The organism is Nocardia sp. NPDC049935, from assembly GCF_055586645.1.
Window position 1 is genome coordinate 170,639 of the sequence record NZ_JBVJHV010000005.1, and the last position, 114,325, is coordinate 284,963.

The window sequence follows — 114,325 nt, forward strand, 5'->3', positions numbered from 1 at the left end:
ACGCGCCAACCGCTGCTCCTGTTTCGTGATCAGCCGGTACACCGGCGCGCTGGGCCCGTTGAGCGCCGTTTTCACCGGGCGCGGAACCAGGAACGGGGGCACACTGTGCGCGTTGCGCACCGACCGCGCCAGCCCGCGGTAGGCGATCTCGTCGGTCCGTTTCCAGTCGACCCCGTACATTCCCCGGATCCGCGACGGGAGACTCCCCTGCACGAGCAGGTAGTACGCCGCGCTCACCTGCTGGGCGGGCGGACGCTGCGGATAGGCCACCGTATGGCCGGACAGATAGTTGCCGACGATGCGCGCCTCATCGGTCAAGAACAGCTCGTCGGAGGCCAGGTAGGCGTCGAAGTACGCGCGGAACGCCGGATAGTCCGCGGGCGCGGCCTCCCGGGGCATCCCGAACAGTTCGCCCCAGCGCACATAGTCCTGGTACAGATCCTCGCGCTCGCCGTCGCTCAGCCGCCGCACCAGCAGGTCGTACATGACCTCGGCCGATTCGAAGGTGAACGCCATGGTCATGAAGCTCAGGTGCGGGTCGTAGGCGGAATAGGACGAACCGGCCGGATGGCGGGCGCCCGCGTCCTCGGGCAGCCGGCCCACGACCTTCGCGTGCTTCTTACCGGTGAACTCCAGCGCCCGGTCGGCTTCCTCGCGGGTTCCGAAGAACACCGCCTCGAAGAGCTTGCCCGTGAGCGCCAGCCGGGTGTAGGGCGTGTCCCGATGCGCGGTCGATTCGGCGGTCCCGACGTACAGCAGCGGATTCACCGCCCCGATGACCAGGGCGCGCAGCCCGTAGGTCAGTCCGACCGCGCGTTTGCGCATGACCCGCCGGATCATCGAGTCGTCGGCGAAGTATCCGGTATCCGCGGCCATCTCAGCCTCCTGGTTCGGCTCCCCATCGAGCACTGCGCCTGCGCGCATCTGGCAATAGCATCCTCCAGTTTCCGGATTCTGGCAAGATCAACCACCACATTCGATTCGGCGGCGCCGGCCCCCTGCCGCCACCAGCGGCTTCGGCACCGTCGGCATGAACCGGCTCACACGGCATCACATCGGCGGACGCCCGCTCGTCCATAAGGCATCGGTCCCGCTGATCAGAAAGTCGTGTCGTGAAAGCCAACCTCCTGTCCCGCCCGGCGGGCGCAATAGCCGCCCTGTCGGTCACCCTCGCCGCCCTCCTGACCCCCGCGGCGAACGCGCAGCCGCCGGCCTCGTCCTATCGATCGCACTATCTGGAACAGGTCGAGTCGCGGTATGTGGACACCGGCCTCGCCCGCTTCCACTACACCCGCACCGGGACGGGCCCGCCCGTGGTGCTCGTCGCCGGGGGCGGGTTGTGGGGGTACTCGTGGCGCGATGTCGTGCCCGCGCTCGCCGCCGAGCACACCGTCTACGCGGTCGACCTGCCGAGTCAGGGTTACACCGACGTGCACGACGCCGGTTTCGCCTATGACCTACCGGCCATGTCGCGAGCCCTGGCCACCTTCCTCGACGCCGTCGGCCTGGACCGCACCGCCCTGGTCGGGCACTCGTGGGGCGGCGCCTGGAGCCTCCACTTCGCCGAACAGCATCCCGGCCGGGTCGAACGCCTGGTCCTGCTCGACTCCCCCGGCCTCGACGCCGAAAAAGCGCCCGTCACACCACTGTTCACCACACCCGTCCTCGGCGAGCTGGCCACGACCCTGACCGACCGGGCCTTCTACGCCGAAAGCATCCGCGGCACCTTCCACAACCGGCATCTCGTCACCGACGAGGTGATCGACGAGTTCTACGCGCCGTACTCCCGGCCGGCGAATCGTGCCGGTTTCCTGTCGCTGTGGCGGAACACCGATTACCGGCTCACCGACGCCGGGCTGGGGCGGGTCTCGGCGCCCACACTCGTGGTGTGGGGAGCCGAGGACACCTGGCTCCCGGCGTCCCAGGCCGGCCGCCTGGCCGCGCGGATCCCGAATGCCACGGCGACCACGGTCCCCGGCTGTGGACATACCGTGCACGAGGACTGCCCCGCACAGATCAACCCCCTGCTCACCGGCTTCCTCCACTGAACGCCGGCGACGGGTATCGCCCACGGGAACGAGACCGGTCATATGCGCGCCGGCGACCGCTGAGCAGCGCGGCTCCACCCGGGCTGCCTGCCTCCCGGCTCGCCCCGGGTGCGGTCCCGGGCCGCCGACCCGCCATGATCTAGAGATGGCAGCGCAGCGCACCTATGGCGGGTTGTCCGCGGAGGAACGGCGAGCCCAGCGACGATCCGCGCTCCTCGACGCGGCACTGGAGATCATCGGCACCCAGGGTCTGGACAAGCTGACCGTCACCGGGATGTGCGGCGAGGCGGGCCTCAACGAACGCTACTACTACGAGAGCTTCACCGGCCGCGACGATGTGCTGACCACCCTGATCGACGGAATCGCCGAAGAGTTGGTCCTGGCGATCGCCGGCGCCCTGCAGGGCGCCGGCGACGATTCCCGCGCCAAGGCGCGGGCCGCCATCGCCGGCGGAATCCACCTGCTCACCGACGATCCCCGCAAGACCGAGGTCACCATGGTCGCGGCCATGGCCACACCCGCGCTCCGGGCACGCACCACCGAAACCATCCGGGCCTTCGCCCGTCTGGTGGCCAGTGAGGGTATCGAGTTCTACGGCGTCGACGGACCCGCGCCCGATCCGGTGGTCGACTTCCGCGCCACGTACCTGGTGGGCGGGCTGGTCCAGACCCTCACCGGCTGGGTCCGCGGGGACCTGCCGATCTCCCGCGACACCCTGATCGACTACACCACCGATGTCTTCGTACTCCTGGGCGAGGATTTCGCCCGGAACAAGGGCTGAACGAGGCGGTCAGATCCGCAGCGGCACCCCGGTCAGATCCGCGGGCCCACCCTGCAGGATCACCCGGAACACCACCTCGCGCGACGGCCAGAAATCCGCGCACTCCTCCACCACGGAGGCGAACCACTCCCGTTCCTCCGGCGCGTCCGCGAGCAGTTCGCCGGCGTCACGCACAGCGAGCACGTAACCGCCCGCCTCGCCCAGCGATTCATCCAGACTCAGCATGCATTCGTCGAACGAATCCTTGTTCGGCCGGAAGTAGTAGGGGAACTGCAAAGCCGCCGCGCACTCGTCGAACAGCGCCGCCACCGTGCGCATCCGGCTCCCGCGCAGTTCACGCACCCGGAAATCCGCCGGCGCCCGATAGCGCAGACCGCTGAACTCGGCGGCATCCACCGCCGCCGTGCCCAGGGCGGTATAGGGCGCGCCGGACGCGCGCGGACCGCCGTCGTAGGAGAAACTCAGGAAATCCGCCAGCGCGACGGGTTCGGGCATCAGCGCATCCTCGTGAAGGTGTCGTAGTGGTCGCCGGTGTACCAGGCGGAACCGTCGCTGCCGGTGATGATGCGTTCGGCGTCGCGGGACTGCCCCGGTTTCTTCGGGTTCACATCCCACTCCCGATAGGAGACCCGCGCACCCGCGTCGTCGGTGGCGGGCAGCCGGCCCTCCCGGTTCCGGAACGTCTCCCCGCCCTTGGTGCCCGGCGCGTTCGCCGAATCGGGCCAGCGCCCGGCATCGATCTCCACCAGGGTCGCGTACGCCCGGTCGGGGACCCCGGCCACCTGCGACGCGACCGGTGAATCCGACCCCACCCCCGCCGGCGCGGAGACGGTGGCCGTCGCCGACACCGCCGCGACCGGGGCGCCCGCCCCGTCGTCCCCCGCCTGGGTGCTCAGCAGGGCGACGACGATCGCCACCACCGCGGCGCCCACCGCCGACAGGATCTTCCAGAATTTCGCACGCACGAGCTACCCCTTCATCGATACTGCACCGTCACCGGAGCATGGTCCGACCAGCGTTCCGCATAGGTCGCGGCCCGTTCGACCACCGCCTGTTTGGCCCGCCCGGCGGCCTCCGGAGTCGCCAGCTGGTAATCGATGCGCCAGCCGGTGTCGTTGTCGAACGCGCGCCCACGATACGACCACCAGCTGAACGGACCATCCCCCTCCGGGTGAAGTTCACGCACCACATCGACGTACCCGGCGGCCAGCCGCCGATCCAGCCAGGCCCGCTCGGCGGGCAGGAAACCGGACTTCTTCAGATTGCCCTTCCAGTTCTTCAGATCACGTTCGGTATGGGCGATGTTCCAGTCGCCCGCGATCACGAAAGCACCGGTGCGGGTGGACATCCGGGCCGCGAGCTCATCGAGGAAGCGGTACTTCTCGTCCTGTTTCGGCGTCTCCGCCTCACCGGTGTGCACGTAGACACTCGCTACGGTCACCTCGTCGAACTCGACCTCGATATAGCGGCCGGTGGTCACGAACTCGCTGTCCGGCTCCACGCCGACGCGCACCGACTTCATCGGGCGCCGTGACAGCACCCCGACCCCCGCGCGTCCCTTGGACCCCGGTTCGGCATGCGCGAGATACCACCCCTGATCCAGGGCCGGGGCGAGCGCGGCGGCCACCTGCGCATCGTCGGCGCGGGTTTCCTGCAGGCAGACGATATCGGCCTCGGTCCGCGACAACCAGGCCAGCAGCCCCTTGCCGGCGGCGGCCCGGACGCCGTTGACGTTGACGGTGGAGAGGATGTAAGGCACCGACCGACCGTACAATGACAGGTCACCGCTACTTGCCAGGAAGGGGTGACGACACCGATGTCAGGCACCTCCGCACCCACCCCACCCGGGCCGGTCCCGGCCCTGCACCTCGGATCGGGCGCCCCCCTCCTGCTGTTGCACGGCGTACTGCTCTCCCCGCACTGCTGGGAACGCACCGCGAACCTGCTGGCCGCGCGCTGCGAGGTCTTCGCCCCCGCCCTCGCCGGGCACTGGGGCGGGCCGGAACTCGCCGACCGCCGCTACACCGCCCGCACCCTCGCCGACCGGGTCGAGGCCCAGCTCGACGAACTCGGCTGGCGCACCTGCCATATCGCCGGGAACTCCCTCGGCGGCTGGGTGGGATTCGAACTGGCCCGACGCGGCCGGGCCCGCACCCTCACCGCCATCGCCCCCGCCGGCGGCTGGAAAACCCCGTCCGCGGCCCAGTTCGCCGCCGCCGGCAAGTTCCTGGTTCTGAACCAGATCATCGAAATCGGCAGGCACCTCGGCGATTTCCCGGTCGAGAGCCGGGTCGTCCGCAGCGCCGTCGCCCACTCACTGGTCAAGGACGCCGGCGCGGTTCCACGCGAGGACATCGTGGCGCAGATCCGCGCCGGTCTGCACTGCCCGGCGCTGCTCCCGCTCATCGCCGCGACCCTGCGCGGCCCGTCCCTCTCGGATATGTCCGATCTGACGACCCCGGTACGGCTGATCCTCGCCGAATCCGACCGGGTTCTGCCGCCGCGGGTCTACGCACGCCGTTTCCTGCGCGAACTACCGGGATCGGCGGACCGGATCATGATGCGCCGGGCCGGTCACGTCCCGATGCTGGAAACCCCGGAGCGCATCGCGAACCTCATCGCCGAACACATCTACGCCAGCCGCGACCATTTGCGGGCTGTGTGATTGGAGCGGCTCCGCCGCTCGAGGGCGGGGCCCTGGCATCCCGGTTCTTCACTCCCGGCGGTCGGTCGCTGCGCTCCCTCCCTCTGGTCGCTCCAGAACCGGGCGGGCCCCGCCCCGGCGGAGGCGACCGGTTGGATGGAGGAGGGTGATCGGCGGTCGGGTGTTGCGGGGGGGCCGGGGATAGGTGAGGGAGGTTCGGCTGGGGCGGTTCTTGGGGTGTGGGGGGATCCGGTCGCCGAAGGTGTGTGATCGGCACCTTCGGCGACCGGTCGGCTCAGGTTCCCAGGAGGCCCTTCGCGACGTGGGTTACCTGGATCTCGTTGCTGCCCGCGTAGATCATGAGTGATTTCGCGTCGCGGGCCAGCTGTTCTACGCGGTACTCCGACATATAACCGTTGCCGCCGAACAACTGCACCGCCTCCATCGCCACTTCGGTCGCGACCTCCGAGGAGTACAGCTTCACCGCCGAGGCCTCCGAGAGGCTCAGCGGCTTTCCGGCCTTCCCGCGCTCGATGATGTTGAAGACCATGTTCTGCACATTGATCCGGGCGACCTCCATCTTCGCCAGCTTGAGCTGGATCAGCTGGAAGCGGCCGATCTCCTGACCCCACAGTGTGCGGTTGCGGGCGTAATCGGTGCACAGGCGCAGGCATTCGTTGATCACGCCGAGCGCCATGAAACCGATGCCGACGCGTTCGGCCACGAAACTCGATTTGGCGCTTTCCCGCCCGTCGCCGCCCCGGTGTTCTTCGGTCTCACCGAGCAGGCGGTCGCGGCCGAGCCGGATGTTGTCGAAGAACAACTCACCGGTCGGAGAGGCGTGCAGGCCCATCTTCTTGAACGGTTTGCCCTGGGTGAGGCCCTCCATACCCTGGTCGAGCACGAAGGTGAGCACCTTGCGATCGCGGGCGGGGGTCCCGTCGCCTTCGTCCAATTTCGCGTACACCACGAGGGTGTCGGCGAAGGGGCCGTTGGTGATGAAGGTCTTCTGGCCGTTGAGGATGTAGTCCGCACCGTCGCGTCGCACGGTGGTCTTCATCCCGCCGAACGCGTCCGACCCCGAATCGGGTTCGGTGATTGCCCAGCAGGCGACCTTGCGCAGGCTCACGATATCGGGGACCCAGCGCTGCTGCTGGGCGAGTGTGCCCCGGGACAGGATGGTGGCGCCGCCGAGCCCGGTGCTCACCCCGAGCGAACTGCACAGGCCCATACACACACCCGAGAGCTCACTGGTCAGCACCGCCATCATGGTCTGCTGATCGAACCCGCTGTCCGACGGCTCCCGGTGCTGCGCGGCGGGCTTCTCCACACCGTCGGCGGCGGCCTGTTTGGCCGCCAGTTGCTTGTTCAGGGCCTCCTCGGCCATGGCGCCGATACCGAAATCCGCGTACAGCTTGCGCAGGATCGGATAGGGCAGCATCTCGCCGCTGTCCAGGGCGTCCAGGTTCGGGCGCACTTCCTTGTCGATGAACGTCCGCACCGCGTCGCGGACCATCAGGTCGGTATCGGACCATTCGAACATCGTCGTCCTCCGGTATCACCAGCAGCATTACGGTGTAAACCACCGGGCGGACGCTCCACTGCGCCCGCCTTGTTGACAGCCTGCCAGTTTTCCGGCGGCCGCGCTGCCTTTCGGTCCCGGCACCGCCCCGGAACGCGAGAACGCCATGCATGACAACAGCCCGTTGTGCCATGCATGGCGTTCGTACGGATATCACCGCCCGGCGTACCGGGCGAGGATCAGCGCAGTGCGCGCGCCAGGTTGGCGTCCAGTGCGGCGAGGAACTCCTCGGTGCTCAGGTAGCCCTGGTCGCCACCGACCAGCAGTGCGAGATCCTTGGTCATCTGCCCGCCCTCGACGGTCTTGATGACCACGTCCTCGAGGGTCTGCGCGAAGCCGATCACCTCGGGGGTGTTGTCCAGCTTGCCGCGGTGTTCGAGGCCGCGGGTCCAGGCGAAGATCGACGCGATCGGGTTGGTCGAGGTCGGCTTGCCCTGCTGGTGCTGACGGTAGTGCCGGGTGACGGTGCCGTGCGCGGCCTCGGCCTCACAGGTCTGGCCGTCCGGGGTCAGCAGCACCGAGGTCATCAGACCCAGCGAACCGAAGCCCTGGGCGACGGTATCGGACTGCACATCGCCGTCGTAGTTCTTGCACGCCCAGACGTAGCCGCCCTCCCACTTCATGGAGGAGGCGACCATATCGTCGATCAGCCGGTGCTCGTAGGTGAGGCCGGCCGCCTCGAACTGGCTCTTGAACTCGGCCTCGAACACTTCCTCGAAGGTGTCCTTGAACATGCCGTCGTAGGCCTTGAGGATGGTGTTCTTCGTCGACATGTAGACGGGGTAGTTCTGCTGCAGGCCGTAGTTGAACGAGGCCCGCGCGAAATCCTCGATGGACTTCTTGAAGTTGTACATACCCATCACGACGCCGCCGTCTTCCGGCATCTGCACGACCTCGTGCACGATCGGCTCGCTGCCGTCCTCGGGGGTGAAGGTGAGGGTGACGGTGCCGGCCTGGAAGACCTTGAAATCGGTGGCGCGGTACTGGTCGCCGAAGGCGTGACGGCCGATGATGATCGGCTTGGTCCAGCCCGGAACCAGACGCGGGACGTTGGAGATGATGATCGGGGCGCGGAAGATGGTGCCGCCGAGGATATTGCGGATGGTGCCGTTGGGTGAACGCCACATCTTCTTGAGACCGAACTCTTCGACGCGGGCCTCGTCAGGAGTGATCGTCGCGCATTTGACGCCGACACCGTGCTGTTTGATGGCGTTGGCCGCGTCGACCGTGACCTGGTCGTCGGTCTTGTCGCGGTACTCGATGCCGAGGTCGTAGTACTCGAGGTTCAGGTCGAGGTACGGGTGGATCAGCTTGTCCTTGATGAACTGCCAGATGATCCGGGTCATCTCGTCGCCGTCGAGTTCGACGACGGTGCCTTCAACCTTGATCTTGGACATGGATCTTCGTGTCCTCCTAAGACTGGTGCCCTCATTGGACGGCCAGGCGAACACGCTTGTGAGCGGACCCCAGCTGTTCAACAGACAACGTATACATCCCGCGTTGTCCACGAGACGTCTGGTGTAACCAAGACGAGCGTACTGCTTGTGGTGTCCTCACGGTGCAGCCAGCCCCGGTCGTGAGATGTCACAGAGTGAGTCGTGCCACAAGATTACCCGGTGGCCCCCGATGCCGATTTCGATCCCCTCGAGGGTCCCGCTACCATGTTGATCAGGTCATGAGCGCCAGCGCCAAGCCCCGGCTCGCTGGCCGGCAACCCTCCTGCTGCGGTGGGGTGCTCCGGGTGATGACCGGGCTTCCGAAAGCCGGGAGCAAGCGCACACGAGGAGGCTGCCGTTATGTCCCGGTGCCGGTCACGTCGATCGTGACACTCCGGCGTTTCGGCGAGCAACCCCCTATTTTCTGGAGCACGATATGACTGTATTTTTGGCGTCGCCTCCGGCGCCGCGGGGTCGGGGCCCTATTGACCCGGTTCTTCACTCCCGGCGGTCGGTCGCTGCGCTCCCTCCCTCTGGTCGCTCCGGAACCGGGCGGGTCCCGACCGGCGTCCGAGCCATTGATACCTGTCAGGTATCGCGTTGTAGGCCGGTTCTGCGCACGGAAGCCGTCGCGTGACGGTGGGCACCGAACGGACCACGGCCCGTCCCGTGGCACAGCTGCCACCACCCGACGGCACGCCGGGTCTCGTCTCGATCGGTGATCTGACGCTGGAGAACGGGGCCCATCTGCCCGATATCCGGCTGACGGTCCAGCGCTGGGGCGAATTGTCCCCGGCCGGGGACAATGTTGTGCTGATCGAGCACGCTCTGACCGGCGACTCCCACGTGGTGGGCGAACCGGATGCCGATCATCCCTCGCCCGGATGGTGGAACGGGATGGTCGGGCCGGGTGCGCCGATCGATACCGACGAATGGTGCGTCGTGGCGACCAACGTGCTCGGCGGCTGCCAGGGCAGTACCGGTCCCGCCTCCGCCGCGCCGGACGGCGCGCCCTGGGGTTCGCGGTTCCCGGAGATCTCCATCCGCGACCAGGTCGCCGCCGAGTTCCGGCTCTTCGATCTGCTCGGCATCGAACGCCTGGCCGCCGCGGTCGGCGGTTCGATGGGCGGTATGCGCGTCCTCGAGTGGATGCTCGGCGCACCGGACCGGCTGGCCGCGGCGCTGGTGCTGGCGGTCGGGGCGCGGGCCACCGCCGACCAGATCGGCACCCAGACCACCCAGATCGCCGCGATCACCGGTGACCCCGACTGGCAGGGCGGGGACTATCACGGCACCGGTCGCGCGCCGATGACGGGAATGGGTATCGCGCGGCGGATCGCGCATCTGACCTACCGCACCGAGGTCGAACTGGACAGCCGGTTCGGCAACAGCCCCCAGCAGGGCGAGGACCCCTGGGACGGCGGCCGCTACGCGGTCCAGAGCTATCTCGAATACCAGGCCGAGAAACTGGGCAAGCGCTTCGATCCCGCCACCTACGTGCTGCTCAGCGAGGCGATGAACCGCCACGATATCGGCCGCGGGCGCGGCGGTATCGAGGCGGCCATGGCCACCGCCGAGGTGCCGTGCATCGTCGGCGGTATCGACTCCGACCGGCTCTACCCGCTGCACACCCAGCGGGAGCTGGCCGAGGGCCTGGCCGGATGCCGCCATTTCGAGGTCATCGCCTCCCGCGACGGCCACGACGGTTTCCTCACCGAGGCGGCGGCCATCGGCAAACTGCTGGTCCAGACGATGAACCTGGCGCGCACTTCCCGCTGACCGCGGGCTATCCCACCCCGAGGGTGTTGATGGTGGCGGCCAGGAACACGATGGAGCTGCCGAGCAGCGTCAGCGCGCCCACGTCGAACGGACGGCTGCGCACGGCGAGCAGGCCGACCCGGGCAGTCGGCAGGCACAGGCGGAACGCCGCGGCGATCAGCGTCGCCCCGCCGAAGAAGAAGGCCCCGCGACGCCAGCGATCCTGAGCGACGAAGACCACGGCGACCAGGATCACGAGTACCACCACGGCCATCGGCAGATGACAGCGCAGGAAACCCCGCCAGCGGTTGCCGGTGCCGGGAGCGTCGTCGGTCAGGATCTCGGCGTCGGTCACGGATGCGATTGTTCCAGACGCGACGGGTCAGGTCTGCGCGACCGGGGCGTACTCCGCGGCGCCGAGGCCGAATGTCCAGGCGACGCCCTCCCGGGCGGTGCGGGTGGCGGGCGGGACCCGCAGCCAGTAGGTGCGGCTGGTGCCGTCCGGCTCGGGGGTGGAATTGACCACCTCCACCATCACCACGTCCTCGTCGCCGGTCAGCGCGATCCGCCACAGGATCCCGGTCTCGTCGCGCTGCAGCGGCTCGGCGCCGGATTCCGTGAGGTAACGCTCGTAGCCGTAGTGCTCGAGCATGACGCGCCGCAGTTCCGCGTTCTCCTCGGTGCGGATGCGGTCGGCGGTGAGTGTGGCCAGTTCGGCGAGGAACTCACCGGGCACCGGCATCCCGCGCCAGGCGTAGAGGGCGAACCCGTCGGCGTACCCGACGGCGGGGCCGTCGGCGCGATCCAGCCGGCCGGCCTCGTCGCGGTGCAGGGCGGTGGGGCGTTCACTGAGCACCGCGAGGTTCTCGTAGGGCCACCACCAGCCCGCTTCCCGCGCCACGGCTGCCAGACCCGCCAATGCCGACCCCGCACCGGCATCGAAGGCGGACAGCCACGCGGCGTCGTGCTGACCCAGCACCGCGTCCAGCAGCAGCAGACGAATACGCGGTTCCCGCGCGGAGGCGGTCGGCTCCGAGTCCCGCGGGCTCCGCTGTTCCGGGCCGCTCGCGGACTCCGGGAGCAGGCCCGCGACCACCGCGTCACGGATTCGCGTCACCACCGGATCGGTCAGTTCCCACAGACCGGCTCCCTCGGCCTGCCAGTGCCGGGCGAACCCGCGCGGGCCCAGTTCGGTGTGCAGCCGTTCCCGGGCGGCCGCCCAGGGCGCGGTGCGAACCGCTTCCCGCACCGACCTCCCCGCCTCGTCTGCGAGCGGCTTCGCGTCGAGCAGCCGCACCGCCTCGAGCGGCGATCGCACCCAGATGATCCGTTCCGGCGCGCGCAGGCCGGCCCGCTCGTAGGCGAGCCGCACCCCGGCCTCGGCGGTCGGCCGGTCGCCGGGGCCGGTCGCCACCGAGATCTCGCGCCACCCGGTCGTTTCCGTCATCGATCCTTTTTCCTTCTCTCGCACGGGCAATCGTGGTGCGTGGTCAGTCGGCGACGATCCGGACCGAGCCCGGGATGTATTCGCGCTGGCGCACCACGTGGTACCAGCCTTTGGGCAGGCCGATCGCCGCGTGCTCCTCGTGGACCAGCCGGCCGCCCTCGGGCAGATGCAGGACCAGGGAGTTCGGTGCGTGCGGATCCTGGAACAGCGTGCCGGGCGAGGCGAGCGCGTGGGCGTGCCCGGTCACCTCGCCGAGGGCGAGCACCAGCCGCCCCCGGCCGTCGCGCCGCGCCCGCGTCCACTGTTTCGCGGCCGCGACGGCGCTTTCCTCGACCGGGACGATCAGAACGTCTCCCTGGCGATACATGCGGCTTCCTCCCGTTCCCGGCGCGTTCGCGCGGTTGCTGACGGGACCATAACGGCGCCCACCGACAGAGTCCCGGAGCGGGCCCGGACCCCGGTCCGGCGGAATCCGACCTGCGCCAACAGCGCTCGGCCACCACTGGTCACCGAGCACTGGTAGAACCTTCTCGAACAGCGGCGAGGAAGGGTCTCATGGCGATCGGAAAACATCTGGAGGAGTTCGCGGGGCTGCCCGTGTTCGACTTCCTCCGGCAGGAGCCGCCCGACCCGGCCGCACTACCGGACCCGGAGTCGGTGGCGTGGCGGATCCGGGCCGGTTCCTGGACCAGCGAACTCACCTGGTCCGATGCCTTCGCCGCCTTTCTCGACACGGTCGACACCGCCCGGGTGCGCGCACTGATCGTCGGGCACTGGCTCACCGACGCGATCCATCCCGATCACGGCGGCCGGCAGGTGATCGACGCGCTCGCCGCCGCGCGTGTTCGCCTTCCCGCGCTGCGCGCACTGTTCTTCGGCGATATCACCTACGAGGAGAACGAGATTTCCTGGATCCAGCCGGGACCGGCGGGAACACTGCTGGAAACCTTCACGGAACTGCGGGAATTCGGTATCCGCGGGTCGGTCGGGCTCACCTTCCCCGCAGTGCGGCATCCGGCCCTCGAACGTCTCACCCTCGAATCGGGTGGTCTGCCGGGCGAGGTGGTGCGCAATATCGGGGCCAGTGATTTCCCGGCGCTGACCACGCTGGACCTCTGGCTGGGCACGAGCGAATACGGCTGGGACGGCGAGATCTCCGATATCGCCGCGATCTGCGCCGGTGACCGGCTGCCGGTGTTGCGCCACCTCGCGCTGCGCAACAGCGAGATCCAGGACGAGGTGTGTGTGGCGCTCGCGGCGGCGCCGGTGGTGGCCGGCCTGGAAACGCTGGACCTGTCCATGGGGGTACTCGGCGACGACGGCGCCGCCGCGCTGCTCGGCGGCCAGCCGCTGACCCATCTGAAACGCCTGGACCTGCATCACAACTACCTCAGCGAGGCGCTGCTGGAGCGCCTGCGGGAAACGCTGGAACCGGCGGGCGTGGAGCTCGATCTGGACCCCGGCGACGCCCAGGACGATATGGACGGCGACGGCACGGTCTGGCGCTTCGTCGCCTGCGGCGAATGATCCACGGAAAGGCATACCCATGATCAGCGATCATTTGACGGAGTTCGGCGGCCTGCCGGTTTTCGACTTCCCGGAGGAACTGGCGAAACCGGAGAACGCCGCCGTCGAATCCTTCGACCATCCCGAGCCGGACACGGTGGCCTGGCGGGTCGGCCGGATGGGCTGGGATTCCGAGACACAGTGGAAAGACCAGTTCGCCCGGTTCCTCGAGCTGGTGGACACCACCCGGGTGCGGGCCTTCATCGTCGGGCCGTGGGTCGATATCGAGGAGAGCGACGGTTTCGATCCGGTGGATCCCGTGCTGGAGCTGCTGGTGGCCGCGGCCGACCGGTTGCCCGCGCTGCGGTCGATATTCGTCGGCGATATCGTCCAGGAGGAGAACGAGATCTCGTGGATCACCCAGGGCCGGGTCACCGACCTGCTCGACGCCTATCCCGAACTGACCGAACTCGCGGTGCGCGGGTCCGGTGACCTCCGTTTCCCCGCCTCGCGGCACGAGAACCTGCGTACCCTCACGGTGCAGACCGGCGGGCTGGGCGCCGATGTGGTCCGGGGTATCGGCGCCAGTGATCTGCCCGCTCTGACCCGTCTCGAACTGTGGCTCGGCACTCCGAGTTACGACGGCGATACCGAGGTCGCCGATCTCGCGCCACTGCTCGCGGGCGACCGGCTGCCCAGCCTGCGGCATCTGGCCCTGCGCAACGCCGAGATCCAGGACGAGGTCTGCGCCGCGCTGGCCTCCGCGCCGGTGGTGGCCCGGCTCGAAACCCTCGACATCTCCCTGGGTGTGCTCACCGACACCGGGGCGGCTGCCCTGCTGGCCGGACAACCGCTGACGCATCTGACCGGCCTCGATATGCATCACAACTATCTGAGCCCCGAGATGTGCGCGCGGATGCGGGCGGCGCTCGGCCCGGACGTGGCGCTCGACCTGGACAGCTCGGACGCGCAGACCTATACCCGCGACAACGGCGAGGTCATGCGGTACGTCTCGGTCGGCGAATGACATCGGAACCCGGCGACCGGATCTACCGCTGGGTGGTCGTCGGCAACGGGGAGAACCGGCGGGTCCGGTCGTTCGTCGCGGCGGCGGTCGCGGCCGGATCGCCGCCACCGCGGGTGGTGGACTGGCTCACCGTCCTGCGTGACGGCGGATACCGGTTCACCGGAGACGAACTCGTGCGGCTGGATTCGGCCGGCGAGAGCCCGGAGGTGGACCGGCTGCTGCGCGGGGTCACCGATCCGACCCGGGTGGAGGGTACGGCGCGCTGGTACGCCCGTTTCGGCGCGGCCGTGGCCTCGCTGGACGGCGGTCACCGGCTCGACGACCCGGCCGAACTCGCGGTGCTGTTCGACAAACGGCTGTGCCACGCCCGGCTGGCGGCGGCCGGCCTGCCGGTACCGGACTCACCGACGTCGGGCCGTATCACGGTTCTCCGCGGCTGGGAGGAGGTCCGCCGGCGGATGGACGACGCCGGGATGCCGCGGGCCTTCGTGAAGATCGCGCACGGCTCGTCGGCATCCGGGGTGCTCGCCGTGGAACGGCATCCGGCGGGCCGGATCCGGGCCACCACCTCCGTAGAACTCACCGCGTCCGGCGCGCTGCACAATTCGCTGCGGGTGCGCCGGTACCACACCGAATCCGAGGTCGCGGCGATCGTGGACACGCTGGCGCCCGACGGCCTGCATATCGAGCGGTGGATTCCGAAGGCTTCGGTCCAGGGCCGGTCCTGCGATCTGCGGGTGGTGGTGATCGCCGGTCGCGCCACCCATCTCGTCGTGCGCAGCGCCTCGGTACCCATCACCAACCTGCACCTCGGCGGGTTGCGCGGTGATGTGGACGCCGTCCGGGCGGCGGCGGGTGAACACTGGTGGCACGCGCTGGACCTGGCCGAACGGGCCGCCGCCTGTTTCCCGCGCACGCTGTGCGTCTGCGTCGATCTGCTGCCCACCGCGGGCTGGCGGCGCTATGTGGTCGGCGAGGTGAACGCGTTCGGCGATCTACTGCCCCGGATCACCGGATTTCCCGGCACTCCCGCCGCGGGCCTGGACACCTACACGGCCCAGATCGCGGCGGCGCAGCGCTGGTACGGTGCGGTGCGCACCGCATCCGCTCCGGAGGACCAGCATGTACCGGCCTGATATGAACGAGGTGATCGGCCGGGACGACCTGCTGCTGCTCACCCTCGACACCCTGCGCTACGACGTGGCCGCCGCGGAGGCGGCAGCGGGCCGGTTGCCCAATCTGACGGCGCTGCTCCCGGACGGCGTCTGGGAAGAACGCCATGCCCCCGGTAATTTCACCTACGCATCCCACCAGGCCATCTTCGCCGGATTCCTGCCCACGCCGGCGACGCCGGGCCCACATCCGCGGTTGTTCGCGGGCCGGTTCGCCGGGAGCGAGACCACCGCGCCGGGCACTTTCGTCTTCGACGAAGCGGACCTGCCCGCCGCACTCGCCTCCCGCGGCTATCGCACGGTGTGCGTGGGAGGTGTGGGCTTCTTCAACAAACAGGGCGCGCTGGGCAGCACTCTGCCCGGACTGTTCGCGGAAAGCCATTGGGGCCCGGAATTCTCCGTCGCCTCCCCCACCTCGTTCGAGGCGCAGCTCGCGTGCGCACGCGAGGTGATCGCGTCCACCTCGCCCGGACGCCGGCTGTTCCTGTTCGTCAACGTATCGGCGCTCCACCAGCCCAACTGGTTCCATCTGCCCGGCGCGACCCGGGAGGCCGGTGACAGCCGGGAGACGCACGCGGCGGCCCTGCGCTATGTCGACCACCATCTGCCCGGCCTGTTCGGCGCGCTGCGGGCCCGGGGCCGCACCTTCGCCGTCGTCTGTTCCGATCACGGCACCGCCTACGGCGAGGACGGGTACACCGGGCATCGGCTGGGTCACGAATCGGTCTGGACCGTCCCCTACGGCCATTTCTTCCTGGAACCCACACCGGAACCCGGTATCCCGGCGGCGACCGGAGGAGCGGCATGACGCGGGCTCCCGTCCGGATGCCCCGGCCGTATCAGAACTACGTCTACGCGTACCCGCACAAGACCGCCTACCGCCCGCTGACGCCGCGCCCGTCGCTGCGCGAGTTGTGGGCCGCCGAACCCCGCGACCCGCTCTCGCTCTACCTGCATATCCCGTTCTGTGAAATACGCTGCGGTTTCTGCAATCTCTTCACCCGCGTCGGCGCCCCCGGCGATCTCACCACCCGCTACCTCGACGCTCTCACCCGCCAGGCCGAGACGGTCCGCGAATGCCTGGGCGGCGAACCCGCGCCACGGTTCGCCAATGCCGCGTTCGGCGGCGGCACCCCCACCTACCTCGACCCAGCGGAGCTCACCCGGCTCTGCGATATCGCCGAACACATCATGGGCGCCGACCTCGGCGCCATCGGGTTGTCCGTCGAAACCTCACCCACCACCGCCACCGCGGACCGGCTGGCGATCCTGGCCGAACGCGGGGCCACCCGGATCAGCCTGGGCGTACAGAGTTTCGACGACGCGGAGGCCCGGGCCGCGGTCCGCCCGCAGCGCCGGGCCGATGTGGAGGCCGCCCTCGGCCGGATCCGGGACACCGGCGTCGCGAACCTGAACATCGACCTGATCTACGGTATCGCCGGCCAGACCGCGGCGAGCTGGCGGCGGTCACTGGACGCCGCGCTGGCCTGGCGCCCGGAGGAGATCTATCTCTACCCGCTCTACGTGCGTCCGCTCACCGGACTGTCGCGAATGGACCGGGACGCGGCCGACGCGGCCTGGGACGCCGACCGGCTGCGCCGCTACCGCGAAGGCCGGGATCATCTCCGCGCGCACGGTTACGAGCAGCGGTCCATGCGGATGTTCCGGCGCGGTGACGCCCCCGCGGCCGGGCCCGACGACTACTCCTGCCAGACCGACGGCATGATCGGCCTCGGCTGCGGCGCCCGCTCCTACACCCGGGGCCTGCACTATTCGTTCGACTACGCGGTATCCGTGCACGAGGTCCGGTCGATCATCGACAGCTATACCGCCACCACGGATTTCGGGCACGCCGTGAACGGCCGGGCGATCGACGCGGACGAGGCCCGGCGCCGGTATCTGCTGCAGTCGATCCTGCAGGCCGGCGGTATGCGGGTGGCAGGCTATCGCGATCGGTTCGGCACCGATCCGGACGCCGATTTCGCGGGGGAACTGGCCCTGCTGGCCGACCGCGGCTGGCTGGCCGATACCGGTTCGGAGCTGCTGCGGCTCTCCCCCGAGGGACTGGCCTACTCCGACGCCATCGGCCCGGAGTTCTTCTCCCCCACCGTGGCCGCGGCCATGACCGCCTACGAAGTGCGGTGACCCGGGTGCCGCTCACCCTGCTGTACCGGGGGCCGCTCGCCTCCTGCGACTACGACTGCCCCTACTGCCCCTTCGCGAAGCGCCGCGACAGTCGCGAACAGCTGCGGGCCGACCGCGCCGCGCTCGAACGTTTCACCGGCTGGGTGCGCGACCAGCGCGACGAGATCTCGGTGCTGTTCACCCCGTGGGGCGAGGGCCTGGTCCGTTCCTGGTACCGCCGGGCGCTGGTGGAACTCTCGCATCTGCCCCAGGTGCGCCGGGTCGCCATCCAGACCAATCTGAGCTGCCGCACCGGCTGGCTCGCCGAAGCCGATCGCGACACCGTCGCCCTGTGGTGCACCTACCATCCCGGCCAGACCCCCTACCGGCGATTCCTCGACAAGACCCGGGAACTCGCGGCGGCCGGAACCCGGTTCAGTGTCGGGGTCGTGGGGCTCCCCGACCATCTGGAACACGCCAGGCGACTGCGCGCCGATCTCCCCGAGCACGTCTATCTGTGGATCAATGCCGCCGAGGATCACACGTACACCGACCCCGAGGCCGCCGACTGGACCGCGATCGACCCGCTGTTCCCGTTCAGCCGGCACCCGCACCGGTCACTGGGCCGCGACTGCCGGACCGGTTCGTCGGTGCTGTCGATCGACGGCGACGGCACCGCCCACCGCTGCCATTTCGTGCAGGAGCCCCTCGGCAACCTCTACGACGATTCCTACCGCGACGCACTGGGTCCGCGACCGTGCCCGCGCGCGCTGTGCGACTGCCATATCGGCTACGTCCACCTGGAATCGCTACCGCTCTACGACGTCTTCGCGGGCGGAGTCCTGGAACGGATCCCCACCGAGGAGGCCCGCCGCGGTCCGGTGGACCTGCCCACTCCGCTTCCACTCGTATCCGCCGCACGCCCCGCCATCCCGGCCGCCGGCTCTCCGTGACAAGCTGACCTGCTGTGTTCAAGCTGATGTTCCACGAGCCCCGTATTCCGGGCAACACCGGCAACGCCATCCGGCTCGCCGCCGGAACGGGCAGTGAACTGCATCTGATCGAACCGCTGGGGTTCGATATGTCGGAGGCGAAACTGCGGCGGGCGGGGCTGGACTACCACGACCTGGCCTCGGTGACCGTCCATCCGGATCTGGATACCGCCTGGGAGCGGTTACGGCCCGCCCGGGTGTTCGCGTTCACCACCCGGGCCGCCACCGCGCATACCGCCATCGACTACGAGCCCGGTGACGTGCTGTTGTTCGGTGCCGAGCCCTCCGGGCTGCCGGCGGAGGTGCTCGCCGACGAACACCTCACCGACGAGGTCCGCATACCGATGCTGCCGGGCCGGCGCTCGATGAATCTCGCCAACGCCGCCGCGGTCGCGGTGTACGAGGCGTGGCGCCAGCACGGTTTCCCGGGAGCGGTCTGACCCGGACCGCCGCGGCGTGACCGTCCGGACGGCGGCGGTGCTATTCGGCGGCGGGCCCGTCTTCCTTGTCGCGGTCGGTCGCCGTGGCGCCGCCGGACGTGGCCGCGGACGAGGCGGCCGCGGCCACGGGGCGATCTTCCGGCGGAGTCGCCACCGGCCGCGCGGGTTCGCGGCGGCCGAACAAGCGCACCACCACCGCGACGATCCCGCCGACCACGGCGAGGAAACCGACCCACGGCAGCGCCTGCCCCACCCACACCACCGCGTCCTTCAACCAGTCGACCAGCGAGTTCCAGCCGTCCACCACACCGTCCCAGAAGTTGGACGGACCGGTCTCACCGGTTTTCTGGGCTTCGCTGGTGATATCGATGGTCAGCGTGGAGAGGGTGATCTGATCGTCGAGGTATCGCTGCTGGCCGGTGAGGCTGTCGAGTTCGGCCTGCCGGGTGGCCAGCGCTTCCTCGGCGGCGATGAGGTCGGCGGTATTGCCGGCGCGGGCCATCAGATCGCGCAGCCGGCCGACGGAGGCGCGCAGCGCGCCGATCCGGGCCTCGAGGTCCTGCCACCGCAGCGTGACATCGTCGCGGTTGGTGCTGATCTCGGTGACCTCGCCCAGATCGCCGAGACCTTCGATGAAGGGATCGGTCTCATCAGCCGGTATCCGGATCACGAGGTTGGCGTGCGGCTGGGTCCCTTCCGCGCCCGGATTCTCGGTGCGCTGATCGATCCGGCCGTCCACCTCGGCCACCCGGTCGGCGAGGGTCTGCGCGGCGGCGATCGGATCGGCGGCGGTGAGATCCACCGAACCGGTGACGACCTCCTTGCGCTCGGCGCTGTCGCCGGTATCGGGCGTCTGCGTGGGCGCCTGTTCCCGCGCCGGGGCGTTCTGGGTCCGGAATCCCGGGGTCGCGGCAGGGGCCGGTCCCGACCCGTCGACCACCGGCGCCGACCCCGAGGTCGACCCGGAATCGTCACCACAACCGGTCAGCAACGCCGATCCGAACAGAACCAGGAACAACACCCCGAGCTTGCGCATGCTGGCAGCGTAATGGTCGATCCGCTCCCGGGCACCGGATACCGCCACCGCATCGGCTCCGGATCACCCGGCCGGGCCGATCAGCCGGGCCGGGCGCCGTCCTCCGGGTCGTCGTCGGCCCGCCCGGCCGGGAAGAGGATGGGGCTCAGCAGATACTGCGCTCGCTCCGGAGTCGCCGAATTCCGCAGGCGCGGAAGGATCGCCGCGCGCAGATCCGCGATGAGCGCCTCGGCCTCGGCCGGGTCGAGCCAGAGCGTGTGCTGCCGGTATCCGACCAGGTCGGCAGCGGGGTCGGCGGTTTCGCGGTCGAGGTAGGCGTCGAACTCCGCCAGCAGTACGGCCATGGCGGCGGCGAAGATCGCGCGGTGGTCGGCGGCCGCGGCCGCGGCCACCTCCTCCGGATCGACGACCGCGCGCTCGGAGCGCAACCGGTAGCTGCGTTCCACCGCCCCGCGCACCCGCTGTTCTCCGGCGAGTTCGAGAACACCGGCCCCGGCGAGTATCTCGACATGGCGGTAGACGGTGGCCTTCGATACGTCACGGAGCCGGGCGCACAACTGCGCGGTGGTCCGGGTTCGGCCGCCGGACATGGCGTGCACGATACGCAATCGCACCGGATGCGCCAGCAGCTCGAGTGAGTCCATGCCCCAATGATCTCACGTCTGCTACCTTTCTCAATATCGAGAAAGGTAGTCGTATGGAGGACACCCCGCCGGATATCGCGGTCACCGCCGAATGGCGAACCCCGGACTACGCCGATCCCACGGCATTCCACGAGCACGAGGTCACCCTGACCGCCGGCCCGCACACGGTCGCGGGTACCGCCACCGTCCCCCGCACCCCGGGGCCGCACCCGGGTGTCGTGATGCTCGCCGGCGGCGGGCCGTTCGACCGGGACGGCACCGCCGGACCGAACAAGAACCTGAAGGATCTGGCCTGGGGTCTGGCCGGGCACGGAGTCGCGGCAGTGCGCTTCGACAAGGTCACCCACACCCATCCCGAACTCCTCATGGCGGAGGCGGATTTCACGCCGACGAAGGAGTACGTTCCGCACGCGGTGGCGGCGGCGCGGCTCCTGCGCGAGCTCCCCGAGGTGGACCCGGACCGGATCGCCGTGCTCGGGCACAGTATGGGCGGCAGGTTCGCGCCGCGGGTCGCGGCCGCGGTACCCGGGGTGGCGGGCGTGGTGATCCTGGCCGGGGACACCGTGCCGCTGCAGTGGTCGCTGGTACGGGCGATCCGGCACCTCACCGCCATCGATCCGGCGACCGCCGCACTGCTACCGGCGATCGAGATCGCCACCGCACAGGCGGAACTGGTCGACGGACCCGGGCTCACACGCGCTACGCCCGCCGAACGACTTCCGTTCGGGATGCCGGCCACGTACTGGCTGGATCTGCGCGCCTACGATCCGGTGGCCGCGGCGGCCGCGCTGGACAAGCCGATGCTGATCCTGCAGGGCGAGCGGGATTATCAGGTCACCGTCGAAGACGATCTGGCCGGATGGCGGGCCGGGCTGGCCGGGCGCCGCGAGGTCACCTTCCGCACCTATCCCGCCGGCGATCACATGTTCTTCCCGGGCACCGGCCCCTCGGTACCCTCCGACTACACCCGTCCGCACCATGTGGACCCGGAGGTCGTCGGCGATATCGCCGCATGGCTGTCCCGTCTCGGCCGGTGAGCAGAACGTTGTGGATCAACGGAAATCGCGGGACTTCGAGCCGATCCGCATATCGAGGCGGCGCAGCTGCTCGGCGTACACGCTCACCGCGCCCTCCGCGTTCTGCACCCGGCCGCGGATCAGCAGCGCCGAGGCCCCCTGGGCCGTACGCCGGTAGCGTTTCCACAGCCCGGCCGAGCACACCACGTTCACCATGCCGGTCTCGTCCTCGAGGTTCAGGAAGGTCACCCCGCCCGCGGTGGCCGGGCGCTGCCGATGGGTGACCGCCCCGCCGACCAGCACCCGGGTACCGTCGGGCACCGCGAGCAGGCCGGCCGCCGGGATCACCCCGAGCGCGTCGAGTCGCGGGCGCAGGAACTGGGTGGGGTAATTCGCCGGTGAGACCCCGGTGGCCCAGACATCGGCGGCGGCGTGTTCCAGATCGCTCATACCGGGCAGGGCGGGAGCGGCGGTGGAGGCGCCGGTACCGGGCAACCGGCCGGCGCGTTCCCCGGCGGCGGCCCCGGCCGCCCACAGGGCCTCCCGGCGCGAATGCCCCAGGCCCCCGAGGGCACCGGCCGTGGCCAGGGCTTCCGCCTGCGGGACGGTCAGCTCCACCCGGCCGGTGAGGTCGAGGAACGAGGTGTAGGGCCCACCGCGCTCGCGCGCCGCCACGATCTCCGCCGCGAGATCGTCGCCGATACCGCGCACGGCCGCCAGCCCCAGCCGGATCTCGGTCCCCCGCTGTTCCAGCGTGGCCTCGGCCGCACCGGCGTTGATATCCGGGCCGTGCACCACGACCCCGTGCCGGCGCGCGTCGGCGACCAGCGACTGCGGTGAGTAGAAACCCATCGGCTGCGCGCGCAGCAGTCCGGCGCAGAAGGCCGCCGGATAGTGCAGTTTGAACCACGCGGAATAGAACACCAGGGCGGCGAAGCTCTGCGAATGACTTTCCGGGAAACCGAAATTCGCGAACGCCTTCAGCTTCTCGTAGATACGGTCGGCGAGGTCGCCGGAGATTCCGTGCAGATCGCGCATGCCCTGGTACAGCCGGCCGCGCAACCGCTCCATCTTCTCCGGAGAACGTTTGGATCCCATCGCCCGGCGCAGCTGATCGGCCTCGGCGGCGGTGAATCCCGCGACGTCGACGGCCATCTGCATGAGCTGCTCCTGGAACAGCGGCACCCCGAGGGTGCGTTCCAGCGAATTCCGCAGCGCCTCGTGGTCGTAGCGGACCTCCTCGCGGCCGTTGCGCCGCCGGATATAGGGATGCACCGAACCGCCCTGGATCGGGCCGGGCCGGATCAGCGCCACTTCGACCACCAGATCGAAGAACGTGCGCGGTTTCAGCCGCGGCAGGGTCGCCATCTGCGCGCGCGACTCCACCTGGAAAACACCCACCGAATCGGCGCGCGAGAGCATCTCGTAGACGGCGGGCTCGCCGAGGTCCAGGGTGTGCAGTTCGACCCTCGCACCGATGTGCTCGTGGACCAGGTCGATCATGTAGTGCAGGGCCGACAGCATGCCCAGGCCCAGCAGATCGAATTTCACCAGGCCGGCCGCGGCGCAATCGTCCTTGTCCCACTGCAGCACACTGCGTCCGGGCATCCGCGCCCATTCCACCGGGCAGACATCGGCGATGGGGCGGTCACAGATCACCATGCCGCCGGAGTGGATGCCCAGATGCCGGGGCAGCCCTTCGATATCGGCGGCCAGCGCCAGTACCGATTCGGGGATATCGGTCCCGGTTTCCGCGCCGACCCCGGTCCACCGGCTCACCTGTTTACTCCACGCGTCCTGCTGGCCGGGTGCGTAACCGAGGGCGCGGGCCGCGTCGCGCACCGCGGATTTACCGCGATAGGTGATCACATTCGCCACCTGCGCCGCGTTCTCGCGACCGTACCTGCGGTAGACGTACTGGATCGCTTCCTCACGGCGGTCGGATTCGATATCGATATCGATATCGGGCGGCCCGTCGCGTTCGGGCGAGAGGAACCGCTCGAACAGCAGTTTGTTGGCGACCGGATCCACATTGGTGATGCCGATGGCGTAGCAGACCGCGGAGTTGGCGGCCGAACCCCGGCCCTGGCACAGGATGTCGTGTTCGCGGCAGAACCGCACGATATCGTGCACCACCAGGAAATACCCCGGGAAGCCGAGCCGGGCGACGATATCGAGTTCGTGTTCGAGCTGCCGGTAGGCCCGCGGATTCCGCGACGGCGGTCCGTAGCGGTCCGCGGCGCCGCGCAGGGTGAGTTCGCGCAGCCAGGAGTTCTCGTCGTGACCGGGCGGCACATCGAACGGCGGCAGCCGCGGGGCGATCAGCCGGAGATCGAACGCGCACTCCCGCGCCAGCAGCACCGAATTCGGCACGGCGTCCGGGAATTCCGCGTACAACCGGGCCATCTCCGCTCCCGAGCGCAGATGCGCGCCGCCGGTGGGCGCCAGCCAGCCGGCGATATCGTCGAGGCTGCGCCGGGCCCGGATGGCGGCGAGCGCGGCCGCCCGCCGGCCACGGTCCGGAGTCGCGAAATGCGCGGCCGTGGTGGCCACCACGGGAACCCCGGCGCGCTCGGCTATCGCCGCCAGCGCGGTATTGCGCTCGTCGTCGACCGGCAGCCCGTAGCGGGTGAGTTCCACCGCCACCCGGTCGGCGCCGAACCGCTCGCACAATTCCCGCAGTGCCGCTTCGGCCCGCTTCGGTTCCGTACCCGCGCGCAGATCCGCTTCCAGCGCCCGGCGCACCCGGCCCTTACGGCAGCCGGTGAGGATCTGCCAGTGCCCGCCCGCGGCCGCGGTGAGCGCGTCGAGGTCGTAGCGCAGGATTCCCTTCTCGCCGGCCGCCATATGCGCCGCGGCCAGCTGCCGTGACAGGCGCCGGTACCCTTCCTGCCCGCGCGCCAGGACCAGGAGGTGTTCACCGCCCGGATCGGGTTCGCCGGTACGGGGCGCGGAATCGATACCCGCGCCCGGCGCCGGGCCGGAAGCCGAATCGGCTTCCACGAGTGTGAGTTCGGCGCCGTAGACAGCGGCCATCCCGTGTTCGGCCGCGGCCTCGGCGAATCGCACCACACCGTAGTAGCCGTTGTGGTCGGTGAGCGCGATCGCCGACAATCCGAGCCGCGCGGCCTCGGCGACCATATCCTCCGGCTGGGAGGCGCCGTCGAGGAAACTGAACGCCGAATGCGCGTGCAGTTCCGCGTACGGCACGACCGGCCCGTCCGGCCGGAACTCCGGCCCGGCCCGATACTCCTCGCGGCGCTCGGTCCAGGCCGGGGCGTCACCGCCGTCGCCGGGGTGCCGCCCGGGCGCGGGCCGCCCGGACAGCACCCGTTCCAGCTCCGACCAGCTGGGTGGACCCTGGTTCCATCCCATACGCGCCCGCCTAGCAGGCCACCCGTTCGGTGGAATGGGCGTCCAGCAGAATCGCCACATGATCCACTCCGGAGCGGATCACCCGGCCGTAGGCGTCGTCGGCGAGTACGCTCGCGTGCCCGCGGGCCAGGGCCAGTTGCATCCGCGCCGCGTCGAAATCGCCGACGAGCCGGTGGCTGTCGGCCAGGCTCAGATACAGCGAGGGCAGGAATCCGAGTAGCCCCTCGCCGAGCGGGGTGCCGGGCACGAACGCCGAGTCGAGTGCCCGGGTGTCCCAGAGCAACGCGTCCTCGGCGGTGTCCTGCACATCCGCCAGATGGTGGGCCACCACACTCCGGTACAGCGGTTCTCCGTCCGCACCGAGTTGGTCCCACAGCTGGTACAGCGCTTGCCGCGCCGCCTCCCGATTCACCCCACCGAGCCGCACCGCGGCATAGATATCCGCCATCCGATCGTCCGTCATGCGCTCAGTATCGCACATATGTTCGAATCTCGAGCATGCGAATCGAACCTGTTTTCGAACACGTAACCGGCCCTGGCACTGTTTCTTACTTTGGAGTAAGTTCGGCGGCAACACCGGCGTGAAGGGGCTGCTCATGAGCGAATCCGCAACCAAAGACCTCACCGGACGATATGTCCTCATCACCGGCGCCTCCTCCGGCATCGGCCGGTTCGCCGCGATGGCGGTGGCGAAGAAGGGCGCCGTGGTTCTGCTGCTGGCCCGCCGCGAGGACGAGCTCGACACGGTCGTCACCGAGATCCGCGCGGCCGGCGGCCACGCCCACGGCTACCCCTGCGATATCACCGACCCCACCGCGGTCGAGGCCACCCTGGGCAAGATCCTCAGCGAACACGGCCGGGTGGACATGCTGGTGAACAACGCCGGGCGGTCCATCCGCCGCGCCATCCACCGCTCCACCGACCGGCTGCACGACTACGAACGCACCATGGCGGTCAACTACTTCGGGGCGGTACGGCTCACCCTCGCCCTGCTGCCCCAGATGCGCGAACGCAAGTTCGGGCATGTCGTCAATATCAGCAGCGCCGGCGTGCAGGTCGCCACCCCGCGTTACTCCGCCTATCTGGCCAGCAAAGCGGCGCTGGACAAGTTCACCGAGGTCGCGGCGGTGGAAACGATGGCCGACGGCGTCACGTTCACCACCATCCACCTCCCCCTGGTCCGGACTCCCATGATCGCCCCGAGCGGTAACCAGGGTCGCGCCGAATCACCGGAATGGGCGGCGGCGACCATCGTGCGCGCACTCACCGAACGCCCCCGCCGTATCGATGTGCCCGTGGGCACTCTCGGCGAATTCGGCGCCCTGTTCGCCCCGCGCATCCGCGACCTCGTGCTGCACCGTTACTACCGGATGATCCCCGACTCCCCCGCCGCCCGCGGGGAGACGACCCCGCCCGGGGCATCGCCTCTCGAATCGGTGCCCGACAGCCCGGAGCGGGACCCCGAGCCCGGCTCCGGTCCGGGACTGCCGGCCCAGGCCGAGCCCCGCGGGCGGCGCCGCACCTCCCGGTCCACCCGGCCGATGCCGCGTGCCGTTCGTGGCACCGGCACCGCGCTGCGCCGAGCCGCCCGGCTCATCCCCGGCACCTACTGGTGACTCCACGGCCCACGCGCCCCCGGGTTCCGGTTAGCGTGCGGCCGAACGGGTTCAGAGGTCGAAGACCCGATCTCCCGGCGACAGCGGCGGGCACGCCGCGGAGATCCGCCCGACCAGCTCCCAGGGCCGATCGCCGTCCAGGGAGGACTTCCCGTTGGTCAGGATCGCCCCGCTCAGCCCCCGCGCCGGATCGGCCCAGCCGTACTGCGTGGTGAACCCGCTGCGCCCGAAATGCGCGCCGGTATCGCGCCCGAACTTCGAACGGCTCCCGCCCAATTCGTAACCGGCCCGGCTCACCCGGCCCGCGACACCCGGCGCCTTGCGCGCCGGACGCACCGCCTCCCGCAAGGTGTCCGGCCGCATGACGCGCACCCGGTCCAATTCGCCGCCGCGCGCCAGGATCTCGTAGAAGCGGGACAGCTCGGCCGCGGTCGTCACCAGATTCCCCGACGGCAGCTCGGCGGTGAGGAAGGCCCGGTTGGAGTCCCGGTTCACCGCATCCGAGGCGAACCCGCCGCCGAGCGCCTTACCCGCGACGAACGAGGCGAGCCGGGAGGGCGGCGGGCCGGTTTTCACGCTCGGCACCACCGAGTCCACCTCCTCGGGCCGCACACCCAGATTCGTCCACCGGAATCCCAGCGGATCCAGCACCCGCTCGGCGAGATGGTCGCGGATCCGCTTCCCGGTGGCCCGCTGCACCAGCAGCCGCTGGATCAGGCCGCTGGTCAGCGCGTGATAGACGCGGAACCGGCCCGCCGGGTACACGGGCCGCAGATCGGCCAGGCCGCGGACGCAGAGGTCCTCGTCGAAGACCAGTTGGTGGCCGCGGTAGGGCTTGGTCACGAAGGGCACCCCGGCGGTGTGGTCGAGTACCTGGCCGATGGTGATGGCGGCCTTGCCGTTGGCCGCGAATTCGGGGATGTAGGCGCTCACCGGATCGTCGGCGGTGAAGGCACCGTCTTCGATCAGCATCGACATCACCGCGGCGGATACGCCCTTCGCGGTGGAGAATCCGCAGAACGGCGATTCGGTGGTCACCGGGATCCGCTCGGCATCCGGCCCGTCCTGCGGCGCGTTGCCCCAGCCGTGCCCGATCGCCCGGTTCAGTACCACCTTGCCGCCGCGGCGCAGGCATACCTGGATCGCCGGGGTGGCGCCCACCCGGTACCAGGCCCGCACCGATTTCCAGATCGATGCGATATCCGCCGGGTCGACCCCGGCCCCGGCCGGATCGTCCTCCGGGCCGACGTGGGTGATGTCGTCCAGATCGGCGGCGACCGGAACCAGGAGCGCGGTATCTGCCTTCACTCGCCCCAGCGTAGCCACGGGCCGGAGGTTGCGACGCGCGCGAACATATCTCCCCGAATACCGCCCGAATAACACGAAGGCCACCGAAATACCAGGTCAGAAGACCTCTCGGGCGAGCACAACCGGCCACCGGCGGATGTCGTGACGGAGATCACCGTCCGGACAGGTCTCCGATTGTGCTCTGATCATTTGGTCGGTAACCGTGTTTTCCACCCGTCGAGAGGTCGCCGTGACGACTGCGAGTACGAGCCTGTCGCGGGCTCATATCTGGCTCCTGACGCTCTCCTCGATGGCCGTCGCACTGGTCATCGCGGCCATGGCCGCGCTCTATACCGCGCTTCCGGAGATCGCCGCGGACACCGGCGCCACCCAGCAGCAACTCACCTGGGTCGTGGACGGATACACCCTGGCGCTGGCCTGCCTGGTCCTGTTCTCCGGAGCCCTCGGCGACCGCTACGGCCGCCGGATCATGATGGTGCTCGGCCTGGTGGTCTTCGCCGTCGCGTCCGCGATTCCGCTGTTCCTGGACCAGCCCGCCTGGATCATCGCCTCCCGCGCGGTCGCCGGGGTGGGCGCGGCGCTGGTGATGCCGTCCACCCTGTCACTGCTCACCGGCGGATTCCCGCCGGAACGGCGCGGCGTGGCCGTTGGCCTGTGGGCCGGCGTGGTCAGCGGCGGCGCGGTGCTGGGCATCCTGGGATCCGGTCTGCTGCTGCAGATCTGGTCCTGGCAGGCGATCTTCCTGGCGATGACGATCGCGGGCGCGGTATTCGCCGTCGCCGGTTGCACCGTCGGCGAATCCGTCGACGAACACCGGCCGCCGCTGGACTTCTGGGGCGGTATCACCGCCTCCACCGCGGTCGGCGCCGTCGTCATCGCGGCCATCGAGGCGCCGATCCGCGGCTGGACCGATCCGCTGGTGCTCGGCCTGTTCGGCACCGGGATCGTCGCGGCCGTGGGGTTCGCGGGAGTCGAACTGCGGGTGCCGAATCCGCTACTGGACGTCCGCCTGTTCGCCGACCGCGGTTTCGGCAGCGGCGCGGTGAGCGTCGGGGTGCAGTTCCTCGTCGCCTTCGGCTACTTCCTGCTGTTCGTCCAGTTCATGCAGCTGATCTTCGGCTATTCACCGCTCATGTCGGCGGTCGCGATGGCCCCGATGATCGCGCCGCTCATCGGCATATCGATTGTCGCGCCGCGGCTGGCCGAGCGATTCGGCCTGCGCCTGCCGACCTTCGTGGGCCTGCTGTGCGTGGGCGTCGCGCTGATCCTGGTCTCCCGGACGACAGTGCACAGCGGCTATATCGACGTGCTCTGGCCGCTGCTGATTCTCAGCACCGGCCTGGGCCTGTGCACCGCGCCCGCGACCGCGGCCATCATCAACGGCACACCGCCGGAGAAACACGGGGTGGCCTCGGCGGTCAACGACGCGTCCCGCGAGGTCGGCGCCGCGATCGGTATCGCGATCTCCGGCAGCATCCTCGCCGTCGGCTACACCGACCGGATCGCGCCCGCCCTGCCCAGTCTTCCCGAGGCCGCCCGCGGGCCGGTCGAGGATTCGCTGGCCGCCGCGCTGGAGGTCACCGAGAAGGCGGGTCCGGCCGCCGCCCCGCTGGCCGATTTCGCGAAAGAGGCCTTCGTGCACGGCGCGCAACAGGCCTCGCTGGCACTCGGCATCCTGACCGTGGTGATGGCCGTCGTTCTCGGCGCGTGGGCGCCGGGCCGGGTCGCCGGGCGCACCCGGTCAGCCGGCGAAGCTCCCGTGCTGATGGACCGATAGCCACAGCGCGTACCCGAGCAGGGCCTGCGCCTCCTGGATGCGGTGGGCGCTGCGCGAACGGATCACGAAACACCGGTCGACCGCGGTATCGCGAGCCAGCGCGCCGCCCTCGTACCCGGCGAATCCCACGGTGTACATCCCGCGCCGGCGGGCCTCCCGTAATCCGATGAGCAGATCCGCCGAATCCCCGCTGGTGGACATGGCGACCGCGATATCGCCCTCCTGCCCGCGCGCCGCCAGCTGACGGGCGAACACGGATTCGAATCCGATATCGTTGCCCACCGCGGTCAGCACGGTCTCGTCGGACGACAGCGACCACGCGGGCAGCCCGATCCCGTCCGGCGGCCGGGCGAACAAGGCGGCCAGGGTGGCGGCATCGGCGGCGCTACCGCCGTTTCCGAAGGTGAACAGCCGTCCGCCCGCGGTGAATCGGCGGGCGAGTTCCCGGGCCGCCTCGGCCACCCGTTCGGCATTGGCCGCCAAGGTCTGCGAGCGCACCCCGGCGCTCTCCGCGGCCCGCGCCCGGGCACAGGCCGCCAGCTCGCCGAGCAGGATGCCGGTCTGTCCACCGCTCATGGTTCCTCCTCCACACCGACGGCGCTCACCGCCATTCCCGCGTGTACGAGCACGAGGTCCCCCACGTGCACCGGTTCGACGAAACTCGTCGCCACGGTTTCGGTTCCCCGCGCCGTGCGGATACGCGCCGTGCCGTCCCCGAGCGGGGTCACCACCTCACCGAGCTGCCCCAGGTCGGGATGGCGCGGGGCGGCCCGCGCCGATTCCGGTTCGGAACGGATCAGCGCGGGATGGTCGAAACACCGCACGGTGAGTTCCCACAGCAGGTGGTACAGCAGCACGAAATCACCCTGGGACGGCAACCGCGGATCCGGATCGTCGAGCCACAGCAGATGATCGGCGGCGACCGCGCCCGGGCGCGGGCCCGAACCGATCCAGATCGTATGCACCCCCCAGGCCGGGCCGCGGGTGACCAGCGACCGCACTTCGGCCTCGTCGGACGCCGCGACCGCGAGAACGATATCGCCCGTCCGTGCCGAGACCCGCGCGGTATCGACGAGCGCCGGGCCGGTGAGGGCGGCGGCCGGCAGCGCACGGGTGCCCGAGCCCACCGGATGCAGGAATTCCAGGGCGATATGCCGAGCATGTTGTTCCCAGCGCGGCGCCACACACCACAGGGTGGCGCCCGCCGTGAACCACCGGGCCAGCGCCAGCGCGGCCCCGGCGAGATCGTCGGCCAGGCCGGCGTGGAACTCGCCGTCCGGCAGGTGAATCGGCATCACGGCACCACCCGGACCGCGTTTTTCCCCCGAGGTGGACCGGCGGTCTCCGGGTCCTCGCCGGTGCGGCCCGCAATGCCCCTGCACATCTCAGTCCTCCTCTGGCGGCCGATCGCGAAAGCCGAATCACCCTGGCGTAGCGTCGTTTCCGGTGACCGGCCGTGTCCAGCAGTATCGCCGGGTAACCGCCACGGCGTTACCGTTCCGCGGGACCCGGGTTCCGCGCCCCGGCCCGTGTCCTCGCGGCGCCGGGTCACGCTACCGGCCCGGTCCGACACCTCCGGCCGGACGCACACCCGCGACCTGCGCCGATTCGGCACGCAGAGGTCACCTCACCGGGTTTGCGGGCCCAGTCGGGCATCCTCATCTCCAACCGCACCGAACGCGAAAGGTCACGCCACCCATGCCGACCCCGAACATGTTCATCGTGTACGTCACCGACGTGGCCGCTTCGGCGCGCTTCTACTCGGACCTGTTCGAGATGACCCCGGAATTCGAGTCCCCGCGCTTCATCACATTCGACCTGGGCGGCGATATACACCTCGCGCTGTGGAGCGGCCACGCCGACCTCATCCCGCAGGCCGGGGCCCGCACCAGCGAACTCTGCCTGAACCTGCCCGGCGGCCCGGATGCGATCGACCGCCGGTTCGACCGGTGGGTCGCGCAGGGTGTGGAGGTGGTCCAGGCGCCGCACGACGCCGTCTTCGGACGTACCTTCGTGGCCGCCGACCCCGACGGCAACCTGATCCGCGTCGCCCCCGTCGACTGACCGGCCGGGACAGACGAGCGCCCGGTCGGCCGGACTCTGCTGTCCGGGACCGGGCGCCGCTCCCTCATCCCCGGGCCGGCCGCCGGAGCGGGGCACCGGGCACCGGTGTCATCGCGCAGGCGCGCGGGTCGATTCCGGCGCGGTGCCGGCGTCCTCCTCCACCACCGATTCGGATCCGGCCGCGGGCACGGGCTCCGCGGCGTCGGCGGTATCCCCGGCCGAGGTGGTTTCCGCGGCCTTGGCGATCCGGGCCTTCTTCCACGCGTACAGGGTCAGGCCGATCGCGACCACCGCGATGAGCACATAGCCGATGGTCCGCGGCGCGCCCTCGATATCGAAGTACTTGAACAGGGTGCGCGCGTTCGTCAGCACCAGCAGCCCACCGACGCCGGTACCGAGCACGCCGGGAGTGATACGGCTGACCAGCCACGCGGCGATCGGCGCGGCGATCACACCGCCGAGCGCCAGGCCCGCGATGATCAGCAGATTGTCGAAGAAGTCGGACCCGAGCCCGAGCAGGAAGCCGACGCTGGCCGACGCGGAGACGATGAACTCCGAGGCGCTCACCGAGCCGATGACCGTGCGCGGCGCGCTGCGCCCGGTGGTCAGCAGGGTACTGGTGGTGACCGGACCCCAGCCGCCGCCACCGCTGGCGTCGATGAAACCACCGAAGAGGCCCAGCGGGGTCAGGAATTTCGCGGAATGCGCGGTCTTCTCCGAGGTGGCGAATTCCACCGGCGGCCGGGACGAGAACCGGATCACCAGGAACACGCCGATCGCGAGCAGGATGCCCGCGGTGACGGGCGCGGCCGATTCGGTCGAGATCCGTGAGAGGACGGTCGCGCCGAGGAACGCGCCGATACCGCCGGGCACACCGAGCCGCAGGACCATCTTCCAGTCGATATTGCCGAACTTCCAGTGCGATGCGCCGGAGGCCAGCGTGGTGGCGACCTCGGCGAAGTGGACCGCCGCGCTCGCATGCGCGGCGCCCGTCCCGCTGAGCACCAGCAGCGTCGTCGCGGTGACGCCGAAGGCCATCCCGAGGGTGCCGTCGACGATTTGCGCGCCGATACCCACCAGGGTGAATACGAGTAATTTGATCATGACGGTGTGCTCCCCGAACCTCGGACCGGAGATCCGAGGCTACGACGTCGCGGCCGTCGTGACACGGGTTGCGATCACCGTGAACACAACCCCTTGCGCCCGGCGAAACCGCAGCTCGGAAGTCTGCGCGAAAACCGTTCGGCAATATCTCCCACCGCTGGTAAGACTGGTCGCATGCTCCCCCGCACCGCTCGCCGGATAATCCTGCGGGACCGCCCCGTCGCCGGTATCACCACCGCCACCTTCGGCGCGGAGACCGTGCCGGTGCCCACCCCGGCCGATGGGGAAGCGTTGATCGAGGTGATCCGCCTCGGTATCGACGCCACCCAGCGCACCTGGCTCAACGCCGACGCCGCGTACACCTCGCCGGTCGGAATCGGCGAGGTGATGCGCGGCAGCGGTATCGGGCTGGTGGTCGAATCCCGCAACCCGGAGCTACCCGAGGGACAATGGGTCTACGGTGAGCTCGGCTGGCAGGAGTACGCCGTCGCGCGTCGCGGCGGCCTGTTCGGGGTCAACCCGGTCCCGCCGGGTATCGACCCGCACCACATGCTCACGGTTTTCGGCGTCAGCGGCCTCACCGCCTATATCGGGGTGTCGGAGGTGCTCCGGATCACCGAATCCGATCACCTGCTCGTCACGGGAGCCGCGGGCAGTGTCGGCTCCCTGGCCGGCCAGATCGCCCGGCTCCTGGGCGCCCGGGTTCTCGGCACCGCCGGCTCCCCGGAAAAGGTCGAATGGGTGCGCGGGACCGCGCGGTTCGACGACTGCCTGGACTACCGCACCGCCGATATTCCGGCCGCACTGCGCGAATTCGCCCCCGGGGGATTGACCGCCGTATTCGACAATATCGGTGGCGCGCTCCTGGAGAACGCACTCGATCATCTCGCGCTGCACGCCAGGATCGCCCTGTGCGGCTCCATCTCGTCCGGATATTCGGCGAGCGGTTACGGTCCGGGGCCCGCCAACTATATGCAGCTGGCCTTCCGCCGAGCCCGGATGGAGGGTTTTCTGTTCTTCGACCACCACGCGGTCTTTCCCGAAGCGCTCGGACGGCTGGCCGGATGGGTCGCCGCGGGCGAGTTGCGCTGGGCCGAGGACATCGTCGACGGCCTGGAACACGCGCCCGCGGCCCTGCAACGCCTGTTCGACGGCGCCAACCTGGGAAAACAGCTGGTCCAGGTCAAGCCGCGCCCGGTCGCTCAGCCCGCCACCGCGGCCGTCCGGGCGAAGTGATCGGCGATATCGTCGCTGGTGGTGAGCCAGACGCCCGGATGCCCGGCGATATGGTCCAGTGCCAGATCCAGATACTTCGCCCGGAATGCCTGCCCGATGACGAACGGATGCAGCGCCAGCACCATCACCCGGCCGCTGCCCGCGGAATCCTCGTACAGGCGGTCCAGCTGGTCGCGCACGATCGCGACGAAATCGGGTCCGGTGAGCCCGGTTCCCAGGAACAACGTGTTGTCGTTCAGCTCGACCGAGTAGGGCACGCTCAGCAGGCCCGGAACTCGCAACCGGTAGGGCTGGTCGTCGTTGGTCCAGTCGAGGACGTAACCCAGCCCGAGTTCGGCGAGCAGTTCCGGCGTGCGCGGGCTCTCGCTCAGCGCCGGTCCCATCCACCCGCGCGGGCGGGTGCCGGTGGCCTTTTCGATCGTGGTGACCACGTCGGTCAGATACGCGCGTTCGTCGGCGGCGGCGAGCTCGGGCTGGAGAATCGAATTGTTCTTCCCGTGCGCGAGCCAGGCCCAGTTCCGTTCCCGCCCCGCCTCGATGATCCGCGGATAGTGCCGGGCGACATCGGAATTGAGCAGCACACTGGCCCGGATACCGTGCCGGTCCAGCGCGTCCAGCACCCGCCAGAATCCCACCCGGGGCCCGTAATCGCGCCAGCCGTAGTTGAGCGGATCGGGCACGAGCCCGGCCGTGCCGGGAAAGATACTGGTGGAGGGCCTGCCGAGTTCGTAGTGCTCGATATTGAGGCCCGCATAGAACGCCACCCGCGCGCCGCCCGGCCATTCGACGGGGTCGCGATCGACGATGGCGCTGTAGTCGAAGAGTTCGTTGTCCATACCGCTATGCTCGAACCTTCACATCTATGTGAAGGTCAAGCGGCGAGGTCGGTGGAATGAGAATCGGTGAACTGTCCGAGCGCACCGGCACCTCGCGGCGGCTGCTGCGCTACTACGAGGAACAGGGCCTGATCGCCGCGCGGCGCTGCGCCAACGGCTACCGCGACTACGACGACCGCTTCGTGGACCGGGTGGTCCAGATCCGCGGATTGCTCGACGCCGGCCTGCCCACCCGGATCATCAAGCAGATCCTGCCCTGCCTCGACAAACCGCGCACCATCTACTTTCCGGACGCGACGCCGGAGATGCTGGCGACCCTGGAGCGGGAACGCGAACGCATGGAGGACCGTATCCGCTGCCTGGAGCACAACCGCCGCGCCATCACCGACTATCTCGCGGCGGTTCGCGCCTACGTCCCGGACTGACGGTCCGCCCCGCTCAGTACTGCTGCGGCCGCCGGATGATGGCGCTCGCCCCGACCCCGCCCAGCAGCGACATGATGCACAGACCGGCGATCAGGTTGATCGCGGCCGTGGCGATCTTGGCGTCCAGGCCCGCCACCAGGGTGAACGGGAGCAGCGTCGCCAATGCCGTGAGCAGCCCGGTGATCCAGTAGAAGAACTGCATCGGACTGGGCATCAACGCCAGCAGCAGGTTCAGCAGCCCGGTGGCGGCGATGGCGGCGGCGCCCCCGGCGATCGCGTACGACGTGGTCGACACGGTGCCGTAGGCGCCCGCGCCCTCGGGCGAGAGCACCGCGATATTGAGAATGCCGCGAATGAGCATGATCAGGACCACGATCACCAGCGCTACGACGGCGGCCGTGCCGATCCCGCCCGCCCAGAGCCGTCCGAGGTTGATCTTCGGCTCGTTGGACGGCTCCTGGTAGTCACCCTGGTGCGCGTACTCCACCTGGTGGCCGTATTCCGGCTGCTGATACGGCTGACCCTGCTGCTGGGGATAACCCTGCGTGCGCGGGTAGCCCTGGCGGTAGGGGTCCTGCCGACCATAGTTGTGCGACGGTTCCGTCATACGCCGAACGTACCCCGCATGAGCGGCCCCACCCACCCGAATCGGGCGCGCATGTCGCCCACCGGGACGTGCCCGCCACCCCCGAGTCAGCGGAAACAGCGGCCCACCTGCGTCCGCGCCGGTTCATGCCGCGCCGCGGCGGCTCGTCGACCACCCTTCCATTTACCGGTGCCCGGTGCGTTCACCCCGCCCGGGTGAGGCGCCGCCGGGCGGTCGCGCCCTACCTTCGGGACCGGATGGCCCGGAGAGGTGACCGAGGTAGAGGAGCAGCCCATGACCGGCGGTTTCGCGAACCCGAAGATGACACCGGAGTATGCCGCCTCGGTGGGCCGCCTGGCCTACCTGTGGGGCTGGCCGCTGATGAATATGCACAACCGCCGGGTCTTCATGGAACAGCTGCCCGCACCCGGCCTGCTGGCCGGAATCGTGCCCGCCGCTCCGCCCGGCGCGCTCGGCATGCTGCGCGACTACATCCGGCCCGAGGAGCGCGTCGTCGCCTGCCCCAACCAGGACGTCGTCTACGGATTCGGCGTTCTCGACGCCGAACGGGAGCCGTCGGTGGTGCAGGTACCCGATTTCGGCGACCGGTTCTGGGTGTACCAGGTGGTCGATCAGCGCACCGATTCCTTCGTCCGGATCGGCAGGATGTACGGCACCGAGCCCGGTTTCTACCTGCTCGCCCCCGTATCGTGGGAGGGCGCCGTCCCCGCCGGAATCACCGGCGTCTTCCGCTACGACACCCGGTCCGGCGTGGTGATCCCCCGCGTCTTCCTCGACGACACCCCCCAGGACCGCGCCGCCATCGCGCCGCTGGTCGACCGGATCTCGATGTATCCCCTGTCGGAGTTCGACGGCGAGGTCAAGGTCGTGGACTGGTCGGCGGCTCCCGCGTTCGGCGGCGGTAAGGCGACCGGCGACCAGGCCGAAACCCAGTGGGTGGATCCCGGCAAGTTCTTCGCCGCCCTCCCCGAGGTGCTCGACGAAGTTCCGCCGCGCCCCGGAGAGGAAGCCCTCTACACCTGGATGCGCTCGGTACTCACCGCCGCCGAGCGCGACCCCGAGATCGCCGAGGTCCTCCGGCAGACCGCACTCGACACCGACCACGTGGTCACCGACCTGTTCCAGTTCCGCAATATCGGCATCCCGGTCGCCGGCCATTGGACCACCCAGCGCAACGGCGCCGAATTCGGCACCGACTACCTGTCCCGCACAGCGATCGCCAAATCCAACATCTTCGTCAACACCCCGAACGAAACCGCCTATTACTACCAGGATCTCGACGAATCCGGCGAGCGACTGCACGGCTCCCACACCTATTCGGTGCATTTCCCCGCCGGCCAACTGCCGCCGGTCGAGGGCTTCTGGTCCCTGACCGTCTACAACAAGCACCACTTCTTCCACCCCAACGAACTGGAACGCTTCTCCCTGGGCACCAAGAATCAGGATCTCACCCACAACGACGACGGCTCCCTCACTCTCACCGTCGGCGGCGCGGGCCCGAGCGAGCCCAAACAACTCACCAACTGGCTCCCCGCCCCCAACGACGAGTTCACCCTCTACCTCCGCGCCTACTGGCCCGACGACACCATCCTGAACGGCCACTGGACCCCACCCCCGGTCACCGTCCAGGACTGAACTCCCCGCAATCCGGTCGAGGTCACCGATCGGGGCGGCGGTTCGATCCCCAGCCGACGCCCTGTTCCCGGCGGCGACCTATGCGGCGGTCATGCCTGCCCGCGCATGCCAAAATATTCGAACGTTCCGAAAATAACTTCGAAACGTTCGAATATGGAGGTGTTGCGTGACTGCGCGAGCATTGGAGGAGAAGACCTTCCTTCCGGACGAGGACCGCGAGAGCCTCGCATCCGTGTTCAGCTTTCTCGCTGCCCATGAACGACTGAGGGAATCCGGTTCGAAGCCGAACCCCGGTTACGCTCTGGTCGGAACCGGTGAACATGATCGGATCGAACTCCCCGCGGAAGTCCATCTGGCGCTGAAACAGGTCGTCGCCGCATTGATGGCCGGTAAGGCCGTCACCGTGGCTCCCCACAGCATGACACTGACTTCCCAGCAGGCGGCGGACCTCCTCGGTGTCAGTAGGCCGACCGTGATCCGGCTCATCGACAAACAGGAACTGCCCGCCGAACGTATAGGCACTCGTCACCGGCTCCGGCTGGACGACGTCCTGACCTATCGGGAGGCGCGCCGACGACAGCAGTACGACGCGTTGGCGGCGATGGAGGTCGACATCGACGCCGAAGAAGACCCGGCCGAGGTTCGCGCGCAGTTGCGCGAGGTGCGCCATCTCATCGCCGAGCGGCGCCGGAAGGCCAAGGCGTGAAATGGTCCTGGTAAATCCGCCTCGGTCGGTCACCCCGCAGGATCGAACTCTCGCATTCAGCGATCTGCGATGGAGCCCGGACTGTCACCAGTAAGGGTTCCCGACCCAAGCCGCACCCGCACCACCTCATCCCACCGATATCCGTGTCCCCGTCGTTCGAGCGCGACCATGACGACTTCCGACACAGTCACCTCCGTCCCGGTAGGCAACCCAGCGATTTTCTGTGCGGTGGCGGAAGCAGATTTCTCCAGTTCTTCGAACTTCGGGTAAGCGATCGTCACATGCGGTGCGGATGACGAGTCCTTGATTGCCGCATCGGGAATCACGGAACGAGTCGCGGCCCTGAGCAGGTCGCGGACAGCGGATACCCGCCCGGCAGGCTCCACGATGAAACCGATCGCACCGCGCAGATTGGTCACTCGGTCAACTGCCAACACGAAGGGAGGATGGTGAATGAGCGTGCGCCGGGCCGCGGCGGCCACCGACTCTCGCTGTACCGAGTTGCTCGCGCCGGGCCGAGCAATCCTGTCCAGGGTGAGATGAAGGCCGCTGACCGGCGTCGGCTCGAAATACACCGGATCGATGAAATGATGGCAGGCCTTGGTGGCCGTGTGGAAGCTTGGCGAATGTTCGAGAGTCAAAAACCAGTAGTAGCCGCGCGGACCGGCGCCACCTTCGAGAGGCCGGAGATCATTCATCCGGCACGCCCGAAACGGTTGCGCTGGCCAGCAGTTCTCTCGGGCAGTCGGATCACCTTCTGGTGCGTTCAGGCGCAGCGAGTTCTTCGCCCAGCGCGGCGACGGCGGAGTTGTCCGCCCATTTCGATGCCATCTGCCGGTGCAGATCGCGGAGGAAATCGGGCAGTCTCGAACCAGGGGTGGCAACCGCGACCGGCAGAGCCTGCGATGCCCGCGTGCAGGCAGCCTCCGGTTCCCCGGCGCCGGCCAGCGCACAGGCGAACTCGGCGACGTACCAGGTGGCCCATTCGGACGTGAGCAGGTCCGGGTCGAATCCCGACAGGCCCCGGTCGAGCCACAGCACCGCCTTGTCCCACTGACGGGCCAGGCGATAGGCCATGCCGCGCTGGATTTCGATCAACGCGTCGGAATAGAAGTACTGGGCGTCCGGGCGATCGGCGCCGCGCGCGATCAGCTCGGCGGCGATATCGAGTTTCGTCTCCATTCCGTACAAGTCGCCCTCGATGCCCAGGCCACGCCCCTCCTGTTGAACAGCGAGCGCGAGAACGGTCGGACTGAGGGATTCGCCATCGCGTTGCGCGGCCTGGGACAGGCCGATCATGGCGCCGACCTCCCCCGCCATCCATGCGACCTGCCCCCGCATTGCCAGCGCCGTCGAGATCATATTCGGATCACCGCTCTCGGTGGCCAATTCCAGCGCCGTTCGGTAATGCCGGACAGCTGCGGCGTGGTGACCGAGGCTCGCGTGCAGCCAGCCGGTGAACTGCTGCCACCCGGCCGCCGCATCGACGATCGCGTTTCGCGATGCCCCTCTCGCGTCGACCGCGAGCGCGGCCGCGATACGTGCCTGCCGCAGACCCAGCGGTAGGACCAATTGGGAACCGACGCGGTCCTCCAGTCTGCGGCTCTCGGCCAGCAATTCCGACAATTCCGCGGCCAGCGCACGGTCGGTATAGCGTCGCTCCGCCGAGGCAGCGGCCTCGTGCAGCTCCAACCGCGTCGCCCGATCGGATTCCGGTGCCGCCGAAATCAAGCTCTCGTATTGCGCGACCAGGGCCCCATCCGAGCACAGCACCCGATCGAGAGCCACCGCGATCTCGAACGGCGGCCTACGACGACCGTTCTCGAATCGTGAGAGCGCGCCGGGATCGTAGTGCAATTCCCGCGCCAGCCCACGCACTGTGAACCCGGCCCGGACACGCAGTTGCCGCAACTCGGCTCCGAATGCCCGCCACTCGTCCATCGGCCCCCTTCCTCCCACCGCGCCGGCCGGTGTTGCCGCACTGCCCACTCGGCCGGCAACACCGTGGCCACAACGCAACACTACCGCGAAATACCAGGTCACGGAACGCTTCTGAATGCACATCCGGTAGTGGAACGGCCCCGCGTGGTCCCCGATGCCGGGTCCGATCACATCGAATCGAAAGGGGCTGTGAGTGACCGATCGAGCAGAGCCGGGCGGGCAGAAATCCGGCAAGCGAGCGGTGGCGATTCTCGACTCGGCCTACGACCCAGCGGTATTCGCAGCGCTGGAGCGGCATCACGCGCTCCATGTCGTGCATACGGTGCGAACCGATACACGCCCCGTACTGGCAGCGCTGATCGCAGTCCAATACGCGCTCGATTACAGTGCCGACGCGGTAATCGTGCCCCACCTCGAATATCTGGAGCCGGACACTCCCTGGTGGGTGGTCACCGATGCATGTGACCTGATCACCGCGACCAGAGTGTACGCATGGGGTTCCGGGCGGCGGTCGTGATCTGGAGCCCGGACCTGGCCGTACTCGCGATCATCGGAGTCACCGTTTTCGTGCTGGCGTTGACGTTGCCCGGACGCTGAGACCGACTGCCGGACCTGCCCGTACGGATGGTGGGCGCGGAATTGTTGTCCTAGGGTGACCGCATGGTCGTTATGCCGCCGCCGGGGAACAACGCGCTTCCGACCCGGACCAACCCCGTCTGGGCCCTGATCGGTCCCGGCTTCGCCACGGTCGTCGGTCTGGCGATCTGGGCGAGTGTGTACCGGTTCGACGGAATGTCCGACCTCCAGCTACATCTCGGCCTGTCACCCACGGCATTCCCCGTGGCCGCGCTTCTTTCGTATGTGATCGCCGCCGGGGCCGCGTTTCCCGCCGGTTATCTACTCGGTTCGCGCGCTCTGACGGCGGTGACGATTTCCGCCGTCGTCGTCATGCTCGCCGGTGTCGTGCTGGTGGCGCTCGCGAGTGGCTCCGCCATGATGGTGATCGGCCGGGTGCTCGGCGGGCTCGGCACCGGCGCCGCCGCCGGGGCGACCGTGGCGCTGCTGATGCCACTGAAGCAGGAACGCGTAGCCGCGATCGCGGCGGTGACGTTTCCCGGACTCCTGGCGACGGTGGTGGCCCCGGTCGTCACCCAATCGGTCTCGAACGCCCTCAGCTTTCGCCTGGCGTATCTGGTGGGGGTGCCGTTCCTGGTCCTCGCGCTGGTGGCCGCGATCGGCGTGGGGATCGCGCTCTCGGTCTCGGCCCGCCGGCCCACCCCGCCACCGCACCACGGGATGCCCTATCCCGTGCCGGGACCGCCTCGCTGATCCGAATAGAGCGCTCGACCCCGGCGACGGGTCCGGTGATTCGCGACCGGACCCGTCCGCGCGAGTCGTACCGTTCGTACTACGCGACCTGCGAAGTCCCCGAGCAGTTCACCGTCTGCGCCACCGGCCCGTGGTTCACCACCGTGAAGTCGGTGCGCACCGTGCCCGGGCCGGTGAACGGGCTGAAGTACATCGTCGCGCCGTTGCCGATCACGAACCCGACCGGCGCCCGCTGCGTCTCCGAACCCGACGCTCCCGTGTTCAGATTGGTCCAGTTCAGCGTGACCTGCGTGTCGTAGCTGCCCCAGAGGCTGCCACCCGAGTCGATCGTGTAGGTCGCGCGCCCGGGCGAGTTGTACTGTCCGCCGATCACCTGACCCGAGTACGGGAAGTCGACGATGAACGGGCTGAGGCCGCGGCAGGTCGTCACCGTCCAGCCCTCGGCGGCCGCGGCCGTCCCGGTGCCGGCCGAGGTCAATGCCGCCAGCGCGGCAGCCGCCACACCGAGCCGGCCGATCTTGGTCATCTTCGCAAAGTTGTTTCGCGACAACATCTGTCGGTCATTCTCCTCGTGATCGTGGCCATGGAAGCCGAAGACTACTCGACCACGAACCACCGAGGTTCCCAGTAACAGCGGTTCCGCGTCGGCGGTGAGCCCATGCGGGGTTTGTCCGGAGCGGCCCGCGACGGGATCGTCACGTACCCGGGGCTGCCGATCTCGGACAACCTGTCCGACCTGCGGCGCAGAGTGCCCCCAGTGGGACTCGAACCCACACTTGGCGGATTTTAAGTCCGCTGCCTCTGCCAATTGGGCTATGGGGGCGTGCGGACCACACACTACCGACTCGTACACCCGTACCGGAATACCCGTGAGTGGGAGTCACATGGTGGGATCTGTCTGAATTGCCTGGCATGCCTCCACCAGGACATCGGCGGCCAGCAGTCCCGACTCCTCCGCGGCCTCGCGGACCTCGTCGGACAGGTCGTAGTCCGTGGTCACCGCCAGCAGTGCCATCTGCAGTGCCTCCCCCAGCCGCCCGAGCCGGCGGGCGATCACCAGCTCGTCCATCTCCGCGTCCATGTTCTCCCAGCCCACCGGCTGGACCCCGTCGATGCGGTAGCGGCGCAGGGTGTCCTCGCCGAGGACCTTCATGAAATCGACCGCCGAGGCCATACAGCGGTTGTTGGCGACCCGGTACTCGGTGCGGTCGGCGATCTTCTCGATGAGCACCGCGACGATGGTCGCCGCGGTGAACATCCCGTCGCACACCCGCGCCGGAGCGGCCTCCGGCGGGCCGGGCGGGGCGGTGGCCAGCCCGGTGGTCACCGCGTCGATCCATTCCACCACCAGGTCCGTGCCGGTGGCCTCGGACGATATCGGCGCACGGAGGAACGTTTCCTCCCGGCGCCGGAACCACCGCCACGGTAGACGCATCGCGCTCACTCCTGTTCGGAAGCGGTCCTGCCGAGCAGCGAATGCCGTCGGCCGTATGCGAAGTACATCACCAAACCGAGCAGCATCCAGACTACGAAACGCAGCCAGGTCTCGACCGAAAGATTCACCATCAGCCACAGGCAGGACAGCACCGCCAGGATCGGCACCAGCGGCACCAGCGGCACCCGGAACCCCCGGGGCAGGTCGGGGCGGGTGCGGCGCAGGATCACCACGCCGATGGAGACCAGCAGGAAGGCGAACAGGGTGCCGATGTTCACCATTTCCTCGAGGGTGCCGAAGTCCACGAATCCGGCGAGCAGGGCACAGACCACGCCGACGATGACGGTGATCCGGACCGGGGTGCCCCGGTCGCCGGTGCGGGAGAGCCAGCGCGGGGTGAGACCGTCACGCGACATCGCGAACAGCACCCGGGTCTGGCCGAGCAGCATCACCATGACGACGGTGGTCAGACCGGCCAGGGCGCCGATGGAGATGATGTTCTTGGCCCAGGTGGCGCCGTTGAGCGCGAAAGCGGTCGCCAGGGTGGCGTCGTCGCCGGCGAGGTCGGTGTAGGGGACCATGCCGGTGAGCACGACGGTCACGGCGACATAGAGGATGGTGACCACGATCAGCGAGCCCAGTATGCCGCGCGGCAGGTCGCGCTGGGGGTTCTTGGTCTCCTCGGCGGCGGTGGCGACGACGTCGAAGCCGATGAAGGCGAAGAACACCAGGCTGGCCGCGGCCAGCAGGCCGTACCAGCCGAAGTTGGTGTTACCGGCACCGGTCACCCAGGAGAACAGCGACTGGGTCAGACCGGACTCGGCTTCGGCGGGCACCGCCTCCGGGATGAAGGGGCTGAGGTTCGCCGAATCGAAGAAGGTGAGCCCGACGATGATCACCAGCAGGATCACGCCGACCTTGATCGCCACCGCGATGGCCGACACCCGCGACGACAGTTTCGTGCCGAGCGCGAGCAGGGTGGTGAGCACCGCGATCAGCAGGACCGCGCCCCAGTCGAAGGTCACCGGCCCCAGGTCCACCACCGCGGCGCCCTTGTCGAACACCTGGCCCAGGTACTGCGACCAGCCCTTGGACACCACCGAGGCGGCCAGCGCGAACTCCAGCAGCAGATCCCAGCCGATGATCCAGGCCGCGAGTTCGCCGAAGGTCGCGTAGGAGAAGGTGTAGGCGCTACCGGCCACCGGCACGGTGGAAGCGAATTCGGCGTAGCAGAGCGCGGTCAGTCCGCAGGCGACGGCCGCGAACACGAACGCCAGGGACACCGAGGGGCCCGCCACGTTACCGGCGGTGCGGGCGGTCAGGGTGAAGATACCGGCGCCGATCACGACGGCGACGCCGAAGACGGCCAGGTCCCAGGATGTGAGGTCTTTGCGCAGTCTCGAACCGGGCTCGTCGGTATCCCGGATCGACTGCTCCACCGATTTGGTGCGGAACAGCGAATTCCGTCGGGTCGGGGTGGTCACTGCGGCCTCCTCATCATTCTGGCGCAAGTACCGGGAACGCTAATGCACTCCCGACATGTATCGGGTTATCCACGACGAGAGCCCCGCAATCACGCCACCGGCCACTATCGCGACCGCACCGGTGATCCCGAAGTACGCGAACTCGTCGTCGGCCGAGTAGAAACGCGCCAGCACTCCCGACAACGTGGTGCCCAGGGCCACCGAGAGGAAATACAGCGCCATCATCTGGGCGCGGAAATGCTCGGGCGCCAGCTGGGTGCTCACCGCCAGCCCGATCGGCGAGATCAGCAGCTCCGAGATCGCGAACACCGCCATGATGAACAGCACCACCAGTGCCGGAACCGCCCGGCCGGTGGTCCCGGCCATCGGCAGGAACAGCAGGAACGCCGCCCCCATCCCCGCCACGCCGAGCGCGAATTTGCGCGGGGTGCTCGGCGCCCGGTCGCCGAGTCTCGTCCACATCAGCGCGAACAGCGGCGACAGGGCGATGATCCACACCGGCTCCACCGAACCGATCCAGTTCGACGGCGCCGTCCAGCCGAAGATGTTCCAATCCATCCGCTCGTCGGAGTACACGGCCAGCACGGTGAAGATCTGCTGGAACAGCGACCAGAACACCACGTTGGCCAGGAACAGCGGGAGGAACGCCCACACCCGGCGGCGTTCGGTGGGCGTCACGCGGCGGTGGGTGAGCAGTACGGCGAAATAACTCAGCGCGGCCACAACGATCAGGCCGGTGGTCACGTCGGGCAGGGTGTCGATGGTGACCAGACCCGTCACCAGCACGAGCGCGATCAGCAGCAGGACGGCCACCAGCAGCCCGATCAGCGGGCCGGCCGCCTTACGCGGGAGCGGGTCGGGTACGTGGCGACCGGCCGTACCCAGGTTGCGCCGGAACACCACGTACTGGATCAGGCCCAGTGCCATCCCGACGGCGGCCGCCCCGAATCCCGCATGGAACCCCCACTCCTCCTGCAGCAGCCCGGTGATCAGCGGCCCCACGAACGCGCCCAGATTGATCCCCAGGTAGAACAGGGTGAATCCGCCGTCGACCCGCGGGTCGCCCTTCGGATAGAGGGTGCCCAGCAGGGCGGACGCGTTGGATTTGAGCGCACCGCTACCCAGCGCGACCAGCACCAGGCCCACCCCCACCCCGGTGAGACCGGGGATCAGCGCCAGCGCGATATGCCCGGCCATCACCACCACACCGCCGTAGAAGACGGTCCGCTCCATCCCGATCAGCCGGTCCGAAACCCAGCCGCCGAGCACCGTGCACAGGTAGACGAGCCCGCCGTAGGCCCCGACGAGACCGATGGCGGCGTCCTGATCGAGCCCGAGCCCCCCGTCGGTCGTCTCGTAGTACAGGTAGTACCCGAGGATGGTGAGCATCCCGTAGAACGAGAACCGCTCCCACAGTTCCACGCCGAACAGGTTGACGAGCCCGATCGGGTGACCGAAGAAGGTCCGGCCGGTGTGTTCGGGCGCTGGTGCTTCGGACATATCCCGACTGTCCCACGCACCCGGGTGCCCGCGTGGCATCCCGCACCGATCCGATATACGGGTACGGTCAGGCGATCGAGAGCGCGATCCCGTCGAGGATGTCGTGCTCGCTGACCACCAGTTCGGCGATACCGGCCCGGCGCGACAGTTCCGCCGCCAGGACCTCGGTGATCAGGGCGCCCGCGCCGATCACATCCACCCGGCCCGGATGCATCGGGCCCAGGGCGGCCCGCTCGTCGTGGGTCATTCCGAGCAGCCGGTCGCAGACGGCGTTCAGTTCCGGCAGGCCGATCCGCGCCAGATGGATTTTGGCCGAATCGTATTCGGGCAGATCCAGCGCCACCGCGGCCAGCGTGGTCATGGTGCCCGCGACCCCGACCCAGGTGTGCGTACCTTCCACCGGCACATGGGTGAAGGCCTCGGAGAGCCGTTCGGTCGCGAACTCCCGCCCGGCCGCCACCTGCTCGGGGGTCGGCGGATTGCCGTGCAGGCAGCGTTCGGTGACCCGGACGCATCCGATATCGGCCGAGAACGCCGCCCGGACCCCGCCGCCGTCGCCGACCACCAGCTCGGTGGACCCGCCACCCAGATCGACCACCACGAACGGTCCCGCTTCCGCCGACAGCTCCCCCACCGCGCCGGCGAACGACAGCCGGGCCTCCTCGTCGCCGGTGATGACCTCGGCTTCCGCCCCGGCCACCACCCGTCCCAGCTCGGCCCGGGTCATGGCGAAGAAATCTTCGCGATTGGACGCATCGCGGGTCGCGGAGGTGGCGACCATCCGCACCCGCCGGACCTCGTGCTCGATCATCAGTGCCGCGTAGTCGGCCAGCGCGACCCGGGTGCGTTCGATGGCCTCCGGATCGAGGCGGCCGGTCGCGTCCACGCCTTTGCCGAGCCGCACGATCCGCATCTCCCGATGCACATCGGTCAGGGCGCCGTCGGCCCCGATATCGGCGATCAGCAGGCGAATGGAGTTCGTGCCGCAATCCACGGCCGCAACCCGCTCGCTCATAGTTCCTCCTCCGTTGCCACCTCATCCGGCCAGTCCGCCGGAATCGCCGTCCCGCGCAACCCGCCTCGGGCCGCCAGCGCCACCGCCTCGTCGCCCAGCGGGTTGACTCCGGGTCCCTTCGCCAGTGCGTGCGCGATCAGCACATGCAGGCATTTCACCCGGTCCGGCATCCCGCCGCCACTGAAATCGGTGCCGAGCGATTCGATCTCGTCGCGTTCGGCGAGATAGCTCTCGTGGGCCGCGCGGTAGGCGGCGGCCAGTTCCGGATCCTGACCCAGCCGCTCGGTCATCCCCTTCATCACACCCGCGGATTCCAGGCGGCTCGCCTCCGCGGTGAGGCGCGGGTCGGTGAGGTAATACAGCGTGGGGAACGGGGTTCCGTCGTCGAGCTTCGGCGCGGTCTTCACCACGGCGGGCAGACCGTCGGGAGTCCGGTAGGCGATGGCGAGCACCCCGCGCGGGGCGCGGCCCAATTGTTCGGCGACGATCTGCAGATCTCGGTCGTCGGGTGTACTCACCTGGGTCCTTCCGGCTGTGGCGCGGGCGGTTCGGGATTCGGGGGCGGTTCGGAGATACTGCGCCACAGATCCGTGAACCATGGGTCCGGTGCGCGTTCGGGTGCGGCCGGGCCGGTGACGGCGGGCGCCTCGATACCCGGGACCTGCACGATATAGGGCGTCTCCCCGGGCATCACCAGACGCAACCGGTCGCGGGCCTCGGACCGGATGTAGGCCGGGTCCTCCTGCTGCGACCGGCGGTCCTTCAACCGGGCGATATCGTCCTCCAGGACGCGGCGTTCGGCGGCCAGCTGATCGGCTTCGGCACGCTGGGTGAAATAGGTCCGCATGGGCACGGCCAGGGTCATGGCCAGCGCGCAGATCACCATCGCCAAGATGATCGCCTTACCGGCGGACAATCCGAAGATCGTCCGTTCCGACCAGTCCCGCGCGCCCTCCTCGCGCGCGCCCGGACTCCGGCGCCGCACCCGCTCGGCGCCGCCGTGCACCTCGGCGGCCGGACGGCGGCGCGGCGCGCGCGACGTGCGGCGGTCGCCCCGCCCCGCGGGGCTGCTACCGCGCGCACGCCGCTCCGACATCTACTCAGTCCTCGAACGTGAACCGCGGGAACGCCACATCACCGGCATAGCGGGCCGAATCGCCGAGGGCGTCCTCGATCCGCAGCAGCTGGTTGTACTTGGCCACCCGCTCGCTGCGCGCCGGGGCGCCGGTCTTGATCTGACCGCTGCCGACCGCGACCGCCAGATCGGCGATGGTGGTGTCCTCGGTCTCGCCCGAACGATGCGACATCATCGTCTTGTACCCGTTGCGGTGCGCCAGTTCCACGGCGTCCAGGGTCTCGGTGAGGGTGCCGATCTGGTTCACCTTCACCAGCAGCGCGTTGGCCGCGCCCTTGGCGATACCGTCCTCGAGACGATCGGGGTTGGTGACGAACAGATCGTCGCCGACCAGCTGCACCTTGTCGCCGATCTCGTCGGTGAGCGCCACCCAGCCGTCCCAGTCGTCCTCCGACAGCGGATCCTCGATGGAGACCAGCGGATACGCCGCCTTCAGCTCGGCGTAGAACTTGGTCATCTCCGACGCCGACCGCGCCGAACCCTCGAACTGGTACGCACCGTCCCGGAAGAACTCGGTGGCCGCCACGTCCAGCGCCAGCGCCACATCCCGGCCCAGTTTCAGGCCGGTCTTGCCGATGGCCACGCTGATCAGGTCCAGCGCCTCCCGGGTGCCGGCGACGTCCGGGGCGAAACCGCCCTCGTCACCCAGCCCGGTGGCCAGGCCCTTCTCCTTGAGCACCGCTTTCAGCGCGTGGTAGACCTCCGCGCCCCAGCGCAGCGATTCCTTGAATGTCGGCGCGCCGATGGGCGCGACCATGAACTCCTGGACGTCCACCCCGGTATCGGCATGCGCGCCGCCGTTGAGGATGTTCATCATCGGCACCGGCAGTACATGCGCGTTCGGCCCGCCCAGGTACCGGAACAGTTCCAGACCCGAGGACTCCGCGGCCGCCCGCGCGACCGCGAGCGAAACACCCAGCAGCGCGTTGGCGCCCAGCCGGGATTTGTCCGGGGTGCCGTCCAGATCCAGCAGGGCCTGGTCGACGGTGCGCTGCTCCACCGCGTCCAGCCCGATCACGGCCGGGGCGATCTCGTCGAGCACGCCCTCGACGGCCTTCTGGACACCCTTGCCGTTGTAGCGCTCCCCGCCGTCGCGCAATTCCACGGCCTCGTGCTCGCCGGTGGAGGCCCCGGACGGGACCGCCGCGCGGGTCAGGGTGCCGTCGTCGAGGGCGATCTCGACCTCGACGGTGGGGTTACCCCGAGAATCCAGGATCTCGCGAGCTCCGACCTGTTCGATGATTGCCACGAAAACAACACTCCTTCGGCTGCTGGCACGGTAGTGATCAGGGAAGAGCCGTGCGGTTGCGAGCCTAATAGGCCCGGTCGCGGCCAGTCCATCCGCCTCGCAGGGTCCCGGCCGAGTTCACGTGGCGGTCACACCCGGCGGCCCACGCTGTAGGCCGCCGCCCGGTCCCGGACCAGCTTCATATAGCTCTCCGACCTGTTGTAGGTGAACAACGCCCGGCTCCAGCCCTCGGCGCCGCGCAGATCCCCGCCGCTCACGCACAGATAGCGGGCCGCGGTCAGCGCGGCGTCGTCGATGCTGTGCGGATCGGCGATCCCGTCACCGTTGGCGTCCACGCCCCATTTGCGCCAGGTCTCCGGAATGAACTGCATCGGGCCCACCGCGCGGTCGAACACCCGGTCACCGTCGAGCCGGCCGCCGTCGGAATCCCGGATCTCGGCCACCCCCGGCGACCCGTCCAGCGGGATCCCGATGATCGACGGCTCCACCAGCCCGTCGTCGCGCACCTCGGCGCCCCGATGCCGCCCGTGATCGCTTTCCACGCTCCCGATCCCCGCCAGCGTGGTCCACCCGATCCCGCAGTCCGGCCGGGCCCGGCCCATCACCGCGGCCGCGTACCCGTAGGCCTCCAGCGCGGTCACCGGTATCTCCAGCGCCCCGGCGTGATCGGCGGCCCAGCCGTTCAACTGCACCGCGGTCCGGCCGGGAGCATCGATATCGATCACCGGCAGCGGGACCCCCGGGCCGGGCGGGATTCCCTCGGGAATGGGCACCAGATCCTCGCCACCCCCGCACCCGGCGAGCAGTAACGCGGCGGTCGAAGCGGCGATGATGCCGTACCTGCGGAGACGCACACTCTCAATCATCCAGATGGATGGGGGTGCACCGGTCCCGCGACGCGCGCGGCGGAGCCCACCGGCGTCCGGATCCGTTGCCGCCGCGCATACGGCCGGGCCGGTCGGTTTCCTCTGGACGATAGGTTTCCGCTGGTCGGACCGATTCGGCCGGCGTACGCCGGGTCGGAGGTCGTGGATGTGCAGTACGATTCCGCCGGATCGCAATTCGTCAGGGGGGTCACAGTGCATACGGCGAGTCACACTGTGCTGTGGCGAATCTGCGCCGGAACGGCCGCGGTGCTGCTGGCGGCGGGAGTCGCCGGGTGCGGGTCGGTGACCGACGGCCGCGCGATCCGGCCCCGGCCGGATCTGACGAATCTCGATGTGGGGAACTACCGGACCGAGCCCACCCCGTACGGCGCCGCCGGCGACCGCAAGGCCGCACGCTTCCGAGAGGGCCAGCGGCTGGGCGATTTCGTGGCACTGCCGTTCGAGGCCGACCCCGCGTATGTGGTCCCCGTGCGGAGCACGGGCGGCCCGGTGGTCCTGGATCGCCGGGATATGGAGTCGCTGGTGGTCAACGATACGTTCGACGACGTCGCCGCCGATCTCGTCGCCGGCTGGGTGCACACCTGGTCCACCGACGGCGACCCGGGCACGGCGGCGCAGATGAGCATCGCGGTGCTGATGTTCCCGGACGCGGGCACCGCGGAAACGGTCGCCGCCGGCCTCGAACACGACGATTTCACCTTCAACACCGACAACCGGCCCGTCCCGCTCCCGGGCCGGCCGGGGACCATCGCGCACTGGCGTCCGGGTATCGCGTCGCTGGGCAGCTGGACCAGCCACGATCGCTACGTCGTCTTCATCAAATACGACGACGCGTCCGGGCGGACCGATCTGCCGGGGATGGTGCAACGCACCGGCGCACTGCTCGATGTCCAGATCCCGCTGCTCGACGGTTTCGAGCCCACCCCCGCCGAACGGCTGAGCGAGATACCGCTGGACCCCGACGATGTGCTGGCGATCGCCCTGCCGCGCGATGCGCAGACCGCGGCGATCCTGGGTCCCGTGAGCACCTTTCGCGGACGCGGCGCCCTGCACGCCTTCACCGGTCTGACCAGCCTCGATTTCATCGAGAAAGGTCAGCTCTCCGCGATCGCCCTGGCGGAGTCGGTGGTGATGCGCAGCCGCACCGACGAGGGGGCCGAAGCGCTGTGGCAGGAGTTCCGGCCGAGCTCAGCGGAATCCGTCGAGCCGATCGAGGCGCCGTCGGGCTTCACCGACGGGAAGGTCGAATGCTTCCGCCGGAAGGCCGAACCGCACGAGAAACAGTCGAGCTTCTGCGTGATCCGTACCGGGAGATTCTTCGCGCAGGTGGAGGGCGCGCAGATCCAGGATCTGCACCAGAAGACCTCGGCCCAGTACGCACTGCTCGCGGGGTGAGGCGAACAATGGGTTTCACGCACGACCGACACCGGACAGCCAAGCGCCTGGTACCGGCCGTGGCCGCGTTCCTGTTCGCGGTATCGGTCGCCGCCTGCGGGCAGCAGGTGGCCGGCCACCCCGGGCCCGGGATGGCGCCGGTGGACCCGAACACACTGGATACCGGATTGTTCCCCACCGAGCCGTCGGCGTTCGAGATGCAGTTCAACACCTCGGCGGATATCTACTCCCTCGAATCCCGCCGGATGCTGGGCCATCTGGTCTCCCCCTACCGTGTGGACCCCGAATTCCGGTACCTCGAGGACACCGAGTTCGTCTCCGCGGGCACGACTCCCTCCTCGAATCTGCTACCCGCCGAATTCGGTCCCATCTCGGAGCGCAACTACCTGGTCGCCGGGGCCGTCACCACGCGTGGGAACAATGATCCACGCAGCGGGGAACGGCTGTCCCTCGCCCTGCTGAGGTTCGGAAACGACGACTACGCGCGGTCCGCGGCCGCCGAATACAACGCCACCGCGGACAGGCTGACGCCCGGGCGGCAGCGGATCGAGCCGGCCGGACACGGCGACGCCTTCGCCGCACTGACACCCGGCCACGACCGGGCCGACCTGTTCGCCGCCACCGGTCCCTTCGTGGTGGTCGCCTCCCTATTGGCACCCGCCGATAGGGCCGCACTCGCCGCCGAGCGGTTCGCCACATTGCTCGACCTGCAGTTCGCCGAGCTGAACGGCCTGGTCCCGACGCCACCCGACGATATGCTCGATCTGCCCACCGACCCGGACGGCATCATGAGCACGACTCTGCCGAGCGAATTCCCGGGCAGCGCGGCCTTCAGCGATCTGCTGGGCGCCTATCCGCCGTCGGCGTATCTGCATGTAGAACCCGATGCCGAGGCGATCCACGACTACAGCGCCTTCGGTGTGGATCTGGTGGCCCGCAACAACGCGACCGTGTATCGCACCGGCGGGATGTCGCAGGCTTTCGCCCTGCAGACCGCGCTGACCAGTATCGGGAAATACGACGAGGAGTTGGCCGGACCGCCCGGGCTCCCCGACGCGCGCTGTGTCCACCGCGACTACAGCACCGCGCTGTTCCAGGCATTCTTCTGCGTCGTAGTCTACGACCGATACGTGGCGCTGGTCGACGACACCGGGCTGGGGAATCTGCCCTCACCCGAACTGCACCAGGGAACCGCCGCGCAGTACGCCATCCTCGCGAACAGCCGGTGACCGCGATGCGCGAGACAGGCGGCGCCGTGCTGCCCGGGAACCCGGTGTAGGGCAGGATCAATCCGACCGCACCCGGGGAACGGTCGCTCGTACCGGGCGGTCACGCAGGAGGAGGAACGCATGGTGTTGCCGCCCGGTGCCGTCGTCGGCGGCTACCGCATAGTCGGAGTTCTCGGCAGTGGCGGAATGGGATCGGTATATCTGGGTCAGCACCCCAGCCTGCCGCGACAGGACGCGATCAAGATCCTCAGTGAGGATCTCTCCGGCGACCCGGAATTCCGCGCCCGCTTCGAACGCGAAGGCGATCTGGCCTCCGGCCTGGACCATCCGAATATCGTCACGGTGTACAACCGGGGCGAGGAAGACGGCCGGCTGTGGATCGCGATGAAATACGTACCGGGCACCGACGCCTCCGAGGAGGCCGGTAAAGGTCCGGCGATCATGACGCCGCAGCGGGCCCTGCATATCGTCTCCGAAGTCGGCAAAGGACTGGATTACGCGCACCGGCGCCGCCTCCTGCACCGCGATATCAAACCCGCCAACTTCCTGCTCTCGAACTCCCCGGACGACGATCACGAACGCGTCCTGCTCACCGATTTCGGTGTCGCGAAATCCGCCGAGGACGGGCGGGATCTCACCGCGACCGGCAAATTCATGGCCACGGTGGCCTACGCGTCACCCGAACAACTGCTCGGACAGCGGCTGGACCACCGCTCCGATATCTACAGCCTCGGGTGTTCGTTCTTCCGGCTGCTCACCGGTCAGAACCCCTACCCGTCGACCGTTCCGGCCGTGGTGATGATGGGCCATATCAACGAGGTACCGCCACAGATATCGCAGGTCCGCCGCGATCTACCCCCGGCGCTCGACCAGGTTTTCGCCACAGTCCTCGCCAAGAACCCGGCGGAACGCTACCCCACCTGCCGGGAGTTCGTCGCGGACGCCGAAGCGGCGATGCGCGGACAGCGCGCGCATCCGGGCGGATACTTCTCCGCCACCGGGGCACCACCGCGACCCGGCCAAGAGGGCATAGTCACCCGGCCGCGCGAGAGTTTCGCCGCCGCCCCGCCCGCCGGGGCGGGTCGCCGGAAGAGCCGTCCGCGCCGGATACTGGTGTCGGCCGCCCTGGCACTCGTCGCCGTGGTGGCCGTGGCGGCGGGGATCTACGCCTTCTCGGGCGACGGGGCCGGATCGCCGGGCGGTCCGGATCTCGCCGCGGTCCGATCGGCACATCCCGAATTCGCCGGGAAAACGGTCGCCGCCTTCAACTACGGGAATTCCAATTTCTCCGCCGTCCTGGACGGTTCCCCGCAGGCCGATTTCCTCCGCGATATCGGTTTCCGCTACAGCGACGAATTCACCCCGCTGAAGAACGAGACCTCACCGCGGGACCTGTCGCCGCTGACCTTCTCGCTACCGGACCTGCTCGACGTCGTGATCGTCACGAGAACCGACAGCGCCGCCGGTAACGGAGGCCTGGCAGGCCTGCCGGGGAAGTTCCTGAGCTCGTCGGCCGCCATTGTGGTCGTCGACGATATCAACACGGTCCAGGCGTTTCAGGTGTGGACCGATCAGTCGGCGGGCACGCTCGTGGACACGATGGTTCCGTCGATTTCCGACGTTGTCGAGTAATAGAGGGGGGGACGACCGTGCGGGTCTCGCGGTGGATTTCGAGTGCGGTATGCGCGGTGCTGGCGGTGGGCATCGCCGGTTGCGGCCACGATACGGAAGACATTTCCGCGGTGGACACTTCCGCCCTGCGGCCCGGTAATTACCGGGTCACGCCGCGGACCGTGGACGAGGTTCGCACCCCCGCGAACACCGATATCCAGGAAGCGCTCCGGCTGGCCGAACATATCCCGTTGATCATGGATATCGACCCGAAACTGGGTTTCGGAACCGTCGAATATCGGCGCCAGATGTTCACTCCGCTCGAACCACCGAAGCTGACCGACGATTTCGCCACCGCGGTACCCGGTTTCACCGTCGGCTGGGAAACCAACGGACAACGCCGGGCGGACCAGAACCTGGGGCGGACGGTCGACCTGCTGGTACTCCGGTTCTCCGAAGCCGGGCAGGCCGCGCACGCCGCGAAATTCCTCTCCGACCGAGCCTGGACGGGTCAGTACCGCCCCGTCGGCCCGATCGCCATACCCGGACACCCCACCGCCGTCGGTGTACTCGGCCAATTCGGTGCCGTGACCACCTGGATCGCGCACGGTGAATACCTGATCAAAACCTACGTCGGCGCCGGTGTGGATATACCGCCGGCTCCCGGAGGCCTGGCCGAGCTGACCCGGGCCGTGCTCGACAGGCAATTCGAGCGGCTACGGGACTTCCGCCCGACCCCACCCGGTGAGTTGTCCGGATTGCCGGTCGACCGGGACGATGTTCTGCGCCACACCTTGCCCGGCGCGGAGGGGGCGGCCGAGGCGGTGATGGGACCGCATACCGCGTTGCATTTCTCGGAACGGCCCGACCTGCTGAAACGAGCCTTCGACGATGCGCGGGTCGATCTCGTCGTCCAAGCGGGGGCCGATATCTATCGCGCCGGCGATGCGAGTGCCGCCGAGCGTTTCGCGGCCTTCCTGGTCTCCCGGCTCGATTCCGCTTACGAACCGGTGGACGCCCCTCCGGGAATGCCCGGCGCGCACTGCGCCGAAAACCCCGAGGAGACCGATTCGCTCCAATGCGTTTTCACCAACGACCGCTACACCGTCCGGATCGACGGCGCGGGGCAGATCCAGGATCTACATCAGAAAGTCGCGGCGCAATATCTACTGCTCGACGCACACGACTGAAGGACCGAAAACAATTGTGCCCCGAGCATGGGTCTCGGGGCACAATTGTTGGTTCGATCTGCCTGCGGTCGTTCCGTCGGACTAGGCCCAGCGCGACGCATTCAGTTTATCGGTGGTCGACATATCGATGGCACCGTCCTCGACGATCTTCGCGAGCCGCTCCATGATGTCGAGCAGGCCGTTGTGGGCCTCGTCCCAGCGGTTCTGCTTGGTGCGGTAGGCCTCCTGCGCGCCGGATTCCCACTCCGCCGCGAGAGCCGCGACATAGCCCTTGAGCTCGTCGTGGGTTTCCGTGAGCCGGCCCTTCGAGGTGCGAAGGTCGCCGGTCATCGCCATCAGCTGGGCTTCTGAGTACTTCATCGTTGACATAGGTGAAACTCCTAGAATTCGCGTGAACCGATGACGTCAGATGTTCAGGCTGGAGCCCAGCTCGGACGAAGCACCCAGGGAATGGAGCCGATCCTGGTTCGCCTGCTCGGTCGCCGTGTAGCCCTTTCCGTTTTCCCGGATGAGGCTTCCGATCTCGGCGAGGACGTCATGCAGTTTGCGGGACTGCTGATCGTAGTCGTCCATCACCTTGCGGAAGGTGCCGGCGGCCGCGCCCTCCCAGTTCCCCGCCGAACCGGCAACAATGTTGCGGACGTTTCCGATTTCGGTCTGCAGCTGCGAATTCACGTTCTCGACGTGCTTGGCAGCTGTCTCCATTGCCGCTACGTCGGTAGTGACGTTGGGGTTCGCCACGGTATCTCCTTACTCGAGTTCGGATCCGGACCCCCTGCGTCCGCAAACGGTCCGAACTTGCCTTCACGATGATTGGACGAGGTACCCGCCCAATCGGTTCCATAGGATTTCGAGAAGCCCCCCCCGGCCGGTGTCACGGAGTGACCTCCAGCGAGGTGGCGAGGCCTTCACAGATAGGTGTGATCGAGTCCTGCCCCCCTGTCTGATACTGGCACCCGATACTGATCTGGATGCTGTGCTCGACGATAACATGCCAGTCAACGGTCGATCCGTCGTCCGGATGCTCGGTATAGGCCAGTCCCGGACGGCCCGCGAAGACCACATCGCGCCGGACCGCGGAGACGGATCCGGCTGGGCGAGAAGCTATCTGCGCCTGCAGCGCGGCGGCGATCCCGTCGTAGCCGGCATCGGCGGCCACCGCCTGCTGGGTCACCGTGATCCGGGCGCGTAATCCGGCGCCGGGCACCAGTTCGAGACGCTGGGAGGTATCGGCGGCGGGATCCCGGACCCGCCAGCCGTCCGGGACGGTGAGCCGGAGCGCGCCCACGGTGCGCGGTCCCGAATCGGTCCCGGATCCGGCGGCAGCCGTGGTCGCGGCGGTGGCCGTGGCGGTGGACGCGACGGCTTCGCTCTCGCCGCCGGTGGACCGGACCAGGGCGAACGCCCCGGCGGCCAGCACCGCTACGGCGAGAATCGCTGCCGCGCCGAGGTAGAGCGGAGTCCTGGACCGGGGCGGGCGGGTGGCCGCGGCCCGCTCCCGCAGCGGTTGCAGCCATTCGGTATCGGGGCGCGCCGGCGGCAGGCCGGGGTTGTGGTCCACGGGCACGGTCTGCCGGACCCGCACCAGATCCGTACCCGCGACGACCAGGAGTTCGGCATTGTGGCACGGGTCGGCGACCACGGTCGCGACGAGGTTCAGGAAATCGGCGTCGGTACGCCCGACCACGATCACCGAATCCACCTGGCAGCCGTGCACGAGGCGTTCCACGAGTTCACGGAATCGGCCCATTCCGTATTCCCCGGCCCCGATCTCGGCGGCGGCGAGATCCGGTTCGTGCTCACAGAATTCCAGCCGGGCGCCGGACTCGCCGGGGACCACCGTCGCGGCGGTGGTCGACAACGCACCGAACTCCAGGACCACCGTGCGCACATCGCGGACCCGCCGGCTCGCGGCCACCGCGCGCAACGCGGTGGTCTGCAGAACGACCCGCGCACCGTGCCCCGACGCCGCGGCTTCCAGCACGGCGAGCCGGTGCTGATCCCATTCGGTCGGATGCACCACCGTGAGCTGCTCACACGGTGCATCGATCCGCAACTGCGCGAGCGTATATCCGAAAACCGCGCTCAGGGCGTCCACCGGTTTCGGCATCCCCGGATCGAAGGCCACCCGATCGGCGGTGAGCAACTGAACCGGCGATACCGCGATCGACGGCGGCGCCAGCGGTTCACCGACCACCAGGCTGCGCCCGTCACCGGCCGGCACGATCGAAGGGACGAGGTCGGCGTGGGTGTTGGCGCTCCACGCCCACAACCGGGTCTCGGTCAGGGCGATCTCGACGGCCGGCATTACTGCGCCGGCATCCACGAGGTCTGGATGAGTTCGGTCCCCGACCGGCCGACGAGGGTGCCACGACCCGCGGGCATCGCGCTCGGGCGGACATTGCCGAGCAGACCGCCCTCTTCGCGGCTACCGCTCATCACCAGGCCGGGCGTGGCCAGATCCCGCAGCCGGGAGATCACCGGCTCGTACATGGCCCGGCCGGCGCCGCCGGAACGCCGCGAGATGATCAGGTGCAGGCCGATATCCTTGGCATGCGCCAGATAGTCGACGATCTGCGCCAGCGGATTACCGCTGGAACCGCTGGACACCAGGTCGTAGTCGTCCACGACGATGAACAGATCGGGCCCGGTCCACCAGGACCGATCGCGCAGTTCCTGCGGTGTGACGTTCGGGCCGGGCATCCGGGACTGCAGCAGCGCCGCCAGATCCCGCATATTCGTCATCAGCCCTTCGGCGCCGGTCGCATAGGCCGCCAGGCGTTCCTGTTCGAAGGCGCCGAGCATGGTACGGCGGAAATCCGCCAGCACCAGGGCGGCGGTGTTGCGGGCATTGGATTCGATGATGCCGCTGACGATATTGCGCAGCAGTGTGGTCTTACCGCATTCGGTGTCACCGAAGATGATGAAATGCGGGTTGTCGTCGAAATTGAGGAAGACCGGCGACAGCTCGGATTCGTTGATACCGATCGGGATGGACACCGTGCGCTGTTCGGGATGGCCCTGCCAGGGCCCGATGGCCCGCACGAACTGTTCGCGATCGAGCCGTTCGGGCAGCATCCGGACCTGCGGCGCCGGACGTCCCGGGGTCGCCTGCTGGATCCGGGCGACCGCGTCGGCGACGCCCCGGCTGAGATCCTCGGGTTCGGAGGAGCCGTCGACCCGCGGCAGCGCGGTGAGCATATGCAGGCTCTCCGGGGTCATACCGCGGCCGGGACGGCCCTGCGGTACCAGGGCGGCGACCTTGCGGCCGAACTCGGAGTCGGCGGGATCGCCCAGTCGCAGTTCGAGGCGGGTACCGATCTGGTCCTTGAGCTGGGGGCGCGCCTCCATCCACCGGGAAAGCGCGATCACCACGTGCACACCATAGGAAAGGCCCTGGACCGCGAGGTTCATGATGGCCTGCTCCAAGGGTTCGAAATCCTGCCGGATCGAACCGAAACCGTCGATGACGAGGAAGGCGTCACCGAAGGCGTCCTCGTGCGCGCCGGTGGCGGCCTGGCTGCTCGCCGGATCGGCGGCGCGCAGCCGCCGGAACTCCGCCATCGACTCGATGCCGAGCTGACGGAAGCGCAGTTCCCGGGTGCGCACGATGGTGGTCATCTCCGCGACCGTCCGGCGCACCTTGTCCTGATCCAAGCGGCCCGCCACGGAACCCACATGCGGCAGGCCTTCGAGGCTGGCCAGGGTGCCGCCACCGAAGTCCAGGCAGTAGAACTGCACCTGTTCGGCGGTATGGGTCAGCGCCATCGACATGATCAGCGAACGCAGCATGGTCGATTTACCCGACTGCGGGCCGCCGACGACGGCCACGTTGCCGCGGGCGCCGGAGAGGTCCACCACCAGCGGATCGCGCCGCTGGTCGTACGGGCGGTCGACGATACCGATCGGCGCGCGCAGCCCGGCCACGGCGTTGTACTCGCCGGTGAGGATCGAGCGGGGGTTGAGCTCGTCCAGCGGCGGCGCGGCGTCCAGCGGCGGCAGCCAGATCTCGTGCGCGGGCCGGCCGTGCCCGGTGATCCGGGCGACCAGCATGCCGAGGTCGGAGATCTGCTCCCCGTCCTCGACCAGGGGTTCGGGTTCGAAGGCCGGTTGCACCGCCAGCGGGGTCCGGTCCGCGGCGCGGAATTCGACGTGTTTGGCCAGGAAGGGCCGCGCGGTGATATCGATTTCGCCGGCGCCGGTGGCCACGCTGATATCGCGCTGCGGTCCCCCGCCCACATAGGTGCCCGAGACGTAGGAGGCCTGGAAGCGCTGGATCTCCCCCGAATCGGATTTCAGGTAGCCGCCGCCGGGGTTGTTGGGGAGGTTGTAGGCGTCCGGCACACCCAGCACCTGGCGGGATTCGTTGGCGGAGAAGGTTTTCAGGCCGATCCGGTAGGACAGGTGCGATTCCAGGCCTTTGAGTTTTCCTTCTTCCAGCCGCTGCGAGGCGAGCAGCAGATGGACGTGCAACGACCGGCCGAGGCGGCCGATCATCACGAACAGTTCGGCGAAATCCGGGTGCTGGGTGAGGAGTTCGGAGAATTCGTCCAGCACGACGAACAGCGCGGGTAGCGGATCCAGGTCGGCGCCCGCCGCGCGCGCCTTCTCGTACTCCGAGACGTTGGCGAAGTTACCGGCCTGCCGCAGGATCTCCTGGCGGCGGTTCATCTCGCCGGCGAGCGCGTCGCGCATACGGTCGACGAGATCGGCTTCTTCCTCGAGGTTGGTGATGACCGCCGCCACGTGCGGCACGCCGTCCAGACCGAGGAAGGTCGCACCACCCTTGAAGTCGACCAGGACCAGGTTCAGCTGATCGGGCGAATGGGTGGCGAGCAGGCTGAGCACCAGGGTCCGCAGGAATTCGGACTTACCGGAACCGGTGGCGCCGATGCAGAGCCCGTGCGGACCCATACCGGATTCGGCGGCCTCCTTGATATCGAGCACGACCGGAAGTCCGTCGGCCCCGACACCGAACGGCACCCGCAGCCGCTCCCGGCCGTACCGGGGCCGCCAGGCGCTTTCCGGATTGAAGGAGCCGAGATCGCCGAGCCCCATGAGCTGGGCCCAGGTGTTGATCGTCTCGCCCTCGGTGGTCTCGACATCGCTGCTGCGCTGCGTGGCCGCGCGATACGGGGCCAGCCGGCGGGCCACCTGCTGGGCCTGCTCCCGGCTGATCCGGTCGATCAGGGCGAAGCGCTCCTGGTTGCCGGTGGCGCCGCGGCCCAGGCATTCACCGTTGCGGATGGTGAGGGTGATTCCGCGCGATACCGCCAGGCGGGGCGCGTAACCGCACAGGTCGATCACCGTGACGCCCTCGTAGCCGGACTCCCGCAACTGATCGTCCTCGGCCTCGAGCAGGCCGCCGTCGACGACGATCACCACATGCACCATGGCGGAGTTGGTGGGCTGGTTACGGGAATAGCGGACCCGGTTGCCGAGGATCGGCGCCAGACCGGCCATCGCCTCGCGGATCGACCCGAAGAACATGCGCTGGGTGCCGACCCCGTCCTGCGAGTCGGGATGCTGGGTATGCGGCAGCCATTTGGTCCACTCCCAGTCGGCGGCGGTATCCGGACCGCAGACGATCGCGGTCAGCACCTGGTCCGGGCCGTGGAACATGGCCAGCTGCACCAGCATCGCGCGCACCATGTCCCGGGCCTGGGCGCGGTCGCCGTCGAGCGCGATGGTGGCGAACCCCTTCACCGCGACGGCGGTGGGCAGATCGGGAACCGTGGAATGCGCGCGGACGAAGCGGCGCAGCGAGACCGCGGCGATGGGTTCGAGTTCCTCGACCGGGCCGGTTTCCGGGGCGACCAGCCGGGTGGCCAGACGCTGGCCGCCCAGCCCGATGCGGACGTGGCAGAAGTCCTTGTCGCTGGGCCGGCGCTCCCACATCCGGGAGGTGCCCGCGAGCATCCAGACGAGTCCCGGTTCGGGATGACTCCACTCCACGGCGGCCCGCTGCTCGGACGCGGTGACGTCGACATCCTTGCGGACCTGGTCGAGATAACGCAGATAATCCTTGCGGTCCTCGTTGGCCTCGGCCGCCTTGGCGCCCTTACCGTTGCCCTGACCGGCGAACATGCCGACCATCGAGACCATCATCATCATCGGGAACATGAGCGACATCGGGTTCGAGGCGATCCCGCTGCCCTGGGTGAACATCAGGGCCATCATCCCGACCATGCCGATGATCATCACCACCGGCATGAGCTTCATCAGCAGATTTCCGGGTGTTACCCGGGGGATCTCGGGGGGCGGCTGGAGGGTGACCTCGCCGCCGGGGGTTCGTGGGACCTCGCGGCGCGCACGCCGCTGAAACCGAACCGTGGTCATCGAACGAGATCCCCCTTGTAGCAATGCGATGTTCGGGCTCAGTGTAGAGGCAGCCGCGATCATGTCGTACAGTTCGACCTGCATTCTGCTGGCCGCGACGTGGGCACGCAACCCGCGATTCGCTGGGAGAATGCGGGAAAGAGCAGGGTAGCGAAACCAACTTGGGGGAAGCGTGACGCATGCGCGACTCGATCATATGGAGGAAGATTCCTCGCGGGGTATAGTCCGCGCTCCGGATCTCACCAGGGTCACCATTCTGGCAAAACACACCCAGGTCGATATGGCCATTCCGGTCGATGTTCCGGTCGCTCTGGTGATTCCCAGCGTCGTCGATATGGTCGCCGCGCACAGCCGGACCAATGATTTCGACAATCAGGGCGAACGGTACGAACCGGCCGACTGGGTTCTCGCCCGGATCGGCCAGCCGCCGCTGTCGAACTCGCTCAGCCTGGGCGAGCAGGGGGTGCGCGACGGCGAACTGCTGATGCTCGAGAACTCCGCGAACACCGCGCCCACGCCGCTGTTCGACGACATCATGTACAACGTCGCGGTCGCCGATTCACAGCATTTCCGCGGCTGGAATCCGGATGTCGCGCGGGTCACCGGATCGATCCTGGCCGCGCTCACCATGCTCGCCGGCTGCACCGGCCTGCTGGCCGCCCCGGACGCGATGCCCGGGTGGATCACCGGCGTCATCGCGCTGGGGGTGGCCGTTCTGCTGGTCGCGGGCGCGATGGTGCTGAGCCGGGTGTACGGCGATCCGAAGACCGCGCTGGTACTGGGCGGCTGCGCGTTGCCGCTGGCCTTCACCGGCGGCATGCTCATCGTGCCCGACCATTACGGCTGGCCCCATCTACTGCTCGGCTCCACCCTGTTCGGGGCGACGGCCATCCTGGCCTGGCGCGTCACGGGGGTCGGTCTCGGATTGTTCATCGGAGCCGGCACGCTCGCGCTCTTCATGGTTCCCGCCGCGCTGGTGGGCCTGCTGACCGAACAGCCGCTCGAGGCCGTCGGCGCGGTGGTCGCGGCCGTCGGCCTCGGCGCACTGTCGCTGGCTCCCCGCATCTCGATGATGCTGGCGAAACTGCCGCTGCCGCCGGTGCCCTCCCCCGGTACGCCCATCGATCCCACCGAGGACGATCCGGACGATCACCGTGCCCTGCCGACGCTGGATGTACTGCAGGCGAAGTCGGCGCGGGCGCGGACCTATCTGAGCGGTCTGGTCACCGCGACGACGCTGGTCACGGTGGTCGGCGCGCTGGTCGCCGTCGATCCGGACTACGGCGGCTTCTACTGGCAGGGTATCGCGCTGGCGCTGGTGTGCGCGGCGGTCCTGATGTTCCGCAGCCGCACCTACGCCGGCGCCGAACAGGCCGTGATCCTCATCGTCGGCGGGGCGTCGATCGTGCTGGTGATGCTGGTCGGGATGGCCTTCGTGGCGGAGCTGCCGCTGGCGGTGTTCGGAGCCGCCCTCGTGGTGCTCATCGCGGCACTGATCCTCGGAATCATCGTGCCGAACCAGTCGGCGACGCCGCCGATGCGCCGGGCCGCCGAACTGATCGAATACGGTTTCGTGGCCGCCGTGCTGCCGCTGGTGTTCTGGGTGGCCGATCTCTACTCCCTCGTCCGCGGACTGTGAACCGCGGGATCCGCACCGCGGCGGTGGCCGCGGTGCTCGGGATGAGCGCGTCGCTGGGTCTGGCGAATCCGGCGGCCTTCGCCGACCGGCCCGCGCCGGTCGATCCGGGCCAGTTACCGGCCGGGGATCCGGCCCGGCCGAGCCAGCCGACCGAACGCAAGGCCAATACGCCCTGCAACAGCACCGTATCCGGCGGCGAGGGCCCGACCGTTCCGCCCGCGCAGGCCGCGCTGGATCTGGGCCGGGCCTGGCAGTTCTCGAAGGGCGCGGGCCAGGTGGTCGCGGTGATCGATACCGGGGTGGCCCGTCATCCGCGTCTTCCGGGCCTGCGCGCGGGTGGGGATTTCGTGGCCAACAGCGGTGACGGCACCGAGGATTGCGACGCCCACGGCACGGTGGTCGCCGGCATCATCGGCGCGAGTCAGGCACCGGACCAGGGTTTTTCCGGAGTAGCACCGGAATCCACGATCCTCACCATCCGCCAGACCAGCGATAAGTACGTCAAGGCGGGCAGTAATGCCACCAAATCGCCGGAAGACCTCTCCAAAGAGGGCTACGGCAATGTGGCCACCATGGCCCAGGCCGTGCGCCGCGCCGCCGATATGGGTGCGACGGTTATCAATATCTCCGAGGTGGCCTGCAGTTCCAGCCCGATCAACGACGGCGCGCTCGGCGCCGCGCTGGATTACGCGGTCCACCAGAAGAACGCCGTGGTGGTCACCTCGGCCGGGAATACCGACAACAACAATTGCAAGGGCAACGACGGGATTCAGAACCCGCTGGACCCGGCCGCCGACCCGTGGGCGAACACCACCGTCAACGTCACCCCCGCCCGTTTCGACGATCTCGTCCTCTCGGTCGGCTCCATCAACGCCGAGGGTGCGCCGTCGGAGTTCACCGTCCCCGGGCCCTGGCTGAGTGTGGCCGCGCCCGGCGAGAACATCGTCTCGCTGGATGTGCACACCGGCGGCGTGATCAATGGGACGGTCAACGCCCAGGGTGGCCAGCAGACCATCAACGGCACCAGTTTCGCCGCCCCCTACGTATCCGGCGTGGTCGCGCTGGTGCGGGCCCGGTTCCCGGAATTATCGGCCGTCGAGGTGATGAAACGGATCCAGGCGACCGCGCACGCGCCCGCCGAGGGCTGGAATCCGTACGTGGGTTACGGCGCGATCGACCCCATCGCGGCGCTGACCAACGAGGTGCCCGCCGAATTGCGCCCGAAACAACAGAATCCGGCGGTGAGCAAGCAGCTCGCCGTCCCCGCTCCGCCGGAGCCGCCGGACCATACGGCGCGCAATATCGCGCTCATCGGCAGCGGGATCATCGGGGGCAGCCTCATCATCGGCTATCTCGCCTCGTTCCCGACGCGGCGGCGGTTCGGGGTCAGCGAGGACGACGCCTGACGGTCGTTGCCCCGGATCACCCTCCGGGGCAACGACTTACAGAACACTGAAGGCCGCGGGACCGACCGGCCGCGGAAACCGCACCCACGCTGTTCGGACGCTCGGTCCGTACATTGCGGGCAGGTGGCCGTCAGGCAAACCACTCCATCGGTGTGCCGTCACGTGACAGCGGATCTTCCGCCCTTCCGCGGAAGATCCGCGCCTACCGTCTACTTGGAAGAGGCGACCGGCTGATCGGCCGGCGAGGGATCCGGCGCGACACCGTCGTGAGCGACCAGCGCTTCCTCCCGGCCCAGGCTGGGACCGGAGGCCAGCAGGCCGACGATGGGCCAGGGTGCGGGCTCGGCCTTCTCGGGCATACCCAGCGCCTTGGCGGAATCGGCGTTCTTGATGCCGAAACGCACACCGGTGTCGGCGATGTAGAAGATGCTGTCCTTACGTTTGCTGTCCGGCTCGATACCCGTCGTCTGCACGTAGGCTCCGGTGCCCGGCGCGATATACGCCGAATCCACGTTCTGCCCCGAACCGTCGGCCTGGGCCAGCGGCACCAGCTTCGCGCCGTCGGCCATCGGCAGGCTCACCCCGGTGATCACCTGCAGTTCCGCGCGGGTTCCGGTGTTCTCGCCCGCCTCCGGAATCGGTTTCCACGTCAGGCAGCTCACCGGGTGGTCCTTGGCGTCCAGGATGGCCGGCGCGGTCTGCGGGAAGGTCTGGACCCGCAGCGCGTTGGACACCGCGACGCGCGTCCGGGTGGCCTGGTCGATGCTGAAATCACTCGACGTCTGCGGATTGGAGTTGCGGATGATCTCGGCGGCCAGCGGTGAGACCGGCTGCAGACCGTCGGTGAGCACCACGTAGTACTCGGTCTGCGAATCTCCGACCTGCACCACTTCGCCGATGCGGTGCCCGCTGACGTCCTTGGCGGGGGTGCCGCCGGGATCGGCGATGGTGGGCCGCTCGATCGGCATGACCTCGGGAATCGCGTTGACGAGTCCCTCGCTCACCGGGCGCGGGGTGGCGCCGGTGATGCCCAGGGCGTCGGTGACGGCGCGGTCGTCCATGGCCACGCGGGCCCGCTTGCCGTCGTAGATCAGGTAGGTGTTGTTCTCGCCCTGAACCAGCAGCGCCTTACCGGATTCCAGCGCCCCGGCCTTCGCGCCGAGTTCGAGCCCACCGGCGAGCACCGAGGTGGTGCGGTCCTGGCTGCCGTCGATCTTCATCTCGTCGCAGATCGTCCACTGCCGGCCCACACCCTCGGCGTTGTAGTGGATCGCGCCGGGAGCTCCCGGGATACCGATCAGCGGACCGCGGGCCTTCTTACCGACCTCGGCCTCCTTGACGATCGCCGCGTCCGGGGCGTCGCCCGCCGCGAGCCGGGCCGAGGCCAGGTTCAGTGCCGGATGCACGACATCGTTGAGCACCACGTAGACCGCGCCGGATTCCTTGCCGATCAGGATGGTGTTCTGCCCGATCTTGTCCTGGGGGCGCAGCAGCGCCAGCACGCCGCAACCGGCCAGCACCACCACCGCCAGCACCAGGCCGACGACGTAGGCGCGCACCTGGGAACGCATCGGGTCGTGCAGCATTCGCACGTCCCGGCGCACGAGCGCGTGTTCCATCCGGCGCACCAGAAAGTTGTAACCGCTGATCTGCCACCGAGTTGTGGGCTTTGAAGGCATCGTCTTCCCCCGAACTGTGCTCGTGCTCGCCGAACACAGTACAGTTCCCTGGGACGTAGTTCAGCTCGGCCGCCGATTACGGGCCGACACCGGGTACCTGGGGGACTCTGATGGCCGTTCCAGCCATGACGCGACGTGGGCGCAGCCTGCTGTTCGGGCGTATTTCCATGCGCAACCTGCTGATCGCGCAGGTGCTCGCACTGGTCGTCGGAACCGTCCTGCTGATCGCGGGACTCGATCCGTGGATCGCGCTGGGGGTCGCGGTGGTCACCGGGCTGATTCCGCTGATCCCGGTCGGGCGCCGGGTGCTGCTGGACCGGATCGGCGACTGGTGGAATTTCCGGGCCCATCGGGAGTACCGGATCGGCGACAGTGACGATTTCCGCGGCCCCGACGACCGCTCCCTCGGGCTGTACTGGGACGAGAGCCGCGTGGTCGCGGTGGTCGAGGTGCTCCCGCCCCGCGGCGGTCTCACCCGCATCGACCGCGCCGCGGTGCACGCGTCCCACCTGCTGCCGATGGCCGAACTGGCGACCTGTCTCGCCCAGCACGACATCCTGCTCAGCGGTATCGACATCATCAGCCACGGTCACCGCAGCCGCTCCGGTACCCCCGCGGGCGCCATCTACGAATCCCTGCTCGGCCCGCTGCCCGCCACCGCGCATCGCACGGTGTGGCTGGCCATCGGCTTCGATATGGTCGACTGCCCCGGGGCGGCCGCCCGGCGCGGCGGCGGCGACGAGGGCGCCGCGCGTTCGGTGACCATCGCGACCCAGCGGATCGTGCGCACCCTCGAGGACGCCGGCTGCGGTTCGCGCGTGCTGACCGCCTCCGAGATCCGGGCCGCGGTACGCCAGGTCATCCACGGTGCGGACGCCCGCGATCTCACCCACCGGTGGCGCTATGCCGAACTCGGCAACGGGGTGAACATCGGCGCCGCGATCGATCCGCGCCAGCTGGGGTCGGAGATCCTGTCACAGCTGTGGGTGGCCGAATCCCGGGGCACCACCGTGGCGGTACGCCTGCGCCCCGGCAACACCGCCGATACCGTGCATATCGGCGCCGCGTGGCGGTCGACGCTGCGCGAACTGCCGGAGAAGTCGTGGACCAAGGGCATGGTGTCGTTGAACGGCCGCCACCGCGACAGCCTGCTCGCGCATCTGCCGATCGGCATCCCCGATCTGGAGGATGTGGTGCCCACCGCCGAGTACCCGATCGAGGTACTGGACGCGCTGGCGCTGCCGTCGTCGGGCTGCGGCCAGCTGATCGGCTCCGACGACGAGGGCAACGGTGTGGCGCTGCGTCTCATCGGCGCGGGTATCTCGGCGGTGTACGTGGCCGGCGAGTTGTATCTGGCCCAGCAGCTGGTGTTCCGCGCGCTGGCGGTGGGCGAGCGGATCCTGGTCCGCACCGAACGCCCGCACGCCTGGTACCAGCTGATCGAGACCATCGGTAACCCGGATCGGCTGACGCTGGCGGTGGAGATGCACCAGTCGGACGCGGGATTCACCGCGACCGTGGTGGACGGCGTCCTCGCCCCCGCACCGCACGCCGGTATCACCACCATCTACGTCACCGGTGACCCCATGGGCTGGCCCGCCACCAAACCGGACCTGTCGATCCAGCAACCGGGCGCCATCGGCACCCGCGTGGTTCTCCGTACCGCGACCACCCAGATCCCGCTGAACCTGGTCTCCATCCCCCGCGAGCACACATACATCGGCGAACCCCGCACCCGCCAGGCCCCACCCCAGGGCGCCCGCCCCGCCGCACCCCCACAGCGCCAGCAACCGCACCGCCCCCAACACCCCCACCCCCACCCCCAACCCCAACGCCGCTGACCCCGGACCCCCACCCCCTCCGAACAGTCACCCCCGCCAGGGCGGGGCCCGCCCGGTTCTGGAGCGACCAGAGGAAGGGAGCGCAGCGACCGCCCGCCGGGAGTGAAGAACCGGGATGCCAGGGCCCCGCCCTCGAGCGGCGGAGCCGCTCCAACATCACAGCCCCCGCAATTACCCGTATGGTTCGGCCGCGCGGGCATTGCGCAGCGCACGCCCCCACCACCCCAACTGGTCGAGCAGCCGTTGCGCACTGTCCACGGCCGCCCCGTCCGCGGTTTCCCCGTGCGCGTCGAACTGTTTGCGGGCGCGATGGAAACTCACCGATTCGCGCATCGACACCATATGGATCTCCGCGACCACCTGCCGGAGCTGTTCGACGGCCCGCAGCCCCCCGGAGAGCCCGCCGTAGGAGACGAACCCGATCGGCTTACCCCGCCACTCGTATTTCGCGCTGTCCAGCGCGGTTTTCACCGATGCGGGATAGCCGTGGTTGTATTCGGAGGTCACCGCGACGAACGTGTCCGCGGCGGCCAGCCGGTCGCGGAAGCGCTGTGTCGCGGCGGATTCGGTGAGATCGGTGGGCAGGTCCGCGTACATCAGGTCCAGGACACCGGTATCGAATTCGGGCCTGGCCCGGGCGGTGCGCACGAACCAGTCGGCGACCACCGGAGCGAAGCGCTCGGGCCGGACGCTGGCGACGATCACCTCGAGGCGAAGCGGCGTATCCACGGCACGAGACTATCCCGGCCCGGGCTCACGGCAGGTCGAACGGCAGCGCGATGCCGGCATGTACCCGGCAGTGCTCGCAGGTTCCGGTTTCGGCGACCCCGCTCACCGCGCGGCGGACGAGTTCTTTGAACGGCCCGATATTGCGTTCGAATTCGGCGAAGACCTCGGAGGCCTTCACACCTTCGCCTTCGGTCACCCCGGCGTCCAGGTCGGTGACCAGGGCGACGGCGGCGTAACACATCTCCAGTTCCCGGGCGAGCACGGACTCGGGGTAGCCGGTCATATTCACCAGCTCCCATCCCTGCGCGGCGTACCAGCGGCTTTCGGCGCGGGTGGAGAAGCGCGGACCCTGGATCACCGCCATGGTCCCGTGCGGATGGAGAGGCAGATCGGTGTCCGCGGATTTCACCGCGATCTCCCGGAGGTCGGGGCAGTAGGGGTCGGCGAAGGAGACGTGGATGCCGTTGCCGTCGAAGTAGGTCTGCTCGCGGCCCGAGGTGCGGTCCACCAGCTGGTCGGGAACGACCACGGTGCCGGGCCCCCAGTCGGGGCGCAGGCTGCCGACCGCGCACGGAGCGAAGATCCGCCGGACCCCGAGCGATCGCAGCGCCCACATATTCGCCCGGTAGGGCACCGTATGCGGCGAGTACTCGTGCCGGCCGCCGTGGCGTGGCAGGAAGGCGACCGGACGGCCCTCCACATCGCCGACCGCGATGGGCGCGCTCGGTTCCCCGTACGGTGTCTTCACCGCGACCGCGTCCGCGGCGCCGTCGAAGAAATCGTAGAATCCACTACCGCCGATAACGGCCAGGGCGGGCCGGTCCTTGGAAGTCATAGTGCTGATTCTCCCGGGTCCGGTGCGCGGACGCACAGCGGAGGCGCACCCTGAAGGACACGAGCCGGTGAGTGTACCCTATGGGGGTATAGAGAATTCCTCTCGACCGGTGCAGAGGAGATGAGCGGTGACAACCGAATCCCAGCCCGCCGACAATGCCGCGGAGTCGGCCGGCGGCGACGCTTCCCACGACCACGCGAACCACGGCTACATCACGGCCAAGGACGACTACCTGAAACGCCTGCGCCGGATCGAGGGCCAGGCGCGGGGGCTACAGCGGATGGTCGAGGAGGAGAAGTACTGCATCGATATCCTCACCCAGGTCTCCGCGATGACCAAGGCGCTGCAGGCCGTCGCGATGGGCCTGCTCGAGGACCACATCAGTCACTGTGTGGTCGATGCCGCGGTGGCCGGGGGCCCGGAGGCCGAGGCCAAGATCAAGGAAGCCACCGACGCCATCGCGCGCCTCGTCCGTTCCTGACCGCCCTACCCGGGTAGGGCGGCGCACCGTGCGGTCCGCGGGGCGGCCGAACCGCGGGCCCGGGCCGCCGTACGCCCGGGCCCGGACCGGTGTCAGGCCTGCTGGGTGAGCAATGGGGCGAGCGCACGCAGCGTGGCGAGGTAGTCCTCGCCCAGCGGCTGCAACGCCAGGTGGTCGGCGCCCGCCTCGATATGGGCGCGGACCTGGGTGGCGACCTCCTCGGCCGAGCCGTGGACCGCCAGCGCGTCGAGCAGGGTGTCGCTACCGGGCTTGGCGATATCCTCGTCGGTGTAGCCGAGGCGGCGCAGGTTGGTGGTGTAGTTGCGCAGGCCGAGGTACATGGTCACCACCGAGCGGCCGGTCGCGCGGGCGCTGTCGGGGTCGGTGTCGATCACCAGTTTCTGTTCCGGGACCAGCAGCGCGTCGCCCAGGATCTCCCGGGCCTGCGCCGTATGCGGCGGGGTGGTCAGGTAGGGCAGCGCGCCCGCGGTACGGTCGGCCGCGAGTTTCAGCACCTTCGGCCCGAGCGCCGCCAGCATGCGACCCGCCTGCGGGACCTTCGCCTCGTCCAGTTCGTCGAGGTATTCGACCAGCGCCTCGTAGGGCGACCGGTAGGGCTTGTCCGCCTCGGGATGGCCACAGCCGATACCGAGCACGAAACGGCCGGGGAAGCGCTGCTCGATGCGGTGGTAGGACTCCGCGATCTCACCGGCCGGCGCGGTCCAGATATTGACGATGCTGGTGCCGACCTTCAGTGTGTCGGTGGCCGCCAGCAGATCCTCCACCACCGGCAGATCCGAGGTCGGGGACCCGCCGAGCCAGAGCGCCCCGTAGCCGAGCCGCTCGATTTCCGCGGCGGCCTCCGGGGTGAAGAGTTTGTAGTAACGCCATACGCCGTAGCGTCCGAGATCGATCGTCATATCCAGCGCAACCTTGTCGTCGGTGGGTTCTGTTCCACGACCGACCCTATCCGCGCCGGACCACCGGCCGTCGCGCCGCGAGATCGTGTTTCCCGATACCGCTACTCGCCCCCGCAGCATCCCCCGGACGGCACCGCCCGGGTCTCCCGGGTCTGCGCGTTGCGGGCGGCGAGTTCCGAATCGGGCGGATAGTCCACCGCCACCAGGCTCAGTCCGCGCGCGGGCGCGACCGTCACCGCGCTCGACCGCTGCCGTTCGTTCAGCAGTCCCGCCACCCATTCCGGAGTACGCCGCCCCTCCCCCACCGCCAGCGCCGCCCCGACCAGGCTGCGCACCATCGACCAGCAGAAGGCGTCCGCGCTGACGTAGGCGTCCAGCCGGTCCCCGCGGCGCTCCCAGTCGTAGCGCTGCAGTTCCCGGATCGTGGTCGCACCCTCCCGCCGGCGGCAGAACGCCGCGAAATCGTGCAACCCCAGCAGACTGTGCGACGCCGTGCGCATCGCGTCCAGATCGACCGGCCGCCAGCCCACCACACTGCGGGCCGACAGCGGGTCGGCGCCATGGGGGGCGGTGGTGAGGCGATACACGTAATGACGCCGTATCGCCGAGAAACGCGCGTCGAATTCGCCCGGCGCCGGCTGTATCCCGGTGATGCGTACATCCCCGGGCAGGAACTTCGCCATCCGGTGGATCAGCTTCGCGGTATCCACCGCAACGGCGGAATCGAAATGCGCGACCTGCCCCTCGGCGTGCACACCGGCGTCGGTGCGGCCGGCGACGGTCAGCTGGACCGGCTCCCGCAGCACCTTGCCCAGCGATTCCTCCAGCACCCCCTGCACGGTCCGCAGGCCCGGCTGGCGGGCCCAGCCGGTGAAATCGGTTCCGTCGTAGGAGATATCCAGTCGCCACCGCGTCACCGGCGCGGAATCCGCCGCTGCCGAATCGCTTTCGGGTACCGGCGCCCGTTCGCTCACCATATCCTCCTCCGGAAACGGGACGAGCCCGCCGCCCCTGATGGGCGGCGGGCTCGTCGACGAACCGGGGTGGTGCGGTGCGGCACCTCCCCGGCAAACGTATTACGCCTTGTCGTCGGCCTTTTCCTCGGCCGCGGCCTCATCGGCCGGAGCCTCGGTGGCCTCGGCTTCGGTCTCGGTGTCGGCCTCGGGGGCCTTCTCCTCGACCTTCTTCGACGCGGCCACCCGGCGCGCGCGATCGGCCTCGTTGGTCACGGTCTGTTCCCGGACCAGCTCGATGATCGCCATCGGGGCGTTGTCGCCCTTACGCGGCAGGGTCTTGATGATCCGGGTGTAGCCGCCCTTGCGGCCCTCGAACGACGGGCCGATCTCGGCGAAGAGATCGTGCACGACGTCCTTGTTCCGGATCACCCGCAGCACCTCGCGGCGGTCGGCCAGGGTTCCGGCCTTGGCCTTGGTGACCAGTTTCTCGGCATAGGGGCGCAGCGCCTTGGCCTTGGCCTCGGTGGTCGTGATCCGACCGTGCTCGAAGAGCGCCGTGGCCAGATTGGCGAAGATCGCCTTCTGGTGCGACGCCGACCCGCCGAAGCGAGCACCCTTCTTGGGCTTGGGCATTGTGGGTTCTCCTTGGTAAAGACCGTTCCGGGGCGCCTACCCCGTCGGCCTAGAGCTGTTCGGTTTCGGCGTAGTCCTGCTCGCCGCCGTTGTCGTCGCTGAAAGTGCCGCTGTCGGACCAGGTTCCGGTGCTCGCGTCGTAGCCGACCACGCTGGACGGGTCGAAGGACGCGGGGCTGTCCTTGAGCGAGAGGCCCAGCGCGTGCAGCTTGACCTTGACCTCGTCGATGGACTTCTGGCCGAAGTTGCGGATATCCAGCAGATCCGATTCGGTCCGCGCCACCAGCTCGCCGACCGTGTGCACACCCTCGCGCTTCAGGCAGTTGTAGGACCGGACGGTGAGGTCCAGATCCTCGATCGGCAGCCCGAAGGAGGCGATGTGATCCGCCTCGGCCGGGGAGGGGCCGATCTCGATACCTTCGGCTTCGACGTTCAGTTCGCGGGCCAGGCCGAACAGTTCGACCAGGGTCTTGCCCGCCGAGGCGAGCGCGTCCCGCGCGCTGATGGAGTTCTTGGTCTCCACGTCGAGGATGAGCCGGTCGAAGTCGGTGCGCTGCTCGACACGGGTGGCCTCGACCTTGTAGGTCACCTTGAGCACCGGCGAGTAGATCGAATCCACCGGGATCCGGCCGATTTCCGCACCGGTCGCCTTGTTCTGCACCGCCGGAACGTAACCGCGACCGCGTTCGACGACCAGCTCGATCTCGAGCTTGCCCTTGTCGTTCAGGGTGGCGATATGCATATCCGGGTTGTGCACGACCACACCCGACGGCGGCACGATGTCATCGGCGGTGACGGTCCCCGGGCCCTGCTTACGCAGGTACATGGTGACCGGCTCGTCCTCTTCGGAGGACACGACCAGGCCCTTGAGGTTCAGGATGATGTCGGTGACATCTTCCTTCACCCCGGGCACGGTGGTGAACTCGTGCAGAACGCCGTCGATGCGGATGCTGGTCACCGCGGCCCCCGGGATCGAGGACAGCAGGGTGCGCCGCAGCGAGTTACCGAGGGTGTACCCGAAACCCGGCTCGAGCGGTTCGATGGTGAACTTCGACCGGTTGTCGGCGATGACCTCTTCGGTGAGGGTCGGACGCTGGGAAATCAGCATAGGATCAATCCTCCTGTTTTGGGCGCCCGCTATTTGACGCCTCGTTAGGGGTTGTGCGGACCGTCGGGGCGACGGCCCGCACCAGCGGCGCAGCGTTCGCGCCGAGTAGAACTCGAATTACTTCGAGTAGTACTCGACGATCAGCTGTTCCTGCAGCGGCACATCGATCTGCGCGCGTTCCGGCAGCGAATGCACCAGGATGCGCAGCCGGCCCGGGATGACCTGGAGCCAGCCGGGGACCGGACGGTCACCGACGGTCTCCCGCGCCACCTGGAACGGCAGGGTCGGCAGCGACTTCTCCTTGACATCGATGATGTCGTACTGGGTGACCTGGAAAGAAGGAACGTTGACCTTCTTGTTGTTCACCAGGAAGTGGCCGTGGCTGACCAGCTGGCGGGCCTGGCGGCGGGTACGCGCCAGACCGGCGCGGTACACGACGTTGTCCAGGCGGGTCTCCAGCAGACGGAGCAGGTTGTCGCCGGTCTTGCCCTTGAGGCGGTTGGCCTCTTCGTAGTACCGGCGGAACTGCTTCTCCATGACGCCGTAGGAGAAGCGGGCCTTCTGCTTCTCCTGCAGCTGGAGCAGGTACTCGCTCTCCTTGATCCGCGCGCGGCCGTGCTGGCCGGGCGGGTAGGGGCGACGCTCGAAAGCCTGGTCACCGCCGATCAGGTCGACGCGCAGGCGACGCGATTTGCGGGTGATGGGTCCGGTGTAACGGGCCATTGTGCTCTACCTTCCTTCCCGCTTAGACGCGACGCCGCTTGGGCGGACGGCAGCCGTTGTGGGGCTGCGGAGTGACATCGGAGATCGTGCCGACCTCCAGGCCGGCGGCCTGCAGCGAACGGATCGCGGTCTCGCGGCCCGAACCCGGGCCCTTGACGAACACGTCGACCTTCTTGACGCCGTTCTCCTGCGCCTTGCGGGCCGCGTTCTCGGCGGCCAGCTGCGCGGCGAACGGGGTCGACTTGCGCGAACCCTTGAACCCGACGTGACCCGAGGACGCCCAGGAGATGACGTTGCCCGAGGGGTCGGTGATCGACACGATCGTGTTGTTGAACGTGCTCTTGATATGCGCGTGGCCGTGGGGAACGTTCTTCTTTTCCCTGCGACGCGACTTCTGGCTCTTCTTCGGGCCGGAGGCCCGGGACTTCGGAGGCATTCGCTATCCCCTACTTCTTCTTGCCGGCGACGGTGCGCTTCGGGCCCTTGCGGGTGCGCGCGTTGGTCTTGGTGCGCTGGCCGTGGACCGGGAGACCGCGACGGTGCCGCAGGCCCTGGTAGCAGCCGATTTCGATCTTGCGTCGGATATCGGCCTGGACCTCACGACGCAGGTCACCTTCGACCTTGAGGGACGAGCCCTCGATGTAGTCACGCAGCTGCGTGACCTGCTCATCGGTGAGATCCTTCGAGCGCAGGTCGGGGCTCACGCCCGTCGCGGCCAGGATCTCCTTGGAGCGGGTACGACCGACGCCGTAGATGTAGGTCAATGCGATCTCCATACGCTTCTCGCGCGGGAGGTCGACGCCCATGAGACGTGCCATCTGGCAGTTTCCTTAACTGTCGCGGAGGTCTGCTCCCTGTCCGTCCCCTCGTCTGGTGGGGCCCCGGCCTCCGGTCCGGGGGTAGGCGCGCACACCTTCCGGGTCACCCCGGAAAAATCCTCAGTGTGCGGCTGGCGCTGGGAGTTCTTCTGTGTGCCAATCCGAACTACGTTCGGTGCTCGGCGCCGGTGTCAGCCCTGCCGCTGCTTGTGCCGCAGGTTGTCGCAGATCACCATGACCCGGCCGTTACGCCGGATCACCTTGCACTTCTCGCAGATCTTCTTGACGCTCGGCTGAACCTTCACGTCCGTCCAATCTTTCGTTGTGGCCCACACCAGGGGTGTGGACACAGTTGACCCCGGCCGGGTACGACCGGGGAAATCTCGGGTGAGCGAACCGGGGCCCGCTCGTTCACTTGTAGCGGTAGACGATCCGACCGCGGGACAGGTCGTACGGTGACAGCTCGACGACGACACGGTCCTCCGGCAGGATGCGGATGTAGTGCTGGCGCATTTTGCCGCTGATATGCGCGAGGACCTTGTGCCCGTTCTCGAGCTCGATCCGGAACATCGCATTCGGCAACGGCTCGACAACCCGCCCCTCGACCTCGATGGCCCCGTCTTTCTTCGCCATATCCTCCGCGATCCCGGTTACACTCAACCTGGTCTGATTACCTGGTACTGCTCGATGAACCGGCCGAGACGCGCGAGTTCGGGCCGCGAGGCGGCCCACACTGCGCTACGGTGACCCCACAGCAGCTGATCACCAGAACCGATCGCATGCGAACAGGCGGCGCTTTGATACACCGCCTGGTCAGCTTACCGGTAGGTCTGGGATCGGGCAAAAAGGGGTACCCGGGCCCGTGCGTCACGCACGCCGGTGGTGGCTCCCCGGCCCCGGGTGGAACGGGACTTGTCGCGTAAACTGGCGCTGTCCGAGGTCGACCATTCAGGAGGGGACCGGTGAGCCGCAGCAACGACGGCCTCCCCATGCTGCCACCATGGCTTGCCGACACCGAGGTCGCCGAGTCCGCGCAGGGGAATTTCCGTAATTACGAGCCGCCGCCGGTAGAGAACCTCCCGCAGGACGAGGTGATCCCGGAGACTCCCGAACCCGCGAACGGTTTCTTCAACCGCCGTGGCCGCGGCGACGAGCGCGCCGCCGACGGCGACAAGAAGAAGGGCAAGAGCTGGTTCCGCAACAAGGACCGCGACGAGCCCTCGCTGGAGGACCGCGTCGGCCCGCTGCTCCCCGGTAGCAACGGGCCCCGGCCCTCGCAGCGCAACAATTGGGCCGAGCAGACCGGCAAGCACGACTGGGCGCCCCAGGCCCCGGCCGACCAGCCCGCACCGCCGCCGCAGGCCGACCCGTCCGCCGGTCTCCTCCGGCCGGCGCCCGAGCAGAGCGCACCGCCCCCGTCGTATCCCGCCACGGGCGATCCGTATCGCGCCCCGGAATCCGCACCGCAGTGGGGTCCGGGAACCGAGGGCGGCCATCCGGGCCCCGCTCCCGAACGGCCGCTGGATACGCCCCCCGCGCCGCCGTCCTTCGAATCCGGGCCGCCCGGCTTCGATACCGGGCAGCAGGCCCCGTTCCAGGCCCCGGCCGAGCAGGCACCCTTCCGGGCTCCCGCCGAACAGGCCTCCGCGCCGAGCCTGCCGGTCCGCAACCCGAGCGAGCCGGCGCCGGAGTTCGACCGGCTGCGCCCGCACCATCCGATCCCGCCGGAGAACGCGCAGCGACCGGACACCCCGGGCGAGACATCCTGGTCCGAGGGCCCGGCGCGAGCCCCCGAGAGCACACCCGCACGCCCCGACCTCCCGCCACCCCCGCCGTTGCCGGATCCGCCCGCGAACACCGGGCAGCAACCGTTCCAGCGGCTGCCCGATCTCCCACCCGCACCGGCCGAGCCACCGCGCTCCCCGGACGCGGAAGCCGCGAACACGGGGGCGAACGGCGTCGCGGCCGATCCGGCTCCCGCCGATTCCGGCCCGATCCCGCAATCACGCTGGGCCGAGGCGCCCGCACCCGCACCACCGCCGGCGCCACGGCACGGCCAGGCCGAGCCGGACAGCCGGGAGCACTCCGAGGCCGGACCCGACCGCGGCCCCGCGCCGGCACCCGCGCCGGAGAGCCGGCCCGGCCCGGCGGATCAGGGCACCCCGACCTGGCGGGCGCCGGAAGCCCCGGCCCCCTCGGCCGGCGACGGCGGTCCCCACTGGCGTACACCCGAGCAGCCCCCCGCTCCCGGGCCGCAGCAGCAGGCGCGCCCCGCCCAACCGGCCCCGCCGCCGCACTACGGCCCCGCTACCGGCCGGCCCGGCCCGAACCCGTATCCGAACACCCCGCCACCCCATCAGTGGCAGCAGCCCGCACCCGGTCCCCAGCACGGCGGGCCACCGCCGAACAACGGGCAGGGCATGCCCCCGGCCGCGCAGTGGCAGCAGCAACAGCAGCACCCCGGCCAGTTCGGCGGTCCGGGCGCCGGCGGTCCGTCACTCGACGACGTCGCGGTGCGGCGCGCCAAGAAGCCGGCCGGTCAGGGCTGGCGCAAAGTGGTCCATCACGCATCCGGCGGCCGGATCAATCCGGGTATGTCCGCCGAGGAGCGGCGCATGCTGGAACTCGTGGCCCGGATCCGCCAGCCGGTCCGCGGCGACTACCGCATCGCGGTGCTCTCGCTGAAGGGCGGCGTCGGCAAGACCACCACCACGATCGGACTGGGGTCGACCTTCGCCTCCATCCGCGGCGACCGGGTGATCGCGGTCGACGCGAACCCCGACTTCGGCACGCTCTCCCAGCGGGTTCCCATGCAGACGCGTTCGACCGTGCGCGATCTGCTGCTCGATCCGGCGATCCAGCGGTACTCCGATGTCCGGCGGCACACCTCCCAGGCGACCAGCCGGCTGGAAGTGCTGGCCAGCGAACGGGATCCGGCCGCCTCCGAGGCATTCAACGAGGACGAGTACCGGGCCGTCGCCCGGATCCTGCAGCGGTTCTACAACATCATCCTCACCGACTGCGGTACCGGGCTGATGCATTCGGCGATGGCCGGTGTCCTGCAACTCGCGCATTCGCTGGTGCTGATCTCCCCGACCGCCATCGACGGCGCGCAGAGCGCCTCGGCCACTCTGGACTGGCTGTCGCTGCACGGCTATCACCATCTGGTGCAGAACGCCGTGGTGGTGATCAACTCCCCGCGGGACGGGACCCCGAATATCGACGTGCAGCAGTTGCGTCAGTACTTCCTGTCGCGCTGCCGGGCCGTGCATATGATCCCGTTCGACCCGCATATGTCCGAGGGCGCCGAGATCGACCTGCCGCGGCTGAAGAAGGAGACCAAGCGCGCGTACGTGGAACTGGCGGCCACGGTGGCCGACGATTTCACGCAGAGCTACCGGTCGCACCCGAGCTGACGGACCGAGATTCCGCGGCGGCGGACCGCCGCGGATTCTCACCACTCCGGCAGTCGCCGCCTGCCTGCCAGCACATCGCCCACCAGCGCGTCGTAGGCATCGGCCAGCTCGGCCAGATGATGCCAGGCGCTGTGGAGCAGTTCGTCATCCGCGTCCAGGGTCATCAGCGCGTGATGGGCCCGGACGGCCGATTCCGCCATCCGGTCGATGATCGCGCCGATGGTCTCGGTGTGGAGGGTGACCCCTAGCCGATGCTGGGCGACATTGCGTCCCACCCAGTCGTCGATCGCGAGCACCAATTCCATCCGGCGCCTGTCGATCTCGACCAGGCGGTCGGGATCGGTGACGATCGAGCCGCCGCGCCCCACCAGCCTGCGCTCGTGGAGAACCGCCAGATCGCGGGCGTACCAGAGCAACTGCCCTCCGACCACCCGGTGCCCGCGCGCGGCTCGCACCAATAGGTCGGAGTTCGGCAGCGGCCCCGGAGGCCTGTTCTGCGCCAAAGGATCAGCGCCCCGCTGGGCGCTGGGAAGAGCCATTACGACTGTTGTATCCGAACCTGTCACGGTTGCCTCGCCGTTCATCGCCGCACAACACCGGGTCAGTACGTTGATTACAATAAACCGCAGAAGTCCACTGTCAAGCGATACAGGCCCCCCGCGACACGAAAAGCGTACACTTCGTTACCTGAAGACCACCCGAGGAGCACGATGGCGGACGGTCCGACGTATCGACGGATCGCGGACCACCTCCGCGAGGAGATACGAGCAGGCACCTGGCGACCGGGGGATCGTCTACCCAGCCATGCGGAACTCGCTGAGCGGATGCAGGTTTCGCTCACCACCGCGCGTAACGCGATCCAGTTGCTGGTCACCGAGAATCTTGTCTATACCGCTACCTCGCGCGGCACCATCGTCCGCAGCCAGGAAGTACTGGAATCGGTGATCACCGATCACATCCGCCCCGATCGGCCGCGCGCGACCCACGATATCTTCGAGGAGATCGCCCGCGCCGCCGGCCGGATCCCGGCCAAGGAGTTCAGCGCCCGGATGGAACCGGCGAGCCGGCAGGTCTCGCGGTGGCTGGGAATTCCGGTGGACTCGTGGGTGCTGGCCCGGACCGTGGTGCAGTTCCTGGACAACGAGCCGTGGTCCTGGGAGGTGAGCTTCTATCCGCGAGATCTCGCGGAGGCCACCGGTATCGACTCGCCGCACGATATACCCGAGGGCACGACACGCCGGCTCGCCGAACGAGGTCACGGCGAGACCGCCCACCGCGACACGCTCGTGGCGCGCCCCGCCGCGGCGGAGGAAGCGGCGGTCCTGGGCGTCGCGATCGGTACGGTACTGCTGGACCATCTACGTATCGGCGCCAATCACGAACGGATAACCCGGGTCACCCGGCACCGCTCCACCGCCACCAGTAATCGCCTCGCCTACGAACTGGGCGACGCGGAAGGTACAGCGGTCATTCGTGGCGTGCTGGATCAGACCGATCGGTCTGGGATATGGTTCTAGCCCATGACCGTGCAGATTCGGCCGGCCGCTCTCGATGACTTGGACCTGATCTGCCGCCTGCGGCTACAACGTGCGACCTGGCTCGCGGCCCGCGGCTCGGACCAGTGGTCCACCGAGTCGTCCGGCCTGTCCATCGACTACTTCTCCCGTGTCGTCGCCCGGGCGCTGACCTCCGGTGAGACCTGGATCGCCGATGTCGACGGCGAACCCGCCGGCACGATCACCGTCAACGATCGCGCCGACCGGGGACTGTGGAGCGGCGCCGAACTGGCGAATTCGCTGATCGTGCACTACCTCATCGTGGACCTGCGATTCGCCGGACACGGTGTGGGACAGCGTCTGCTGGCGCATGCGGGCGCACTCGCCCGGACCTACGGGCGCGAATGGGTCCGCCTGGACGCCTGGACCTCGAACGCCGACCTGCACATCTACTATCGCCGGGCCGGATTCCGGTTCGTCCGGGTCGCGGCCCCGGACAGTCCCAGCCCTTCGTGCGCGCTCTTCGAACGCCATATCAAGAGCTGGCTGCTCGACGACGATCTGCTCGGCGCGCGGCCGTCCGCCTTCCCGATGACACCGCTGAACCGCTATCCGATCGTCCTGCCCGTATTCGGCTGACCCGCGTCCGCCGCGGTCCGGTGCCGCGGCGGACGGGAGATCACAGGGGATCCAGGTGGGCGATATGCACCATCTCGATCCCGCGGCTGCGGGAAACCAGGGTGCCGCGGCCCGGCGGCAGCTTGGTGGGACGGACATCGCCGATGAGTTTGCCCTCGTCCTTGGAGCCGCTCATGATCAGCGTCTCCACCGACATGTTCTTCATGGTGCCCAGAATCGGGTCGAACAGGGCTCGCGAGACACCACCGATACGCCGGGCCACCACCAGATGCATACCGATATCGCGGGCCTGCGGCAGGAATTCGAGCAGCGGCTGGAACGGATTCGCGCTGCCGGCGGCGACCATATCGTAGTCATCGACGACGATGTAGATCTCCGGTCCGGTCCACCAGCTGCGTTCCCGCAGCTGCTGCGGCGTGATATCCGATCCGGGAATGCGTTTGGCCAGGTATGACGCCACTTCCTTGATCATCGGCCCACAGGTCTGCGAGGAGGTCGAATAACCGGCCAGCTGATCGCCCTCGATCACCCCGAGCATGGTGCGGCGGTAGTCGACCATGATCACCCGGGCCTGTTCGGAGGTCGAGTTCTCGGTGATGCCCATGACGATATTGCGCAACAGCGTGGTCTTCCCGCATTCCACATCGGCGAAGGCCATGAAATGCGGTTCGGCGGTGAAATCCATGACCAGCGGCTGCAATTCGGCCTCGCCGAGACCGATGACCACCTTGGTGGCGCTCGGCTCGATTCCGCGCGCCCGCGCCTGCTCCAGTAGATCCGCCCGCTCGAATTTCAGCGGGAGCATACGCACCTCGGGCGCGCGCCGGTTCGGGTACAGCTGCACCAGTTCGGTCCGGGCCCGCGAGACGCCCTCGGCCAGATCGGCCGGATCGGAGCTGGAATCCAGACGCGGCAGCGCGATGAGCATATGCAGGTGGTCGGCGGTGAGGCCGCGGCCCGGCCGGCCCATCGGAACCTGATGGGCCACCCGGCGCCCCATCTCCGAATCCGTCGGATCGCCCAGCCGCAACTCGATGCGGGTACCGATCTGGTCCTTGACCACGGGCCGGATCTCGGCCCAGCGCGACGCGCCGATCAGCAGGTGGATACCGAACGACAGGCCCTGACCGGCCATCGCGTTGATCTGCGGTTCGAGGACCTCGAACTCCTCCCGGATCGCCATCCAGCCGTCGATCACCAGGAACACGTCGCCGAAGGGGTCCTCGGGAAACGGATCGGCGATGCCCTGCTGCAGCGCGGCGAATTTGCGGCGCCGGTACTCGGCCATCGACTCGATACCCTGCTGGGCGAACCGTTCCTCCCGCTGGCGCATCAGGGTGGTGAGCTCGGCGATCGTACGGCGCACCCGGTCACCGTCGAGGCGACCGGCGACCGAGCCGACATGCGGCATCCCCGCCAGCCCGGCCATACTGCCGCCACCGAAATCGAGGCAGAAGACCTGCACCTGTTCGGGAGTATGGGTGGCGGCGGCGGCCATGATGATCGCACGCAGGGTGGTCGATTTACCGGACTGCGGACCACCGACCACCGCGACATGCCCCTGCGCGCCGGCCAGATTGATGGTGAGCACATCGCGGCGCTGCTCGTACGGCTTGTCGATTACGCCGATCGGCATCCACAACTGGCCGTGCCGGTTGACCGGCGAGCGCCAATCCGGGTCCGGCAGCAGCATATCCACCGTCGGCGATTCCTCGAGCGGCGGCAGCCAGACCTCGTGGGCCGGGCGGCCGTGCCCGGTGAGCCGCTTGACCACCACATCGAGCAGCGAATCCGGCACCCCCTCACCGTCGGGATGTCCAGCGGCGGCCGCCGCGACCGAGGTGGGCGGCGGCGGGAGTTCGAGCAGCGGATTGAGGGCGGCGGACGATTCTTCCGGCTCGTCGGCCTCCAGCTCCAGCGATTCGGGCATCTCCACGGGCGCGGCGGTGAACACCGCGGGACGCTGCCGGGCGATCGGACTACCGTCCTCGGCTTCGGTGCCCTGCGGCGCCTCGTACGACCCGGAGACGTAACTGGCGTTGAACCGCAACGGATCCGAGGCGTCGCTCTTCAGGTAGCCGGAACCGGGCACGCTCGGCAGATGGTAGGCATCGGTGATGCCGAGCACCGCCCGGGACTCGTTGGCGGAGAAGGTCCGCAGGCCGATCCGGTAGGACAGATGCGATTCCAGACCGCGCAGCTTGTTCTCCTCGAGGCGCTGTGAGGCGAGGAGCAGATGCACGTGCAGGGACCGGCCCAGGCGGCCGATCATCACGAACAATTCCGCGAAATCGGGTTTCTGCGAGAGCAGTTCGGAGAACTCGTCCACCACGACGAACAGTGCGGGCAGCGGATCCAGCGGGACCCCGGCGGCCCGGGCCTTCTCGTAATCGGTGACATTGGCGTAGTTACCCGACGAACGCAACAGCTCCTGGCGGCGGTTCATCTCACCGGCCAGCGCGTCCTTCATCCGGTCGACCAGCGAGAGTTCGTCCTCCAGGTTGGTGATCACCGCCGCGACATGGGGCAGCGGATCCAGGCCCAGGAACGTCGCGCCGCCCTTGAAGTCGACCAGCACCAGGTTCAACGCGTCGGGTGAATGGGTGGTCACCAGTGAAAGCACAAGGGTCCGAAGGAATTCCGACTTGCCGGATCCGGTGGCGCCGATGCACAGGCCGTGCGGGCCCATACCGTTCTCCGCCGACTCCTTGATATCGATCTCCACCGGCGACCCGTCCGGCGTGATACCGATCGGCACCCGCAGCCGCTCGCGGGCGGTCCGCGGGCGCCACACCCGGGCCGGATCGATCTGGGCGGCGTCGGGGATCTTCAGCAGCGCCATCAGTCCCGGATCGGCGGTGGTGCCCTCCCCCAGGCTCACGATCTGCGCGGCGGTGGCGAGCCGATAGCGGGCCAGAGCCCGCGCGAACGCCTCCGCCTCGGCGATACCCACCGCATCGGCGGTCGCGAATCGCTCCACCCCGGCGGCGCTCTTGGCCGATACCTCACCGTTCGAGCAGACGAGCTGCAGGCCACGACGGGCGGCCAGACCGTTCTCCGGGGCCGTCAGGTCCAGCACGGTCACCGAGTCGAGGCCGGATTCGGCCACCAGCCGCTCGTTGCCGTTGACGTAGCCGTCGTCGATGACGATCACCAGATGCACCCGGCCCTGGGTGGGTTGCGGGTTGCGCATGAAACGGCCGCGTTCCAGCAACTCACCCGACAGCGCGGTCTCGAGCTCCCCCAGCGACTGATACATCATCCGCACCGAGCCCATACCGTCGCGCTGGACGACATGCTGCAGGTGGGGCAGCCATTTCGCCCAGGACCACACCGGCGCGTCGGGATCACTGCAGACGACGGCGATCGAGAGATGATCCGGGCCGTGGAAGGTCGCCAGTTCCATGATCATCGAGCGCACCAGGGTCCGCGCCTCGTCCGGATCGCCACCGATATTGATGGCCGGGAACGCGCGCAGCGACACCGCGGTCGGCAACCGGTGCACCACCGAATGCGTTCGTACGAAACGCCGCAGCGCCACCGTGGACACCGGTTCCAGATCCTCCAGCGGACCGGTCTCCGGCCGCGCCAGTTTGGTGGCCAGCCGGTGGCTGCCCTCACCGACCCGCACATGCCCGAAATCGGGATCGTTCGGACGGCGCTCCCACATCCGGCGGGTACCGACCAGCGAGGGCAGATCGGCGGGCTCGGGATGGCTCCAGCCCAGCGATTCGAGTTGTTTGCCACCGGTACGGCGGACATCGCGGCGCACCTGGTCGAGGTAGCGGAAGTAGTCCTTGCGTTCCTCGTTCAACTCGACCGCGCGCTTACCCCCGCCGCCGCGATACCCGGCCATCATGCCGACCATCGACATGATCATCATCATCGGGAACATCATCATGAACGGATTGGCCAGCATATTGCGGCCCATCATCGCCATCATGGCGATCATGCCGATCACGGCGATCACCATCACCACCGGCATGATCTTCATCATCAGCGGGGCGGGGATGGCCCGCGGCACCTCCGGTGGCGCCGTCAGCGCAACCTCCCCGCCGGGAGCGCGCGGCGGTGCGATCCGGGGCCGGCGGACAAAGCCTTCGGTAGCCATGGTTCCTTCTTCGATCGGCGGCGTGCGGTCGAGACCGGGCCGCTAGGGGTCCAATTCCAGATCCAGATCACGACGCGGGCGGCGGAACGGATAGGCCACCGCGGCGCCGATGGCCAGGCCGGACAGGCACAGCACCGAACCGGCGATCGCGATCGCGCGCTGCCGCGGATCGGGGCCCGCGGGGGTCACCGGTGCGGCGATCGGGGCGCCGTCCGCCGCGCCGACCCCGACCGGTACGGCCGGGAGATCGGCGGTGAGCGCGGCCAGCGGATCGATCAGGCCGTGGCCGATCCGGTCGTCGCGGCCGGTGCCCGGACCGTGCGCGGTCCGGGTGATCCGGTCCATCACCTGTGCCGCGTTGAGCTGGGGGAAACGGGCGCGCACCAGCGCGGCGAGACCGGCCACGTAGGGCGCGGCGAAACTCGTGCCCTCCACCGAGCGGATGCCGTCGCTGGTCTGGACGCCGTCCACCAGTCCGGTACCGCCGGGTTTGCTGTCCAGTGAGACGATCTCGCGGCCGATGGCGGCCACCTGTACCCACGGGCCGTTCAGCGAGAGTTCGGAGACCTGACCGGTCCGGTCCACCGAGCCGACCGCCAGCACATACGGCGAGAACCAGGCCGGGCTGGCGACCGTGGCCACCGATTCCCAGCCGGAACCGGAATTCTGGTCCTTACAGGCGCCGTCGGTCTGCAGGTTGCCCGCCGCGGCCACCACGACCACATTCCGGTCGAAGGCGTATTTCACCGCCGCGCCGAGGGCGCCGTCGGCGGTGTCCAGACCCGCCTGCGTACAGGCGACCTCGGAGATGTTGATCACCGTGGCGCCCAGGTCCACGGCCCGGACCACGGCCCCGGCCAGAGTCAGCACACTGCCGTACCCTTCGGGACTGATCTTGCCGGGGGCGTCGCGGTTGTTGTTGTCCTTCTTCTCGTAGGCCAGGCTCAGCTGCCGGATGGCCAGGATCTCCGCGTCGGGCGCGACGCCGACGAAGGCGTCGTCGGGACTCGGCTGGGCGCCGATGATCCCGGCGACCAGGGTGCCGTGCCCATCGCAGTCCACGGTGCCGTCGGTATCGGAGACGTAGTCCCCGCCCGGCTGCAGCCTGGGCAGCCGCGGATGGCGGTTCACCCCGGTATCGATCACCGCGACCTTCTGCCCCGCGCCCCGGCTGAATTGCCAGGCCGACTCGAGATTCAACACCTGCTGCGACATCGGCGGCGCGCTCGGGGGCGCACCGGTGAGCAGTGGTTCGGCGCAGACCGCGCTCTGTTCGGTGGGCTCCAGCGGCGCGGGACGGCCGCTGATCGCCAGCGCGGCCCCGAGCGCGCCCGGGTCGATCGCGGGTGGCGGAACGGCCGCCGCGGGCGCGACCGACAGCACCGCGACCGCACCGAGAGCGACAGCGGCACAGCCGATTCGCCGCAGTCCGCGGCGCGGCGGGCGCGGACTCATATACTCAGGTTCCTGGCCATGCCGTAGATCCCCATCATCCACAGCACCAGCGGAATCACGGCCATGATGAGCCCGTACTCGAACAACTCGATCCCGCGCCGCACCACCGGGGTCACTTCGATATGCGTTCCGATCACCCCGAAGACGATCACCCCGAGGGTGAACGCGAGCAGGATGCCGACGCAGATCAGTACGAGGTCGGGGTCCCCGAAGGACAATCCGACGAGCAAGGCCACGAAGATGAGACAGGCCCCGCCGATCAGCGCGGCCGCCTGCCCGATATCGGCGAACGACCGGCCGCGCAGCGCGAGGATGATCGCGGTGATCACCGCCAGTGTGATGCCCTGCCAGCGATAGGGTCCCAGCGGATCGGCGACCCCGAACGCCCCGATGACCGCGCTCGCGGTGCAGGCGGCGATGAGCCCGGTCTGGAACCGGTTCGCCGCACGGGCCCGTTCGCCGAGCCCCGCCGCCGAGGGCAGCGCGGTCGCGCCGATGGCGCCGATCCCTTCGATGGTCGGACGCGGCTCGTGGTCCGCGGGGTCGATCGCGGCGCCCGCGGTCGGCACCGGCGGCACCGGCAGCCGGGCGAGCAGCGCCGCCAGCCGCGGCACCGACGACAGCAGCATGATCCCGGCGACCAGCAGTCCCGCGCCGACCTTCGGCAGGCCCGGATGCCAGATCAGGTAGATCACCGAGGTGACCAGCGCGATCACCGCGACGGCGGCGGCGCCGGAGAACAGGGTGGTACCCACTCCGGTGAGCCGGTGGGCGAGCACGGCGGCGACCAGCAGGACCGAACTGCCCAGCAGCAGATGGGGACTGCCCAGCGTGCCCGGTACCACCAGGGCGGCGCCACCGAACAGCAGCATCAGCCCGTCCGCCGACAACCAGGAGGCGGTCAGTTCGTCGCGGTACCGGCGCGCGGTGATCCCGGCGGCGACCAGCGCCGCCAGCCCGCACCCGAGCAGCACGAGACCGGGCAGCAGCGGGTCGCCGTCGCCCCGGGCTAAGACCAGCACGACCAGTGTGGTGAGCACGGTGAGCGCCGAGGCGACCAAACCCATCCACCGGGCGGAGTTACCGGACCAGCCGGTGAATTCCTCCGCGGTGAGCCGGGATACCGCGTCGATGACATCGTCGAACAGGGCCGGCGCCTCCTTGGCGCTGACCGAGCGCAGGACCAGGAGTTCGCCGTCGTAGACCTCGGCCTCGTTCAGCGTGCGGCTGGGCGCGATCGCCTCGCGCCCGAGTCTGGCCAGCGTCCAGTGCTGCGCCCCGGCAGGAGCCGAATCCTCCTCGGAATCGGTGGTGCTCGGATTCCGCGATTCGATCAGGGCCACGAGATCGCCGATGAAGCTCGCGATCGGAACCGTGGCCGGCAGCCCCACATCGACCTGAGTGTTACCGCCGATCACCGAAACCCTGCTCAGTTCCGGTTCCTGCGCGCGGGTGGCGCTCGGCGCTTCGACCACTGTACTCATCTCCCCACCCACAAACCGATCAACAATTTACGCCTCAGCCATTGACAATTCATTTACCTGCAATCCATGTTTCGTTTTCCGATCGGTGCCGCGCCGCGGAACATGTTCGGTACGAGCGACTTCGGCACTGGTCGGGCACTCTCGGCTGGATGGCATCATGTTGCGTCCTCCCGGCAACTGACCCCAATGTAACGGAGCGCGCACGCGCGCGCGATCGGTAGTCTGGTATCCAGATAAACGTTCTCTTCACGCCTATACAAGAATTCGGGGAGCGACTGCAATGACCGGCAACCGCCAAGCTCAACGCGCATTCGATGCCGGAGTTCTCTCGCTCGGTCTGTCCATCGAAGGACAGGAGTCGACCCGGGATCTCGAGTACGCCAAGCTGGCCTTCCAGCGAGCGACCGAATGGGATCCGGGCATGTGCGATGCCTGGCTGGGCCGCGCCGCGGCCGGTGAGCTCAGCAAAGAGGTGCTGTTCAACCTGCACAAGACCTGCGACGCCACGCTCTACCGCGAACAGCGGCGGGTGGGCCTGCGGCCACGGGAGCTGGCCGGGCGCTTCCAGCCGGGCCTCTATATCGACTATCCGCTCTCGGGCAAGACCGAGATCACGCTGGCCTGGGCCGCGCAACTACTGGCGGACAAGGATTTCGGCGAGGCCGAACGGGTGCTGGATCAGCTGGACGAGTTCCATCGGAGCCGCCAGGCCACCGACGCCGAGCACACCGCCGATACCCGGATCGCCGCCTATGTGCGCGGCGTCCTGCACTACACCACCCAGCGCTGGCCGGACGTCATGTCGGTGCTGGCCGGGTCCGCCGACTGGGACGATCCGTACCTCGCCGCGGGCGCGCACGTCATGGTCGGCACGGCCTGTGCACAGCTGGGCCTGTTCGCGGAGTCGATCCGGCGGATGCAGGCCGCCGAGGCGGGCCCGATCCCGGCCGCGCGGTCGACCGCCATGTTCTGCCGCGGCCTGTGCCTGCGCGAAACCGGTAACGAGGAGGAGGCCCAGGCCCTCTTCGAGAAGGTGTATTCGCAGGCGCCCGATTTCGCGGCCAACTCCTCGGCGATGCGCGACCGCACCTACCGGATCACGATCACCAGCCACGAGGTCATCGCCGCGCGCACCGATAAGTGGGATCCCGCTTCCTCTCCCACGATGGAGCAGATGAACCGGGCCGAGGTAGCGGACCGGGCCAAGGAGACACTGGCCGAGGCCCGCGCCGAACTCGACGGCCAGATCGGCCTGGCCTCGGTGAAGAACCAGGTCGCCAAACTGCAGTCGACCGCCCAGCTGGCCAAGATCCGCGCCGAGAAGGGAATGGCCAGTGTGCCGCGCGGCCAGCATCTGGCCTTCACCGGTCCGCCGGGAACCGGTAAGACCACCATCGCCCGGGTGGTGGCCAAGATCTACTGCGGTCTGGGCCTGTTGCAGACCGAGAAGATGGTCGAGGCCAAGCGCGCCGATTTCGTCGGCCAGCATCTGGGCAGCACGGCCATCAAAACCGGCAAACTCATCGACAGCGCCATGGACGGTGTGCTCTTCATCGACGAGGCCTACACGCTGATCCAGACCGGGCTCTCCGGCGGCGACGCGTTCGGCCGCGAGGCGGTCGATACGCTGCTGGCCCGGATGGAGAACGACCGCGACCGCCTGGTGGTGATCATCGCCGGCTACGACGGCGAGATCGACCGGCTGCTGGCCGCGAACGACGGTCTGGCCTCCCGTTTCGCCAAACGGCTGCAGTTCCCGTCCTACAACGCGGCCGAACTCGGGCAGATCGGCGAGGTCGTCGCGAAGAAGCGCGATTCCGATCTCTCGGAAGAGGCCCTCAAGGTCCTGGTCCGGGCCTGCGATCGCCTCTACGCGATGGAGAGCACCGATCAGAGCGGGCAGCCGCGGCGCGGCGTCGATCTCGCGGGTAACGGCCGTTTCATCCGCAACGTCATCGAGGCGGCCGAGGAAGAACGCGAATTCCGCCTGGCCAACGACGAATCGCTGGATCTCGCCGATATCGACGAATCGGTCCTGCGGCGGATCGAGGAACCGGATATGCGGCTCGCGCTGGCCACCATCCTCGATTCGCTCAATATCGGGTGGACCGAGGTCGACTAGCCACCGGCACCCCTCCCGGCCGCCCCGCGCGTTCACGCGGGCGCCGGGAGGCGGTATCGCGCCGCCCGGCCCGGGTGCCGCCTAGCCTTCGGTCAGCGAATCGTGACTCACCAGCGCCGCACGCGGATCCAGCGTCGGTCCGGGCACGAGCTGGCCGATGATCGCCCACGGCGCGAGATGCGGGGTCTTGCCGAGGCCCAGGACATTCGCGGTGGCGGGATCGGGAACGCCGTACCGGACCCCGTTATCGGCCACATAGAACAGGCTCCCCCGCCGCGGGCTGCCCGGTTCCATACCGGTGATCTGGACGTATTCGCCGTGCGCCGGATCCAGATAGACCTGGTCGACCCGGTCCCCACTGCCGTCGCCGGTGGCCAGCCCGACCGGTTTGCCCGAATCCGGGATGGGCAGTGCGGTGCCGAGCAGCAGCCCCACCGAGGCGCGCTGTTCGGGCCCCTCACCGGCGCCCTCCTCCACCGGAGCGGTACCGGGCGACTTCGCCCAGGCCACACAGGTGACCGGCGCGTCCTCGGCATCGACGATCTCCGGAATCGCCTCGGGGAAATCGTCGATGGGCAGCCGGTGCACGACCGCGACCCCGTCCAGGGCGTCGGGCGGCATCACCTTCACCTCGCTCATATCCTGCGAGTCGGCGAACCGGATGACTTCGGCGGCGAAGGGCGAGACCGGTTGTACGCCGTCGGCCAGCACCACATACATCTCCGGGTTCGTATTGCCGTGGACGCCGGTGACCGAGATGATGCCGCCGACCGGGACCTCCGCCAGCGGCCCTGGCCCGGGCTGCCCGGCGCGGTCGATGGCCGGCGCCTTCAGGGCGGGTACCTGTGTGGTGGCGCCGAGGAAACCGGTGCCCACCGGACGGGCCCGGTGGGCCGGCAGATCGAGGGCGCGCGCGATCACCGAATCGCGCGGATCCAACTCGGCGCGTTTACCGTCGTAGGCCAGGTAGGTCTTGTCGTCGCGGGTCACCAGCAGGGCCTCGGCGGGACCGCCCGCGCGGATCCGCTCACCGAGCCGGGGGCGGCCCGCGACCACCGTCGTGGTCGCGCCGACCGCCGAGGCCGCGCTGCCGCCCGCGGACAGTTCGATGGTCTCGCACAGCGACCAATGCGAATCGCCGTCCTGCGCCGAACCCGGCAGCGCCCCCGGCGCGCCGGGGATACCGAGCAGCGGACCGCGGGGCAGCGCGCCGAGTTTGTCGTCCTTGACCGCATGCGGTTCGGCGTTGCTCCCTGTGATCAACCGCGCGGACGCCAGGTTCAGCACCGGATGCAGGGTCTGGCTGCCGTCGTCCTTCTTCACCACGACGTACAGCGCCCCGCTCGACTTCCCGGAGACGATGAGCGCGTCGCCGATGGCGCCCTGCGGACGCAGCAGCGCCAGAATCGCGGCGCCGGCGATGATGAGGATCCCCAGCACCAAACCGACCAGCAGGGACCGGATCTGGGACCGCATCGGATCGTGCAGCATGCGGACGTCACGGCGCACCAGGGCGTGGTCCAGACGGCGAAGCAGGAAACGGTACCCGTTCACCTGGGCACGGGTGGTCAGCTGTGCTGGCACTGGGACTCCATCGCGCTCTCGACCGCAATCTCTGCCGACACGGTACCGTAATTCACGACGGTCACGTCGGCCCATATCGGTGAAATCGCTGATGGCTCACCGATAAGCGAGCGCAGCCGAGGCAGGAACTAACAACTGTGAACGAGACGATGAACGCCGGACAACCGGAGCCAGAAATTCCGGACCGAACGGTTTCTCAGAATTCGGATAATATTCGCCGATCGGCGTACGACACATTGCGGGATCCGGAATTCTGGCTGTTCAGAATATTTCCGCTACGAATTGTTGTTCCCGGTATTCTCTTCGCCGCCGCAATCGCCTGGCTGGTGCTGGCATTCGCCGATTCGATCTGGTATTCGCTGGGCGCCGGAGTCGCGGTGGGGCTCATCGCCCTGGCGCCCATCCGCGGCCGGACCCTGGTATCCCGGATCGCGGGCGTGGTCGCCCGGCGGGGCACCGTATCGGCCGAACGGCTGGAACAGGCCGCGGCCTTCGACGTCCCGCTGCCCGAGGGCGGCGGATACGGCGTCCGCTGGGACGGGGACCTGCTGCTGACCATGCTGCGGATCGACCCGCCGCCGGACACCCTGACCCTGCTGCGCCCGGGATCGCTCAATACCGAACAGCTGCTTCCGCTTCCCGAGATCGCGCGCTGCCTCGACCAGTTCGATCTGACCCTGGCCGGTATCGATGTGGTGAGTACCGGCGCGCGCACCGCGGGGACCGGCGTGGCCGCCCATCTGTACGACCGTATCCTCGGACCGCTCCCGGCCATCGCGCATCGCACCTGCTGGCTGGTGCTGCGACTGGATCCGCTGGCCAACGCCGAGGCGGTGGACAATCGTGGGGGCGGCGGCACCGGAGCCCTGCGGGCGGCCATCATCGCCACCCGGCGGGTCGCGAACCGGCTGGCCGCACACGATATCGCCGCATCGGTGCTGACCGCGACGGAGATGAACACCGCGGTCCGCGAACTGACCCACGGATTCGCCGTGGAGCAGATCACCGAGGAATCCAAATGGCTGGAATCCCAGGGCCGCTACCTCGCGCAGTACCAGATCGGCGCCGATATGGTGGGTCCGCGGGGCCTGGCCGATATCTGGGCCGTACCCAGCCTGTCCACCACGGTGACCCTGCGGCTGCGGCCCGGTATCAACCGCGGGGATCCGCATACCGAACTCGCCGATACCGTGGTGCTGAACGCGGTGGTCCGGTTCGATACCGTCGAACCGCCCGAACAGCCGCCACTGGACGGACTGCGCGAACTCTACGGAAATCAGCTGCGCATCCTGCTCGACACGCTGCCGGTCGGCTATACCGGCCGCTGGGGCCGTGATGTCGCCTACCGGGGGACACTGGCCGCGCTCACCGAGTTCACGGTGCCGACCGCCGGCTGCGGCCAGCTGATCGGCGCGGACGACCGCGGCCAGGGCATCGCGGTCCCGCTGATCGGTGAGGGCACCCGCCAGCTCGAGGTCATCGGCACCCTGGACCTGGCACAGCAGGTCATCCTGCGGGCCACCGGGCTGGGCGCGCACGCCATCGTGCACACCGCGCGCCCGGAAGCGTGGCAGACGATGGTGCGCAATCTGGACGCCCCGCAGGTCCTCACCATCGCGCCCCGGGCCGCGGGTGCCAGTTATCACCCACCCGGCCCGCCGCCCATGCCGACGGCGCCCTATCCGAGCACCACGGTGCTCGTATTCGACGGTGTACCACCGGTTTCGCACGCCGGCGGCGCGACCATCGTGCACGTCCGGCAGCCGCACGAACCGGCCGGTTCGGTCGAGGCGGATGTCTCCCTGATCCAGGATCCGGCGGCGCCGAACCGCCTCACGATCCGCACACCCGCGGTGACCACCACCGTCAATATGGTCACCACCAGGGAAGAGATGCACTACATCGGCGAATCCCTGGCCGCCCGCTGAACCCGGACGCACAGAACGGCCGGCCGGATCCTCAACCGATCCGGCCGGCCGTTCTCGTTATCGCGCCCGAGGCGACGGATCAGGCGAAGGCCGCGAAGCCGTCGCCGATCTTCTTATCGGTCTGCAGGGCGCGCTGCAGCGCGTTCTCGACCGCGATGGCGAGCTGGTCGAGCTTGTGGAGGGTGTCCTCCAGCTCGGTGTTCACCGACTGGTGCGCGCTCTGGAAACCTTCCTGCGCGCCCTGGCTGGCCATGGCGTTGAGGAAGTTGTCCTTGGCGGTCGCCAGGGCCTCGATCTCACCCTGGATCTTGCTGCCCTCGGTGTTCAGGGCATCGAACAGTGCCTCCATGGTGGGGCGGTCGTACAAAATATCGCTCATGTTCCCATTTCCTTCTCGGTGGAGCGGATTGGTGGAAGTACTACCCGGGCCGGGTCAGAGGCTGGTGTAGCCGCCGCCGGGGATGAAGGCGTCCTCATCCATGCCCAGGATGGTCTGGGTGGCATCCTCGGTGGCCTTGGTCAGCTCGTCGAGCTTCTGGTTCAGCCGGTCGGACTCGTCGCTCCAGGCCTGGGAGGTGGTGACGAACGACGCGTTCGCGTCACCCTTCCAGCCCGCGCGGGCGGCGTCGCCCGCGGAGTCGACGGCCTTGACCGACATACGCAGATTCTCGATGGCCTGGTACATCTCGCCGGTGGCCTTCTTGACCAGCTCGAGATCGAGATCAACACCCTGTGTCGCCATTACTGGGATCCTTTCGTGAGATTGTTGTGCACGAGATCGCCCGACCGCGTGCGAAGGAGATCGGTGGAGTAGTCACCGGGGGAACTAAGGTGTCAGCCACCTCCCCCCGGGCAGTCCTTCGAGCAACGCGGCAACCGCCTGGGCCACCCGATAGTCGCTGCCCGTTGTGACCGTGGACCAGATCTGTTGATCCGGCGAAACCGTGGGGGCGGCGACGATCCGCCCGCGTTCGGTGTCGTACACCGCGACCGCCCCGGGGGCGCGGATCGACTGTCCGTCTTCGTGGCCGTAGGCGACGATCTCGGTGAAGGCGTGGCAGGAACCGAACGCCGCGCCGAGAATCGTGGCGTCCCGGGCGGCCACCCCCGAGGCGTACATGGCATCGACATAGTCGCTGGTGCCCTCGGCGTCGTCCAGCCGTTGAGCCAATTCCGCGGTCGGAGAGCTGAATCCGGCGACGTCCGCCGGCTCGCACACCGGAAGGGCGCCGAGGATCGCGCGGGTCAGTTCCTCCGGGGACCCGTCACAGGACCACAGCACGATATCGAAATCATCGCCCGTGCGGACGGCGGCCGCGTGCTGTTCGTTGCGGTAGCCCACACACACCCGCACCGCCCCGTCGGGTGAATAGTGGCGAGCCACCAGTTCCCGGTCGGGCTGTGAGAGTACGAACAGCGCTGCGGCCAAACCGCTCTCGACATCACCGTCGGTGTCGAACACGCCCGTCGCGGTGAGATCGGCGACCGCCCGCTCCCGCGCCGCGGCCCATTCGGCATAGGAGTCCTGGCGCGGCCCCACCGAGAGCACCAGGGGCAGAGTCTGCACCCGCAGCCGCTCGGCGACGGCGAGCAGGGCGTCGTTGGTCAGTACCGTCATCCGCGATCACCCACCGGCATTCCCCCCGGTGCGCGCACCGGGAGCCGTCTGGGCCGCTTCGACCCCACCCAGTACCGCCGGCGCCGCCTGGATCTCACCGGCGGCGGCGAACTGTTCGTCCTCGCCGGGCAGGGCGGCGCGGGGAAAGCGCGACGCTTCGTGGCTGCCGCCTCCGCCGCCGTGGCCGCCCATCATGCCGGGCGCGATCGGCGCGCGCGAACTGGCGCCCGCGTTTCCCGACGATGTCGCGTTCGGCACGACTTCCTGGACCGCGGTGGACTTCGCGAAAGCCGGTGCGGTGTAGGCGGTCAGTGTCCGGGCGGCCGGCCCCGGCAGGGACAGGCCACCGAGCATCGGGCCCATCCCGCCGACCGGCGCGGTCGCCGGCTTCGGAGGCTCGGTCGCGGAAGCCGCCGAATTCTCCGCGACCAGCGCCGTTTCCGGCGCGATCATCGGCGGATGCGTCTGCTGCCACGCGAAGGCCAGCGGTTCGGTGGCCTTCTCGTAGTTCTCCATCACCCGGCTGGCCACGGCCTTGGCCATATCCGAGTCCTTGTCCGCATCGGCCGCGACGGCCTTGATCGCCGCACCCATCGACCCGCCGATCGATTCCAGCATTTCCTGGATCTGCTGGATCTGCTGGATATCGGTGACGGCGGGCATGGCCAGCCGCGCCACCTCGTAGGCGGCGACCTGCGCCTGGAACCGTGCCGCGTTCGCCGCCGCCGTCGCGGTGGCCTCGATCAGCCAGTCGCGCAGTGTCGAAATCCGCTGCAGCACTTCACTGCTGCGGCCGGACCCCCAGGCGCCGCGAACCTCGGCCACGGCTTTCTCGTACTCCACCACGGCCGCACCGAGGGAGGCCGCCACCCGCGCCCAGGCCTGAACGGCCTCGGCCATGGGTACCCCACCCGGGCCGGTGGTGAGCTCGCGGGCCAGCCGGTCGGCCGGGCGCGCGGGCCACACCACCCCGGTGAAGCCGGGTTGTGGTGGTTCGATCATCGCTGAGGAGTCCCCCTCCGGTTTCGATGCCGTGGATACCGGTCAGGCGCCGGGCCCGCCGAAATTCACCGCGTTATCGGTTTCCATACCGCCGAACTGGTTCGTGCTGAGCCGCAGCGTGGCCGCCAGTTTGCGAATCTCGTGCACGCTGGCCTGGGCACTGCTCAGGAAGGAGCCGGCCACATCGTTCTGCGTCTGCGCGGCCCGGCCCGATACCTCGTCCACACCCGCGGGGAGCACCGTCAGCGCGTCCTGGGCCGCCGCCAGATCCGCGGCCAGCCGATCTGCCAGCGTGTCCAGCCCGGACGACGCCTTCCCTGCCGCATCCGGATCGAACCGGACGCCGTTGTACACCTGACCGATCTCGTTTTCCATGGGAACCCTCCTGTGCCTGATCGCCGGCATTCGCCTAGAGCGTGAGTTCTTTGTCCGGCGGAGGTTCTGAATCCGTATCCGCCGCCCCGACCACCGGCACCGCGATGCCGTCCATCTGCCCGACCACTTCGTCGCCGTATTCGGCCGAGACAGGGCCCCGGGCCGAGCCGTCGGTGATCGATTCGCCGTCGCGGGCCATTCCCGCGGCGCCCATTCCCGCGCCCATCGGCATATAGCCGGGGCTGTTGCTCGAGCTCGAGCTGTTGCCCGCCGAGTTCGCGGCCGAGGACATCCCCGCCGAATTCGACGAATTGCCCAGGCCACCGGGCGCGCCGACCGCGCCGAGAGGTCCGGGCGCCGCGAGCTTGGACCCCGGGAAGGCGTTCAGCGGAGCGGGAGCGCCGCCGCCTACCATCCCGAGCCCGCCCACACCGCCGCCGAGTCCGCCACCGGCGGAGATATCCCGCTTCTCGCCCGGTTCGCCCGGCCCGTCGACACCGTCTCCGATACCGACGGGTTTTGAACCGTCCGCGGTGTGCTGCGCGGCCAGCTGTCCCAGTGACTGCCCGGCCTGGCCGAGCCCCTGGCCGATCGACCCGGCGACCTGGCCGACGCTGCTGATCAGCGGGGTGACCATACCCATGATCTGCATGAGCTGATCGAGCTGTTCGCTGGGATCCACCCCGGTGGGCGCGCTGGTCACCGGAACCTTCTGGCCGGCCTGCACCATCAGCCCGCTTTCCACGGCCAGCTCGCCCTTGGTCTTCGTCGTAACGGCCAGCCCCTCGGACCCCGCCTCGACCGCGAAAGCCACCAGCAGCGCCTGGCCACCCGGCGTGGCGCAGTACAGCGGAGCGAGCCCGAGTTTGGCGGCGAAAGCGCTGATCACCGCCGTCATCAGCGCGGCACCGGTCCCGACCGTCACCGCACCCTCGCCGAGGTGCTGTTTCTCCTGCAGGCTCTGCGCTTCCAGATTGCCCGCGTCCGCGGTGGCCTGGCCCGATTTGGTCGCGGCTTCCATCGCTCCCATGCCCTGCCACAGCTGCATCACGGTCTGCAATGCCTGTGGCGCCACCTGCAGCACCGACTGCATCACGGTGCCGACCTGCGAAAGCATCTGCATCGGATCGATCGGAGGGGCCGCGGGAGCGGCCGCCGGATCACCCGCGGCCGCCGGGGCCGGAAGCGCCGGCGGCGCGAACTGCCCGGTACCGAACGCCGATGCCAGATCTGTGAGCGGGCGCATCAGCGCGCTCAGGTCGATCGTCGGCAGCGGCGGCATCCCGGGGAGTTGCCCGAACGCCGGGAATTCCGGCAGCCCGGGCAATCCCAGGTTGGCGAGGATATCGTTCACCGGCATATCCAGCATGGGCGCCAGCGCACTGCCGCGCAGCATCTCCAGGATGGTCGGATCCAGTGGTTCGGGACCGGGTGGCGGCGGCTGCTCTCCCGGTGGCGGGGAAGCTGGTGCCGTACTCATGGCAGCCGGTTCACCGTGCCGATGTTCATCCCGTTGACAGCATCCGTACCCGCATAGCTCGCCGCCGCCTGGAAAGCGGTCAGCGCGGTGCCCGCGTGCACACCGGCCAGCTGTGCGACCGAGGCGAGATGATTCGCCTGCGCATAGGCGAACGCGAGGAGTAACTCCTGCCCGATCAATCCGAAGACCGGGGCGGCGGCCGCGACAGTGACGGCCTGATCGATTTCGGCTGCGCTCGCCACGCCCGTGGCCATCGCCGCGGAGGCATTACCGTACGCAACAATCGCTTCCGGAACTGCGTGAACGTGATTCATTTGGTGTCCAATCCCGAAACATCCCACAATGTTTCGTCAACAACGGTACCTAGCTGATACCAACGGCCGCGACCGCGACGCGTTAACAGTCGGTGACTACCTCGTGCTTTCCGAATTGAAGGCGGTAACCAGATCCGCCCGTTGCGAGATGGCCTGGTAGGCGGCCGCACGCGCCGTCTCCACCAGCAATTTCTCGAACTCCGCCGGCTTGAGTTTGCCGATCGCGGCGGTAAAGCTCAGCCCGGTCAGCGCCGCGTTCCCATCCACCTCCACGGTAATCGCGCCGTCGGGTGAAGTTTCTGTTACCGAGATCCCGACCATCGACTCGTGCAGATCGGTGAGCCGGTACACCTGCTCCTGCACCCGGGCGATGAGCTCGTCCATTGTTTCGACCATGACAACCTCGCGACTTCTCCCCGCGCCTATACCGAGCGCAGCCAGCTCTGGGGTTCGGTGTTGTAGTCCTGCTCTTCGACGATCTCCTGCCGCGCGACCTCCGCCTCGGTCGGCAGACCCGCCATACGCAGCATGTCCTCGGTGAATCCGGCGGCTTCGAGCTGATTGCGCCGAGCCAGGCCCGCGCGCGCCGCCGACTGTTTGCACAGCCGCAGGATCTCCCCGGCCAATGCGTCGGGATCGCGCCGCAACTGATCGGGCTCCAGCGAGATCGCGGTCGGGACACCACCTTCCGAGGTGGTCACCCGGATGGATCCGGTCAGGGAATGGGCGGTGAACTCGGTGGGGAACTCCTGGTCCCCCGGCCTATCGGGCGTGTTCATCGTCCTCCTCCGGAATCGCACCGCGGCGACGAGCAATTCGCCCGCGCCACGGTGGCCGCCTGCGACCGGTACGGAACCGGCCGCCCCACGCGGCTCAGTATCATTTGCGCAGGTGAACCCTGGGTTATCAGTGAGTGTTCGGCCCGCGGTCGGTCCGTGCATGCGGGGTGATCGCCGCAGCTCACCGCGCCTTCCCAATATTGGGGAAGAACAGTCGAGGTTGCCTGGTCACAGCGATATACGCTGTGGCGGTCCAATCCCGGGACTCCCACCCCCGGACCCCACAACCGAATAGTGAAGCGATCGGGCCGAAACCTGTTCGCAGTTCGCGTATGCCCCGGGAACGGGCGCATACGCGATGAGCGCTGCCGCGTCGATGACAACCCCATACCCCCGAACCTCCTGATCGTCGGCGACGAATACGGCGTCGATGCTGCCTTCGCCTCTACCTCGACCGAGTTTTCCCGCCCAGCGGCCTATCTGTTAACAGTGTGCCAGCGGTTGGGTCGTATCGACACCCTTCCCGGTGATCCGGCCCGCGATCACCGGGGTTCACGCACACCCGGCCGGGCCCGTCCACGGCCCGGGATCAGCTCCGCTGCCGTTCCTCCTTTATCGCCCGAACCACGTGCGCGACTTTGGCATTGATCAAAGTGGCGAGGACCTTCGTATCCGCCGGAACCGCGACCGGCGGTTCACTGTCGCGTATCACGTACCGGCCGTCGTCCACCACGTCCCGCCAGTCCAGCCGAAAACGGGTGATCCCGCGCGGGCCGTATATCGACGAGCCCTGTTCGATCTCGATGGACCCGACGCAGGAGGCCGCCGCGCCGAGAAAGGCGGTGCCACGCTGTTGCGGTGTCAGGGTGAAGGAGTCCCGGACGTTCGGACCACTCGACGGGTGCTCCTGCCCGGCCGCGGCACCGGCGGCGGGCAGCACGATCTCGGCCTGCTTTCCCATCTCCCCTTCCGGCATCACCGCGGTCATTTCGTCGGCCAGGCGCACGGCGTCGCACTCGCGGACGGTGAAACCTCTGCTGTACCAGAAGTTCTCATCCGGAATCGTCTTCACGATGAATCCGCGCGCGCCTCGCCGGGCGCCTACCATGCGGATCAGGCTCTGGGGCTCTTCGGGTTTGCGATGATCGCTACCGTTGATCGAGATCCGGATATCGGGCAGGATCAGCGCCGCCAGCACCTGGTCGAAGGAGGTATCCAGCCGCTCGCGTAGTTCGGCTCGGGTACGAAGGACGTCCGCCTCCCAGCGGTCGGCGTCGCGCGTGCGCGCCGTGAAGCGCAGCGGGAAGGGCAACCGCCCACCGGTCCGATCGGACCACAGCACATGGAATTCCAGGTCCGTGAAACTCCATTGCCGAAGCGCGGACGTCACTGATCCACCACCGGCTTCGCCACGATCGAAGGCTCTCCGATTCCCTCCTCGAGCCATTCGGTGGAATCGAGATAATCGGCGCGCTTATGGTCCTTCTGCTGACCGCCCTGAGCGGCACCGCCGGCGCCGCCACCGCCCATCGGCATACCGCCCATCGGCATACTCTGCCCGGTGGACGCCGCGGACACACCCGCCAGCTGGCCGGTGGCCGTCGCCAGCGAGGCCCTCGGGAACAACTTCGCCGCCTTCTCGACATTCGGGACAGGCTGGGATTTCACGCCGCCGCCCGGCGCGCCACCGCCACCGGCACCGCTGCTACCGCCCAGGCCGGCGGGCAACTTACCGGCCTTCTGTAGCGCGGACTGATAGTTCTTCACGGCATCCTGCAGTGCGGGCATCCCGGGCAGCCCGGTGATCCCCGCCTGCTGCAATGCCTGCTGCGCGGCCTGGGACAGCTGCTGACCCATCTGACCGAGCTGCTGCAGACCCTGCTGGGCGGCCTGCAGCATTTCCTGAGCTCCCGGCTGCTTTTCGAGTGCCTGCTGCTGTTGCTGGAGCGCCTCCTGCTGCTGCTGGGCCTGGGTCTCCAGTTCCTTTTGCGCGGCCATGAGTTCCGCGCGCTGCTCCTCGATGCCCTGCAGCGCGGCCTGCTGTTGCTCCAGGCCCGCGGGCGTGCCGCCGCCGCCTCCACCGCCACCGCCGCCGCCGTTTCCGCCGCCGCCGTTGTTGTTGCCGCCGTTGTTGTTCTCGCCATTCGGCTGCGCGGGGGTTTCGCCGGGTGGCAGGAATTTCGGGAGCACACCCGCGGTGAGCTCGACGCCCGGCTTGTACCATGCGTTGTAATGGGCCTCGGCCTCGGCCTCGTACCGGGCGATACTGTTCTCGCCCTCCTCCGAGATCGCGGTCGCGTACAGCTTGCTCGGCATACCCACCGCGGTGCCCATGATCCACTGCGCCATATGCATCAGGTTCTCGGCCATCTGCTCCATCCCGGTGACGAGCCCCTCACCGGCGGAGATATATCTGTTGACCGCGTCCCGGGCACCGCCTGCCCCGGCGCCTTCCCAACGACCCGATTCGAACAGGCCGCGCATCCCCTCGCCGAAATTGGTGATGCCGGTGTCCATCTGGATCTGGGTCCGGTACCAGTAGGTCGCTTTGTCCTCGACCTGCGAGGGTTTGCCGGCGAGATCGATTCCCAGGTAGTAGAAGTCCGGGTAGGCCAGACCTTCGGCCGGCGGCACCGACGCCGAGAAAGCGAGCGCGCCCGGACTTCCCTTGAGCCCGGACAGGCTGGCCGGAAGAGTGTACGTATTGCCCTCTTCACTGAAGTTCCCGAGATCGGGCCGCTTGGTGTAGGTATCGTCGACGAATCCGTCGGTGGAGTCGTAGTGACCGAACGCGTCCTCGACCAGACCGCCCGCCGAACTCGCCCGGACCCGGCGCTGGAATTCACCCGCAGCGTCCTGATCCGTCTCCTGGTACAGCTTGCCGGCCAGCACGAACGCCTCACCGAGGGCCGTGATGTGCTCGCGGTGCTTGGGCATCACGTCGTCGGCGAAATCGCCCGCCACCTCGTCGAGTTTGGCGCGCAGACGCTGGGCCCCGTCGAAGTCACCGAATTCCGGGACCGGTTTGGTGAAACCCGCGATCTCCTTGACGACATTGAGGATGCTCATCAGGTCCGCGCACAGGTCGGCGGCCTCACCCGCTATCCCCTCGGCGAATACGAACCCGCCGTTCGCCGCCTGCCCCCTCAGGGCGCCCCACGGATCGTCGGCCATACCTTCACACTCCCGCCAGGTCGATGGTTCGCGTGCCGAGTGCCTCCAGCGGTGGGAGGCCCTCTTCGAGAAGTGCCGGGGCCCAGCGAATTACGATCGGGTAGTCCGATCCCGGGACTCCCACCCCGGACCACACAACCCTCGATGCGACCGGGATTCCGGTCCGACGCTCCACCGGGTACGTGATCGCCCTGTCGACGACCGCGTATGACGACCCTCCTCCTCGCCGACGGCACGAGTCACAAACGAAGTTCGCAGCCGGGCCTTACACGGCCCCCACCGTCGGCTTAACACGAACCGAATCCTTCTCATATAGAAGGTACCAGCAGGTGAACAGGGGCGCCGGTCCTGCGCGACGTCGAATGCGCTGTCCGGCTACACCATCGCGCGGTTGCGGGTACGGAAGCGGCGTTCGAATTCCGGGATATAGCGCGACGGCGCCACCGAGGACGACGACCTCTCCAGCACCCCGTCGTCGGCGAGATAGAAGATCGCCCGCCCGACCGCGATCTCACCCGGTTCCACCGGCACGTAGACCATCCAGCCCGAACTGACCCGTTCCGCGCGCAGCCCGTCGACGGGGTAGCCCGACAGATCCTCACCACCGGCGGTGAGGTGCGCGGCCACCCGCTCGACCGCCACCTGCGCGGGCAGCGGTTCGGGTGCGGTGACCCCACCCATCATCAGTTGATGGTGCGCGGTATCGAGCGCGGAATCGCCGGCCGCGGGAAATACGGCCGAGAGCGCGGCGCGGGTGGCCGATCCGGTCTCGGCGGCGGATACCAGGGCCTCGACCGCCGACCGCTGGTCGTCGCCGGGATCCGGATCGACCAGGCCGCCGATGATCCGCACCACGGTGTCGCGATCCCAGATCCCGGGGACCGCGGAGACGATCTGCGGCACGGGCGGGGATTGCCCCTGATACCACCGTGCTCCGTCCCACCAGTAGCAGAAGGTGAGCTGTCCGGTGCCGACGCGGTGGTTCAGCACCGGGCCCGCCACCCATTCCGGCGCGCCCCGGAACAGTTCCGGCAGCGCGGCCTCCCGGTTGTAGGCGGCGTCCAGTTCCGGGGCGTTCCACACCCCGCCGGACAGCACGGCCCGGCCGCCGGGCAGCGAGTAGAGGGTGCATCCACTGCGACCGGCGCCCTCGAACCATCGCACCGCCGGGGTGAGGCGGGGACCCCATTCGGATCCGGCCGCGACGAAAGCGGCGCTCAGTACCGTCCAGCGCGCCGCCGTCACGGTCAGCGACGGCAGACCCTCGACCGTCGCGGCCGCGACCCCGGCTTCTCGTTCGATGCGCGCCCGGGCGGCGGCGACCGCCGGGGAACGCTGCTGACGATCGCCGTGACGGACGTAGGCGGCCAGCCATACGGGAAGAGAGCTGCGGGGGAACGCCTCCAGGTCGGCGCGGTAGATCTCGGGCGCGAACAGCTGGTCCTCGGGAAACGGTTCGTCACCGTAGTCGTAGTCGACCTCGATATGGCCCTCGTTGGTCAAGCTCAGCAGCAGACGCCACCACGGCCCGTCTCCCAGCCGCGCGGACAGTTGCCGGTGTTCCCGGACCAGCGCCAGCACCTGGGGGGTCGGATTCCACCGGACGGTGCGCTGCTCCGCGTCGGAATACAGCGCGAAGCCGACATCGGCGGCCACGGTGGACGCGAAGACGGCGTCCACCCGCTGCCATCCCGACGGGGACACGGCCCCCAGCTCCCGGGCCACCTGATGCATGAGAGCACGCGCCCGCTCCGCGACATCCTGCTCCGGTACCGGCGGGGACAGGGTGAAACCCACATCCGGATCGTGCTCGGAGGCGGCGGTCTCGGACGCAGAATTCTCGGACGCGAGCGGATCCACGGCGGTCGCGTTGTGCGCGGCCGGGTCCTCCGTCTCGTCGGCCCGATCCGGCGGCGTGGGTTGCGGACCCGCGGCGGGTGCCGTGCCGGGCAGTTCGTCTGGTCTGGTCACTGGGCGAACACTCTCCTCATACCGGTACCGGCGTCCGGCCGGGCCGGGTCGTACACGTTTGCGCTGCGCTCACCGGCCGCCCTGGGCGCGGCGGACCTCCTCGAACTGCCGGGCGAGCTCTTCGCGCTGCCTGCGGGCATTGGATCCGTCGAGCTGGCCGGCGAATGCCGTTCGCGCCGCCTCCACCAGCTCATCGGTGACCTCCGGATAGGCCCGCGCGATCGCCCACAGCGCATCCTCGGTGGCCATATCGAGGCCGGTCTCGGTGCGCAGACCGCCGCCGTTGCGGACCGATTCGAGCATTTCGGCGAAGTTCTCCCGCAGCTCGTCGTCGGTCGGATGTCCGATACGCATGACTACTCCTCACTGGTCTTCCGCGCGTCCCGCGCCGGTGCGTGCCCACCTGTTCACTCCGCGAACACCTGCGCGCGCCGCTGCGGATCGGCGAGCACATCCCGCAGATACGCGCCGAAGTCGAGTTCTTCCGGAAGTGAACGGTAGGTCAGTTCACCCAGCCGGTGACCGCCCTGGACCAGCGCGAAACGGGTGGTCCGGTAGGCGACGGTGTCCAACTCGACCATAACCGGCTGTTCGAGGTCGACGGTCTGGGCGCCGATCCGCAGCGTCAGGCGGCCGTGGCGGCGGTAGAGCACGACGGGCACGCCGGCGATCTCCCCGTAGAAGCCGCCGACCCGGCCCGGATTGCCGGGCGCGGCCTGCAACGCACCGGTATCGGGGTTGAACTCCGACGGCACCCCGAAACCGGCGAACGGACGCACCACCAGGGGCGGCCCGGCGCCGTCTCCGTCTGCTCCGGGCGGTAGGGCCGGGCCCTCCTGCGGCCCGCCCCGACGGGGGCGCCGGCGATCCGGCGAACCGCCCGGCGGCAGACCACCGACGGGTGGGGGCATCATCGGCGGCGGCATACCCGGAGGTAGGGCACCACCGGGCGGGCTCTGCGACCCGGGCGCTCCGGGACCACCCGGACCGTATTCGCCGGGACCACCCGGCTCCCGGCCCGGCGGGCCTCCCGGAAGGTTCGGAGGGTCCGTGGGCGCGGGGGGCCCGGGCCGATCCGGGATGCCGGGGTACGGATCCAGCGGGGGCTCCGGATAGCTCGGCAGGGGCGGGCCCGGGACCTGAGGCGGTCCGGGGATATCCGGTGCTCCGGGAGCCGGAGGTCCGGGGAATTGGGGCGGCTGGGGCCACGGCGGTCCCGGTGGCGGGCCCGGCACGGGTGACCAACCGGGTGGGACGGGGATACCGGGAGGTACCGGCCACTCGGGTGGGGTCGGTGGGCCGGGGGGTACCGGCGGGACCGGCGGATTCGGGGGCACGGGCGGGACCGGGGGCACCGGCGGATTCGGGGGCGCGGGCGGTTCCGGAGGCACCGGCGGCACCGGCGGATTCGGGGGCACGGGCGGTTCCGGAGGCACCGGCGGCGCCGGCGGGTTCGGAGGCACCGGCGGGTTCGGAGGCACCGGCGGGTTCGGAGGCACCGGCGGCACCGGCGGGACCGGGGGCACCGGAGGCACGGGCGGGACCGGAGGCACCGGCGGTTCCGGGGGCACCGGAGGCACCGGAGGATTCGGCGGATTCGGCGGCACGGGCGGCACCGGGGGCACGGGCGGCACCGGCGGTTCCGGAGGTACGGGCGGTTCCAGGGGATTCGGCTGTTCGGGGAGGTCGGGCAGCGGTACCGGCCACGGTTTGCGGTCGTTCTCGAAATGCGGCGGGAACTCCGGATCCCACGGGTGGGGGCGGTGCGGGATATGGGACCGCAGGGTCGAGCCGCGGGGCATCACCATTCGCCTGCCCGCCGCCGGGTCGGCGCCCGCCGGTGGTGTGGGATCGCCGCCGGTGTGCCGGTTCGCTCCGGGACCGCGTCCGGATTCGTCCCGGCCGTTCTGTGCCCCGGGGGTGTTCGGGCCGTCGCCGTGCCCGGCGCCGTCACCGTCCGGAGTATCACCCGACGGTCCGGCGGGACCACGGGCCGGATCGCCGTCCCCGGGATCGGGGTCCGGATCGGTTCCGGCCGGCCGCGCGGGTTCGGCCGATTCCGATTCGGCTTCCGCGCGGTCGCCCGCTGTGGGTTCCTCGTGCGCGGGGCCCTGGCCTCGGCGCCGGGCCTCGGGTGTCTCGGCACCGTGGCGGTCGTGGCCGGCGGGCCCTTCCTCGATGCCTTCGGGATCCGCCTCCGGCCCCGGTTCCGGCCGGTCGTGGTCGCGATCACCGGGTACGAGGGCGGGGTCGTCGGCGGCGACTCGTTCGAGTTCCGACACGATCCGGTCCAGTTCGGCTCGGGCTTCGATCACCCGCCGCGCCGCGTGCTCGAATTCGGCGATGCGCCGCAGTCGCTGTTCCTGCTCGTCGACCCGCATCGTCCGGCCCCGCAACTCCTCGAGCCGTCGGTCCAGGGCCTCGGGCGACGCCAGATCCTCCTCCGCCACCGGCAGATCCCGATGCGGGGGCGGCAGCACCGCGCGGGCGCGCTCCACCTCGGCGAGGGCGCGGTCCCGGTTCTGTTCCAGTTCTTCGCGCAGCCGGGCGGCGTCGAGCCGGGCGGCGTGACCGGCGAGTTCGGCCAGTCTCGCGATATCGTCGGCCCGCTGCCGGACCTCGCCCCGCAATTCGGCCTGTACCTGGGCCAGTTCGGCGGGAGTCAGACGTTCGTGCCGGTCCAGGCGGCCGTCACGGTACTTCTCGTAGACCTCGTTCCAGCGCTGTAGTTCCGCACGCACCCGAACCAGTTCGGGATCATCGTCGCCGATCTCGCCGCGGCGATGCCGGTCCAGGACATCGTCCCAGCGGGCGAGGTCGGCGGGTGGTACATCGACGCCCACGGTGCGGGCGAAATCGTGTCCGATACCGAGTTCGGTGGCGGGCAGCAGATCGGATTCCGCCTCCAGCAGACCCATCCGGTGCGGAGCGTCGGCGAGATGACGCAGGTCCTCGATCACACCGACCAGGTGCCGGACCGCTTTCTCGTGCACCGGAATCTCGGCGCGGCCCACCCGCGGGTCCACCGCCCGGTCGCCGTGGGTTCCCGAGTCGAAGATATCGACCTGCCCGAGTGCCGCCAGGAATTCGGTCAGGGCGCCGGCCAGGTCCGCCCGGGTATGCGGGCGGTGCACCAGGGAGCGCACGGCTTCGTCGAAACCCGCGGGACCGGTCACCCGGACCGCGTCGTCGAGGGCGCCGAGGCGGCGCACCAGCCGCGCCGTCGCGGCGTCCACCGCGCCGCGGTCCAGCGCCGCCAGTTCCTGCGCGTAGGAGAGCATCCCGGCGATCTGCTGTATCCGGCGCGCGCCGGGGGTCGCGGGATCGGCGAGGATGCGGGCCGCGTCGGCCGGGGTGAGCGCGACGGTATCCGCGGGGTCGAGGCGATGGGCCAGGATTTCCCGGGCCCGGGTGACGGCGTGGTAGGTGTCGATATCCCAGGCGGTGCGGGCGTGGTCCATGATCGCTTCGAGTTGGGCGGCCCGGAGCTCGTTCTGATCGCGCAGCGTCGACAGTTCTTCGGCGAGGCGGCGGGGATCGGCCATGTCCTCATCGGTGATACCGAGCCGTTCCCGCAATTCGTCGACGGCGGCCACGATTTCGTCGCGGGTCATCCGGTCGGGACGGCGGCCGGCCTCGGGATCGGGATCGGCCGGATCGTCCGGGACCACGCGCCAGCCAGAACCGTCGTCGATCAGTGTCGTATCGACGTGTCGTCCGTCGATATCGGCGGCGATATGCCGGACCCGCGGGGCGCCCGCGTCGGCGACGGTGATCCGCTCGGGTCCGTAGCCGCCTTCGGGCAGTGGCGGTCCCGGACGCACCCGGGTGACCTGGTACCGCACCTCGAGGGTGCCGTCGTTCACGGCCGCGGCCAGATCCGGGAAGCGGGCGAGCGCGTCGGCCAGCACCCGATCGTGGTCCAGATGGCCGTCGATGACCACCAGTCGCATCGGGCCGCCCGGCCGGTCGGCGGGCAGCAGACCGATACCCGGCGGATCGCCGAACATGACCCCGTCCCGGCCGAAAACCCATTCCTGGGCGGCCATATCGCCGATCAGACCGGCGAGCTCGTCGACCTCGGCGTCGCGCCGGAGGAATTCGTCGGCCCGCCGGCCGAAATCCTCGACACGCTGGGCGGCCTCCTGGATCCGGAACAGCTGGTCGGCGAGGGTATCGGCAAGCCGGTCGGCGTCCAGGGCGGCCAGGTCGATATCGCCGAGTATCTGGGCCCAGACCGACCGTTCGTCACGAATCTGGTCGCGGCGCAGGGCCCGCTCCAGGTACACACGGCGGCCGTCGTCACGACCCGGCTGATCGCTGTCGTACAGATCGCCCCAATCGCGGGTGGGCTCACCGCCGTTGTTGACCCCCTCCCAGCCGAGCAGATCGGCCGGGCCGGGCCAGGCCCGCCGCAGCGCTTCGGGCAGCCACTCCGGGGCGCGGTGCGGCTCGCGATAGGTGGCCACCACCTCGCGCAGGAACCGGGCCAGCGGGTTGGTGTCGAAGAAGGTCGCGTGATCGCTGTAGGGGATATCGGCGTGTTCGGCGTTGTAGCGGCGGGCCGCGTCGGCGAGCCCGGTGAGGGCACCGATTCGCCGGGCCTGCTGGTATTCGATCAGGTCGCGTACCCGCCGGACGTTCTCCGGGGTGGGGTCGCCCAGATCGATCCCGAACGCGCGTGCCGCCGCGGCCAGCGCCGCCGCCTGTTCGTCGCGCAACGCGGCGGCCGCCGCCAGTTCATCGGCCCACGCGGCGATCTCACCCGCGCTCCGCGGCACCGGCTCACCCGCGGGCTCGGCCGGCGGGAGCCCGGCGGCGGGGTCGCGGGTTTCCGGGGCCCCCGGCGGCGACGGATTCTCCTGCTGGGCCTCTGCTTTCAGATCGTCCAGCTCGACACCCAGCTCCCGGCGCACCAGATCGGGATCGGCCTCGTCGAGCCAATACCGGTACTCGTCACCGGCCTCGTCGAGCAACGGCACGGTATCGGTGCTCGGGTCGGCCACCCGGGAGGTGAACCGCCGCAGGAAGGGCAGCAGTTCCCGTTTCTTCCAGAGGGTGACGCCCTCTTTGAGGATGCGCGCGGGGTTGAACTTGGTCTGCAGGACCTCGTACTCGTCGCCCGGGACGCCGGGAGTCGGGTCCTCGGTCTTACGCAGCGGCAATCCGGCCTCGTCGCCGAGGAGCGACTGGCCCGCGCTGTCGATCCCGGAGCCGGACGGGTATTTCGGAGTCTCGCCGGTGTACCCGGTATCGCGCAGCCATTCCCAGATCCGGCGCAGCAGTGGTTTACGGCGGGTGGGGGCTTCGGGTTCACCGGGCACAGCGGGCGCGTCCGCGCGCTCCGCTTCGGCCACCCGCCAGCCTCCGGCGTCATCGGCGACCAGCCGCACCGGCACCCACTCGCCCTCGACCGCGACGTTGTAGCGACGTGTCTCTCCCGGGGCCGCCGCGCCGGAATCCGGCTGCTGCCGGGCCGTCACCGCACTGTCGGCGAGGGACGCCAGGTCGGCGGCGGCGCGGACGACTCCGGCCCGCAGCCGGGCCGCCGCGGCCGCCGGATCACCGTCCAGAATCCGCGGATCGAGGCCCAGGAGTCGCGCCCACTCGTCGCGGGAACGCTGCTGGGCGGCGCGGTCCGCCGCGTCGGTCGCGGCCTCCAGTCTCCCCTGGGCGGCGGCCAGTGCCTCCACCATCGCGGCCCGCAGCAGGATGCGGTAGCGGTGGTCGGAAATCGTCGTGCCGAGGTTGTCGGGGTCGAGCGCGGTGTCGTCGGCGCCGAAACGGCGGGCCAGCCGGTCGCGGGTTTCCGTGACGGGCTCCACCCGCGGCGCGGGCTCGCCGGGGGTTCCCTCGTGGCCGCGATCGGGATCCGCGTGGCCATCCGGTCGGTTGACGGTGCTCTCCGGTGCGCGGGGGTCCGCCGCTGCCGGGGGCAACTGCGGGTCTTCCACCGGCAGCCCCGCCCGGAGCAGTTCGGCCCGCATCGCCGCCGCGAGTTCCGGATCGGCCTCGTGCTGCCAGTACTGTTCGTCGCCGTAGCGCTCCTGGGCGGACAGCTCGGCGAAATCGTCCGGGTGGCGCATCCGCGCGCCGGCGTCGAGATCGTCGAGGAAGCCGCGGGCCCGGGCGATTTCGGCGAGTTCCGCCAGCGCGGCGAGTGGATCGCGCAGCTCACCGAAGACCTCCGCGAGCCCGAGGTGCTCGGCCAGCCGCCGGGCGTGCTCGGCGAGGGCGCCGGTCGGCGGATCGGCGTCGCGCTGCGCGGGCCACTCGGCCCTATCCCGGAGGAACGCGGCCAGGTCACCCAGCGGATCACGATGGGCCGGAGCGCCGGAATCGCCCTCGGGCGGAACTCCCGGACCACCGGGATCATTCGGCCCGCCGGGATCGTCGGGAGGCGGCGGTCCGTTGCCCTCCGGAGGCTCCGGATCACCCTGGGCGGGCGCGGGCGGGCGGGACGGGGGTTTCCCGCCACCCGGGCCTCCGGCAGCAGGACCGTCCGGATCGCCGGGGTCACCGCCGTCGGGAGGATCGGGGTCGCCGGGGTCACGGCCGCCGGCGTCGGATTCGGCTCCGCCGGGCGGGGTTTCGTCACCTGTCCCGGACTGGTCCCCGGCCGGTAGTTCGAGCGTGTCGTCCGGCTGCTCGGCACCCGGCAACGGCACGGTGTCCCCCGGCTGCTCCTCTGCCGGCAGTTCCAGCGTGTCCCCCGGCTGCTCTCCGGCCGGTAGCTCCAAGGTGTCGCCGTCCGCGACCGCCGGCGGTTCCCCGCGGCGCTCCGGGCGCTGGTATTCCGGGTTCGGCTGCAGCGGCGGCAGGGCGTAACGGCGCCCGGCCCGCCAGTCGGTGAGCGGGGGGCGCTGGGCGTCCCAGTGGTGTCCCTGGCCGATGGCGTAGGTGTTGGCGGCCTGCCAGGTGGCGTCCGGGTGGTCGGCGAGATATTGCGCCTCGGCCAGCGCGTCCTGCAGCAGGACCAGATCGGCGGGCAACGGCTCGCCGGCCCGCAACCGGTTCCAGGCCTCGGCGATATCGGCGAGCCGATCCATCGGCCGCCGGACCATCTCGCCACCGGGATCGTCGGCGTCGCGCACCCAGTGCTCGTCCACCATCAGGTGGTTCCGGATCTGCTCGAGTTCGGCGCGGGTGAAATGCGGGATATCGTCGCGCATCCGGCCGACCAGCCGCGCGGCGATCTCGTCGGGATCCACGGGTCGCACGATCTCGTCGGGATCGGCCCCCGGCACGATATCGGCCGGGTCGACCACGCCCAGCAACATCTCCCGGACCTGTTCGACGGTATTGCGCACCAACTCCGGGTCGTCGTCGGCGAAGCGATCACCGGCCTCGTCGGCGACCCGGTCGATCGCGGCCTCGATCGCCCCGAGCTGGGCCGGTACATCACCGAGCGGGTCGATACCGCCGAGTTCCTCGACCAGCCGCGTGCGTACCAGGTCCACGAAGTCCCGGGCCGCCGCCCGCTGCTGATCTTCCCGGAATCGTTCGAGCCCGTCGGCGATCCGATCCAGATCGGTGTCGTCACCGAGGAACCGCTCGTATTCCTCGTCGGCCCACCGCTGCACTTCGGCCCATCGCTGCGCCTCGCGCTCCCACTCCCGGCGCAGCCCGGCCGGGATCTCGTTCATCGCGGTGGCCGGGATATGGTCGCTCTCCTGCCAGCGCCGGTGCATGGGCTGCACATTGGTCTCCGGGGGCGCGAACCATTCGTACCCGCGGAACACCGTCCCGAACGGTGGCAGTTTCTGCAGCCACGGTCGCGCCTCCACCCAGCGCCCGATCTCCGGATGCCGCTGGATCCACGCCTTCACCGCGGGATGTTTGGGTACCAGCGCGGCCATGAGCACGAGCCGCATCACGTTGTAGGCGTCCGCGCCCCAGTGCTGGGAGAAGAGATCCTTGGGGTCCACACCCGAGGTGTCGTACTGGCTCGGCGCCATCGGCGCGTTCACCGACAGGGTGCTCTCCGGGATCTTCCCGGCCGGTACGTTCTCGCCGGGCAGGACGATATCGTTGATGACATCCTCGCTGGCCCAGCCGCTCACCCCGTCCGGAAGATCCTTCTGGCTGTATTTCTTCGGCAGTTCCGGGGCGTCGCGGTTGGTCTCCCAGCCGGGGCGGGTCGGGTCGACCGGATGCCATTCTCCCGCGGCATCGCGCCAGCGCGTCATATCGAGACGACGGCCCGCGACCCAGCCGGTACTCATCCGCTCGACCTCCGGCGGGTCCATCTCCTCCACCCGCCAGTTGTCCTCACGGCCCGCGAGCACACGCCGGTACTCGACGGTGGTCTCGGGGCGCACCATGGCCTGCGCGGCGGCGAGGCTCTCACGGAGCGCGCGTTCGAGAGCGGCGTCGTGATCGGCGCGTGGATGCTGCGGGTCCGGGCGCGGCCCGAACACGATGATGCGGGGCTCGTCGCCCTCCACCACACCGACACGGTCGGTGACCATCCGCCCGCCCTCGGCCTCCACCAGACCGCGCCAGACTCCGGCCACCCGGGCCATTTCGTCCTGCAGACGGCCGATCCGGTGATGGGCCTCGTTCACGTCCTGCGCCGCGTCGGCCAGGGCGTCGATCTGCAGCAGCCGGCGCTGATACTGCGAGGGCCGCAGCTCGCCCGCGCGGAAATCCCGGTACGCGCCGTCGCGTAGGTCACGCAGTACCGCGTCCAGTTCGCCGGGACCCAGCAGCGTGTCCGGATCGTCGCCGTCCGCCACGAGCCCGAGCCGGCGGGCCAGATCGTCGCGCATGGCCCGGCGCGGTTTGATCCGCTGCAGTTCGGCGGCGCGTTCGCGCGCGAGACGTTCCAGTTCGGCGGTCACCTCCGCGGGGCGGGGCCGGTCCAGGAACTCCTGGTCCTGTTCCATACCGGCGATCTGCCGGTCCAGCTCCCGCAGCCGGGCGCCGAGTTCGTCGAACTCCGCGGTCTGGGCGATGAGCTTGCGGATGAGGTCCCGCCGATGCTGGCGCTCCTGGTCGCCGACCGGATTGCGGACGCGCGACGGTACCTCGTCGATCCCCGCGCCGACCTCTATCGAGTCGTAGCGGGTCTCCTCGTCCAGACGCAGGATGATCTGCTCGCGCGCGTCCGGCCCGAGATCGGCCCAGGCGGCCGGATCGAGCAGGCCGAGATTGCGCGCCCTGTCGGTGATCTTGGCCCGGAGGAATTCCCGTTCCCGGGTGACGCCCTGGCGTTCCCCCGCGAGCCGGTCGTATTCGATGCGCCCGGTGATCCGGCGCACCTCCTCCTGGGCATGCCTCAGGCGCGTGGCGAGATCACCGATCCGGTCGACCAGATCGCGATCCGCGGTGTCCAGATCGCTATCGCGCAGTGCGCGCAGGGTCTCCGCGATCCGGTCGTCGCCGAAGGCGCCCGCTTCCACGGGAGTTCGCAGGGCGGCGGCGAGTTCGTCGATCCGGCCACGCAGTTCGTCGCACCGGGCGACCGCGTCGACCAGAGCGTCTGCGAGCAGTTCATGCGGACGGGAACCGCGCTCGGGCTGCTCA

At 69.1% G+C, this 114,325-nt stretch carries 99 protein-coding genes, 1 tRNA gene, 1 pseudogene and 1 riboswitch (1 of these 102 only partly in view); of the genes and pseudogenes, 35 read left to right on the top strand and 66 right to left on the bottom strand.

The features are described from left to right. Window positions 1-876, bottom strand: partial view of an oxygenase MpaB family protein gene (locus ACZ6SF_RS20660; RefSeq protein WP_466063789.1) — the 5' portion only. Its footprint begins 63 nt before the window's first position; 876 of the gene's 939 nt are visible here — the first part of the coding sequence; the start codon lies at window positions 874-876; its stop codon lies off the left edge, out of view. A 236-nt stretch (window positions 877-1,112) separates the two neighbouring features. Here ACZ6SF_RS20660 and ACZ6SF_RS20665 point away from each other — a divergent pair, with 236 nt between their 5' ends. Together ACZ6SF_RS20665 and ACZ6SF_RS20670 are read left to right on the top strand one after the other, a co-directional pair. After that, window positions 1,113-2,048 (top strand): alpha/beta fold hydrolase, encoded by a 936-nt coding sequence (locus ACZ6SF_RS20665; protein WP_466063790.1) that lies wholly within the window; start codon window positions 1,113-1,115, stop codon window positions 2,046-2,048. A gap of 145 nt (window positions 2,049-2,193) precedes the next feature. Beyond that, window positions 2,194-2,829, top strand: a complete 636-nt coding sequence (locus ACZ6SF_RS20670; RefSeq protein ID WP_466063791.1) for a TetR/AcrR family transcriptional regulator — start codon at window positions 2,194-2,196, stop codon at window positions 2,827-2,829. A gap of 9 nt (window positions 2,830-2,838) precedes the next feature. On the opposite strand, the gene ACZ6SF_RS20675 is transcribed toward ACZ6SF_RS20670, so the two are convergent. From ACZ6SF_RS20675 to ACZ6SF_RS20685, 3 genes are read right to left on the bottom strand one after another with little or no spacing between them, the layout of a single operon-like run. Further along, entirely contained in the window at window positions 2,839-3,324 is a 486-nt protein-coding gene (locus ACZ6SF_RS20675; protein WP_466063792.1) for a barstar family protein, read from the bottom strand. Continuing rightward, a complete protein-coding gene (locus ACZ6SF_RS20680; RefSeq protein ID WP_466063793.1) occupies window positions 3,324-3,794 on the bottom strand; it encodes a guanyl-specific ribonuclease in 471 nt (156 codons plus the stop codon). The genes ACZ6SF_RS20675 and ACZ6SF_RS20680 overlap by 1 nt, the downstream gene beginning before the upstream one ends. Window positions 3,795-3,805: 11 nt before the next feature. Continuing rightward, window positions 3,806-4,588, bottom strand: coding sequence for an exodeoxyribonuclease III (locus ACZ6SF_RS20685; RefSeq protein ID WP_466063794.1), 783 nt, complete (start codon window positions 4,586-4,588; stop codon window positions 3,806-3,808). 57 nt (window positions 4,589-4,645) lie between these two features. Between ACZ6SF_RS20685 and ACZ6SF_RS20690 the strand changes: the two genes are divergently transcribed. Then, window positions 4,646-5,494, top strand: a complete 849-nt coding sequence (locus ACZ6SF_RS20690) for an alpha/beta fold hydrolase (RefSeq protein WP_466063795.1) — start codon at window positions 4,646-4,648, stop codon at window positions 5,492-5,494. A gap of 274 nt (window positions 5,495-5,768) precedes the next feature. On the opposite strand, the gene ACZ6SF_RS20695 is transcribed toward ACZ6SF_RS20690, so the two are convergent. Next, window positions 5,769-7,016, bottom strand: coding sequence for an acyl-CoA dehydrogenase family protein (locus tag ACZ6SF_RS20695; protein ID WP_466063796.1), 1,248 nt, complete (start codon window positions 7,014-7,016; stop codon window positions 5,769-5,771). A 218-nt stretch (window positions 7,017-7,234) separates the two neighbouring features. Continuing rightward, the gene (locus ACZ6SF_RS20700; RefSeq protein ID WP_466063797.1) at window positions 7,235-8,452 is read right to left on the bottom strand and encodes an NADP-dependent isocitrate dehydrogenase; all 1,218 of its coding nucleotides are present in this window, start codon (window positions 8,450-8,452) and stop codon (window positions 7,235-7,237) included. Window positions 8,453-8,726: 274 nt separating this feature from the next. After that, window positions 8,727-8,837, top strand: a riboswitch (SAM riboswitch). Window positions 8,838-9,124: 287 nt separating this feature from the next. Here ACZ6SF_RS20700 and metX point away from each other — a divergent pair. Next, window positions 9,125-10,270, top strand: a complete 1,146-nt coding sequence (metX, locus tag ACZ6SF_RS20705; protein WP_466063798.1) for a homoserine O-acetyltransferase MetX — start codon at window positions 9,125-9,127, stop codon at window positions 10,268-10,270. A gap of 7 nt (window positions 10,271-10,277) precedes the next feature. Here metX and ACZ6SF_RS20710 read toward each other — a convergent pair whose 3' ends face one another. The 3 genes from ACZ6SF_RS20710 to ACZ6SF_RS20720 all read right to left on the bottom strand — a co-directional run bounded on the left by ACZ6SF_RS20710 (window position 10,278) and on the right by ACZ6SF_RS20720 (window position 12,063). Then, entirely contained in the window at window positions 10,278-10,523 is a 246-nt protein-coding gene (locus tag ACZ6SF_RS20710) for a DUF3017 domain-containing protein (protein WP_466064079.1), read from the bottom strand. Window positions 10,524-10,631: 108 nt separating this feature from the next. Beyond that, a complete protein-coding gene (locus ACZ6SF_RS20715) occupies window positions 10,632-11,696 on the bottom strand; it encodes a DUF6745 domain-containing protein (RefSeq protein ID WP_466063799.1) in 1,065 nt (354 codons plus the stop codon). A gap of 43 nt (window positions 11,697-11,739) precedes the next feature. Beyond that, on the bottom strand, window positions 11,740-12,063 hold the full coding sequence (locus ACZ6SF_RS20720) for a hypothetical protein (protein WP_466063800.1): 324 nt from the start codon (window positions 12,061-12,063) through the stop codon (window positions 11,740-11,742). Window positions 12,064-12,251: 188 nt separating this feature from the next. On the opposite strand from ACZ6SF_RS20720, the gene ACZ6SF_RS20725 reads away from it, so the two are divergent. Genes ACZ6SF_RS20725 through ACZ6SF_RS20755 form a run of 7 tightly spaced genes read left to right on the top strand, consistent with a single transcriptional unit; the run spans window position 12,252 to window position 18,957 of the window. Continuing rightward, the gene (locus ACZ6SF_RS20725; RefSeq protein WP_466063801.1) at window positions 12,252-13,223 is read left to right on the top strand and encodes an STM4015 family protein; all 972 of its coding nucleotides are present in this window, start codon (window positions 12,252-12,254) and stop codon (window positions 13,221-13,223) included. A 19-nt stretch (window positions 13,224-13,242) separates the two neighbouring features. Next, the gene (locus ACZ6SF_RS20730) at window positions 13,243-14,229 is read left to right on the top strand and encodes an STM4015 family protein (RefSeq protein WP_466063802.1); all 987 of its coding nucleotides are present in this window, start codon (window positions 13,243-13,245) and stop codon (window positions 14,227-14,229) included. Beyond that, window positions 14,226-15,365, top strand: a complete 1,140-nt coding sequence (locus tag ACZ6SF_RS20735; RefSeq protein ID WP_466063803.1) for an STM4014 family protein — start codon at window positions 14,226-14,228, stop codon at window positions 15,363-15,365. The genes ACZ6SF_RS20730 and ACZ6SF_RS20735 overlap by 4 nt, the downstream gene beginning before the upstream one ends. 1 nt (window position 15,366) lies before the next feature. Then, window positions 15,367-16,209, top strand: a complete 843-nt coding sequence (locus ACZ6SF_RS20740; RefSeq protein ID WP_466063804.1) for an STM4013/SEN3800 family hydrolase — start codon at window positions 15,367-15,369, stop codon at window positions 16,207-16,209. Next, window positions 16,206-17,546 (top strand): STM4012 family radical SAM protein, encoded by a 1,341-nt coding sequence (locus ACZ6SF_RS20745; protein WP_466063805.1) that lies wholly within the window; start codon window positions 16,206-16,208, stop codon window positions 17,544-17,546. Before ACZ6SF_RS20740 ends, ACZ6SF_RS20745 begins: the two co-directional genes overlap by 4 nt. Further along, the gene (locus tag ACZ6SF_RS20750; protein WP_466063806.1) at window positions 17,543-18,478 is read left to right on the top strand and encodes an STM4011 family radical SAM protein; all 936 of its coding nucleotides are present in this window, start codon (window positions 17,543-17,545) and stop codon (window positions 18,476-18,478) included. Before ACZ6SF_RS20745 ends, ACZ6SF_RS20750 begins: the two co-directional genes overlap by 4 nt. Before the next feature lie 14 nt (window positions 18,479-18,492). Next, the gene (locus tag ACZ6SF_RS20755) at window positions 18,493-18,957 is read left to right on the top strand and encodes a tRNA (cytidine(34)-2'-O)-methyltransferase (RefSeq protein WP_466063807.1); all 465 of its coding nucleotides are present in this window, start codon (window positions 18,493-18,495) and stop codon (window positions 18,955-18,957) included. Between the two features lie 40 nt (window positions 18,958-18,997). Here ACZ6SF_RS20755 and ACZ6SF_RS20760 read toward each other — a convergent pair whose 3' ends face one another. Next, complete coding sequence (locus tag ACZ6SF_RS20760; protein ID WP_466063808.1) at window positions 18,998-19,993, bottom strand: DUF4349 domain-containing protein; 996 nt, start codon at window positions 19,991-19,993, stop codon at window positions 18,998-19,000. Window positions 19,994-20,073: 80 nt separating this feature from the next. Next, window positions 20,074-20,637 carry a helix-turn-helix domain-containing protein gene (locus tag ACZ6SF_RS20765; protein WP_466063809.1) on the bottom strand — a complete coding sequence of 188 codons (564 nt, stop codon included), beginning with the start codon at window positions 20,635-20,637 and terminating at the stop codon, window positions 20,074-20,076. Window positions 20,638-20,690: 53 nt separating this feature from the next. On the opposite strand from ACZ6SF_RS20765, the gene ACZ6SF_RS20770 reads away from it, so the two are divergent. Continuing rightward, window positions 20,691-21,674, top strand: a complete 984-nt coding sequence (locus ACZ6SF_RS20770) for an alpha/beta hydrolase family protein (protein WP_466063810.1) — start codon at window positions 20,691-20,693, stop codon at window positions 21,672-21,674. A 15-nt stretch (window positions 21,675-21,689) separates the two neighbouring features. Here the strand turns inward: ACZ6SF_RS20770 and ACZ6SF_RS20775 are convergent, their stop codons facing one another. Further along, window positions 21,690-25,028 (bottom strand): error-prone DNA polymerase, encoded by a 3,339-nt coding sequence (locus ACZ6SF_RS20775; RefSeq protein ID WP_466063811.1) that lies wholly within the window; start codon window positions 25,026-25,028, stop codon window positions 21,690-21,692. Between the two features lie 10 nt (window positions 25,029-25,038). After that, on the bottom strand, window positions 25,039-25,491 hold the full coding sequence (locus tag ACZ6SF_RS20780; protein ID WP_466063812.1) for a hypothetical protein: 453 nt from the start codon (window positions 25,489-25,491) through the stop codon (window positions 25,039-25,041). A gap of 157 nt (window positions 25,492-25,648) precedes the next feature. Between ACZ6SF_RS20780 and ACZ6SF_RS20785 the strand changes: the two are divergent. Further along, window positions 25,649-26,644 (top strand): annotated as a pseudogene (locus tag ACZ6SF_RS20785) (SDR family NAD(P)-dependent oxidoreductase); the annotation flags it as partial. Between the two features lie 51 nt (window positions 26,645-26,695). Here the strand turns inward: ACZ6SF_RS20785 and ACZ6SF_RS20790 are convergent. After that, complete coding sequence (locus tag ACZ6SF_RS20790; RefSeq protein ID WP_466063813.1) at window positions 26,696-27,952, bottom strand: serine hydrolase; 1,257 nt, start codon at window positions 27,950-27,952, stop codon at window positions 26,696-26,698. A gap of 289 nt (window positions 27,953-28,241) precedes the next feature. On the opposite strand from ACZ6SF_RS20790, the gene ACZ6SF_RS20795 reads away from it, so the two are divergent. Then, on the top strand, window positions 28,242-29,729 hold the full coding sequence (locus tag ACZ6SF_RS20795; RefSeq protein ID WP_466064080.1) for an MFS transporter: 1,488 nt from the start codon (window positions 28,242-28,244) through the stop codon (window positions 29,727-29,729). Here the strand turns inward: ACZ6SF_RS20795 and ACZ6SF_RS20800 are convergent. Together ACZ6SF_RS20800 and ACZ6SF_RS20805 are read right to left on the bottom strand one after the other, a co-directional pair. Continuing rightward, window positions 29,694-30,305 (bottom strand): D-sedoheptulose-7-phosphate isomerase, encoded by a 612-nt coding sequence (locus ACZ6SF_RS20800; protein WP_466063814.1) that lies wholly within the window; start codon window positions 30,303-30,305, stop codon window positions 29,694-29,696. The genes ACZ6SF_RS20795 and ACZ6SF_RS20800 overlap by 36 nt on opposite strands. Then, window positions 30,302-31,024, bottom strand: coding sequence for a HypC/HybG/HupF family hydrogenase formation chaperone (locus tag ACZ6SF_RS20805; protein WP_466063815.1), 723 nt, complete (start codon window positions 31,022-31,024; stop codon window positions 30,302-30,304). Before ACZ6SF_RS20805 ends, ACZ6SF_RS20800 begins: the two co-directional genes overlap by 4 nt. A 403-nt stretch (window positions 31,025-31,427) precedes the next feature. Here ACZ6SF_RS20805 and ACZ6SF_RS20810 point away from each other — a divergent pair, with 403 nt between their 5' ends. Further along, window positions 31,428-31,793, top strand: a complete 366-nt coding sequence (locus tag ACZ6SF_RS20810; protein ID WP_466063816.1) for a VOC family protein — start codon at window positions 31,428-31,430, stop codon at window positions 31,791-31,793. 108 nt (window positions 31,794-31,901) lie between these two features. Here ACZ6SF_RS20810 and ACZ6SF_RS20815 read toward each other — a convergent pair whose 3' ends face one another. Continuing rightward, entirely contained in the window at window positions 31,902-32,897 is a 996-nt protein-coding gene (locus tag ACZ6SF_RS20815) for a sulfite exporter TauE/SafE family protein (protein ID WP_466063817.1), read from the bottom strand. Between the two features lie 174 nt (window positions 32,898-33,071). Between ACZ6SF_RS20815 and ACZ6SF_RS20820 the strand changes: the two genes are divergently transcribed. After that, complete coding sequence (locus tag ACZ6SF_RS20820) at window positions 33,072-34,133, top strand: NADP-dependent oxidoreductase (RefSeq protein ID WP_466063818.1); 1,062 nt, start codon at window positions 33,072-33,074, stop codon at window positions 34,131-34,133. On the opposite strand, the gene ACZ6SF_RS20825 is transcribed toward ACZ6SF_RS20820, so the two are convergent. After that, a complete protein-coding gene (locus tag ACZ6SF_RS20825; RefSeq protein WP_466063819.1) occupies window positions 34,100-34,969 on the bottom strand; it encodes a polysaccharide deacetylase family protein in 870 nt (289 codons plus the stop codon). The two genes, ACZ6SF_RS20820 and ACZ6SF_RS20825, sit on opposite strands and share 34 nt — an antisense overlap. Window positions 34,970-35,025: 56 nt before the next feature. On the opposite strand from ACZ6SF_RS20825, the gene ACZ6SF_RS20830 reads away from it, so the two are divergent. Further along, the gene (locus tag ACZ6SF_RS20830; protein WP_466063820.1) at window positions 35,026-35,394 is read left to right on the top strand and encodes a MerR family transcriptional regulator; all 369 of its coding nucleotides are present in this window, start codon (window positions 35,026-35,028) and stop codon (window positions 35,392-35,394) included. Window positions 35,395-35,407: 13 nt separating this feature from the next. Here the strand turns inward: ACZ6SF_RS20830 and ACZ6SF_RS20835 are convergent, their stop codons facing one another. Further along, a complete protein-coding gene (locus ACZ6SF_RS20835; RefSeq protein WP_466063821.1) occupies window positions 35,408-36,001 on the bottom strand; it encodes a DUF6069 family protein in 594 nt (197 codons plus the stop codon). A gap of 273 nt (window positions 36,002-36,274) precedes the next feature. Here ACZ6SF_RS20835 and ACZ6SF_RS20840 point away from each other — a divergent pair, with 273 nt between their 5' ends. Continuing rightward, window positions 36,275-37,636, top strand: coding sequence for a DUF1254 domain-containing protein (locus ACZ6SF_RS20840; protein ID WP_466063822.1), 1,362 nt, complete (start codon window positions 36,275-36,277; stop codon window positions 37,634-37,636). Window positions 37,637-37,802: 166 nt separating this feature from the next. Further along, entirely contained in the window at window positions 37,803-38,342 is a 540-nt protein-coding gene (locus ACZ6SF_RS20845) for a helix-turn-helix domain-containing protein (protein WP_466063823.1), read from the top strand. Between the two features lie 56 nt (window positions 38,343-38,398). Here ACZ6SF_RS20845 and ACZ6SF_RS20850 read toward each other — a convergent pair whose 3' ends face one another. After that, complete coding sequence (locus tag ACZ6SF_RS20850) at window positions 38,399-39,040, bottom strand: 2'-5' RNA ligase family protein (protein ID WP_466063824.1); 642 nt, start codon at window positions 39,038-39,040, stop codon at window positions 38,399-38,401. A 52-nt stretch (window positions 39,041-39,092) separates the two neighbouring features. Continuing rightward, on the bottom strand, window positions 39,093-40,385 hold the full coding sequence (locus ACZ6SF_RS20855) for a helix-turn-helix domain-containing protein (protein ID WP_466063825.1): 1,293 nt from the start codon (window positions 40,383-40,385) through the stop codon (window positions 39,093-39,095). Window positions 40,386-40,476: 91 nt separating this feature from the next. On the opposite strand from ACZ6SF_RS20855, the gene ACZ6SF_RS20860 reads away from it, so the two are divergent. Both ACZ6SF_RS20860 and ACZ6SF_RS20865 read left to right on the top strand, forming a co-directional pair. Continuing rightward, entirely contained in the window at window positions 40,477-40,800 is a 324-nt protein-coding gene (locus ACZ6SF_RS20860; protein WP_466063826.1) for a hypothetical protein, read from the top strand. Between the two features lie 143 nt (window positions 40,801-40,943). Then, window positions 40,944-41,612 (top strand): hypothetical protein, encoded by a 669-nt coding sequence (locus ACZ6SF_RS20865; protein WP_466063827.1) that lies wholly within the window; start codon window positions 40,944-40,946, stop codon window positions 41,610-41,612. Between the two features lie 79 nt (window positions 41,613-41,691). Here the strand turns inward: ACZ6SF_RS20865 and ACZ6SF_RS20870 are convergent, their stop codons facing one another. The 10 genes from ACZ6SF_RS20870 to ACZ6SF_RS20915 form a co-directional block, all read right to left on the bottom strand. Beyond that, window positions 41,692-42,138: a hypothetical protein gene (locus ACZ6SF_RS20870; RefSeq protein ID WP_466063828.1), complete on the bottom strand. Its 447-nt coding sequence runs from the start codon at window positions 42,136-42,138 to the stop codon at window positions 41,692-41,694. A gap of 223 nt (window positions 42,139-42,361) precedes the next feature. Next, a tRNA-Leu gene (locus ACZ6SF_RS20875) sits at window positions 42,362-42,435 on the bottom strand. Between the two features lie 57 nt (window positions 42,436-42,492). Next, window positions 42,493-43,047 (bottom strand): hypothetical protein, encoded by a 555-nt coding sequence (locus ACZ6SF_RS20880; RefSeq protein ID WP_466063829.1) that lies wholly within the window; start codon window positions 43,045-43,047, stop codon window positions 42,493-42,495. A gap of 5 nt (window positions 43,048-43,052) precedes the next feature. After that, window positions 43,053-44,531, bottom strand: coding sequence for an amino acid permease (locus tag ACZ6SF_RS20885; protein WP_466063830.1), 1,479 nt, complete (start codon window positions 44,529-44,531; stop codon window positions 43,053-43,055). A 39-nt stretch (window positions 44,532-44,570) separates the two neighbouring features. Next, the gene (locus tag ACZ6SF_RS20890) at window positions 44,571-46,031 is read right to left on the bottom strand and encodes a peptide MFS transporter (protein WP_466063831.1); all 1,461 of its coding nucleotides are present in this window, start codon (window positions 46,029-46,031) and stop codon (window positions 44,571-44,573) included. Window positions 46,032-46,098: 67 nt separating this feature from the next. After that, a complete protein-coding gene (locus tag ACZ6SF_RS20895) occupies window positions 46,099-47,046 on the bottom strand; it encodes a Ppx/GppA phosphatase family protein (RefSeq protein ID WP_466063832.1) in 948 nt (315 codons plus the stop codon). Then, window positions 47,043-47,564 carry a DUF501 domain-containing protein gene (locus ACZ6SF_RS20900; RefSeq protein WP_466063833.1) on the bottom strand — a complete coding sequence of 174 codons (522 nt, stop codon included), beginning with the start codon at window positions 47,562-47,564 and terminating at the stop codon, window positions 47,043-47,045. Before ACZ6SF_RS20900 ends, ACZ6SF_RS20895 begins: the two co-directional genes overlap by 4 nt. Beyond that, entirely contained in the window at window positions 47,561-48,142 is a 582-nt protein-coding gene (locus ACZ6SF_RS20905; protein WP_466063834.1) for an FtsB family cell division protein, read from the bottom strand. Before ACZ6SF_RS20905 ends, ACZ6SF_RS20900 begins: the two co-directional genes overlap by 4 nt. A gap of 4 nt (window positions 48,143-48,146) precedes the next feature. Further along, the gene (gene eno / locus ACZ6SF_RS20910; RefSeq protein ID WP_466063835.1) at window positions 48,147-49,430 is read right to left on the bottom strand and encodes a phosphopyruvate hydratase; all 1,284 of its coding nucleotides are present in this window, start codon (window positions 49,428-49,430) and stop codon (window positions 48,147-48,149) included. A 128-nt stretch (window positions 49,431-49,558) separates the two neighbouring features. Further along, on the bottom strand, window positions 49,559-50,296 hold the full coding sequence (locus tag ACZ6SF_RS20915) for a lytic transglycosylase domain-containing protein (protein WP_466063836.1): 738 nt from the start codon (window positions 50,294-50,296) through the stop codon (window positions 49,559-49,561). Between the two features lie 213 nt (window positions 50,297-50,509). Here ACZ6SF_RS20915 and ACZ6SF_RS20920 point away from each other — a divergent pair, with 213 nt between their 5' ends. From ACZ6SF_RS20920 to ACZ6SF_RS20935, 4 genes are all read left to right on the top strand, one after another. Then, on the top strand, window positions 50,510-51,712 hold the full coding sequence (locus tag ACZ6SF_RS20920) for a DUF7373 family lipoprotein (RefSeq protein ID WP_466063837.1): 1,203 nt from the start codon (window positions 50,510-50,512) through the stop codon (window positions 51,710-51,712). 8 nt (window positions 51,713-51,720) lie between these two features. Continuing rightward, window positions 51,721-52,941: a DUF7373 family lipoprotein gene (locus tag ACZ6SF_RS20925; protein ID WP_466063838.1), complete on the top strand. Its 1,221-nt coding sequence runs from the start codon at window positions 51,721-51,723 to the stop codon at window positions 52,939-52,941. 120 nt (window positions 52,942-53,061) lie between these two features. Next, window positions 53,062-54,573 carry a serine/threonine-protein kinase gene (locus ACZ6SF_RS20930; protein ID WP_466063839.1) on the top strand — a complete coding sequence of 504 codons (1,512 nt, stop codon included), beginning with the start codon at window positions 53,062-53,064 and terminating at the stop codon, window positions 54,571-54,573. Between the two features lie 110 nt (window positions 54,574-54,683). After that, the gene (locus ACZ6SF_RS20935; protein WP_466063840.1) at window positions 54,684-55,742 is read left to right on the top strand and encodes a DUF7373 family lipoprotein; all 1,059 of its coding nucleotides are present in this window, start codon (window positions 54,684-54,686) and stop codon (window positions 55,740-55,742) included. Window positions 55,743-55,823: 81 nt separating this feature from the next. Here the strand turns inward: ACZ6SF_RS20935 and ACZ6SF_RS20940 are convergent, their stop codons facing one another. The 4 genes from ACZ6SF_RS20940 to eccCa (ACZ6SF_RS20955) form a co-directional block, all read right to left on the bottom strand. After that, a complete protein-coding gene (locus ACZ6SF_RS20940; RefSeq protein WP_466063841.1) occupies window positions 55,824-56,111 on the bottom strand; it encodes a WXG100 family type VII secretion target in 288 nt (95 codons plus the stop codon). 36 nt (window positions 56,112-56,147) lie between these two features. Next, entirely contained in the window at window positions 56,148-56,483 is a 336-nt protein-coding gene (locus ACZ6SF_RS20945; protein ID WP_466063842.1) for a WXG100 family type VII secretion target, read from the bottom strand. A gap of 133 nt (window positions 56,484-56,616) precedes the next feature. Continuing rightward, complete coding sequence (locus ACZ6SF_RS20950; protein WP_466063843.1) at window positions 56,617-58,068, bottom strand: type VII secretion-associated protein; 1,452 nt, start codon at window positions 58,066-58,068, stop codon at window positions 56,617-56,619. Further along, window positions 58,050-62,081 (bottom strand): type VII secretion protein EccCa, encoded by a 4,032-nt coding sequence (gene eccCa / locus ACZ6SF_RS20955; protein ID WP_466063844.1) that lies wholly within the window; start codon window positions 62,079-62,081, stop codon window positions 58,050-58,052. Before eccCa (ACZ6SF_RS20955) ends, ACZ6SF_RS20950 begins: the two co-directional genes overlap by 19 nt. Window positions 62,082-62,277: 196 nt before the next feature. Here eccCa (ACZ6SF_RS20955) and eccD (ACZ6SF_RS20960) point away from each other — a divergent pair, with 196 nt between their 5' ends. Continuing rightward, entirely contained in the window at window positions 62,278-63,720 is a 1,443-nt protein-coding gene (gene eccD, locus ACZ6SF_RS20960) for a type VII secretion integral membrane protein EccD (RefSeq protein WP_466063845.1), read from the top strand. Then, window positions 63,717-65,126 (top strand): type VII secretion-associated serine protease mycosin, encoded by a 1,410-nt coding sequence (gene mycP, locus ACZ6SF_RS20965; RefSeq protein WP_466063846.1) that lies wholly within the window; start codon window positions 63,717-63,719, stop codon window positions 65,124-65,126. Before eccD (ACZ6SF_RS20960) ends, mycP (ACZ6SF_RS20965) begins: the two co-directional genes overlap by 4 nt. A gap of 209 nt (window positions 65,127-65,335) precedes the next feature. Here the strand turns inward: mycP (ACZ6SF_RS20965) and eccB (ACZ6SF_RS20970) are convergent, their stop codons facing one another. After that, complete coding sequence (eccB, locus tag ACZ6SF_RS20970) at window positions 65,336-66,805, bottom strand: type VII secretion protein EccB (protein WP_466063847.1); 1,470 nt, start codon at window positions 66,803-66,805, stop codon at window positions 65,336-65,338. 125 nt (window positions 66,806-66,930) lie between these two features. On the opposite strand from eccB (ACZ6SF_RS20970), the gene eccE (ACZ6SF_RS20975) reads away from it, so the two are divergent. Further along, entirely contained in the window at window positions 66,931-68,646 is a 1,716-nt protein-coding gene (gene eccE / locus ACZ6SF_RS20975) for a type VII secretion protein EccE (protein ID WP_466063848.1), read from the top strand. Window positions 68,647-68,817: 171 nt separating this feature from the next. Here eccE (ACZ6SF_RS20975) and ACZ6SF_RS20980 read toward each other — a convergent pair whose 3' ends face one another. Beyond that, window positions 68,818-69,375: an NADPH-dependent FMN reductase gene (locus ACZ6SF_RS20980; protein WP_466063849.1), complete on the bottom strand. Its 558-nt coding sequence runs from the start codon at window positions 69,373-69,375 to the stop codon at window positions 68,818-68,820. Window positions 69,376-69,400: 25 nt separating this feature from the next. Next, window positions 69,401-70,210, bottom strand: a complete 810-nt coding sequence (locus ACZ6SF_RS20985) for an S-methyl-5'-thioadenosine phosphorylase (protein WP_466063850.1) — start codon at window positions 70,208-70,210, stop codon at window positions 69,401-69,403. 127 nt (window positions 70,211-70,337) lie between these two features. On the opposite strand from ACZ6SF_RS20985, the gene ACZ6SF_RS20990 reads away from it, so the two are divergent. Continuing rightward, window positions 70,338-70,691, top strand: coding sequence for a metal-sensitive transcriptional regulator (locus ACZ6SF_RS20990; RefSeq protein WP_466063851.1), 354 nt, complete (start codon window positions 70,338-70,340; stop codon window positions 70,689-70,691). A gap of 92 nt (window positions 70,692-70,783) precedes the next feature. Here the strand turns inward: ACZ6SF_RS20990 and ACZ6SF_RS20995 are convergent, their stop codons facing one another. From ACZ6SF_RS20995 to infA, 9 genes are all read right to left on the bottom strand, one after another. Beyond that, window positions 70,784-71,611, bottom strand: coding sequence for an LLM class F420-dependent oxidoreductase (locus ACZ6SF_RS20995; RefSeq protein WP_466063852.1), 828 nt, complete (start codon window positions 71,609-71,611; stop codon window positions 70,784-70,786). A gap of 101 nt (window positions 71,612-71,712) precedes the next feature. Then, the gene (gene truA, locus ACZ6SF_RS21000; protein ID WP_466063853.1) at window positions 71,713-72,588 is read right to left on the bottom strand and encodes a tRNA pseudouridine(38-40) synthase TruA; all 876 of its coding nucleotides are present in this window, start codon (window positions 72,586-72,588) and stop codon (window positions 71,713-71,715) included. A 99-nt stretch (window positions 72,589-72,687) separates the two neighbouring features. Next, window positions 72,688-73,200, bottom strand: coding sequence for a 50S ribosomal protein L17 (gene rplQ, locus ACZ6SF_RS21005; protein ID WP_466063854.1), 513 nt, complete (start codon window positions 73,198-73,200; stop codon window positions 72,688-72,690). 49 nt (window positions 73,201-73,249) lie between these two features. After that, a complete protein-coding gene (locus tag ACZ6SF_RS21010; RefSeq protein ID WP_357422148.1) occupies window positions 73,250-74,308 on the bottom strand; it encodes a DNA-directed RNA polymerase subunit alpha in 1,059 nt (352 codons plus the stop codon). A 117-nt stretch (window positions 74,309-74,425) separates the two neighbouring features. Beyond that, entirely contained in the window at window positions 74,426-75,031 is a 606-nt protein-coding gene (gene rpsD, locus ACZ6SF_RS21015) for a 30S ribosomal protein S4 (RefSeq protein ID WP_450002067.1), read from the bottom strand. 22 nt (window positions 75,032-75,053) lie between these two features. Beyond that, the gene (gene rpsK, locus ACZ6SF_RS21020; protein ID WP_030522613.1) at window positions 75,054-75,467 is read right to left on the bottom strand and encodes a 30S ribosomal protein S11; all 414 of its coding nucleotides are present in this window, start codon (window positions 75,465-75,467) and stop codon (window positions 75,054-75,056) included. A gap of 10 nt (window positions 75,468-75,477) precedes the next feature. Then, the gene (rpsM, locus tag ACZ6SF_RS21025) at window positions 75,478-75,849 is read right to left on the bottom strand and encodes a 30S ribosomal protein S13 (RefSeq protein ID WP_030522614.1); all 372 of its coding nucleotides are present in this window, start codon (window positions 75,847-75,849) and stop codon (window positions 75,478-75,480) included. Between the two features lie 191 nt (window positions 75,850-76,040). Continuing rightward, window positions 76,041-76,154, bottom strand: a complete 114-nt coding sequence (gene rpmJ / locus ACZ6SF_RS21030; RefSeq protein ID WP_025347279.1) for a 50S ribosomal protein L36 — start codon at window positions 76,152-76,154, stop codon at window positions 76,041-76,043. 106 nt (window positions 76,155-76,260) lie between these two features. Then, complete coding sequence (infA, locus tag ACZ6SF_RS21035) at window positions 76,261-76,482, bottom strand: translation initiation factor IF-1 (RefSeq protein WP_003418601.1); 222 nt, start codon at window positions 76,480-76,482, stop codon at window positions 76,261-76,263. 1,202 nt (window positions 76,483-77,684) lie between these two features. Here infA and ACZ6SF_RS21040 point away from each other — a divergent pair. Continuing rightward, window positions 77,685-79,265, top strand: a complete 1,581-nt coding sequence (locus ACZ6SF_RS21040) for a MinD/ParA family ATP-binding protein (RefSeq protein WP_466064081.1) — start codon at window positions 77,685-77,687, stop codon at window positions 79,263-79,265. Window positions 79,266-79,303: 38 nt separating this feature from the next. Here ACZ6SF_RS21040 and ACZ6SF_RS21045 read toward each other — a convergent pair whose 3' ends face one another. Beyond that, entirely contained in the window at window positions 79,304-79,720 is a 417-nt protein-coding gene (locus ACZ6SF_RS21045) for a DUF4254 domain-containing protein (protein ID WP_466063855.1), read from the bottom strand. Between the two features lie 255 nt (window positions 79,721-79,975). On the opposite strand from ACZ6SF_RS21045, the gene ACZ6SF_RS21050 reads away from it, so the two are divergent. Next, window positions 79,976-80,782: a GntR family transcriptional regulator gene (locus tag ACZ6SF_RS21050; protein WP_466063856.1), complete on the top strand. Its 807-nt coding sequence runs from the start codon at window positions 79,976-79,978 to the stop codon at window positions 80,780-80,782. Between the two features lie 3 nt (window positions 80,783-80,785). Next, the gene (locus ACZ6SF_RS21055; RefSeq protein WP_466063857.1) at window positions 80,786-81,400 is read left to right on the top strand and encodes a GNAT family N-acetyltransferase; all 615 of its coding nucleotides are present in this window, start codon (window positions 80,786-80,788) and stop codon (window positions 81,398-81,400) included. Window positions 81,401-81,440: 40 nt separating this feature from the next. Here ACZ6SF_RS21055 and eccCa (ACZ6SF_RS21060) read toward each other — a convergent pair whose 3' ends face one another. From eccCa (ACZ6SF_RS21060) to eccD (ACZ6SF_RS21070), 3 genes are read right to left on the bottom strand one after another with little or no spacing between them, the layout of a single operon-like run. Then, window positions 81,441-85,511 (bottom strand): type VII secretion protein EccCa, encoded by a 4,071-nt coding sequence (eccCa, locus tag ACZ6SF_RS21060; protein WP_466063858.1) that lies wholly within the window; start codon window positions 85,509-85,511, stop codon window positions 81,441-81,443. Between the two features lie 42 nt (window positions 85,512-85,553). Continuing rightward, window positions 85,554-86,966: a type VII secretion-associated serine protease mycosin gene (mycP, locus tag ACZ6SF_RS21065; protein ID WP_466063859.1), complete on the bottom strand. Its 1,413-nt coding sequence runs from the start codon at window positions 86,964-86,966 to the stop codon at window positions 85,554-85,556. After that, on the bottom strand, window positions 86,963-88,450 hold the full coding sequence (gene eccD, locus ACZ6SF_RS21070) for a type VII secretion integral membrane protein EccD (RefSeq protein WP_466063860.1): 1,488 nt from the start codon (window positions 88,448-88,450) through the stop codon (window positions 86,963-86,965). Before eccD (ACZ6SF_RS21070) ends, mycP (ACZ6SF_RS21065) begins: the two co-directional genes overlap by 4 nt. 280 nt (window positions 88,451-88,730) lie before the next feature. Between eccD (ACZ6SF_RS21070) and eccA the strand changes: the two genes are divergently transcribed. Next, window positions 88,731-90,572, top strand: coding sequence for a type VII secretion AAA-ATPase EccA (gene eccA / locus ACZ6SF_RS21075; protein ID WP_466063861.1), 1,842 nt, complete (start codon window positions 88,731-88,733; stop codon window positions 90,570-90,572). 81 nt (window positions 90,573-90,653) lie between these two features. Here eccA and eccB (ACZ6SF_RS21080) read toward each other — a convergent pair whose 3' ends face one another. Next, the gene (eccB, locus tag ACZ6SF_RS21080; RefSeq protein ID WP_466063862.1) at window positions 90,654-92,156 is read right to left on the bottom strand and encodes a type VII secretion protein EccB; all 1,503 of its coding nucleotides are present in this window, start codon (window positions 92,154-92,156) and stop codon (window positions 90,654-90,656) included. Between the two features lie 149 nt (window positions 92,157-92,305). On the opposite strand from eccB (ACZ6SF_RS21080), the gene eccE (ACZ6SF_RS21085) reads away from it, so the two are divergent. Further along, on the top strand, window positions 92,306-94,084 hold the full coding sequence (gene eccE / locus ACZ6SF_RS21085) for a type VII secretion protein EccE (RefSeq protein WP_466064082.1): 1,779 nt from the start codon (window positions 92,306-92,308) through the stop codon (window positions 94,082-94,084). Between the two features lie 79 nt (window positions 94,085-94,163). Here eccE (ACZ6SF_RS21085) and ACZ6SF_RS21090 read toward each other — a convergent pair whose 3' ends face one another. The 14 genes from ACZ6SF_RS21090 to ACZ6SF_RS21155 all read right to left on the bottom strand — a co-directional run bounded on the left by ACZ6SF_RS21090 (window position 94,164) and on the right by ACZ6SF_RS21155 (window position 114,060). Next, complete coding sequence (locus ACZ6SF_RS21090) at window positions 94,164-94,463, bottom strand: type VII secretion protein EsxR (RefSeq protein ID WP_357422137.1); 300 nt, start codon at window positions 94,461-94,463, stop codon at window positions 94,164-94,166. A gap of 54 nt (window positions 94,464-94,517) precedes the next feature. Beyond that, window positions 94,518-94,826, bottom strand: coding sequence for a WXG100 family type VII secretion target (locus ACZ6SF_RS21095; RefSeq protein ID WP_449998435.1), 309 nt, complete (start codon window positions 94,824-94,826; stop codon window positions 94,518-94,520). A gap of 84 nt (window positions 94,827-94,910) precedes the next feature. Further along, entirely contained in the window at window positions 94,911-95,702 is a 792-nt protein-coding gene (locus tag ACZ6SF_RS21100) for an ESX secretion-associated protein EspG (RefSeq protein WP_466063863.1), read from the bottom strand. Window positions 95,703-95,708: 6 nt separating this feature from the next. Then, entirely contained in the window at window positions 95,709-96,704 is a 996-nt protein-coding gene (locus ACZ6SF_RS21105) for a PPE domain-containing protein (protein WP_466063864.1), read from the bottom strand. A gap of 42 nt (window positions 96,705-96,746) precedes the next feature. Continuing rightward, on the bottom strand, window positions 96,747-97,079 hold the full coding sequence (locus ACZ6SF_RS21110; RefSeq protein WP_466063865.1) for a PE domain-containing protein: 333 nt from the start codon (window positions 97,077-97,079) through the stop codon (window positions 96,747-96,749). A 34-nt stretch (window positions 97,080-97,113) separates the two neighbouring features. Continuing rightward, window positions 97,114-98,559, bottom strand: a complete 1,446-nt coding sequence (locus ACZ6SF_RS21115; RefSeq protein WP_466063866.1) for a hypothetical protein — start codon at window positions 98,557-98,559, stop codon at window positions 97,114-97,116. After that, the gene (locus ACZ6SF_RS21120) at window positions 98,556-98,873 is read right to left on the bottom strand and encodes a type VII secretion target (RefSeq protein WP_466063867.1); all 318 of its coding nucleotides are present in this window, start codon (window positions 98,871-98,873) and stop codon (window positions 98,556-98,558) included. The genes ACZ6SF_RS21115 and ACZ6SF_RS21120 overlap by 4 nt, the downstream gene beginning before the upstream one ends. A gap of 96 nt (window positions 98,874-98,969) precedes the next feature. Further along, the gene (locus tag ACZ6SF_RS21125; protein WP_466063868.1) at window positions 98,970-99,257 is read right to left on the bottom strand and encodes a YbaB/EbfC family nucleoid-associated protein; all 288 of its coding nucleotides are present in this window, start codon (window positions 99,255-99,257) and stop codon (window positions 98,970-98,972) included. Between the two features lie 38 nt (window positions 99,258-99,295). Continuing rightward, window positions 99,296-99,652 (bottom strand): hypothetical protein, encoded by a 357-nt coding sequence (locus tag ACZ6SF_RS21130; protein ID WP_466063869.1) that lies wholly within the window; start codon window positions 99,650-99,652, stop codon window positions 99,296-99,298. Between the two features lie 589 nt (window positions 99,653-100,241). Then, window positions 100,242-101,042, bottom strand: a complete 801-nt coding sequence (locus tag ACZ6SF_RS21135; RefSeq protein WP_466063870.1) for an ESX secretion-associated protein EspG — start codon at window positions 101,040-101,042, stop codon at window positions 100,242-100,244. Beyond that, window positions 101,039-102,826, bottom strand: a complete 1,788-nt coding sequence (locus tag ACZ6SF_RS21140) for a hypothetical protein (RefSeq protein WP_466063871.1) — start codon at window positions 102,824-102,826, stop codon at window positions 101,039-101,041. Before ACZ6SF_RS21140 ends, ACZ6SF_RS21135 begins: the two co-directional genes overlap by 4 nt. A gap of 375 nt (window positions 102,827-103,201) precedes the next feature. Then, window positions 103,202-104,797: a hypothetical protein gene (locus ACZ6SF_RS21145; RefSeq protein WP_466063872.1), complete on the bottom strand. Its 1,596-nt coding sequence runs from the start codon at window positions 104,795-104,797 to the stop codon at window positions 103,202-103,204. Between the two features lie 69 nt (window positions 104,798-104,866). Beyond that, window positions 104,867-105,151 (bottom strand): hypothetical protein, encoded by a 285-nt coding sequence (locus ACZ6SF_RS21150; RefSeq protein ID WP_466063873.1) that lies wholly within the window; start codon window positions 105,149-105,151, stop codon window positions 104,867-104,869. 53 nt (window positions 105,152-105,204) lie between these two features. Continuing rightward, entirely contained in the window at window positions 105,205-114,060 is an 8,856-nt protein-coding gene (locus ACZ6SF_RS21155) for a hypothetical protein (protein WP_466063874.1), read from the bottom strand. 12 nt (window positions 114,061-114,072) lie between these two features. On the opposite strand from ACZ6SF_RS21155, the gene ACZ6SF_RS21160 reads away from it, so the two are divergent. Next, the coding region (locus tag ACZ6SF_RS21160; RefSeq protein ID WP_466063875.1) for a hypothetical protein at window positions 114,073-114,325 on the top strand (253 nt) is incomplete at its 3' end.

Excerpts from the sequence above, each read along its gene's own strand:
- ACZ6SF_RS20670 (WP_466063791.1), top strand. The coding sequence starts at position 2,194 with ATGGCAGCGCAGCGCACCTATGGCGGGTTGTCCGCGGAGGAACGGCGA.
- ACZ6SF_RS20780 (WP_466063812.1), bottom strand. The coding sequence starts at position 25,491 with ATGACGGACGATCGGATGGCGGATATCTATGCCGCGGTGCGGCTCGGT.
- ACZ6SF_RS20810 (WP_466063816.1), top strand. The coding sequence starts at position 31,428 with ATGCCGACCCCGAACATGTTCATCGTGTACGTCACCGACGTGGCCGCT.
- ACZ6SF_RS20795 (WP_466064080.1), top strand. The coding sequence starts at position 28,242 with ATGGCCGTCGCACTGGTCATCGCGGCCATGGCCGCGCTCTATACCGCG.
- ACZ6SF_RS20760 (WP_466063808.1), bottom strand. The coding sequence starts at position 19,993 with ATGCGCAAGCTCGGGGTGTTGTTCCTGGTTCTGTTCGGATCGGCGTTG.
- ACZ6SF_RS20690 (WP_466063795.1), top strand. The coding sequence starts at position 4,646 with ATGTCAGGCACCTCCGCACCCACCCCACCCGGGCCGGTCCCGGCCCTG.
- ACZ6SF_RS20925 (WP_466063838.1), top strand. The coding sequence starts at position 51,721 with ATGGGTTTCACGCACGACCGACACCGGACAGCCAAGCGCCTGGTACCG.
- eccB (WP_466063847.1), bottom strand. The coding sequence starts at position 66,805 with ATGCCTTCAAAGCCCACAACTCGGTGGCAGATCAGCGGTTACAACTTT.
- ACZ6SF_RS21100 (WP_466063863.1), bottom strand. The coding sequence starts at position 95,702 with ATGACGGTACTGACCAACGACGCCCTGCTCGCCGTCGCCGAGCGGCTG.
- ACZ6SF_RS20930 (WP_466063839.1), top strand. The coding sequence starts at position 53,062 with ATGGTGTTGCCGCCCGGTGCCGTCGTCGGCGGCTACCGCATAGTCGGA.
- ACZ6SF_RS20800 (WP_466063814.1), bottom strand. The coding sequence starts at position 30,305 with ATGAGCGGTGGACAGACCGGCATCCTGCTCGGCGAGCTGGCGGCCTGT.
- ACZ6SF_RS20985 (WP_466063850.1), bottom strand. The coding sequence starts at position 70,210 with ATGACTTCCAAGGACCGGCCCGCCCTGGCCGTTATCGGCGGTAGTGGA.
- ACZ6SF_RS20865 (WP_466063827.1), top strand. The coding sequence starts at position 40,944 with ATGGTCGTTATGCCGCCGCCGGGGAACAACGCGCTTCCGACCCGGACC.
- ACZ6SF_RS21110 (WP_466063865.1), bottom strand. The coding sequence starts at position 97,079 with ATGGAAAACGAGATCGGTCAGGTGTACAACGGCGTCCGGTTCGATCCG.
- ACZ6SF_RS21120 (WP_466063867.1), bottom strand. The coding sequence starts at position 98,873 with ATGAATCACGTTCACGCAGTTCCGGAAGCGATTGTTGCGTACGGTAAT.
- eccE (WP_466063848.1), top strand. The coding sequence starts at position 66,931 with ATGACGCGACGTGGGCGCAGCCTGCTGTTCGGGCGTATTTCCATGCGC.
- ACZ6SF_RS20850 (WP_466063824.1), bottom strand. The coding sequence starts at position 39,040 with ATGAATGATCTCCGGCCTCTCGAAGGTGGCGCCGGTCCGCGCGGCTAC.
- ACZ6SF_RS20725 (WP_466063801.1), top strand. The coding sequence starts at position 12,252 with ATGGCGATCGGAAAACATCTGGAGGAGTTCGCGGGGCTGCCCGTGTTC.
- eccD (WP_466063845.1), top strand. The coding sequence starts at position 62,278 with ATGGAGGAAGATTCCTCGCGGGGTATAGTCCGCGCTCCGGATCTCACC.
- eccD (WP_466063860.1), bottom strand. The coding sequence starts at position 88,450 with ATGAGTACAGTGGTCGAAGCGCCGAGCGCCACCCGCGCGCAGGAACCG.
- rplQ (WP_466063854.1), bottom strand. The coding sequence starts at position 73,200 with ATGCCCAAGCCCAAGAAGGGTGCTCGCTTCGGCGGGTCGGCGTCGCAC.
- ACZ6SF_RS20825 (WP_466063819.1), bottom strand. The coding sequence starts at position 34,969 with ATGGACAACGAACTCTTCGACTACAGCGCCATCGTCGATCGCGACCCC.
- ACZ6SF_RS21140 (WP_466063871.1), bottom strand. The coding sequence starts at position 102,826 with ATGGCCGACGATCCGTGGGGCGCCCTGAGGGGGCAGGCGGCGAACGGC.
- ACZ6SF_RS21125 (WP_466063868.1), bottom strand. The coding sequence starts at position 99,257 with ATGGACGAGCTCATCGCCCGGGTGCAGGAGCAGGTGTACCGGCTCACC.
- ACZ6SF_RS20700 (WP_466063797.1), bottom strand. The coding sequence starts at position 8,452 with ATGTCCAAGATCAAGGTTGAAGGCACCGTCGTCGAACTCGACGGCGAC.
- eccE (WP_466064082.1), top strand. The coding sequence starts at position 92,306 with ATGAACGCCGGACAACCGGAGCCAGAAATTCCGGACCGAACGGTTTCT.
- truA (WP_466063853.1), bottom strand. The coding sequence starts at position 72,588 with ATGGTGAGCGAACGGGCGCCGGTACCCGAAAGCGATTCGGCAGCGGCG.
- rpsD (WP_450002067.1), bottom strand. The coding sequence starts at position 75,031 with ATGGCCCGTTACACCGGACCCATCACCCGCAAATCGCGTCGCCTGCGC.
- ACZ6SF_RS21010 (WP_357422148.1), bottom strand. The coding sequence starts at position 74,308 with ATGCTGATTTCCCAGCGTCCGACCCTCACCGAAGAGGTCATCGCCGAC.
- ACZ6SF_RS20695 (WP_466063796.1), bottom strand. The coding sequence starts at position 7,016 with ATGTTCGAATGGTCCGATACCGACCTGATGGTCCGCGACGCGGTGCGG.
- ACZ6SF_RS20905 (WP_466063834.1), bottom strand. The coding sequence starts at position 48,142 with ATGTCGGAGCGGCGTGCGCGCGGTAGCAGCCCCGCGGGGCGGGGCGAC.
- ACZ6SF_RS20710 (WP_466064079.1), bottom strand. The coding sequence starts at position 10,523 with ATGGCCGTGGTGGTACTCGTGATCCTGGTCGCCGTGGTCTTCGTCGCT.
- ACZ6SF_RS20830 (WP_466063820.1), top strand. The coding sequence starts at position 35,026 with ATGAGAATCGGTGAACTGTCCGAGCGCACCGGCACCTCGCGGCGGCTG.
- ACZ6SF_RS21050 (WP_466063856.1), top strand. The coding sequence starts at position 79,976 with ATGGCGGACGGTCCGACGTATCGACGGATCGCGGACCACCTCCGCGAG.
- ACZ6SF_RS20720 (WP_466063800.1), bottom strand. The coding sequence starts at position 12,063 with ATGTATCGCCAGGGAGACGTTCTGATCGTCCCGGTCGAGGAAAGCGCC.
- ACZ6SF_RS21055 (WP_466063857.1), top strand. The coding sequence starts at position 80,786 with ATGACCGTGCAGATTCGGCCGGCCGCTCTCGATGACTTGGACCTGATC.
- ACZ6SF_RS20915 (WP_466063836.1), bottom strand. The coding sequence starts at position 50,296 with ATGATTGAGAGTGTGCGTCTCCGCAGGTACGGCATCATCGCCGCTTCG.
- ACZ6SF_RS20715 (WP_466063799.1), bottom strand. The coding sequence starts at position 11,696 with ATGACGGAAACGACCGGGTGGCGCGAGATCTCGGTGGCGACCGGCCCC.
- ACZ6SF_RS20895 (WP_466063832.1), bottom strand. The coding sequence starts at position 47,046 with ATGAGCGAGCGGGTTGCGGCCGTGGATTGCGGCACGAACTCCATTCGC.
- infA (WP_003418601.1), bottom strand. The coding sequence starts at position 76,482 with ATGGCGAAGAAAGACGGGGCCATCGAGGTCGAGGGGCGGGTTGTCGAG.
- ACZ6SF_RS20815 (WP_466063817.1), bottom strand. The coding sequence starts at position 32,897 with ATGATCAAATTACTCGTATTCACCCTGGTGGGTATCGGCGCGCAAATC.
- rpsM (WP_030522614.1), bottom strand. The coding sequence starts at position 75,849 with ATGGCACGTCTCATGGGCGTCGACCTCCCGCGCGAGAAGCGTATGGAG.
- eccA (WP_466063861.1), top strand. The coding sequence starts at position 88,731 with ATGACCGGCAACCGCCAAGCTCAACGCGCATTCGATGCCGGAGTTCTC.
- ACZ6SF_RS20820 (WP_466063818.1), top strand. The coding sequence starts at position 33,072 with ATGCTCCCCCGCACCGCTCGCCGGATAATCCTGCGGGACCGCCCCGTC.
- rpsK (WP_030522613.1), bottom strand. The coding sequence starts at position 75,467 with ATGCCTCCGAAGTCCCGGGCCTCCGGCCCGAAGAAGAGCCAGAAGTCG.
- ACZ6SF_RS20940 (WP_466063841.1), bottom strand. The coding sequence starts at position 56,111 with ATGTCAACGATGAAGTACTCAGAAGCCCAGCTGATGGCGATGACCGGC.
- ACZ6SF_RS20890 (WP_466063831.1), bottom strand. The coding sequence starts at position 46,031 with ATGTCCGAAGCACCAGCGCCCGAACACACCGGCCGGACCTTCTTCGGT.
- ACZ6SF_RS20775 (WP_466063811.1), bottom strand. The coding sequence starts at position 25,028 with ATGGGATGGAACCAGGGTCCACCCAGCTGGTCGGAGCTGGAACGGGTG.
- ACZ6SF_RS21095 (WP_449998435.1), bottom strand. The coding sequence starts at position 94,826 with ATGGCGACACAGGGTGTTGATCTCGATCTCGAGCTGGTCAAGAAGGCC.
- ACZ6SF_RS20770 (WP_466063810.1), top strand. The coding sequence starts at position 20,691 with ATGGAGGACACCCCGCCGGATATCGCGGTCACCGCCGAATGGCGAACC.
- ACZ6SF_RS20765 (WP_466063809.1), bottom strand. The coding sequence starts at position 20,637 with ATGGACTCACTCGAGCTGCTGGCGCATCCGGTGCGATTGCGTATCGTG.
- ACZ6SF_RS20740 (WP_466063804.1), top strand. The coding sequence starts at position 15,367 with ATGAACGAGGTGATCGGCCGGGACGACCTGCTGCTGCTCACCCTCGAC.
- ACZ6SF_RS20730 (WP_466063802.1), top strand. The coding sequence starts at position 13,243 with ATGATCAGCGATCATTTGACGGAGTTCGGCGGCCTGCCGGTTTTCGAC.
- ACZ6SF_RS21115 (WP_466063866.1), bottom strand. The coding sequence starts at position 98,559 with ATGAGTACGGCACCAGCTTCCCCGCCACCGGGAGAGCAGCCGCCGCCA.
- ACZ6SF_RS20835 (WP_466063821.1), bottom strand. The coding sequence starts at position 36,001 with ATGACGGAACCGTCGCACAACTATGGTCGGCAGGACCCCTACCGCCAG.
- ACZ6SF_RS20995 (WP_466063852.1), bottom strand. The coding sequence starts at position 71,611 with ATGACGATCGATCTCGGACGCTACGGCGTATGGCGTTACTACAAACTC.
- ACZ6SF_RS20880 (WP_466063829.1), bottom strand. The coding sequence starts at position 43,047 with ATGCGTCTACCGTGGCGGTGGTTCCGGCGCCGGGAGGAAACGTTCCTC.
- ACZ6SF_RS20745 (WP_466063805.1), top strand. The coding sequence starts at position 16,206 with ATGACGCGGGCTCCCGTCCGGATGCCCCGGCCGTATCAGAACTACGTC.
- ACZ6SF_RS21150 (WP_466063873.1), bottom strand. The coding sequence starts at position 105,151 with ATGCGTATCGGACATCCGACCGACGACGAGCTGCGGGAGAACTTCGCC.
- eccCa (WP_466063844.1), bottom strand. The coding sequence starts at position 62,081 with ATGACCACGGTTCGGTTTCAGCGGCGTGCGCGCCGCGAGGTCCCACGA.
- ACZ6SF_RS20735 (WP_466063803.1), top strand. The coding sequence starts at position 14,226 with ATGACATCGGAACCCGGCGACCGGATCTACCGCTGGGTGGTCGTCGGC.
- ACZ6SF_RS21130 (WP_466063869.1), bottom strand. The coding sequence starts at position 99,652 with ATGAACACGCCCGATAGGCCGGGGGACCAGGAGTTCCCCACCGAGTTC.
- ACZ6SF_RS20675 (WP_466063792.1), bottom strand. The coding sequence starts at position 3,324 with ATGCCCGAACCCGTCGCGCTGGCGGATTTCCTGAGTTTCTCCTACGAC.
- ACZ6SF_RS21090 (WP_357422137.1), bottom strand. The coding sequence starts at position 94,463 with ATGAGCGATATTTTGTACGACCGCCCCACCATGGAGGCACTGTTCGAT.
- ACZ6SF_RS20870 (WP_466063828.1), bottom strand. The coding sequence starts at position 42,138 with ATGACCAAGATCGGCCGGCTCGGTGTGGCGGCTGCCGCGCTGGCGGCA.
- ACZ6SF_RS20805 (WP_466063815.1), bottom strand. The coding sequence starts at position 31,024 with ATGCCGATTCACCTGCCGGACGGCGAGTTCCACGCCGGCCTGGCCGAC.
- ACZ6SF_RS20840 (WP_466063822.1), top strand. The coding sequence starts at position 36,275 with ATGACCGGCGGTTTCGCGAACCCGAAGATGACACCGGAGTATGCCGCC.
- mycP (WP_466063859.1), bottom strand. The coding sequence starts at position 86,966 with ATGAGTCCGCGCCCGCCGCGCCGCGGACTGCGGCGAATCGGCTGTGCC.
- eccCa (WP_466063858.1), bottom strand. The coding sequence starts at position 85,511 with ATGGCTACCGAAGGCTTTGTCCGCCGGCCCCGGATCGCACCGCCGCGC.
- ACZ6SF_RS21105 (WP_466063864.1), bottom strand. The coding sequence starts at position 96,704 with ATGATCGAACCACCACAACCCGGCTTCACCGGGGTGGTGTGGCCCGCG.